Source organism: Moraxella nasicaprae (assembly GCF_025643275.1).
In the GTDB taxonomy this organism is placed as follows: domain Bacteria; phylum Pseudomonadota; class Gammaproteobacteria; order Pseudomonadales; family Moraxellaceae; genus Moraxella; species Moraxella nasicaprae.
In genome coordinates, this window is record NZ_CP089977.1 from 1452501 (window position 1) to 1567843 (window position 115343).

General features: G+C 44.0%; 87 protein-coding genes, 4 tRNA genes, 6 rRNA genes and 1 pseudogene (2 of these 98 cut by a window edge). 61 read left to right on the forward strand and 37 right to left on the reverse strand.

What is annotated here, in order from left to right; all coding sequences use genetic code 11:
• The 5 genes from LU297_RS06810 to rrf (LU297_RS06830) all read left to right on the forward strand — a co-directional run.
• Positions 1-44 (forward strand): 16S ribosomal RNA (locus LU297_RS06810); it begins 1485 nt to the left of the window's first position.
• 61 nt (positions 45-105) lie between these two features.
• Positions 106-182, forward strand: a tRNA-Ile gene (locus tag LU297_RS06815).
• Between the two features lie 7 nt (positions 183-189).
• Positions 190-265 (forward strand) — tRNA-Ala (locus LU297_RS06820).
• Positions 266-537: 272 nt separating this feature from the next.
• Positions 538-3396, forward strand: a 23S ribosomal RNA gene (locus LU297_RS06825).
• 136 nt (positions 3397-3532) lie between these two features.
• Positions 3533-3646: ribosomal RNA gene (gene rrf, locus LU297_RS06830) — 5S ribosomal RNA — on the forward strand.
• The 16S, 23S and 5S rRNA genes sit together here with 2 tRNA genes alongside, the layout of an rRNA operon.
• Before the next feature lie 429 nt (positions 3647-4075).
• Here the strand turns inward: rrf (LU297_RS06830) and LU297_RS10065 are convergent.
• Together LU297_RS10065 and LU297_RS10070 are read right to left on the reverse strand one after the other, a co-directional pair.
• A complete protein-coding gene (locus LU297_RS10065) occupies positions 4076-4621 on the reverse strand; it encodes a transposase (protein WP_349773723.1) in 546 nt (181 codons plus the stop codon).
• Complete coding sequence (locus tag LU297_RS10070) at positions 4597-4965, reverse strand: IS630 transposase-related protein (protein WP_115007331.1); 369 nt, start codon at positions 4963-4965, stop codon at positions 4597-4599. Before LU297_RS10070 ends, LU297_RS10065 begins: the two co-directional genes overlap by 25 nt.
• Before the next feature lie 170 nt (positions 4966-5135).
• On the opposite strand from LU297_RS10070, the gene LU297_RS06840 reads away from it, so the two are divergent.
• The 15 genes from LU297_RS06840 (at position 5136) to LU297_RS06910 (ending at position 31879) form a co-directional block, all read left to right on the forward strand.
• Entirely contained in the window at positions 5136-5315 is a 180-nt protein-coding gene (locus LU297_RS06840) for a hypothetical protein (protein ID WP_263075797.1), read from the forward strand.
• Positions 5316-6141: 826 nt separating this feature from the next.
• Complete coding sequence (locus tag LU297_RS06845) at positions 6142-14958, forward strand: collagen-flanked surface repeat-containing protein (protein ID WP_263075798.1); 8817 nt, start codon at positions 6142-6144, stop codon at positions 14956-14958.
• Between the two features lie 72 nt (positions 14959-15030).
• Positions 15031-15924, forward strand: a complete 894-nt coding sequence (locus LU297_RS06850; protein ID WP_263075799.1) for an OmpA family protein — start codon at positions 15031-15033, stop codon at positions 15922-15924.
• 310 nt (positions 15925-16234) lie between these two features.
• On the forward strand, positions 16235-19789 hold the full coding sequence (gene smc / locus LU297_RS06855; protein ID WP_263075800.1) for a chromosome segregation protein SMC: 3555 nt from the start codon (positions 16235-16237) through the stop codon (positions 19787-19789).
• A gap of 240 nt (positions 19790-20029) precedes the next feature.
• The gene (gene rpsB / locus LU297_RS06860; RefSeq protein WP_263075801.1) at positions 20030-20773 is read left to right on the forward strand and encodes a 30S ribosomal protein S2; all 744 of its coding nucleotides are present in this window, start codon (positions 20030-20032) and stop codon (positions 20771-20773) included.
• A gap of 75 nt (positions 20774-20848) precedes the next feature.
• Complete coding sequence (tsf, locus tag LU297_RS06865; protein WP_263075802.1) at positions 20849-21727, forward strand: translation elongation factor Ts; 879 nt, start codon at positions 20849-20851, stop codon at positions 21725-21727.
• Positions 21728-21868: 141 nt separating this feature from the next.
• A complete protein-coding gene (gene pyrE / locus LU297_RS06870; RefSeq protein ID WP_263077354.1) occupies positions 21869-22522 on the forward strand; it encodes an orotate phosphoribosyltransferase in 654 nt (217 codons plus the stop codon).
• Positions 22523-22568: 46 nt separating this feature from the next.
• Complete coding sequence (gene gshB / locus LU297_RS06875; RefSeq protein WP_263075803.1) at positions 22569-23519, forward strand: glutathione synthase; 951 nt, start codon at positions 22569-22571, stop codon at positions 23517-23519.
• A 135-nt stretch (positions 23520-23654) separates the two neighbouring features.
• A complete protein-coding gene (gene murG / locus LU297_RS06880) occupies positions 23655-24746 on the forward strand; it encodes an undecaprenyldiphospho-muramoylpentapeptide beta-N-acetylglucosaminyltransferase (protein WP_263075804.1) in 1092 nt (363 codons plus the stop codon).
• Positions 24747-24793: 47 nt separating this feature from the next.
• On the forward strand, positions 24794-26236 hold the full coding sequence (gene murC, locus LU297_RS06885; protein ID WP_263075805.1) for a UDP-N-acetylmuramate--L-alanine ligase: 1443 nt from the start codon (positions 24794-24796) through the stop codon (positions 26234-26236).
• 131 nt (positions 26237-26367) lie between these two features.
• Positions 26368-27285 carry a D-alanine--D-alanine ligase gene (locus LU297_RS06890; protein WP_263075806.1) on the forward strand — a complete coding sequence of 306 codons (918 nt, stop codon included), beginning with the start codon at positions 26368-26370 and terminating at the stop codon, positions 27283-27285.
• Between the two features lie 138 nt (positions 27286-27423).
• Entirely contained in the window at positions 27424-28143 is a 720-nt protein-coding gene (locus LU297_RS06895) for a cell division protein FtsQ/DivIB (RefSeq protein WP_263075807.1), read from the forward strand.
• 239 nt (positions 28144-28382) lie between these two features.
• Positions 28383-29669 (forward strand): cell division protein FtsA, encoded by a 1287-nt coding sequence (ftsA, locus tag LU297_RS06900; RefSeq protein WP_263075808.1) that lies wholly within the window; start codon positions 28383-28385, stop codon positions 29667-29669.
• A gap of 90 nt (positions 29670-29759) precedes the next feature.
• The gene (gene ftsZ, locus LU297_RS06905) at positions 29760-30890 is read left to right on the forward strand and encodes a cell division protein FtsZ (protein ID WP_263077355.1); all 1131 of its coding nucleotides are present in this window, start codon (positions 29760-29762) and stop codon (positions 30888-30890) included.
• A 59-nt stretch (positions 30891-30949) separates the two neighbouring features.
• Entirely contained in the window at positions 30950-31879 is a 930-nt protein-coding gene (locus tag LU297_RS06910) for a PHP domain-containing protein (RefSeq protein ID WP_263075809.1), read from the forward strand.
• Here the strand turns inward: LU297_RS06910 and LU297_RS06915 are convergent, their stop codons facing one another.
• From LU297_RS06915 to trmB, 3 genes are all read right to left on the reverse strand, one after another.
• Positions 31880-32752 (reverse strand): regulatory protein RecX, encoded by an 873-nt coding sequence (locus LU297_RS06915; RefSeq protein ID WP_263075810.1) that lies wholly within the window; start codon positions 32750-32752, stop codon positions 31880-31882. It lies immediately after the preceding gene.
• Between the two features lie 19 nt (positions 32753-32771).
• Positions 32772-33845 (reverse strand): recombinase RecA, encoded by a 1074-nt coding sequence (gene recA / locus LU297_RS06920; protein WP_263075812.1) that lies wholly within the window; start codon positions 33843-33845, stop codon positions 32772-32774.
• A 555-nt stretch (positions 33846-34400) separates the two neighbouring features.
• Positions 34401-35162 (reverse strand): tRNA (guanosine(46)-N7)-methyltransferase TrmB, encoded by a 762-nt coding sequence (trmB, locus tag LU297_RS06925; protein WP_432806288.1) that lies wholly within the window; start codon positions 35160-35162, stop codon positions 34401-34403.
• Positions 35163-35297: 135 nt separating this feature from the next.
• On the opposite strand from trmB, the gene LU297_RS06930 reads away from it, so the two are divergent.
• A complete protein-coding gene (locus LU297_RS06930; RefSeq protein WP_263077356.1) occupies positions 35298-36239 on the forward strand; it encodes a DUF2628 domain-containing protein in 942 nt (313 codons plus the stop codon).
• Positions 36240-36246: 7 nt separating this feature from the next.
• A complete protein-coding gene (locus tag LU297_RS06935) occupies positions 36247-37002 on the forward strand; it encodes a conjugal transfer protein TraX (protein ID WP_263075814.1) in 756 nt (251 codons plus the stop codon).
• A gap of 3 nt (positions 37003-37005) precedes the next feature.
• Here the strand turns inward: LU297_RS06935 and LU297_RS06940 are convergent, their stop codons facing one another.
• From LU297_RS06940 to gmk, 6 genes are all read right to left on the reverse strand, one after another.
• Positions 37006-39273 carry a primosomal protein N' gene (locus LU297_RS06940; RefSeq protein ID WP_432806248.1) on the reverse strand — a complete coding sequence of 756 codons (2268 nt, stop codon included), beginning with the start codon at positions 39271-39273 and terminating at the stop codon, positions 37006-37008.
• On the reverse strand, positions 39270-40175 hold the full coding sequence (locus LU297_RS06945) for a Dyp-type peroxidase (RefSeq protein ID WP_263075816.1): 906 nt from the start codon (positions 40173-40175) through the stop codon (positions 39270-39272). Before LU297_RS06945 ends, LU297_RS06940 begins: the two co-directional genes overlap by 4 nt.
• A 111-nt stretch (positions 40176-40286) precedes the next feature.
• Positions 40287-40664, reverse strand: coding sequence for a Rid family detoxifying hydrolase (locus LU297_RS06950; RefSeq protein WP_263075817.1), 378 nt, complete (start codon positions 40662-40664; stop codon positions 40287-40289).
• A gap of 50 nt (positions 40665-40714) precedes the next feature.
• Positions 40715-42901, reverse strand: a complete 2187-nt coding sequence (locus LU297_RS06955; RefSeq protein WP_263075818.1) for a RelA/SpoT family protein — start codon at positions 42899-42901, stop codon at positions 40715-40717.
• Between the two features lie 168 nt (positions 42902-43069).
• Positions 43070-43339, reverse strand: a complete 270-nt coding sequence (rpoZ, locus tag LU297_RS06960; protein ID WP_263075819.1) for a DNA-directed RNA polymerase subunit omega — start codon at positions 43337-43339, stop codon at positions 43070-43072.
• A gap of 119 nt (positions 43340-43458) precedes the next feature.
• Positions 43459-44067 (reverse strand): guanylate kinase, encoded by a 609-nt coding sequence (gene gmk, locus LU297_RS06965; protein ID WP_263075820.1) that lies wholly within the window; start codon positions 44065-44067, stop codon positions 43459-43461.
• A gap of 139 nt (positions 44068-44206) precedes the next feature.
• Here gmk and ispH point away from each other — a divergent pair, with 139 nt between their 5' ends.
• Together ispH and recJ are read left to right on the forward strand one after the other, a co-directional pair.
• Complete coding sequence (gene ispH / locus LU297_RS06970; protein ID WP_263075821.1) at positions 44207-45163, forward strand: 4-hydroxy-3-methylbut-2-enyl diphosphate reductase; 957 nt, start codon at positions 44207-44209, stop codon at positions 45161-45163.
• Positions 45153-46916 (forward strand): single-stranded-DNA-specific exonuclease RecJ, encoded by a 1764-nt coding sequence (gene recJ / locus LU297_RS06975; RefSeq protein WP_432806249.1) that lies wholly within the window; start codon positions 45153-45155, stop codon positions 46914-46916. Before ispH ends, recJ begins: the two co-directional genes overlap by 11 nt.
• A gap of 97 nt (positions 46917-47013) precedes the next feature.
• Here the strand turns inward: recJ and leuE are convergent, their stop codons facing one another.
• Genes leuE through queE form a run of 3 tightly spaced genes read right to left on the reverse strand, consistent with a single transcriptional unit; the run spans position 47014 to position 49101 of the window.
• Positions 47014-47658 carry a leucine efflux protein LeuE gene (gene leuE / locus LU297_RS06980; RefSeq protein WP_263075822.1) on the reverse strand — a complete coding sequence of 215 codons (645 nt, stop codon included), beginning with the start codon at positions 47656-47658 and terminating at the stop codon, positions 47014-47016.
• A 22-nt stretch (positions 47659-47680) separates the two neighbouring features.
• On the reverse strand, positions 47681-48334 hold the full coding sequence (locus LU297_RS06985; protein ID WP_263075823.1) for a trimeric intracellular cation channel family protein: 654 nt from the start codon (positions 48332-48334) through the stop codon (positions 47681-47683).
• A gap of 17 nt (positions 48335-48351) precedes the next feature.
• The gene (gene queE / locus LU297_RS06990; protein ID WP_263077358.1) at positions 48352-49101 is read right to left on the reverse strand and encodes a 7-carboxy-7-deazaguanine synthase QueE; all 750 of its coding nucleotides are present in this window, start codon (positions 49099-49101) and stop codon (positions 48352-48354) included.
• 280 nt (positions 49102-49381) lie between these two features.
• On the opposite strand from queE, the gene LU297_RS06995 reads away from it, so the two are divergent.
• The 5 genes from LU297_RS06995 to LU297_RS07020 all read left to right on the forward strand — a co-directional run bounded on the left by LU297_RS06995 (position 49382) and on the right by LU297_RS07020 (position 58078).
• Positions 49382-50740, forward strand: coding sequence for a diaminobutyrate--2-oxoglutarate transaminase (locus LU297_RS06995; RefSeq protein ID WP_263075824.1), 1359 nt, complete (start codon positions 49382-49384; stop codon positions 50738-50740).
• A gap of 500 nt (positions 50741-51240) precedes the next feature.
• On the forward strand, positions 51241-52917 hold the full coding sequence (locus tag LU297_RS07005; protein ID WP_263077359.1) for a site-specific DNA-methyltransferase: 1677 nt from the start codon (positions 51241-51243) through the stop codon (positions 52915-52917).
• A 15-nt stretch (positions 52918-52932) separates the two neighbouring features.
• Positions 52933-55527 (forward strand): restriction endonuclease, encoded by a 2595-nt coding sequence (locus tag LU297_RS07010; RefSeq protein WP_263075825.1) that lies wholly within the window; start codon positions 52933-52935, stop codon positions 55525-55527.
• Positions 55528-55608: 81 nt separating this feature from the next.
• Complete coding sequence (locus LU297_RS07015; RefSeq protein ID WP_263075826.1) at positions 55609-57153, forward strand: pyridoxal phosphate-dependent decarboxylase family protein; 1545 nt, start codon at positions 55609-55611, stop codon at positions 57151-57153.
• Between the two features lie 94 nt (positions 57154-57247).
• Positions 57248-58078, forward strand: coding sequence for a DUF72 domain-containing protein (locus tag LU297_RS07020; RefSeq protein ID WP_263075827.1), 831 nt, complete (start codon positions 57248-57250; stop codon positions 58076-58078).
• Positions 58079-58140: 62 nt separating this feature from the next.
• On the opposite strand, the gene nqrF is transcribed toward LU297_RS07020, so the two are convergent.
• The 6 genes from nqrF to LU297_RS07050 are packed head-to-tail and all read right to left on the reverse strand — an operon-like array spanning position 58141 to position 64024.
• Positions 58141-59376: an NADH:ubiquinone reductase (Na(+)-transporting) subunit F gene (gene nqrF / locus LU297_RS07025; protein ID WP_263075828.1), complete on the reverse strand. Its 1236-nt coding sequence runs from the start codon at positions 59374-59376 to the stop codon at positions 58141-58143.
• A 10-nt stretch (positions 59377-59386) separates the two neighbouring features.
• Positions 59387-59992 (reverse strand): NADH:ubiquinone reductase (Na(+)-transporting) subunit E, encoded by a 606-nt coding sequence (gene nqrE, locus LU297_RS07030; protein ID WP_263075829.1) that lies wholly within the window; start codon positions 59990-59992, stop codon positions 59387-59389.
• Positions 59992-60654, reverse strand: a complete 663-nt coding sequence (locus tag LU297_RS07035) for an NADH:ubiquinone reductase (Na(+)-transporting) subunit D (protein WP_263075830.1) — start codon at positions 60652-60654, stop codon at positions 59992-59994. Before LU297_RS07035 ends, nqrE begins: the two co-directional genes overlap by 1 nt.
• Position 60655: 1 nt before the next feature.
• Positions 60656-61456, reverse strand: a complete 801-nt coding sequence (locus tag LU297_RS07040) for a Na(+)-translocating NADH-quinone reductase subunit C (protein ID WP_263075831.1) — start codon at positions 61454-61456, stop codon at positions 60656-60658.
• The gene (locus LU297_RS07045; RefSeq protein WP_263075832.1) at positions 61440-62669 is read right to left on the reverse strand and encodes an NADH:ubiquinone reductase (Na(+)-transporting) subunit B; all 1230 of its coding nucleotides are present in this window, start codon (positions 62667-62669) and stop codon (positions 61440-61442) included. Before LU297_RS07045 ends, LU297_RS07040 begins: the two co-directional genes overlap by 17 nt.
• 2 nt (positions 62670-62671) lie before the next feature.
• Positions 62672-64024, reverse strand: coding sequence for a Na(+)-translocating NADH-quinone reductase subunit A (locus tag LU297_RS07050; protein ID WP_263075833.1), 1353 nt, complete (start codon positions 64022-64024; stop codon positions 62672-62674).
• A 482-nt stretch (positions 64025-64506) separates the two neighbouring features.
• Here LU297_RS07050 and LU297_RS07055 point away from each other — a divergent pair, with 482 nt between their 5' ends.
• Positions 64507-64887, forward strand: a complete 381-nt coding sequence (locus LU297_RS07055; RefSeq protein WP_263075834.1) for a hypothetical protein — start codon at positions 64507-64509, stop codon at positions 64885-64887.
• 45 nt (positions 64888-64932) lie between these two features.
• Complete coding sequence (gene hisA / locus LU297_RS07060) at positions 64933-65658, forward strand: 1-(5-phosphoribosyl)-5-[(5-phosphoribosylamino)methylideneamino]imidazole-4-carboxamide isomerase (RefSeq protein ID WP_263075835.1); 726 nt, start codon at positions 64933-64935, stop codon at positions 65656-65658.
• A 240-nt stretch (positions 65659-65898) separates the two neighbouring features.
• Here hisA and LU297_RS07065 read toward each other — a convergent pair whose 3' ends face one another.
• The 6 genes from LU297_RS07065 to thrS all read right to left on the reverse strand — a co-directional run bounded on the left by LU297_RS07065 (position 65899) and on the right by thrS (position 70458).
• Entirely contained in the window at positions 65899-66507 is a 609-nt protein-coding gene (locus tag LU297_RS07065; protein WP_263075836.1) for a transferrin-binding protein-like solute binding protein, read from the reverse strand.
• Positions 66508-66537: 30 nt separating this feature from the next.
• Complete coding sequence (locus LU297_RS07070; RefSeq protein WP_263075837.1) at positions 66538-66975, reverse strand: pilin; 438 nt, start codon at positions 66973-66975, stop codon at positions 66538-66540.
• A gap of 164 nt (positions 66976-67139) precedes the next feature.
• On the reverse strand, positions 67140-67412 hold the full coding sequence (locus LU297_RS07075; RefSeq protein WP_263075838.1) for an SH3 domain-containing protein: 273 nt from the start codon (positions 67410-67412) through the stop codon (positions 67140-67142).
• A 173-nt stretch (positions 67413-67585) separates the two neighbouring features.
• Positions 67586-67858 (reverse strand): hypothetical protein, encoded by a 273-nt coding sequence (locus LU297_RS07080; protein ID WP_263075839.1) that lies wholly within the window; start codon positions 67856-67858, stop codon positions 67586-67588.
• A gap of 194 nt (positions 67859-68052) precedes the next feature.
• Entirely contained in the window at positions 68053-68382 is a 330-nt protein-coding gene (locus LU297_RS07085; RefSeq protein ID WP_263075841.1) for an SH3 domain-containing protein, read from the reverse strand.
• Positions 68383-68529: 147 nt separating this feature from the next.
• A complete protein-coding gene (gene thrS / locus LU297_RS07090; RefSeq protein WP_263075843.1) occupies positions 68530-70458 on the reverse strand; it encodes a threonine--tRNA ligase in 1929 nt (642 codons plus the stop codon).
• Positions 70459-70790: 332 nt separating this feature from the next.
• Here thrS and LU297_RS07095 point away from each other — a divergent pair, with 332 nt between their 5' ends.
• Entirely contained in the window at positions 70791-71828 is a 1038-nt protein-coding gene (locus tag LU297_RS07095) for a threonine aldolase family protein (protein WP_263075844.1), read from the forward strand.
• On the opposite strand, the gene LU297_RS07100 is transcribed toward LU297_RS07095, so the two are convergent.
• Entirely contained in the window at positions 71825-73147 is a 1323-nt protein-coding gene (locus LU297_RS07100; RefSeq protein ID WP_263075845.1) for an ABC transporter ATP-binding protein, read from the reverse strand. The genes LU297_RS07095 and LU297_RS07100 overlap by 4 nt on opposite strands.
• Before the next feature lie 669 nt (positions 73148-73816).
• Here LU297_RS07100 and LU297_RS07105 point away from each other — a divergent pair.
• The 11 genes from LU297_RS07105 to LU297_RS07155 all read left to right on the forward strand — a co-directional run bounded on the left by LU297_RS07105 (position 73817) and on the right by LU297_RS07155 (position 83142).
• Positions 73817-75345 (forward strand): 16S ribosomal RNA (locus LU297_RS07105).
• A 61-nt stretch (positions 75346-75406) separates the two neighbouring features.
• Positions 75407-75483 (forward strand) — tRNA-Ile (locus LU297_RS07110).
• 7 nt (positions 75484-75490) lie between these two features.
• A tRNA-Ala gene (locus LU297_RS07115) sits at positions 75491-75566 on the forward strand.
• A 272-nt stretch (positions 75567-75838) separates the two neighbouring features.
• Positions 75839-78697, forward strand: a 23S ribosomal RNA gene (locus tag LU297_RS07120).
• Between the two features lie 136 nt (positions 78698-78833).
• Positions 78834-78947 (forward strand): 5S ribosomal RNA (rrf, locus tag LU297_RS07125).
• A gap of 120 nt (positions 78948-79067) precedes the next feature.
• Positions 79068-79388 (forward strand): FkbM family methyltransferase, encoded by a 321-nt coding sequence (locus LU297_RS07130; protein WP_263075846.1) that lies wholly within the window; start codon positions 79068-79070, stop codon positions 79386-79388.
• A gap of 62 nt (positions 79389-79450) precedes the next feature.
• Complete coding sequence (locus tag LU297_RS07135) at positions 79451-79906, forward strand: FkbM family methyltransferase (protein WP_263075847.1); 456 nt, start codon at positions 79451-79453, stop codon at positions 79904-79906.
• Between the two features lie 72 nt (positions 79907-79978).
• On the forward strand, positions 79979-80506 hold the full coding sequence (locus tag LU297_RS07140; protein ID WP_263075848.1) for a pilus assembly FimT family protein: 528 nt from the start codon (positions 79979-79981) through the stop codon (positions 80504-80506).
• A gap of 13 nt (positions 80507-80519) precedes the next feature.
• Positions 80520-81518, forward strand: coding sequence for a 5'-nucleotidase (locus LU297_RS07145; RefSeq protein ID WP_263075849.1), 999 nt, complete (start codon positions 80520-80522; stop codon positions 81516-81518).
• 15 nt (positions 81519-81533) lie between these two features.
• Positions 81534-82373: a TatD family hydrolase gene (locus LU297_RS07150; RefSeq protein ID WP_263075850.1), complete on the forward strand. Its 840-nt coding sequence runs from the start codon at positions 81534-81536 to the stop codon at positions 82371-82373.
• A complete protein-coding gene (locus LU297_RS07155) occupies positions 82366-83142 on the forward strand; it encodes a tRNA threonylcarbamoyladenosine dehydratase (protein WP_263075851.1) in 777 nt (258 codons plus the stop codon). Before LU297_RS07150 ends, LU297_RS07155 begins: the two co-directional genes overlap by 8 nt.
• A gap of 67 nt (positions 83143-83209) precedes the next feature.
• On the opposite strand, the gene dapD is transcribed toward LU297_RS07155, so the two are convergent.
• From dapD to lipA, 4 genes are all read right to left on the reverse strand, one after another.
• Entirely contained in the window at positions 83210-84031 is an 822-nt protein-coding gene (gene dapD, locus LU297_RS07160; protein WP_263075852.1) for a 2,3,4,5-tetrahydropyridine-2,6-dicarboxylate N-succinyltransferase, read from the reverse strand.
• Between the two features lie 33 nt (positions 84032-84064).
• Positions 84065-84988, reverse strand: a complete 924-nt coding sequence (locus tag LU297_RS07165; RefSeq protein WP_263075853.1) for a lysophospholipase — start codon at positions 84986-84988, stop codon at positions 84065-84067.
• A gap of 4 nt (positions 84989-84992) precedes the next feature.
• Positions 84993-85682 carry a WG repeat-containing protein gene (locus LU297_RS07170; RefSeq protein WP_263075854.1) on the reverse strand — a complete coding sequence of 230 codons (690 nt, stop codon included), beginning with the start codon at positions 85680-85682 and terminating at the stop codon, positions 84993-84995.
• Between the two features lie 72 nt (positions 85683-85754).
• Positions 85755-86819 carry a lipoyl synthase gene (gene lipA / locus LU297_RS07175; RefSeq protein WP_263075855.1) on the reverse strand — a complete coding sequence of 355 codons (1065 nt, stop codon included), beginning with the start codon at positions 86817-86819 and terminating at the stop codon, positions 85755-85757.
• 197 nt (positions 86820-87016) lie between these two features.
• Between lipA and LU297_RS07180 the strand changes: the two genes are divergently transcribed.
• From LU297_RS07180 to purU, 5 genes are all read left to right on the forward strand, one after another.
• Positions 87017-87244 (forward strand): hypothetical protein, encoded by a 228-nt coding sequence (locus LU297_RS07180; protein ID WP_263075856.1) that lies wholly within the window; start codon positions 87017-87019, stop codon positions 87242-87244.
• A gap of 255 nt (positions 87245-87499) precedes the next feature.
• Positions 87500-90124 (forward strand): bifunctional aconitate hydratase 2/2-methylisocitrate dehydratase, encoded by a 2625-nt coding sequence (locus LU297_RS07185; protein WP_263075857.1) that lies wholly within the window; start codon positions 87500-87502, stop codon positions 90122-90124.
• Positions 90125-90279: 155 nt separating this feature from the next.
• A complete protein-coding gene (locus LU297_RS07190; protein WP_263075858.1) occupies positions 90280-91173 on the forward strand; it encodes an ABC transporter permease in 894 nt (297 codons plus the stop codon).
• A gap of 1 nt (position 91174) precedes the next feature.
• Complete coding sequence (locus LU297_RS07195) at positions 91175-91969, forward strand: ABC transporter ATP-binding protein (RefSeq protein WP_263075859.1); 795 nt, start codon at positions 91175-91177, stop codon at positions 91967-91969.
• 141 nt (positions 91970-92110) lie between these two features.
• Positions 92111-92989, forward strand: a complete 879-nt coding sequence (gene purU, locus LU297_RS07200) for a formyltetrahydrofolate deformylase (RefSeq protein ID WP_263075860.1) — start codon at positions 92111-92113, stop codon at positions 92987-92989.
• Between the two features lie 73 nt (positions 92990-93062).
• Here the strand turns inward: purU and LU297_RS07205 are convergent, their stop codons facing one another.
• Positions 93063-93611 (reverse strand): carboxymuconolactone decarboxylase family protein, encoded by a 549-nt coding sequence (locus LU297_RS07205; protein WP_263075861.1) that lies wholly within the window; start codon positions 93609-93611, stop codon positions 93063-93065.
• Between the two features lie 278 nt (positions 93612-93889).
• Here LU297_RS07205 and clpB point away from each other — a divergent pair, with 278 nt between their 5' ends.
• Positions 93890-96463, forward strand: a complete 2574-nt coding sequence (gene clpB / locus LU297_RS07210; RefSeq protein ID WP_263075862.1) for an ATP-dependent chaperone ClpB — start codon at positions 93890-93892, stop codon at positions 96461-96463.
• 477 nt (positions 96464-96940) lie between these two features.
• A complete protein-coding gene (cysS, locus tag LU297_RS07215) occupies positions 96941-98383 on the forward strand; it encodes a cysteine--tRNA ligase (protein ID WP_263075863.1) in 1443 nt (480 codons plus the stop codon).
• 60 nt (positions 98384-98443) lie between these two features.
• On the opposite strand, the gene LU297_RS07220 is transcribed toward cysS, so the two are convergent.
• Both LU297_RS07220 and LU297_RS07225 read right to left on the reverse strand, forming a co-directional pair.
• Entirely contained in the window at positions 98444-99748 is a 1305-nt protein-coding gene (locus tag LU297_RS07220) for a homoserine dehydrogenase (RefSeq protein WP_263075864.1), read from the reverse strand.
• Positions 99749-99912: 164 nt separating this feature from the next.
• Entirely contained in the window at positions 99913-100707 is a 795-nt protein-coding gene (locus LU297_RS07225) for a DsbC family protein (protein ID WP_263075865.1), read from the reverse strand.
• Between the two features lie 161 nt (positions 100708-100868).
• Between LU297_RS07225 and guaB the strand changes: the two genes are divergently transcribed.
• Complete coding sequence (guaB, locus tag LU297_RS07230; protein WP_263075866.1) at positions 100869-102341, forward strand: IMP dehydrogenase; 1473 nt, start codon at positions 100869-100871, stop codon at positions 102339-102341.
• 153 nt (positions 102342-102494) lie between these two features.
• Here guaB and LU297_RS07235 read toward each other — a convergent pair whose 3' ends face one another.
• Positions 102495-103160 (reverse strand): YcxB family protein, encoded by a 666-nt coding sequence (locus tag LU297_RS07235; RefSeq protein ID WP_263075867.1) that lies wholly within the window; start codon positions 103158-103160, stop codon positions 102495-102497.
• A 232-nt stretch (positions 103161-103392) separates the two neighbouring features.
• Here LU297_RS07235 and serS point away from each other — a divergent pair, with 232 nt between their 5' ends.
• The 10 genes and pseudogenes from serS (at position 103393) to LU297_RS07285 (ending at position 113509) form a co-directional block, all read left to right on the forward strand.
• Complete coding sequence (serS, locus tag LU297_RS07240; protein WP_263075868.1) at positions 103393-104661, forward strand: serine--tRNA ligase; 1269 nt, start codon at positions 103393-103395, stop codon at positions 104659-104661.
• Between the two features lie 32 nt (positions 104662-104693).
• Entirely contained in the window at positions 104694-106682 is a 1989-nt protein-coding gene (tkt, locus tag LU297_RS07245) for a transketolase (RefSeq protein WP_263075869.1), read from the forward strand.
• 225 nt (positions 106683-106907) lie between these two features.
• Entirely contained in the window at positions 106908-108017 is a 1110-nt protein-coding gene (locus tag LU297_RS07250) for an S-(hydroxymethyl)glutathione dehydrogenase/class III alcohol dehydrogenase (RefSeq protein WP_263077360.1), read from the forward strand.
• A 108-nt stretch (positions 108018-108125) separates the two neighbouring features.
• Positions 108126-108920 carry a PhzF family phenazine biosynthesis protein gene (locus LU297_RS07255; protein WP_263075870.1) on the forward strand — a complete coding sequence of 265 codons (795 nt, stop codon included), beginning with the start codon at positions 108126-108128 and terminating at the stop codon, positions 108918-108920.
• Between the two features lie 30 nt (positions 108921-108950).
• The gene (gene fghA, locus LU297_RS07260) at positions 108951-109793 is read left to right on the forward strand and encodes an S-formylglutathione hydrolase (protein ID WP_263075871.1); all 843 of its coding nucleotides are present in this window, start codon (positions 108951-108953) and stop codon (positions 109791-109793) included.
• A gap of 142 nt (positions 109794-109935) precedes the next feature.
• Positions 109936-110994, forward strand: a pseudogene (locus LU297_RS07265) (NAD(P)-dependent alcohol dehydrogenase).
• Between the two features lie 159 nt (positions 110995-111153).
• Positions 111154-111999: a DEAD/DEAH box helicase family protein gene (locus tag LU297_RS07270; RefSeq protein WP_263075872.1), complete on the forward strand. Its 846-nt coding sequence runs from the start codon at positions 111154-111156 to the stop codon at positions 111997-111999.
• 54 nt (positions 112000-112053) lie between these two features.
• Positions 112054-112305, forward strand: coding sequence for a hypothetical protein (locus LU297_RS07275; protein ID WP_263075873.1), 252 nt, complete (start codon positions 112054-112056; stop codon positions 112303-112305).
• Positions 112306-112372: 67 nt separating this feature from the next.
• Positions 112373-112816, forward strand: coding sequence for an ATP-binding domain-containing protein (locus tag LU297_RS07280; RefSeq protein ID WP_263077361.1), 444 nt, complete (start codon positions 112373-112375; stop codon positions 112814-112816).
• Between the two features lie 12 nt (positions 112817-112828).
• On the forward strand, positions 112829-113509 hold the full coding sequence (locus tag LU297_RS07285) for an STM2766 family helicase-associated protein (RefSeq protein ID WP_263075874.1): 681 nt from the start codon (positions 112829-112831) through the stop codon (positions 113507-113509).
• A gap of 244 nt (positions 113510-113753) precedes the next feature.
• Here the strand turns inward: LU297_RS07285 and LU297_RS07290 are convergent, their stop codons facing one another.
• Together LU297_RS07290 and LU297_RS07295 are read right to left on the reverse strand one after the other, a co-directional pair.
• Positions 113754-114710, reverse strand: a complete 957-nt coding sequence (locus LU297_RS07290) for a GlxA family transcriptional regulator (protein ID WP_263075875.1) — start codon at positions 114708-114710, stop codon at positions 113754-113756.
• On the reverse strand, positions 114707-115343 hold the 3' portion of the coding sequence (locus LU297_RS07295; RefSeq protein WP_263075877.1) for a WG repeat-containing protein. Its footprint extends 251 nt past the window's final position; 637 of the gene's 888 nt are visible here — the last part of the coding sequence; the start codon falls outside the window, past its right edge; it ends in the stop codon at positions 114707-114709. The genes LU297_RS07290 and LU297_RS07295 overlap by 4 nt, the downstream gene beginning before the upstream one ends.

Sequence of the window (115343 nt, forward strand, 5' to 3'; positions counted from 1 at the left end):
AACAAGGTAGCCGTAGGGGAACCTGCGGCTGGATCACCTCCTTAACGAGATTATCTGATTGGTAAGAATCCACAACAAGTTGTTCTTTAGTAAGATGTTTAAAACGGGTCTATAGCTCAGTTGGTTAGAGCACCGTGTTGATAACGCGGGGGTCATAAGTTCAAGTCTTATTAGACCCACCATTTAAATGGGGTTATAGCTCAGTTGGTAGAGCGCCTGCCTTGCACGCAGGAGGTCAGGAGTTCGACTCTCCTTAACTCCACCATATTAAAACATAAAAAAGCAATCTTGATAAGATTTCTTCTTTATGCTTTAATATAAAGCATAAAAACATCTTATAAGCTGACGAAGTTTATGAACATTATTTAACAACATGATTATGAGTCTGGGTAATTTATTTAATTCCAACAAATAAATTACCATAGTAAGTACACCCCAAAATGTACTTACTTAAAGTAAAGAGAACTGAATCAAGCGTAAACATAGGTAAATCGTTACACATTACCCTTATAACACCAAGACTACTTGGGGTTGTATGGTCAAGTAATGAAGTGCACATGGTGGATGCCTTGGCAGTCAGAGGCGATGAAAGACGTGATAGCCTGCGATAAGCGTCGGTGAGGTGGCAATATCCTGTGACCCGGCGATTTCTGAATGGGGAAACCCAACCAACCTAAGTTGGTTATCTTATCCTTTGGATAAGAGGCAAACCGGGAGAAGTGAAACATCTCAGTACCCCGAGGAAAAGACATCAATAGAGATTCCCCAAGTAGCGGCGAGCGAACGGGGAGGAGCCGATCAAACTTGTAGTAGCAAAATGGCGTGGGAAAGCCAACCATAGTAGGTGATAGTCCTGTATGCGAAACTGCAAATGCGACATATTAAGTAGGGCGGGACACGAGAAATCCTGTCTGAAGATGGGGGGACCATCCTCCAAGGCTAAATACTCCTGACTGACCGATAGTGAACCAGTACCGTGAGGGAAAGGCGAAAAGAACCCCTGTTAGGGGAGTGAAATAGAACCTGAAACCGTGTGCATACAAGCAGTCGGAGCGGACTTGTTCCGTGACGGCGTACCTTTTGTATAATGGGTCAGCGACTTATATTCTGTAGCAAGCTTAACCGTGTAGGGGAGGCGTAGGGAAACCGAGTCTTAATAGGGCGACATAGTTGCAGGGTATAGACCCGAAACCGAGTGATCTATCCATGAGCAGGTTGAAAGTGCCGTAACAGGCACCGGAGGACCGAACCCACTCCCGTTGAAAAGGTAGGGGATGACTTGTGGATAGGGGTGAAAGGCTAATCAAACTCGGTGATAGCTGGTTCTCCCCGAAAGCTATTTAGGTAGCGCCTCGGACGAATACCTTGGGGGGTAGAGCACTGTTTCGGCTAGGGGGTCATCCCGACTTACCAAACCGATGCAAACTCCGAATACCCAAGAGTACTATCCGGGAGACAGACGGCGGGTGCTAACGTCCGTCGTCAAGAGGGAAACAACCCAGACCGCCAGCTAAGGCCCCAAATTCCTAGTTAAGTGGGAAACGATGTGGGAAGGCACAGACAGCTAGGAGGTTGGCTTAGAAGCAGCCACCCTTTAAAGAAAGCGTAATAGCTCACTAGTCGAGTCGGCCTGCGCGGAAGATGTAACGGGGCTCAAACTAGGAGCCGAAGCTGCGGATTTAATTGTTTCAATTAAGTGGTAGGGGAGCGTTGTGTAAGCCTGTGAAGGTGCATCGTAAGGTGTGCTGGAGGTATCACAAGAGCGAATGCTGACGTGAGTAACGACAAAACGGGTGAAAAGCCCGTTCGCCGGAAGACCAAGGGTTCCAGTCCAACGTTAATCGGGGCTGGGTGAGTCGACCCCTAAGGCGAGGCCGAAAGGCGTAGTCGATGGGAAATCGGTTAATATTCCGATACTTGTTTATGATGCGATGGAGGGACGGAGAAGGTTATGTCAGCCTGGCGTTGGTTGTCCAGGTGGAAGGATGTAGGTAGGCTTAGTAGGCAAATCCGCTAGGCTATTACTGAGATCTGATAGCAAGCTAGGTTTACTAGCGAAGTGGCAAATACCATGCTTCCAGGAAAAGCTTCTAAGCGATAGTCATAAAGAAATCGTACCCGAAACCGACACAGGTGGTCAGGTAGAGAATACCAAGGCGCTTGAGAGAACTCTGCTGAAGGAACTAGGCAAAATGGTACCGTAACTTCGGGAGAAGGTACGCTGCCGATGGTGATAAGACTTGCTCTTTGAGCTGTTGGCAGTCGCAGATACCAGGCTGCTGCAACTGTTTATTAAAAACACAGCACTCTGCAAACACGAAAGTGGACGTATAGGGTGTGATGCCTGCCCGGTGCTGGAAGGTTAATTGATGGGGTTAGCGTAAGCGAAGCTCTTGATCGAAGCCCCAGTAAACGGCGGCCGTAACTATAACGGTCCTAAGGTAGCGAAATTCCTTGTCGGGTAAGTTCCGACCTGCACGAATGGCATAATGATGGCAGCGCTGTCTCCAGCAGAGACTCAGTGAAATCGAAATCGCAGTGAAGATGCTGTGTACCCGCGGCTAGACGGAAAGACCCCGTGAACCTTTACTACAGCTTTACATTGAACTTTGACCTAACTTGTGTAGGATAGGTGGGAGGCTTTGAAGTAGGGACGCCAGTTCCTATGGAGCCATCCTTGAAATACCACCCTGGTTATGTTGGGGTTCTAACTTAGATATAACAGTATCAAGGACAATGTATGGTGGGTAGTTTGACTGGGGCGGTCTCCTCCTAAAGAGTAACGGAGGAGTACGAAGGTGCGCTCAGGACGGTCGGAAATCGTCCAAAGAGTATAAAGGCAAAAGCGCGCTTAACTGCGAGACCCACAAGTCGAGCAGGTACGAAAGTAGGTCTTAGTGATCCGGTGGTTCTGTATGGAAGGGCCATCGCTCAACGGATAAAAGGTACTCTGGGGATAACAGGCTGATACCGCCCAAGAGTTCATATCGACGGCGGTGTTTGGCACCTCGATGTCGGCTCATCTCATCCTGGGGCTGAAGCAGGTCCCAAGGGTATGGCTGTTCGCCATTTAAAGAGGTACGCGAGCTGGGTTTAGAACGTCGTGAGACAGTTCGGTCCCTATCTACCGTGGGCGTTGGAAATTTGAGAGGATCTGCTCCTAGTACGAGAGGACCAGAGTGGACGAACCTCTGGTGTTCCGGTTGTGACGCCAGTCGCATTGCCGGGTAGCTATGTTCGGATGGGATAACCGCTGAAAGCATCTAAGCGGGAAGCCCACCTCAAGATTAGATTTCCCTAAAGAGCCGTTGTAGACTACGACGTTGATAGGTTGGGTGTGGAAGCATGGTGACATGTGTAGCTAACCAATACTAATTGCTCGTTTGGCTTGACCATACAACACCCAAGTGGTTTAAATCACTGACAGTGTTGTATGATAAAGTGTAATGATTACCTTAATCTTGATTTAGTCAATGCTTTAAATTGAAAAATAAAATAACAGACTCATAAGCAGCGTTGTTAATCCTTTTACGCTGACGACAATAGCAAGATGGAACCACCTGATCCCTTCCCGAACTCAGAAGTGAAACGTCTTAGCGCCGATGGTAGTGTGGTTCGCCCATGTGAGAGTAGGTCATCGTCAGCACCTTATTAATAAAACCCCCTCTGTCGGATGATGGAGGGGGTTTTGGTTTGGTAAGTTTAACAATTTCTCTATCCTGCACATATTTGCTGTCATTGCCATGCTTGCATACTTGTTGGCTAGGAAGATGGTCATGATGCTTTTTGGTGTTGAGTGCTGAGATGGCTATTGATGAGCTTGTTGATGGATTATTGCTTTTGATTTGAGAGGGTCTTTTGATATAGACCCTTTTTGTTTGTTTGTACTGCTTTGCGTGATGAGGTGGCAATTACGCATGAATGAGCGGGATTTTGTTTGGTTTTGAGCCAAGACTTAAATCAAACCAAAATACGATAAGCGTCCCTTAATGCCCTGTTTGGCTTGCAGCGGTGTTGCGATGTGCCATTACAAAACCTAGATGTTGATATCATTGTATTTTTCAAGAATGTATACTCAATTCAACTCAAAATAAGACATCAGCCCACCTTCAATACTCTCAAACTTTGACAGATGACTTCTAAGCCATCTCTTAATAGTTGCCCAAGTGTGTTCTATGGGGTTTAGGTTAGGTGAATAAGGTGGGAGTGGCAAGATAACATGTTTGCATGTTGTGTTATTAGCAAGTACCTGTAACTGCTTCATTCTATGAAATCTTGCATTATCTAAGATGATGATACAAGGTCTACCTGTTTGCTTGGCGTGGTTGTCAAGGCTAGGTAGAAGCATTTGTTCAAACCAAGTTTCAAATAAGTTGCTTACCATTGTGTTTTGATAGATAAGTGGAGCAATCAAGTTTTTGGCTTTGTTACCAATTTGTCCAGCAACCAATGATATGCGTTGATAATATTTACCACTCACCTTATCATAGACTTTTTGACCCTTTAAACTTCTGGCGTGGGTGCGGTGTAGGTAAGTGTCAATACCAGTTTCATCTACATAAACAAGCTCGTAGTCTTGTATGCTTTGTAACTGTTTTAGCCTGTCTTGATAGTCTTTGATTTTGTTTGGGTCTTGTTCTTTGTAACTTGTGGTCTTTTTTTATGGGTAATACCAAGAGAGCGTAAAGCATAAAAGATGGTACTTGTACCACAATTAAAAACTTCAGCAATTTCATACAAGTAAGCATCAGGGTTTTGCTCTACATAAGTTTTAAGCTTATTTCTGTCCACTTTAACACCACGATTGCCACCACTTTGACAGGACAAATCACCTTGTTCTTGTTTTTTAATCCAAGCATACAAGGTGCTTCTTGAAATGTTGTAAGCAGTACAAACTGTGCTAATATTACCACACTGCTCTAAGTAGGCTAAGGCCTTTTGTTTAAGTTCTATTGAATATGCCATAATAGCGATATTTTAGCATAGATTTGTAGGGTTTTAAAGTGAATTTAGTATATTTGGATTGGAGACAATTTTGTCATTGAGATGATTATCAGCTAATTTTTTTTAAATGATTGATTGTGATGTGACAATCTGGGCAAATCTCTGTACCAATGATACGCTTAGGCTTGCTTTTGCTTATCAGGTTCAAGCGAGAAGCCTTTATCATCGCCATTTGGCAGGTCTTAACCGTGCTTTATTTTTGTGGCGTGTATGGTTGCCAATCTGCACCAATTTTATCATTTTATAGTAAATTAAGCTCAAAACACATGATATTAAGTTTTTTTGTTCGTGGTGAGCTTGTCGAACCATAACGGAAAACCTTCACTCTTCGACAAGCTCAGGGCGAACGGCTTTGGTGATTTTGATGGCATTGACACGAGAAAATGACAGGTTGTGTCTTGATTTAGCGGTGTAAATTGATTATTTTTCATACAAAATATTCAATATAGTAAATTAAGCTCAAAACACATGATATTAAGTTTTCCGTTCGTGGTGAGCTTGCCTGCCCATAACGAAAAACCCACCCGAAGGCAAACTTGGGGCGAACGGTTTTGGTGATTGTTGAAGTTAAATCACTATATCAATCGATTTTTTGTTATAAATAAGAATAATCAATCCATTTATCTTAAATTCTCCTTTTGTACCTGATGATGCTAGTGACATTATTGGTGATTTTGATGGCATTGACATGAGAAAATGACAGGTTGTGTCTTGATTTAGCGGTGTAAATTGATTATTTTTCATACAAAATATTCAATATAATTTCATAAAAGATGAATTATTTTCATCATAACTCCCTAATTTTGTAAGATTTTTCTAATCAGATTTGTCAATAATTGGCTATAATAAAATCAAATTTTGCTAGACTGGTATTCACTTCTCATCATTTTGTTTGTCGGTGGCGTGCGGCATCATCAGGAGCGATGGATAGCTATCAGCTCTTTAACAAAACATAACAAAAATCACCAAAAAATCTCTTAGTTTTACCGTGATTTACTGGTAAAAAAGGTGTTATAATAATACGGTATGACTGCTCAAATGTTACGCCTGATTTTCAGGACGAGCGTCATCGACAATAAAAAACCGAGCTGGTGCATGGTGTGCCAGCCATCTCACTATCATAAGAGTAGAGAAAATATGAACAAAGCGTATAGAGTGGTGTTTAACCACGCCACCCAAACTTGGACTGCGGTTGCAGAATTTGCCAAAGCAAAAGGCAAAACCAAGTCATTGAAACTGTCTGCGGTAGCGATTGCGATTGCTTCTGCATCGACTGTTGTGCAAGCACAAGGTCTGATTCCAGAAGGTGGTACCAGTCCAGATGCTCCCGATGGTTCAGAGTTGCCAACTGTAACTGCTGAACTTCCTCAGGTTGATGGTCTTGCCCATTATTTCCACGCATATAACGGCAGTAATGCTGGTGGTGATACCACGACCAACCTAGGCCCTGTCCATAAGGCTGCTGGTGCAACTGGTCTGTACGCCATCACAGGTGGTGTCAATGCGACTGCACCAGCTGCACAGTCTATCGCCCTAGGCTATAATGTGACTACTGCGGCAGACGCTCACTCAGCCATCGCTGTGGGTACGAATGCGAACGCCAAAGGTGCAACCTCTATCGCCATTGGTCTAGATGCACATACTGAGGTTGAAGGTACTAACCACATCGCCATCGGTCAGAATGCAACTGCCAACGCTGGTCAAAAGAGCTTCACTGCCATCGCCATCGGTCCAAATGCAAACGCCACAGGTAGAAACTCTATCGCCATCGGTATCGGCTCATTCACCACACATGATGCCTCGCTTGCCATCGGTACAGGGTATGCAGAAGCCAAAGGTCAAGGCACGACCGCCATTGGTAACAGTGCTCACGCCATCGGTCAAGGTGCAACTGCCGTAGGTCTGCAAGCTAAAGCAACCAATAGTAGTGCTGCCGCCTATGGTCCAAACGCTGTGGCATCAAATGACTCGTCTATCGCCATGGGTCTATTGTCTAATTCTTCTGGTGTTGCCTCTGTGGTTGTTGGTCGTGAGTCTCACGCTACTCAATTTGGTAGTGTTGCCATCTCTTACAAAGCAAACGCTCGAAGTTCTGACGCCATCGCCATTGGTCGTGAGTCTAATGCTAGTGGCCTAAGCACCATTGCCATGGGTAATGCAGCCGTCTCTCCAGGTACTTATGCAACTACTGTTGGTACGCTATCGAACGGTTCAGGTGCTCAATCTACCGTCATCGGTGCTGCTTCTACCGCTTCTGGCAACTATGCGACCGCATTGGGTACTCAGGCAGTGGCAAGCGGTGAGTCTGCCATCTCAGCAGGTCTAAACTCTATCGCCTCTGGCAAAAACTCTATCGCCATCGGCGGTCTGGCTAATGCAGCCGCTGAGACACGCACCACCGCAACTGGCGAAGATGCCATCGCTGTTGGTCGTGGCTCTCAGGCAACTGGTGCTAGCTCAATCGCTGTGGGCGTGGGCAACCTAGTCTCTGGTAACAACTCTGGTGCATTCGGTGCCCCGAACATCGTGACCAGCGACCAATCTTATGCCGTGGGTAACAACAACACCGTAGATTCACTAGACACCTTCGTTCTAGGTAATGGTGTGGGTCGTGCAGACGATTTGACCACCAAACTAGAAGGCACTACCGTTGCAAACTCAGTCTATCTAGGTAAAGACTCGGAAGCCGCGACTGGTGCATTGGGCAATGCTTACACTACTTCTGAGGGCGTGGCTCAGGTGGACAAAAACCGTCGTACCAGAACCATCGCTAAGACAGCGGCGACTGGCGAGTACAAAGGCTCAACCTTTAACTCAAACTTCGTCAGAAGCACCTCAAAATCAGACACTGATTATAGCATCGCAGCGACTGACACCACATTCACCTATGCTAAGTCAGGTGACCCAGCAGGTGTGCAGATTGATGACTATCAAGGTAAGACACCAGTTGGCGTCGTGACCGTTGGTTCGGCAGGCGAAGAACGCCGTATCGTCAATGTGGCAGCAGGTCTGGTATCAGAAGCATCAACTGATGCAGTGAATGGCTCTCAGCTATTTGCCGTGATGAACCAAGCAGCTCGTCCAATCACCTTTACTGGTAACAACAATGCTGACACAGGCAGCAATGGTACTGAACAAATCCTAGGTACTTCATTGCGTATCACTGGTGCAACTTCTAAGTTTAGCGGTGCTCGTAGCACTGATGCTCGTGTTGATGGTGATTTTAGTGCCAAGAATGTGGCGACTGTTGTATCAAATGGCGAAGTCCAAATCCAAATCGCCAAAAACCCAGAGTTTGATACAGTTAATCTGACCACTTCTGTATTGGCAGACCCTGCACCAACAGCAAACACTGCACCGACAGAAAACCTAACCAAAGCAGTATCTTTGGGCGATGTCCTAAAAACTGGCTGGAACTTGGAAGCAGAAGATACAGCGGCTGACTTTGTGAAGCCATACGACACAGTGAACTTCAAAGCAGCTGAAAAAGGTGCTATCGAAATCGCAGAAGCTGCTGACAGCACTGATGAGAAGACCAACATCACCTTCAAAGTAAAAACTGATGACAAGACCATCAAAGTTAATGATGCAGGTCAGTTAGAAGCCGTCATTCCAGAAGTTTCTGCTGGTACATTCAAAGCTGACGAAAATGGTTCACTTGCTCCAACAGCAGGCGATGAGAACAAGCCAGCCAGCGTTCAAGGCGTTGCCAATGCGGTTAATGCTTCTTACTGGAACATCAACACTTCACAAGACGGTGAAAACGAAGCCAAAGTTGGCGATGGTAAAGTAAATCCATCAAATGATGTTGTCATCAATGGTGCAGGTGCAGTTAAAGTAACTGCTGGCACTTCTACTGACAGCAAATATGTGATTGATGTTGCTGTGGCAACTGACGACACGACTGTTGAAGTTAAAGATGGTAAGATTGCAGCGAAGACTGCTACCTTGGCAGCAGCTCCAACCGACAATCCAGCAGCACCAGAAGCAGGTACTATCCTAGCTGGCGACGCTCCAACTGCCTTGACCACTGCTCAAAATGTTGCAGACATGATTAACGCAGCAGCGTGGAAAGCAACTTCTGCGGCAACCGCAAAAGGTACTAACGAAGGTACTTCTGTTGAGCTAGTCAACGCTGGCGATACAGTAACTTTCGAAGCTGATGAAGGCGTGAAAATCGTTCAAGACGCAGGCAAGTTCACTTTCTCTGTGAAGACTGACGGTACAACTACCGAAATCAATGAGAAGGGCGAAATCGTTGCTAAGCTACCAAAAACTGCTGATGTAACCAATGTTGCAGAAGGTCAAGATAACGCAGGTTCTGTCACTTCTCCAAGTGAAGAAGACGGTGCAAACCTAGTGAACGCCACTACTTTGGCAAAAGCCATCAATGATTCTGGCTTCACAGTAACGACCGACCTAGCTGGCGGTGAGCGTAAAGGTGCTGCGGCAACCAAAGAATTGGTGAAAGCTGGCGAAACCGTGACTTTCAAAGCTGGTACTAACCTAGCCATCGAGCAAGACGGTCAAAACATCACTTATTCTACTGTGATGAACCCAACCTTTAACAATGTAACCACTGGTGGTGACACTGTTGTTAATGAAGATGGTTCTGTGACTGTGACCAACCCAATCTTTATGGGCAAAACTGCTGACGGCAAAAACGCCATCACTGGTCTAAACAGCACACTACCTGCGTTCAACACCAACCCAGCTGAAACCAAAGCACCTACTTTGACTGAAACTCAGCTAGGCTCAGCAGCGACTCTAAATGATGTCCTAAATGCTGGTTGGAACTTGCAAAACAATGGCGAAGCCAAAGACTTCGTGAAGCCATACGACACCGTAAACTTCGTTGATGGTGCAGGCACAACTGCAACTGTGGAAGTAAAAGCTGATGGCACAGTCGCTGATGTGAGATACGATGTGAAAGTGGACGACACGACTACTCGTATCAATAATAGAGGCGAAATTGAAGCGATTCAGCCAGTTGCTGGTACATTCAAAGCTGACGAAAATGGTTCACTTGCTCCAACAGCAGGCGATGAGAACAAGCCAGCCAGCGTTCAAGGCGTTGCTGATGCGGTTAATGCTTCTTACTGGAACATCAACACGTCACAAGACGGTGCAAACGAAGCCAAAGTGGGCGACGGTAAAGTAAATCCATCAAACGATGTTGTCATCAATGGTAAAGACGCAGTTAAAGTAACTGCTGGTACTTCTACTGACAACAAATATGTGATTGATGTTGCTGTGGCAACTGACGACAGCACAGTAAAAATCGTCGATGGTAAATTGACTGCGGTACAACCACAAACTGCGGTACTATCAAACGCGGCTGATGGTAAAGTAAACCCAGCAGAAGCTAGCCCAGAAGCGAAAAAAGCTCTAGAAGATGCACAAGCTGCATTGGCTGCTCTACCTGAAGATGCAACCGAAGAAGCGAAGAAAGCAGCACAAGACGCTGTTGATGCGGCACAAGCTAACATCGACAACGCTGGTAACGCTTTGGCTACCGCTCAAAATGTGGCTGACGCAATCAATAACTCTGGCTTTACTTTGAAAACTTCTGCAAACGGTGGTGAGAAAGATGCTGCTTCAACTGGTGATGAGCTAATCAACCCAGCTGACACCGTTGAGATGATTGCTGGTAAGAACCTAACTGTGAAGCAAGAAGCTGACGGTAAGATTACTTACGCAACTGCTGAAAATGTGTCATTCACAGAAATCAAAGTGGCCGCACCAAAAGAAGATGGAAGTGCTGGCGATAATCCTATCACCATCGCTAACAACACCATCACTGGTTTGAACAAATACTTTGATGTACCAACTGGTGCAACACCTGTAACACCAAAACCAACTGATGAAGTCACCTTGGGTCGTGCAGCAACCATCGCTGATGTCCTAAATACTGGTTGGAACTTACAGCGTGACGGTAATGCTGTTGATGTGGTAACACCATACAACACTGTAAACTTTACTTCATTCAAGAAAGATGGTCAAGTACCACAAGGTATCGATATTACACACGATACTGACAATGATTTGAGCAATGTTCGCTTTGCAGTAAAAGTTGACGGTAAGACTGTTAAACTAAATGATAAAGGCGAAATCGAAGCAATTGGTCCTGTAAGCACTATCGTGAAGAACGAGGGTGAAGATTCTTACACCATCACCATCTCTAATCCAGATGGCTCTACAGCTACTGCAACCATCAGAAATGGTAAAGATGGCGTAGATGGCAAGTCTCCAACTGCTGTTGTTGCTAAAGACGGCAACACCGCTACCATCACCATCACTAACTCTGATGGCACCACCACTACTGCTACCGTTGCTGACGGTGAAAAAGGTGAGAAAGGCGACAAGGGTGATAAAGGTGACAATGGTCTAGATGGCAAGTCTCCAACTGCTGTTGTTGCTAAAGACGGCAACACCGCTACCATCACCATCACTAACTCTGATGGCACCACCACTACTGCTACCGTTGCTGACGGTGAAAAAGGTGAGAAAGGCGACAAGGGTGATAAAGGTGACAATGGTCTAGATGGCAAGTCTCCAACTGCTGTTGTTGCTAAAGACGGCAACACCGCTACCATCACCATCACTAACTCTGATGGCACCACTACTACTGCTACTGTAGTTGACGGTGAAAAAGGTGAGAAAGGTGATAAAGGTGACAATGGTCTAGATGGCAAGTCTCCAACTGCTGTTGTTGCTAAAGACGGCAACACCGCTACCATCACCATCACTAACTCTGATGGCACCACTACTACTGCTACTGTAGTTGACGGTGAAAAAGGTGAGAAAGGCGACAAGGGTGATAAAGGTGACAATGGTCTAGATGGCAAGTCTCCAACTGCTGTTGTTGCTAAAGACGGCAACACCGCTACCATCACCATCACTAACTCTGATGGCACTACTACTACTGCGACTGTAGCTGACGGTGCTAAAGGTGACAAAGGTGACAAAGGTGACAATGGTCTAGACGGCAAGTCTCCAACTGCTGTTGTGGCTAAAGACGGTAACACCGCTACCATCACCATCACTAACTCTGATGGCACTACTACTACTGCGACTGTAGCTGACGGTGCTAAAGGTGACAAAGGTGACAAAGGTGACAATGGTCTAGACGGCAAGTCTCCAACTGCTGTTGTGGCTAAAGACGGTAACACCGCTACCATCACCATCACTAACTCTGATGGCACTACTACTACTGCGACTGTAGCTGACGGTGCTAAAGGTGACAAAGGTGACAAAGGTGACAAAGGTGACAATGGTCTAGACGGCAAGTCTCCAACTGCTGTTGTGGCTAAAGACGGTAACACCGCTACCATCACCATCACTAACTCTGATGGCACTACTACTACTGCGACCATCGCTGATGGTAAAGACGGTGCAGATGGTAAGAGCTACATCGGTGAAGATGTTGCTGTTCAAGACTTGATCAAAGCACCTGTTGGTCCTGAGTATTCAGATGAGCAACCAAAAGCACCTGAAACTACGCCTAACACTCCAGCGACTCAAAATGATGTCCTAAATGCTGGCTGGCAGCTAAAAGAAAATGGCAAGAATAAAGATGTGGTAACGCCATACGATTCTGTTAATTTTGCTGATGGCAAAGGCACAACAGTAAGCATCAACACCGCTGGTGACAAGCCAAGCAATAACACAGTGACTGTTAATGTTGACACTGCTGATATTACGCCTGTTACAGAGGGTGACAAATCAGGTTCTGTTACTGGTCCTGTAAGCCCTGCATTGGTAGATGCAGTTGCAAATGCTCAAAAAGCACTAGAAGCACTTCCAGAAGATGCGACAGATGCAGAGCGTGAAGCGGCTCAGCAAGCAGTAGACAATGCTCAAAAAGCATTGGATAAAGCAGCAAACAAAGTTGCAACTGCTCAAAATGTGGCTGACGCAATCAACGCATCTGGCTGGAAAGCAACTTCTGGTAAGACTGGCTCAGGTGAATTGGCAGCTGAACCAACCAAAGAGCTAATCAACCCATCTGACACCGTTACCTTCCAAGCTGGGGATAACATGGTGATTGAGCAAAAAGGTGATGTATTCACATACTCTGTTAACCCAGATGTGAAGCTAAACTCTGCTCAAATTGGTGGTAATGGCACTGATCCAAAAGCAGCTGATTACAAGGCTCCGATTACCATCGGTACAACACCAGCAGCAAATGGTCAGCCTGCGAAGAATGTCATCGGTAACCTTGACATCACAATCGACAAGCCAGAAACAGCAACTGGTGCTAAGCCTGCCGACCTAGCAGAAGGCAAGCCTGCATTGAACAATGCTGCAACACTAGGCGATGTCCTAAATGCTGGCTGGAACTTGCAAGGCAACGGCGAAGATAAAGATGCAGTAACTGCATACGACACCGTAAACTTTGTTGATGGTAAAGGCACTAAAGCTGTTGTAGATAGCAAAGATGGTGTAAGCACAGTAACATTTGATATTGATGCTGGCACAATCTCAGGCAACCAAAACGGCTCAGTAAGCGGTCCTGTACAAGCAGCTCAAACTGCATTGGCAGACGCAGAAAAAGCATTGGTGAACCTACCAGCAAATGCAACTCCTGAGCAAAAAGCAGCAGCTCAAAAAGCAGTTGATGCAGCTAAGGCAAATGTTGTAAATGCAGGCAACCAAGTTGCAACCGCTCAAAATGTGGCTGACGCAATCAATGCATCTGGCTTCACTTTGAAAACTTCTGCAAACGGTGGCGAGAAAATCTCTGGCGAAGATGAGCTAATCAACCCAGCTGACACCGTTGATTTGGCTGCTGGTAAGAACTTGACTGTGAAGCAAGAAGCTAACGGTAAAGTAACTTACGCAACTGCTGAAAATGTGTCATTCACAGAAATCAAAGTGGCTGCACCAAAAGCAGACGGTACTGCTGGCGATAATCCTATCACCATCGCTAACAACGCCATCACTGGTCTAAACAGCACTCTACCTGAAACCACCAGCACAGGCAAAGCTCCAACAGTTGCACAAGCTGCACCACAAAATGTGGATAACAGCAAAGCAGCTACTTTGGGTGATGTCCTAAATACTGGCTTTAATGTACAAGGCAATGGTGCAGCGAAAGACTTCGTGAAGCCATACGACACCATTAACTTTGTTGATGGCAAAGGTACAGCTGCTAAGGTTGAGTCTAATGGTGTAGCAACAACTGTTACATTTGATGTGAAGACTGCAGACACTGACACAGTCAAGTTGGGTGTAGATAAAGCTGGCAACCTAGTTGCCAATGCAAATACTTCGCCAATCACTAACGCTGCAAATGGTTCGGTAAATACTCCTGCTGCTCCAAATGCACTAGCGACTGCTGGCGATGTGGCTAAGGCAATCAATGGCTCAGGCTTCACATTGACTGCACAAGGTGCTAACGGTTCTATCGTGAACCCAGGTGAAACTGTTGATATGAAGAATACTGACGGTAACATCGCCATCACCAAAGATGCAGCAAGCAATGATGTGGTTTATAATCTAAACCCAACCATCAATGTAACCAATGTGAATGCTAATGGTACTGTAACCGCTGGTAACTTGACTGTTCAGCCAAACGGCAATGTCAATATGGGCGGCAACCGTATCCAGAATGTTGCTCCTGGTGTTGCTGATACCGACGCTGTGAATGTTAGCCAGTTGAAAGGTGCGATCAACAATGCAATCGCTCCAATCAACAACCGTCTAGACGACATCGACGATAACTATCGTGCAGGTATCGCAGGCAGTGCGGCTCTAGTGAACATTCCACAAGTAACTCGCCCAGGTGCGAACTTGCTAGGTGTTGGTCTAGGTCACTTCAAGGGTGAAAGTGCTGTAGCAGTAGGTTTCTCAAGTGCAAGCGACAACGAACGCTTAATCTTCAAAATCTCTGGTAGTGCAAACACTCAAGGCGATTACAGCATCGGCTCAGGTATGGGCTGGCAGTGGTAATCTGTCGTTAGTCTTCCAAACCTCCCCACCCCTGCGGTGGGGCGGTTTCCCATTTATTTTTAAGGACTTATTATGAAAAACATTCTGTTTAAAGCCCTAACTGTATCAGCCCTAGCTGCTGCGGTTACTGCTTGTGCCACTACTCCTACCAAAGTCACCAAAGAAGGTACTACTGAAAACCCAGTATGGCCTCGTTGGGATTCTGTGACTTTTGACAAAAATCGTGGTACTTTCCCAAATCTTGCTAGCCTAAAAGAAGTCAAAGCTGGCATGACCAAAGACCAACTATATCATCTACTAGGTCGTCCACACTATGATGAAGTATGGCGTCCTCGTGAGTGGAACTATCTATTCCACTTCCACACCCCAGGTGTTGGTACTGATGGCGTAACTACTTGCCAATTTAAAGTCCTATTTGACAAAGACAAGTTCACTCGTTCATTCTTCTGGAACCCAGTAGATCCAGTTGATGCAGTTTGCCCACCACCAGTACAAGAAGCTGCACCACAAGTCATCATCAAAGAAGTAGCTGTACCAGCACCAGCACCAGTTGCTCCTGCTGCACCACAACTACAACGCTACACGCTAAATGCTGATGCACTATTTAGATTTGACAAGCACACTGTGGGCGACATGCTACCACAAGGTCGTCAAGACCTAGATGAGCTTGCTGCTCGTCTACGCACTTTCGACCAGCTAAACGCTGTCATCGTTACAGGTCATACCGACTTCCTAGGTACTGACGCTTACAACCAACGCCTATCTCAAAACCGTGCTCGCACTGTGACTAACTACCTAATAGAGCGTGGCGTACCAGCAAACATCATTCGTTCTGTTGGTGCTGGCGAAACTGACCCAGTTAAACAATGTGACACCAAACTACCACGCAACCAACTTATCGACTGCTTGCAACCAAACCGTCGTGTGACCGTTGATGTGGATGGCTCTGGTATCCTAAATCCATAATCTTGTTAGTATTTACTGTTTGACAAACACACAAACAGTAAACACAGAAGATGACAAAACACCGCCCTTGATGGGTGGTGTTTTTTGTGGGAAGTGGCGGAGCTTTTGTGCCAAAGCGGGTAAATTCTGCTACAATAGCAGGTTTATTTGCCAAGATTGTTTGTAGTTATAGTCAATTCTATTCAAAACCAGACAAAGGTTTTCCGTTCGTGGTGAGCTTGTCGAACCATAACGGAAATCCTTCACCCTTCGACAAGCTCAGGGCGAACGGTTTTGCTGTATAGTTTTGATATGAATTAAGTATAATATTATGCGTCTAAAATCCCTAAAACTTGCTGGTTTTAAATCATTTGCTAATCCGACCACTTTTACTTTTAAGCATGACATTACTGCCATTGTTGGGCCAAATGGTTGTGGTAAATCAAATGTCATTGATGCCATTCGCTGGGTGCTTGGGGAGACTTCTGCCAAGCAGCTTCGTGGTGGGGCGATGAGTGATGTGATTTTTGCAGGCGTGGAGGGTCGAGCCGCCAAAAGTTTGGCAAGCGTGGAGCTGGTGTTTGAGCATACCCAAGATGAGACACACGGCATTCGCCATGAGCTTAATCTGTATCAGGAGCTTAGCCTGCGTCGTCAGGTTACCAAAGATGGTAAGTCGGATTATTTCATCAATGGACAGCGAGTGCGTCGCCGTGATGTGGTTGATGTCTTTTTGGGAACGGGCTTAGGGGCAAGAAGTTATGCCGTCATTGAGCAAGGCATGATTGGACGGATTGTTGAATCCAATCCGATGCAGCTTAGAGAATTCATCGAGGAGGGGGCTGGTGTATCTCGCTATCAAGCACGCCGAGCCGAGACCGAAAAACAACTGGCTGAAACTCAGGATAATTTACAAAGACTGTCTGATTTGCAGGGCGAATTAAAAAAACAGCACAAAACGCTCATTCGTCAAGCTCAATCCGCCAAAGAATATGAGGCACTCAATGAGGAGTTGGCAAAGCTTCATCATGATGATTTGATTCGCCGCCTGTTTGAAGCATGGCAGTATCATGAGACCAAAAAAGCAGAACAAAGCAAGTTGGGGCAAGAGCTTGCTGAGCTTGAAGCCAATGCCAATAAAGTGCGTAAGGAGCTGGACGAATTATCTGCCAAAGTCGCTGAGGGTCAATGGCTTAAAGATGAGGCTAAGGATAAATACCACAATGCCCAAATGGCGGAGCAGACTGCTCAGCATAATTTTTATACCCTTAATAGTCAGATTAGCCAAAATGATGAAAAAATCAATCGATTGACCGCTCAGCATCAAGAAGCCAGCCAAAGCATTGAACAGGCTCAAAATGAGCTGGTGGCACTTGAAGCCAAATTGGCTAACATTAATCCGCAGTTGGAGCTTGCCAGTCAGCGATTGACACAAATCCAGCAATCAGCGGCGAGTGTGCAGGTTGATTGGCAAAAACAGCGTGATGAGTTAAATGCCTTGACTAATGAAAAGAACACGCTTGAAAATACCCAAAAACTCACCCTTGCTCAGATTGAGCGAGTTAAAACCAATCAGCAAAGATGGCAAAAGAAATTTGATGATTTACAGCAATCGATTGCCAGTATGCAGATTGATGAGACGCTTGATGAACAGATTGTGCGTTGCCAAGATGAGATTGATACTTTGACGCTCAGGCTTGATGCTTTTGATGAGCAGACGCTCAAAGGCGAATTTGAGGCGATGAATCAGCAAGTGCAGACCGCCCAAAAGGGTGTCTTGGAGCAAGAAAAACGCCATGCTACTTTGATGGGCGAGTATGAAATTTTGCACAAACTGGTGCATCATCAAAAAGCTGAAACACATCAAGAAGACCAAGCTGGTATGCAGTCTTTGCCATCATTAAAAGATGAAATTCGCCTAAGCAAGCAAGGCGAGCAGTATGCATCGGTGCTGGACACTTTTTTGGGGTTTTGGCTTGATGCCAAAATTTCCGCCCAGATGATGACGGAGGGCATTTGGACATCGCCTAAGCAAATCAATGCAGTTTTGCATACAGGTAATGCCACGCCACGACTGCATGATGATAGGCTGATTGCTTTAAGTCAGTTGATTGATGCACCTAAGCTGACTTTGTTTGCTCAATGTTATTTATTCGATGGCGAGCTGACAGAATTTGAGACGATGGCAGGGCAACTGGATTTGGCTGGTGTGCTTGTTTTGACCAGCACAGGCTGGCTGGTTGGGGTATTTGGCATGGTGCACATGAGTAAATTTGGCGAGCATCAGGGCGAATTTTTGAGCCAAAGACAGCTGTATTTACAGCGTTTGGCACAGCTAGAAGAGGAGCTTGGTCGGGTTGAAGATGAGTTACAGATTGCCCAAAAGTCTTTAAAATCAGACAATGCCAAATTAGATACCCTAAAAATTTCATTAGAAGAAATGCTGGCAAATCGTCAAAGCACGACTGCACAGCTCAACCAAGCACAACAAACACTGATTAAGCTTCATGCCGACCAGCAAACCCAAAAAATCAAACAAGATAACTTGCAAAAAAGCCAGCAGTTATTGGAGCAGGAGCGACAAGAGCTACAACAGGAGCTGGCACAACTGGAACAAGATGAGCAAGCTGGCATGAAGAAACTGGCAGAGTTTGAGCCACGCTTGGTGCTGGCAACGCAGGCGATGGCAACGCAGACTGCCTTGATTGATGAGCAAAACGCCAAACTAAAAACCTGCCAAGAGGAATATCAAGCCTTACAGCTACAACATCATACGCTCACGCAAAGTCAGACACACGCTCAAAAAGTCTTGCAAATGACCCAACATACGCTGACACAGACACTCTTGGATATTGAAAATACGCACCATGCCCAAGAGCGGCTTAGCCAAGAATTACCTGTGCTTGAACAGCAATTTACCCAAGCCAAGCAGCACAGTCATGAGCTAAAAATCATCAGCCAAGAACATGAAGAGGCGGTCAAGGTGCTGCAATTAGGGCAGGCTAAGCTACAAGAGGCTTTGACCACTGCACATGGGCTATTTATGACTGCTCAAACTCAAAGCACTCAGCTGACAGCAGATACAGCGGTGGGCGAGAGTCGCTTACAAGACATTGGCGATGAGTTGATGCGACTTGATGAGAAGTTTAATCTACCAGCGACTTTGGCGGATTTTCGTCATCAGCCCAATCGCCATTTTGAGGATAATACAGCACAGCAAGAAGCCATTAAGCAAAAAATCATCAAATTAGGTGCAGTGAATCTGGCAGCTGCTGCTGAACTTGCCGAGCTGGAATCCAGAGTATCTCCAATGGATACCCAGATTGCCGACATCACACAAAGCATGGCCAAGCTGCAAGATGCGATTAAGGCGATTGATGAAAAAACCAAATCGTTATTTTTAAATGCTTTATCCGCCGTCAATCGTGAGTTAAATACTTTGTTCTCCAAAGTGTTTGGCGGTGGGCAGGCGAGCCTGACTTTGATGGACGATGAGTCATTGAGCAAGGCGGATAAATGGCGAGCAGGATTGGTGTTGATGGCACAACCAAAAGGGAAGAAAAATTCTCGCTTGGCGGTATTGTCAGGTGGTGAGAAAACCTTGACGGCACTGAGTTTGATTTTTGCGATTTTCAAGCAACACCCAGCTCCTTTTTGCGTGCTTGATGAGGTCGATGCACCGCTTGATGATGCCAATGTGGCTCGCTTTACAGGATTGATTCACGAGCTTGCCAGTGATGTACAGTTTATTTTTATTAGTCATAATAAACTGGCCATGCAGATTGCCGATGAGCTCAAAGGCATCACGATGCCAACGGCAGGCATTTCTAGCTTGGTGACGGTCAATTTAGAAGAAGCACAGCAGTACCTAGATACTGGCGTTTGATGCTTGCCAACCTTGAAAAAATTTAGATAAGGCTTGGTTTGCTAGGGATTATCTGTTATAATAATGCGTCCATTTTTTATGGGCGTATTTTTTAACTTTAACACTACACACACGAGATGACCAAGAATATCGGGGTGTCTGTGAGCTTGACTAATTTATTTGTTAAAAATAGATGCGTGCTGACAGATTCGGTATTTTGATTTCGTGGAGGCGTAACCCAACTTAATATTAGGAATTTTTATGTCAGATAAAAACCCAACTCAAATCTCAATGCGTGATTTGCTAGAAGCTGGTGCTCACTTTGGTCACCAAACTCGTTTTTGGAACCCAAAAATGAGCCAATACATCTTTGGTGCAAGAAACCGCATTCACATCATCAACTTAGAGCACACTGTTAAGCAGTTCAATGAAGCACTAACTTTCGTGAATAAGCAAGCTGCTTCACGCAACAAGATTTTGTTTGTTGGTACTAAGCGTGCTGCAAGTGCAGTTATCCGTGAGCAAGCGACTCGTGCTGGCATGCCATATGTAGATCATCGCTGGTTGGGCGGTATGCTTACCAACTGGAAAACACTACGCCAGTCTATCAACCGTCTAAAAGAGCTTGAAAAACAAGCAGAAGATGGTACTTTTGCTAAGCTAACTAAGCGTGAAGCCTTAGAGCGTACTCGCCAAATGGAAAAGTTAGAGCGTGCTTTGGGTGGTATCAAAGATATGGGCGGTCTGCCTGATGCGATTTTTGTTGTCGATGTTGATCACGAAGCCATCGCCATCAAAGAAGCGAAAAACTTGGGCATTCCTGTCATCGGTATCGTAGATACTAACTCAAACCCAGACAATGTGGACTATGTCATCGCAGCTAATGACGATGCAATCCGTGCTGTTAATCTATATGTAACTGCAATGGCTGATGCCATCATCGCTGGTAAAGAGTACGCCAAAACTCAACAAGGCGGTGCTGCTGAGCAAGCTGCTGCTGAATAAGCATCTAAAATGACGATAACGCCGACACGCTTGGCGTTATCAGCGTTTAAATAGAACTAAAAAAGGTACGAAAAAATGACTCAAGTTTCTGCAAAGCTTGTAAAAGAATTGCGTGACCGTACAGGTCTGGGCATGATGGAATGCAAAAAAGCAATGGAAGAAGCAGGTGGCGACATCGAGCTTGCCATTGACAACCTACGCAAATCAGGTCAAGCCAAAGCTGCTAAGAAAGCAGGTAACATCGCTGCTGACGGTGCTATCGTCATCGCACAAACTGCTGGTAAAGCATTGCTACTAGAAGTAAACTGCCAAACCGACTTCGTTGCAAAAGACGAAAACTTCACCGTATTTGCTAACAAAGTTGCTGAGCTTGCTTTGGCAAATAACACCACTGATGTGGCTGCCATTTCTGCATTGCCATATGGCGATGGTGCTTCTGTTGAAGAAGCTCGTGTGGCATTGGTTCAAAAAATTGGCGAAAATATCCAAGTTCGCCGTGCTGAAATCATCGAAGGTGCTAACCTTGCTGCATACCGTCACGGTCTGCGTATTGGTGTGGTTGTGTCTTATGAAGGCGGTAGCGAAGAAGTTGGTAAAGCTGTTGCCATGCAAGTGGCTGCATTCAACCCGCTTGCTGTCAATGAAGCTGATGTACCTGCTGACATCTTGGCTCGTGAGACTGACATCATCACCGCTAAGGCCAAAGAATCTGGCAAGCCAGACGCTGTGGTTGAGAAGATGATTACTGGCGGTATCCAAAAATACCTAAATGAAGTAACTTTGGTTAATCAACCTTATGTGATGGACAACGACAAGAAAGTTGGCGATGTACTAAAATCAGAAGGTGCAACCATCATCAGCTTCAAACGCCTAGAAGTTGGCGAAGGCATTGAGAAAAAGCAAGAAGACTTCGCTGCCGAAGTTGCTGCTGCCCAAGCTGCTGCAAAAGCTTAATATTAAGCGATTTGCCAAAAACCCAGTTCGTGATGAGCTGGGTTTTTTGTGTCAAAAATGTTTTTGGTATTTGTAAAACTTTGGGTAAAAGAGTACAATAATCAGAATTTGACCCAGATTGATTGGTAAGGAAGGTAGATGATGCAAGTATTTAGCCCACAGCAGTTTATTGAAGTTGCTTTACAAAATAATGTACTTCGTTTTGGTGAGTTTACCCTCAAATCAGGTCGGGTTAGCCCCTATTTTTTTAATGCTGGGTTGCTTGCAACAGGAGAGCTGTTGTCCGTGCTTGCTGATGGCTATGCCAAAACGCTGGCAGAGCATGCCAATACTGATGAGCTGACTATCTTTGGTGCTGCCTATAAAGGCATTCCTTTTGTGGCGGCGACTGCACAGGCATTGTGGAATCATCATCAGCTCAATGCTCAATGGGGCTATAATCGCAAAGAAGCCAAAACGCATGGCGAGGGCGGTACACTGGTTGGTGCAGAACTTGCAGGCAAGGCAGTATGGGTCATTGATGATGTGATGACCGCAGGCACAGCAATGCGAGAAGTGGTCGAAATTCTACAAAATGCAGGGGCAAGTGTGGCAGGCATCATTGTGGCACTTGACCGCAAAGAAAAAGGGCAGGGCGATAAGTCTGCCATTCAAGAGCTTGGCGAATCGCTTGGCGTGCCTGTGCTTGCCTTGGTGACGATGGACGACATCATCGACTATGTCGCAACGCATGGCACGGCAGAACAACTTGCCCAGATGAGGGCATATCGTGAACAATACGGCGTTCATGAATGATGCTGTACTGATTATTTGAATAAAACTTAATTTTTTGGTTATTGTGATGAAACAACTTAAATTCTTAGTCGTGATGGACGATGTCGCAACCATCAATTACAAAAAAGACTCAACATTGGCGATGATGTGGGCGATGGCGGACAAAAATCATCAGATTTATTATTGCCAAATCCATGATTTGTGGCTTGACCGTGGTAAGCTAAATATCGATGCTTGCCCAATCAGCGTATATCGCAATCCTGAGCATTTTTATGAGCTTGGCGAGAGTAGCACGATGCAGGCGAGTGAGTTTGATGCCATTTTGATGCGTAAAGACCCGCCTTTTGATATGAAGTTTTTGTACGCATTGCATTTGCTCGATTATGCCAAGCGTGCAGGCGTGTTGGTGGTCAATGACCCACAAAGCGTCAAGGATTGCAATGAAAAATTGTTTGCCACTCAGTTTAGTGAATTTATGTCGCCCACGATTGTGACCAACAAACAGTCGCACATTCGTCAATTCATCAAAGAGCATGGCGATGTCATCGTCAAGCCGCTTGATGGCATGGGTGGCATGGGTATTTTTCGTTTGACCGCTGACAGCCCCAATATTGGCTCAACCCTTGAAATGCTGACCCAGCTTGGTACTTTGCCAATCATGGCTCAAAAATACATTCCTCAGATTGTTGATGGTGATAAGCGAGTCTTAATCGTGGGCGGCAAGCCTGTTGATTATTGCTTGGCTCGCATTCCAAGTCAAGGCGAAACTCGTGGCAATCTGGCGGCTGGTGGGCGTGGTGTGGCGATGCCTTTGTCTGACAGAGAAAGAGAGCTTGCCCAGAGTATTGCTCCAACTTTATTGGAAAAGGGATTGTATTTTGTAGGGCTTGATGTGATTGGTGGCTTGATTACTGAAATCAATGTGACTAGCCCAACTTGTGTGCGAGAGATTGATGACCAATGTGGCACACAAATTGCGGTTGATTTTATTGAGCTTTTGGAGCAAAAATTGGCATAGCCATCATCTAAGATGAGTGGTGCAAAAAATGCGTAACGCAATTTGACAAATTGTAGCCAATTTAATGCAAAACTCATCTTGTATGATACAAAAAAGCCAATCACAATAGGCGGTTTTAGCAAGACGGATTGTAAGATGACGATGAATGTTTTGATGATGGCGGCAGGGACAGGCGGTCATGTTTTTCCAGCGTTGGCAGTAGCAGATGAGCTTGCCAGTCGTGGAGCAAAAATCCACTGGCTTGGTACGCCAGCAGGCATGGAAAATGAACTGGTGGCAAAGCATGGCTATCAGATGCACCATATTGATATGCAGGGGTTGCGTGGCAAGGGCTTGGCTCGAATGGTGAAGTTGCCATTCATGCTGTTTAAGGCAGTGATGTCAGCCAGAAAAATCATACAGACTCATCAGATTGATGTGGTGGTTGGTTTTGGCGGTTATGTTACCGCACCGGGTGGACTGGCTGCCAAATTGTGCAAAGTTCCGCTGATTATCCATGAGCAAAACGCCATCGCTGGCATGAGTAATCGTAATCTGGCAACGCACGCTGACCGAGTGTTGCAGGCGTTTGATGGGGCGTTTGGTGCTAATTTGGGCAATAAGTTATTGACGGTTGGCAATCCAGTTCGTCAGCAGATTGCCCAAATCGCCATGCCTAGCGAGCGATATTTGCAAGATGAATCGCCTTTAAAGGTGCTAGTTGTGGGCGGTTCGCTGGGTGCAATGCCAATCAATAAGGCGGTGCTGGATATGCTTAATCATCTACAACGCCCCATCAACTTGCAGCATCAATGTGGCAAGGATAACCATGAAGAGATGCTGGTTGCTTATTCGCAGGCGGGCATTGACACCAACAAGCACATCACTCAACTAAAACCATTCATCGAAGACATGGCACAGGCGTATGCGTGGGCAGATGTGATTATTTGTCGTGCAGGTGCTTTGACAGTCACCGAAATTCAGACAGCTGGCGTGGCAGCGATTTTTATTCCATTGCCGCACGCTGTGGACGATCATCAGACCGCTAATGCCAAATCTTTGACAGACAAAGATGCAGGCATCTTGTTGCCTCAAACCCAGCTTTCTGGCGAGAAATTGGCACAGATTTTGGATAATCTTGACCGCAAGCAATGCTTGGCGATGGCAAATATTGCTCGTGGTCTTGCCAAGACCAACGCAACCAACGAAGTGGCGGATTTGGTTGGTCAAATTGCCAAGAAATTTTAATAAAATTTTAGTAAAATCATCAAATTTTTTTAATAAAAGGAATATCCATGCCAAACCAAACTGCCAAGAGCTTGCCTAAGCGTCTGATTGAAATCCCAGAGATGCGTCGTATCAATACCATTCATTTTGTTGGTATTGGTGGTGCTGGTATGTGTGGCATTGCCGAAGTGCTTGCCAATCAGGGCTATCAAGTTACTGGCTCGGATATCAAAAGCAGTATCGTTACAGATAGATTGACCAGCTTGGGCGTGCAGGTGTTCATTGGGCATGATGCCATTAACATCAAAGATGCCGATGTGGTCGTGGTGTCATCTGCCATCGATAAAACAAACCCAGAGGTGCAGGCAGCGTTGATTGCCCATATTCCAGTGGTGCGTCGTGCTGATATGCTGGGTGAATTGATGCGTTATCGTCACAGTATTGCGGTGGCAGGTGCACATGGTAAAACCACCACAACCAGTATGCTAACGATGATGCTGACTGAGGCAGGACTTGACCCTACTTATGTGATTGGCGGTAAGCTAAATGCGTCTGGTAAAAATGCCTCTTTGGGTCAATCTCGTTACTTGGTGGCAGAGGCTGATGAATCTGATGCGTCTTTTTTAAGTTTGCGTCCAATGGCAGCGATTGTTACCAATATCGATGAAGACCACATGGATACCTATGAGGGCAGTTTTGAAAAGCTAAAACAAGCCTATATCCAATTTTTACAAAACATGCCGTTTTATGGGTTGGCAGCAATCTGTGGTGATGATGAAGTGCTATATCAGATGATTGATGACATTGCTCGTCCTGTGCTGACTTTTGGTTTTAAGCCACATAATGATGTGCAAGCCATTGATTTGGTGGTTGATGGCACCAAGACCCACTTTACCGTCTTGCGTAAAGACAGAGAGCCTTTGGCTTTGACGCTCAATGTTCCAGGCGAGCATAATGTGTATAATGCCTTAGCAGCCATTACTTTGGCGACTGATGAAGGGGTTGATGATGCGGCCATCATTCGTGCCTTAGAAAAATTTGCAGGCGTGGGTCGTCGTTTTGAGCAACACGCCAGTGTCGCATTGGGCGATGGCGATGTTCTGCTTATCGATGACTATGGGCATCACCCTACCGAAGTGGCAGCCACCATCAAGGCGGCACGCCAAAGTTACCCAGACCGTCGTCTGGTGATGATGTTCCAGCCTCATCGTTATAGTCGTACGCGTGATTGCTACGATGATTTTGTTGCGGTATTGTCTGATGTGGACGAACTGTTATTGTTAGAAGTGTATTCTGCTGGCGAAAGCCCGATTGAGGGTGCTGACAGTAAGGCATTGGCAAGAAGTATCCGTCATCGTGGGCAGGTTGAGCCGACCTTGATGAAATTAGATGAAGTAGCAGATACGGTCAAGCGAGTATTAAGACCAAATGATTTGCTCATCACACAAGGGGCGGGTAATGTCGGTCAAATCTGTGTGGATTTGGCAAAAAATGGGCTGTATTTGAGCTAGATGGATTTGCTTTCATGGGCGTGCTTTGTCAATCTTTTGATGAAACAAGGTACGCTGATGGGCAATCTATCGCTATATTTTTTTAAATATATAACAATATTATTTTAATTTATTTTTAAATGGTAGAATGTATGAATACCCAAGTAGATGTGAAACAATTTGGCAAAGTTGCTGTGGTTTGTGGCGGATTTAGTGCCGAGCGAGAAGTGTCATTAAATAGCGGTAAGGCGGTGCTGGACGCTCTATTATCAAAAGGCGTGGACGCTCATCATTTTGACCCTGCCGATACCGACATTTCAAAGTTGCGTGAGTTTGACCGTGTGTTTAATGTCTTGCATGGCACTTTTGGTGAAGATGGTAGTTTGCAAGGCGTGCTAGATGGTTTTAATATTCCTTATACTGGCTGTGGCGTGTTGGCTTCTGCCATTGCCATGGATAAATTTCGTTGCCGTCTCATCTGGCAATCACTTGATTTGCCAAATGTACCGTATGTGGTATTGACCGATGACAGCGATTTTGATGCCATCGAAGAGCAATTTGGACTGCCAATGTTCGTCAAGCCTGCTGCCGAAGGGTCAAGCGTGGGCGTGATGATGATTGAAGAAAAGGGCGGTCTGGCAAAAGCATACCCCACCTTAAAGCAATATCACGGTGCAATTTTGGCAGAAAAAGCCATCACAGGTGGCGAATATGCGTGTGCAATCTTGGGCGATGATGCCTTGCCAAGCATTCGCATTATCCCTCAGGGTAAATTTTACGACTATGAAGCCAAATACAATAGTAACGATACCGTATATCAATGTCCCTCAGATTTGACAGCTGAGCAAGAGCGTCAAATGGGCGAGCTTGCCAAAAAAGCTTTTGAGGCAGTTGGTGGTCGTGGTTGGGGTCGTGTTGATTTTCTAAAAGATGATTCAGGCAAATTGTATGTACTGGAACTCAATACCGTGCCTGGTATGACAGACCACAGTCTTGTGCCGATGGCTGCCAAAGCTCGTGGTTTGGATCTTGCCAGCTTGTGTGTGGCGGTATTGTCACAAACATTATGATGAACTAAGGATTTGTCCAAAGTTTGTTGATGACTTTGGACAAATTGATGTTTTTTTTGATTTTTACTTATTGCCAAAAATCAGCTAATATATGGCGGTTTGATTTTTTGATGGCAATTTGCCAATTTTGGAATGATTATGACTACACAATCCCGACAACTTCCCACCATTAAGACATGGCATATTGTCGTGTTTGGCGTGGTGTGTACGCTGTTGTTGGGTTCTCTTGCCATTCGTTTGATTGATAATGCCAAGTTCTCGCCCATTGCTATTGACCCAACAGGTCTAAGCGATTTGGAGGTATCTGCAATCGAAAAGGCGATTGAGCCAATCGGTGCAGTGCAATTTTTTGCTGCTGACTTGACCGCAATTCATCAGGCAGTCAGCAAGCTATCTTGGGCTCAATCAGTCGAAGTGCGTCGAGATTGGCATCATGGTGTCACGGTGTCCGCCACTCCCAGAATTGCTGTGGCAAATTTTGGCAGTGACCAGTTGTTGGATGCTGATGGGGTGGTTTTTACCCCTGCTGATGTGCGTATGACCAACAATCCAAAACTGGTGTATTTGTATGGTCATGCAGAAGAGTCAAAAATCATCATGCAGCAGACCAAACGCCTAAATACTTGGTTTGCTCCCCTAAAAATGACCGTCAAAGATGTGATTTTGACCCCAAGAAAAACTTGGGTGGTGGTGTTTCATAATGGCATGCGTGTCATTGTAGATCATGAAAACGCTGAGCAAAAATTATATAATCTTTCCATTCATCTTTCCACTTCTCTAAAAAATGAATTAAACAAAATTCAATCAGCAGATTTACGTTACAAAAATGGCTTTGTCATTGCTTATAAGACCGCCTAAACATCGACTCAAAAAATAATAGATGACAAAATGATTTTTAAGTAGCTTTTGTTATTTGTTGTGATTTTTGCCTAAAAATAACACAAAAAATCATGAAAATTCATCATTTTATTTGTTTGGCACTTGTGAGAATGTCTTAGAAAATGATAGAATATTCGTTCGTGTATTTTTATTTTTCTGATATGCTTGGTTCTTTGATGAATCTAAGCACAAATTGCTAATTTTCTAAGGAAACGATTTTGAATCTTCATGCTGCAATCCACATCGGCTCAACGGCGGTCTGCACCGTCATTGGCTGTATTGAACATAGTGGGGATCAGTCGTACCTAAAAATCCTAGCAGTTGGCTTGGCACACACCAATGCTTTTTCGCAAGGTCGTATTACTTATCGTGAGCATTTGCGTTCGGCGGTGCATAAATCGCTCCAAGAAGCGATGGATATGTCTAACATTAACATCATCAATCCTTTGATGTCCTTTGCAACACCATTGATGGAGTCTAGTAATGAGCTGGCGGTGGTTGATGTTGAGGATTTGGAAGGTGTGATTCATGCCGAAGATTTGTATCAGGCACATTGGCAAATCCAAGAGCGACTTGCTGCCAAAGACGCTGCGGTATTGCAGGCTTGCCAGCAGATTGTGTCTTTACAAAGTGGCGAGCAGGTGCTTGATGCGATTGGTCTGCGTTCTAAGCAGATTTCGGTGGCGTGCCATGTGATGAGCATTCCAAGCACCAGTCATCAGCAGATGCTTGATTTGGTGTTGGACCAAGAGATTGATGCCAGTACGACGGTGTTTGATGGGGTGGCTGGTGCGTCTTATGCCCTGACCAAAGCTGAAAAACATCAAGGCGTGTGTTACATTGATATTGGTGCGACCATGACAAAGGTTTGTCTGTATTATGACAATACTTTGTTGTACTCAAAATGCCTGCCTGTTGGTGGACAAACAGTCGATATGGATATTGCCAAAGAGTGCAATATTTCTTTGCAAGATGCCGAAAGTTTTAAGCGACAAGAAGGCACGCTAAATCATGAAAAATACAGCATGGGTGCACATGTCATCTATAAAGAAGGCACAAAATACGAAAAAACCATGCTACGCCGTGAGCTAAACCAAGTCATCGAAGCTCGCTACTACGGTATTTTTGCCGACATTTTTGAAGATATTCATCGTGTCGGTTTGGCAGGTGGATTTGACGCAGGCGTGGTGCTGGCAGGTGGCGGTGCGTCAATGGACGGCATTGTTGGGTTTGTGCGTAGCAGATTTGGTGTGCCTGTACGAATGGTGACCACGCCAATGATTAAACTGTCGCCCACATTAAGCGATGAAAATTTAAAATTATTACAATCTCATTTGCAAAATAACACATTGCACAGTGCGATTGGTACATTGATGTATGGCATGAGCGAAGAATTTGCCCGAGACCAACAAATCAATCTGCTCGATGATGATTCGGAAGGTTTTTTTGGCACTATGGTGCAAAAATTTCAAGCATGGCTTGCAAGGTTTAAGAAATTTGCCTAAAATATCTGTCAAAGCAGACTGATGATTGTCATGCTGGGACATGGTTAGTAAAATTATTGATAAATATCGGAGTAGGTTATGAAATACGGCATGGTTGATGAGAATCAGCTTGAAAATAATGGTCAAGCACGCATCATCGTTTTTGGCGTAGGTGGCGGTGGCGGTAACGCTGTTGAGCATATGGTTCGCCAAAATGTCAAAGGCATTACTTTTGTTTGTGCCAATACCGATTTGCAAGCATTAAATAAGTTGTCAGCACCGCACAAAATCCAAATCGGTGCAGATGCCACTCGTGGTCTGGGTGCGGGTGCTAATCCAGAAGTGGGTCGTGCAGCAGCCGAGAGCAGCGAAGAAGAGATTCGTAGTATGCTACAAGGCTATGACATGGCGTTCATTACTGCTGGTATGGGCGGTGGTACTGGCACAGGGGCTGCTCCTGTGGTGGCTCGCATTGCTAATGAGATGGGTATTTTGACCGTGGCGGTTGTAACCACGCCATTTACTTTTGAGGGTAAACGCCGTGCAACCGCTGCCAAAAACGGCATCGATGCCTTGACACAACATGTGGATTCTATCATCACCATTCCAAACGACAAGCTAAGCCAAGCCTATCGCAACATGACAATGGTTGATGCGTTCAAAAAAGCTGATGATGTATTGTTGTATGCGGTTAATGGTCTGACCGAAACCATCGTCAATCCTGGTATGATTAACATTGACTTCAACGATGTGCGTACTGCCATGACCGCCAAAGGTCATGCCATGATGGGCATTGGTCGTTCAAGCGGTGCTAACCGTGGCGTGGAAGCAATGGAAAAAGCCATTCGTTCGCCACTGCTAGATGACCTAAACCTACGCAATGCACAAGGTCTAATCATCAATATCATCGGTTCTGGCGTGACGATGGAAGAGGTTATGGCAATCGTTAGCGTGGGCGAAGAGATGATGAATGAAGACGCTCATGTATTCTATGGCTTGGTTGATGACCCAGACATGGACGATGAAATCCATGTGACGGTAGTGGCGACTGGCTTGACGGTCAGCAATGCACAGCCAGCACCAGTAGTGGCACAACCTGCCCAAGCGGTTCAGCAAGCAGCCCTTGCCAATCACACCAGTGCTTTTGCTCAGCAACAAAGCCAAGAGCCAAGAGTGGGTGGACCAAAGCCACTGAGTGTTGGTAACTATCTGCAACAGCAGCAACAGCTAAAAAATAACTAAGCATTCATCGAACAAAGCCCTGCACTTGTAGGGCTTTTGTTGTTTTTGGGATAATGATGATGGCAAGTAAAATAGATTTGCATTCGCACAGCACTTGTTCTGATGGCACAAATTCGCCTTCGGCATTGGTTGAATTGGCGGCAAGAGCTGGTGTTCGACTGTTTGCCCTGACAGACCACGATACGGTGGCAGGGCTTGATGAAGCACGACAAATGGCAGAGCGACTTGGTGTATTCTTTGTCAATGGCGTGGAAATTAGTTGCACGCATTCACTGTTTGGTGGTTATGGCAAAAATGCCAGCATTGATAAAATCATTCATGTGGCGGCGTTAAATTTTGATGATGTGGATAAAATGCACACCGCCCTACAAGCATTGCAAGATAGCCGTCATCAGCGTGGTTTTGCAATGGTGCAAAAATTGGCACAGATTTTACCATTTGACACAGCCGAAGCAAGTAAGCATTTTGCTGATGTGCTATGGCAACGAGTGCTGGATAAAACCAATCAAAACCCCAAGGCGGTTGGTCGAGCTCATATTGCACAGGCGTTGCAAGAGATGGGTATTGTGCCAACCGTGCAAGCGGCATTTGATAAATATCTGGCGGATAATAAGCCTGCCTATGTCGCCATCAAGACCATCAGTATGCAAGATGCCATTCAGCTCATTCATGAGTGCGGCGGCGTGGCGGTACTGGCTCACCCCAGTCGCTACAAACTATCTTCCACTCGTATTCAACGATTGATTGCAGATTTTGCAGATTTTGGTGGCGATGGTTGTGAATTGCCAAATAATGAACCGCTTAGCTTGGTGCAGATGGTGGCTCGTACGATGGATAAGCACGGGTTGTTGGCATCATTGGGCAGTGATTTTCATGGCAGTAATATGCCGTGGCGAAAACTTGGCAGCACCACCAAACTTTTGCCCAATCAGCAAGGCATCTGGCAACGCTTTATTAGTGATGATAAGCTGTCACTCATGCTATCCTAATCAGCGGTCTTTTAAATCATCTAGGGTGTATTTTAGGGCATCAAAACAAACGCTCATTTCATAACCACGATACTGTAAAAATCGCAGCTGTTTGGCTTTTTCTTTGGGGGTCTGAGGTGGGGCGTTGCCATATTTTTTGCAGCGAGCCTCCACCGCCAAATACAGCCAATCAACCTTGTCATGGCATGAGTCAAGTGAAGTGCCATCGATGAGCGTATCAATCCCAGCTTGGGCAATCATGTCATCAAGCGATGAGTCAAAGTTGAGCCTTGCTTCTTTAAAAGCCTGATGAATGTACTGTTTTCCACGAGCTTTGCGAATACTTTCACGAATAATCATGTAGGCACATCGCTCATCGCTTTGATAGCCTTTTTCAGCAAATTCAATCAGCAGTATTTCGACAGCGTCTGCATCACAGTCTTTGGCAAGTAGTTTTTGGCGAAGTTCGTGTTGCGATAATTCACGCTTGGATAAATAATAAAACGCCAGCCATCGCATGTAGTTGATGGCACGGTCGGTTTGTGCCAAAGGTTCAATGGCAACGCCTTGAAGTACATCAGCAAGATTTTGGGGTAATGCTTTTTGTTCTGGGTCTTTTTGATGCTGAGCCAATAAGGCGGCAACTTGGCTGTTTGGTGGGTTTGCTGGTGTTTTGTGGGATTGTTTGGGGTGTGCGGTAGGGGATTTGGTGGTGGTTGGTTTGGTGGTATGGGCAACAGTACGGGTATTGTGATTCGGCTGTGGCGACTGCTGTTTTGAGCGGTGCTTGATTTTGGTTTGGGCTGATGTTTGTGTTTGGGAATTGGTTGTGTCAGCAGAGATAGGCTGACCACCCATCTCTGCCAAAACTTCGGATAAAGTTTTAATTTGCATGTAGCATCACTTGCTTTAATCAAAACATCTCGTCATTGCCGTTGTCCATTTCTGGCACATATTCAGGCACTTCATCGCTCTCATCTTGTGGTGCAGCGATTTTGGTGCTGAGTTTTTCGGCACGGATTCTGCTTTCGATTTCTTGGGCGATTTGTGGGTTTTCTAGTAGGTATTTGACGGTGTTGGCTTTACCTTGACCAATCTTGCCTTCGCCATAGCTGTACCATGCACCTGATTTGCCAACTGCACCAATTTCTACACCCAAATCAACAACTTCACCTAGACGGTTGATACCCTCGCCATACATGATTTGAAATTCGGTTTGGCGAAATGGGGGTGCCATTTTATTTTTGATGACTTTGACACGAGTTTCAGAACCTAAAATCTCTTCGCCATCTTTGACCGAGCCAATACGGCGAATATCCAAACGCACCGAAGCATAGAATTTAAGGGCGTTACCGCCTGTGGTGGTTTCAGGAGAGCCAAACATCACACCAATTTTCATACGAATTTGGTTGATGAAAATCACCATACAGTTAGAACGCTTGGCATTACCAGTGATTTTGCGTAGTGCCTGACTCATCAAGCGAGCTTGCAAGCCCATGTGGCTATCGCCCATCTCGCCTTCGATTTCAGCTTTTGGGGTCAAGGCAGCAACAGAGTCCACAACAATTAGGTCAATCGCACCTGAACGCACCAGCATATCAGCGATTTCTAATGCTTGCTCGCCATTATCAGGCTGAGAAACAAGCAAATCATCGATGTTTACGCCAAGTTTTTTGGCATAAATTGGGTCTAGGGCATGCTCAGCGTCAATGAATGCACATTTGCCACCTTGTTTTTGGCATTCAGCGATGGTTTGTAGTGTTAGCGTGGTTTTACCAGAGCTTTCAGGCCCAAAGATTTCAATGATACGACCTTTTGGCAGACCGCCAATACCTAAGGCAATATCCAAGCCAAGCGAGCCTGTGGAGACCACATCGACATCGACAGCGGCATTTTCATCGCCCAAGTGCATGATGGCGTTTTTGCCAAAACTTTTTTCGATTTGAGCCAAAGCGGCTTTGAGTGCTTTTTCTTTATTCTCGTCCACGAGTGTTTCCTTGTCATTGTAGGCTAAATAGCCAGCCAAAATTCGCCCAATTATAGCATAATTTGATGAGCATTGGGCGTAAAATCTGTGTATGTTTTGGGTAATTGAGTTGTTGATTAACCAAAGAAAAGTCATAATCATGCCATCAATAACTGCTTGGCTGTCATCGCTTGTGATTTGGCATCATCGATGCCATCAAAGAAAATTATCCACATGGCGATGATGGTGTTTTGTCAAGCGGTGCTTTGTTGAAGGTGATGCACCAAAATTCTGGCAAGCATAGATAAATCTGGTCATGAATTTTGATAACTGATTGATTTACAATGATATTTTTTGAATTAAAACTGTATAAATTTTATACAATTTTGCTCATGGCGTGATATATCCAAAGGATTTTTGAAAAAATCCATGCTTTTCCACATAGTTATCCACAGATTTTGTGGACAAAATATCACAGTCAAGTCCGCTAATGTCGCCACATGCTGTGTGGGATAAACATCACGCACAAAAAAACCTGCATCAGCATCAGGCGAGCAGGTTTTTTTATTGTTTGGGTTAGGCTTTTTGGTAAATCAAATCCCAAACGCCATGCCCATGTGTCAGCCCTCGTTTTTCAAATTTGGTCTGCGGGCGAAATGCTGGGCGTGGGGTAAATTGCCCAGCACCTGCCGTATTGATGAATTCTGGCATATTATCCAGCACTTCTAGCATCCAAAATGCGTAATGCTCCCAATCGGTTGCTGCATGAAAAGTGCCAGCAGGTTTGAGGACTCGTGCCACTTTTTGCATGCGGTCTTGGGTGACAAAACGGCGTTTATAATGACGCTTTTTTTGCCAAGGGTCAGGAAAATATAGTTGCACGGTATCTAGATGATTGTCAGGCAGATTATCCAGTAAAGCAATGGCATCGCCATTGATGACTTTAAGATTGCTAAGAGATGCCTCGTCTGCCATAAAGGCTAGTCTGCCAATGCCTGGTTCATGAACTTCAATGCCGATGAAGTTGCGTTCTGGTTGATTGCTTGCCATCTCAAATAGACTATCGCCCATGCCAAAGCCGATTTCTAGTGTCAAAGGTGCATCAGTCCCATTGGGCGTGTCAGCAAAAAATTGACGCAAATCGGTCAAGGCGGAAACATCGCCCAACTTGCCTACTTCGCCACAGTGATTGAGAATGATGTGAGCAAAACGGGTGTCGATGAGTGCCAGTTCTGCATTTTGATTCATGTGGGTGCGGCGTTTCATGAAAGTATTGATTTTGCGAAACTGCTCAGGCGTTTGGGCAAGTTTGGCAAGACGAGTGCTGATTTCGTCCATATCGATGGTGTCGGTCAAATTTGTGTTTGAATTTGTCATAACAAAAAGCGTAAAATGATGGAAAATGGGTGCATTATAAAGAATCTTACCCAATAAAGCCACACTTGGGGCGATATTTACGAACAAATAGGGTCAATTATGCGTTTGCCATTCTTAGAAGACACCACACCGCCACCGTTTTATCAAGCCAATCTAAGTCAGCGGCAGCGAACTCGTCTAGACCAATGGTTTATTGGACATCGTTCTCAGGCTTATTATTTGCAACGATTTGCCCAGTTTGATGAACGAGGCAAGTTGCACGCCAGTTGGAATTGGGCAGCGTTTTTGATGACTTTTGGGTGGCTGTTGTATCGCAAAAGATACCTTGATTGTGTGGTGTATTGCGTGGCTGGCTGGTCGTTCATCAAGGTGAATATTGTGCTAAGTTTGGTTGTCAGTGAATTTTTATTCATGGACTTAGTGGCACAAGCATGGCAAGTATGGGTGCGTATTGGCATTGGTGTTGGTGTATGGCTTTTTTGGTCAATGATGGTGGCAAGATGGGCGGACGCTTATTATTATCGAATGGCTCGCCGTGAGATTGCTGATGCTTTGGCACAATATCCAGCTGATGATGAAGCCCAAAAGGCTCATCTACGCCATGAGGGTGGGGTTAGTTTGGTTGGCATGGGAATTGCTTTTGCGATTTTTGCGGTCATGCTGACCATCATCAGCGTGCAATTTGTGCCTATTGTTGCCAAATCCCAAGAACAAAAACTGCTGTTTGCTGTTCATAATCAAGCCAATGCAGTGGCAAAGCGTGTTGAGATTATCATTAAGCAAACAGGCAAATGCCCTGTTGATTTGCCAGTCAGTAATGATGTCAATCAGGCACAGATGGTCATTCGTCAGTCTGTGGCAGGGCAAAAGACTGATTGTGCAGTGGTGGCAACCATCACTAAGGCACATTATCCGATTCGTTATCTCAATGGACGACAACTCATCATGTATCGCACCGTCAATCCAGAGGGCAAGGTATTTTGGCGATGCCAAAGTTCACTGAATAAAAAACAAACCCCCAAACGCTGCGTAGGATAATAAGCCAATGAAACAAGATGCCAGAGGTCTAACAGCATTTGACCTAAAACTCATCGCCATCATCGCAATGACGCTAGACCATTTGGCGTGGGTGTTTTTGGCTGATGATGGATTGCTGTCTGGGGTGCTGCATTTTATCGGTCGTCTTGTTGCACCTTTGATGTGCTATTTGTTGGTGGAGGGATTTCATCGTAGTGCCGATGTATCTAGCTATCTGGGTAGATTGCTTATTTTTGCTTTACTGTCTCAGTTGCCATTTTCGCTGTACTTGATAGGCATTGGCAATCTTGATGAGGCAGATTGGACGCAGTTTTTGGCAGGGAATGTTCTGTTTAGCTTGGCGGCTGCACTGTTTTCGCTTAGAGTGTGGCATAAGGCGTGGTCGTGGTGGCAAAAATTACCCATCATCATGCTGACGATGTTGATGGTTGATGGTGCAGACTATGGCGGCGGTTTGATATTTTTGACATTGTTGTTTGATGCCTTTTATCATCAAAAACAACGATTGCTGATGGCTTATCTGCTTGGCGTGCCAGTATTTTATTGGCTGGTGTATGGTAGCGAGCAGACGGTGTTGGCGTGGTGGGTGCATTTAGGTGTGCTGCTTATCATGCCTTTAATTTATGGTTATGATGGCAGACAGGGCAGGCGGCTGGGCGGTCGATATTTCTTTTATGCGTTTTATCCAGTACATTTGCTTTTGATTGCATTATTGGTGTGGGTGTATGAGCGTCTTGGTGGAGCATTTCCTTTATTGGTGTGATGTTCACCAGCCCATTGGGTCGATGTCCAAAAACAGTCGAACCCCTTTACTGCTGGGCAGGTGTTGAACCGTTTGCCACCAGTGATTAAGCAGGTCATGCAATGCTTTTCTATCTTTGGATAAGATGAGCATTTGCACTTGATAGCGAGTATTTTTCTTGGTCATTGGTGCATCAACGGGAGCATTGATGGCAAAGGAATGACGATTGGGCAGAGCGTTTTTTGCACCAATGATGGCGTTTTTTGCCTTGGCATAATCATGACTGTCAGCACGAATCAAGGCCGCATGACTAAATGGCGGTAAGCCAAGTAGCTGGCGTTCTTGCAATAATTGTTTGGCAAAAGTTTGATAGCCATCACGAACTAAGGTCATCAAGGCAGGATTGGCAGGATTGATGGTTTGGATCATGACCGTGCCTTGCCTGTCTGCTCGCCCAGCTCGCCCAGCCACTTGAATGATTTGTTGGGCGGTGTGTTCTGGTGAGCGAAAATCTGGCGATAAAAATCCTAAATCCGCATCTGCAATTACCACCAAAGTTACCTTGGGAAAATGATGCCCTTTGGCAATCATCTGTGTGCCAACCAGTATCGCAGGCTGTCCTGTTTGGATTTGTGCGTTAAGCTGTTGCCATGCCCCTTTTTTTTGCATGGTGTCACGGTCGATTTGCCAAATCGGATAGGTCTGCTGGCTGTGCTGTGGATTGGCAAAAATGGCGTGCAGCTGTTCAACCAGCCTGCCAGTGCCATTACCCAGTTGAGACAGATTGGGGCTGTTGCACTCTGGGCAAGTGTGAGGCGGTGTGATTTGATGACCGCAATGATGGCATTTTAGCCAATGATGTCGTTCGTTTTTATGCAAGGTGAGATGGGCATCGCAATTTGGGCAGTCAGCTTGCCAAGCACAGGCATGACAAATCAGCACGGGAGCATAGCCACGACGATTTAGAAAAATCAGCACTTGCTCGCCAAGTGACAGTCGTTCACGAATGGCACGAATGGTTTGGCTGGCAAAGGCGGTCTGAGCGATTTGTCCATCGCTGAGTGTGATGGTGTGTCGGTCAAGTTTGGTGTCGATGAGCTGATAGTGGGTTTTGTGGTTATTGGCGGCACGATGATTGAGCGTCAGCTGGGTGAGTTTGCCATCAATGACCAGTTTGGCGTGTTCTAAACTTGGTGTCGCTGTGCCCAAAACCACAGGGATTTTTTGCCACAAACCTCGCAACAAAGCCACATCGCAGGCGTGGTATCGCAGGTGGTCTTGCTGTTTGTAGGAGGTGTCGTGAGCCTCATCGATGATGATTAAGCCTAAGCGATGAAATGGATACAAAATACTTGAACGAGTGCCAATGATGATTTGGGCAGACCCTGATTGACAATCTTGCCAGCCTTGCAGGCGTTCTTTGTCATTCATGCCAGAATGCAAAATGCAAATATAAGCGTCAAATCGAGCTTGAAAGCGAGCGGCTGTCTGTGGTGTCAAGCCGATTTCGGGCACTAATATCAGCACTTGACGACCCATCATCAAAGCCTGATGCATTGCTTGTAAATAGACTTCGGTCTTACCAGAGCCTGTGATGCCGTTGAGCAAAAATCCTTGATACTGCTGGTTTTTTATGCTGTTTTTGATGGCATTGATGGCATTTGTTTGCTCATCATTGGCAGGCAGATGTTCATCTTTTAGATGGGCAAGGCGTGGCGTGGTTGCTTTTTTGTTTGGGCGTGCATCAATCAAGCCTTTATGGTGTAAGGCATTGATGATGGTGGTGGTTGCACCGATGGCGTGCAAAGAGTGGCTATCCAAACCATCAGGATATGCCAGCATGTGCTGAAAAATCTGCCGTTGTTTTTTGGCGGTTTTGGGTAGTTTTTCAAGACCATCAGAATCAATGACTTGCCAGAGGGCTGTGTGCTGATTTAGCGGTTTGCCTTGATTGATGAGTGAAGGCAACATCACACCAAGCACCTCGCCCAAAGGGTAGTGGTAGTAGCCAGCCAGCCAGCCAGCCAATTTGAGCAGACCATCATCGATGATGGGTGCTGTATCTAGCACTTCGATGATGGTTTTTAGTTTGTGCGTAGGGACTTGACTGCCAGCTTTATTGCCAAGAGCAACCACGATACCAACTAATTGACGATTGCCAAAAGGTACTCGCACTCGCACACCGACATCGCACGCACCAGCTAAGGGCAGATAATCAAAAAAATTACCCACAGGCACAGGCAAAGCAACCTGTAAAATCAGGTCGTTTGCGTGTTGATATGTGTCCATCAAAGGTTTTGTAGTCGCTCAACGGACGGTGCGTAATAATAACCGCCAGAAACTGCTGTGCTGATGTGTTTGAGCAATAGGTCAATCTGACCATCGGTTTCGCCAAACATGCTGAGCAGTTGAGCTTCAATGTTCCATAGTCGAGACGCATAAGCGATGAACATCAGACCATGTTCGCCTGTCACTGTACCAAAAGGCAGGCTACGGCGGACGATTTCTAGGGTTTTGCCATCTTCTTTGAGGTTGGTGCGACCCAAATGCGACTCAGTCAGACGGTCTTTTTTGTCAAATTCGATGTTGTCGTGTTTGCTACGACCGATACAGTTTTCTTGGTCGTTGATGGGTAGTTTGTCCCATTTTTTTAGGTCGTGGCGATATTTTTGTACCATCACATAGCTACCGCCAGCATCTTTGCCTTCTTTGATGACAGCAACATCGGCAATGTGATCGCCTTGTGGGTTTTCTGTGCCATCAACAAAGCCGTCCAAGCCACGCTCTTCTACCCAGCGAAAGCCGTGCGTTTCGGATTTGATGTCCAATATTGGCTCAAAAATCGCCACCAACTCTTTTGCTAAGCTAAAATTGATGTCATGGCGAAGTGATTGGATATGAAATAAGACATCGTGCTGTGTGGCAGGAGCCAGTCCATTGCCCAGTGGACGAAATGGTTTGATTTGACTACCTTCATCAGCATGACCAAGCATCTGCCAAGCATCTGACCCAAAACCAATGGTCAGACCCAGATTTTCGTTAGGGTATTGATTTTGTAGGTTGTTCAGGGCGATGAGGGCTTGTTGGCAGGCATTGGCAAGCTGACCTTTGTCGAAGTTGGTCACATCGCCTTCCATAAAAATCCCAGCTCGGCAATGGTCAGGGATAATGGCAGATTGGGGAGTGATTGTCATGGCTATTCCTGTCTGTATTTGCATGATTTGATGATGGTATTATAACAAGTTATGCAAAAAACCAAAAGCCCCAAGCCAAGATGATGACTTGGGGCAAGTGATGGCGGTTGATTATAGATGCAAAATGGCCTCAATCTCGACCACGCCACCTTTTGGCAAAGCGGCAACTTGCACAGCGGCACGAGCAGGATATGGGGCGGTTAGGCGTTCTTCAAACACCGCATTGAGTACCGCAAAATCTGCCAAATCTGTCAAAGAGACATTAAACTTGACGGTGTCATTTAGGCTACCGCCAGCCGCTTTTGCGATGGCTTCTAGGTTATCAAAGGCTTGGCGAGCTTGGGCTTCAAAGCCATCTTTAAGGGTCATGCTCACAGGGTCTAGACCAAGCTGACCTGAGATATAGACCACATTGCCAACTTTGATGGCTTGTGAATAAGTGCCAACCGCCGCAGGGGCTTGGTCGGTATGAATGGCTTGTTTAGTCATCATCATTCCTTCATTTTTGGTAAAAATACTGCCAATGACCTAATGCTGGCTCATTGGTACAGTCGCATGATATTGGGATAATCTAATAATTGACGCAATTTGTCAATACCTTCTTCTAGGTGGGCACGAGAGCGTACCACGATTTGTAGGGTGGTTGTGCCAATTTTGCTGTCTTTTTCTTGGTCTTTATCTGCCTTGACGGCGGTTGTTTCGACACCGATGTTTAATGCACGAAGTTCATAGATGGCTTGGCTGATTTGTTCTTCGTTTAGCATGGCATAGATGCGTAGAGTTGCTGGAAAGTGCAACTGATGATTTTGATTGTTGGGTATGTCAGCTTTCCAATTAAGCTGAATGACCTGATAGGGGTTGTCCGTGCGAATGGCGGCAAGTGAGTAGCATTTATGACGATGTACAACCAAGCCTTGTCGTGAAATATGTCCAACAATGCCATCGCCATAGATGGGATTGCAGCAACGAGCAAAATCTACCTCTACGCCTTTGATGCCTGCCAGTAGATGCTTACTTTGGGTGATGGCTTGTTTGTCCGCACTGTCCACCTCTTCGCTAAATAGACGAGAGACGACCAACTGAGGCAACAGCACCCCTGTGGCAAGCTGAATGAACAGTTCATCAGAATGCTGCAAGCCACGCCATGCTAGGATATTTGCCCAGTCATCTGCGTTGATGTCATTGATGGATTTGTCATATGGCTGCAAGGCTTGGTCAAGTGCCTGCTTACCATAGAGAATTTTGTCAGATTCTGGCAGGTGTTTTAGGTATTTTAGGATTTCGCTGCGAGCCTTGTTGGTTGCCACAAAACCCAGCCATCTGGCTTGTGGTCTGGCATTTGGGTCGGTATCAATGCTGACTGTGTCGCCATCGGCAAGCACATTACCCAGTCTGCCGTGTTGATTGTTGATGTCTGCCCCTGTGGCAATATTACCAATGGCAGGACCGACTGCGTAAGCAAAGTCCAATGCTGTCGCACCACGAGGCAACTCGTAAGCGTGTCCTTGTGGGCTGTAACAGACGATTTTTCTCTCGTGCAGATAGCTGATAAGCTCATTGATGGTTTCAATCTGTGCTTCACTGTCATTAAGATTGCCAGAACTTGCCAAATCTTGCATATTTCTTAGGCTGGCTTGAATGACAGAATGACTGACATCGGTGCGATCTCGACTGATGACCCCCAGTCTTGCTGCTTCTTGCATTCGCTTGGTCATCAAGGTAACTTTGATGTGATTGTAATCTTTTTCGTAGATGAGGGTCAAAGATTGATTGCCGCCTGCTAGGGGCTCACGGATATTGTCTTGGATTTGCTTGTCTTGAATCTGATATTGTCGAATCAGATGATTGGCAAGTTTGTCGCACGATTCGATGTCGTCCAGCACCACTTCAAAATCGTATTGTCGGATTAGGCGGTTGATTTCGCCACGATTTTTGAAAAATTGTCGGTACATTGATGGGCGATTATCCAGCACTTGCACATGACCATTGAGGTTTAGCTGTGCCAATAGGCTTTGTAGGTAGGTGCTGATTTCGGTTTTTTGAAATTGACGACCCAAACCGTGTTGTAGCAATTTATCGCTAAATTTGTTGTACATGCTTTCATTAAGATTGCGATAGCACAGCAGCTCAATATAGTCAGCGATGTTATTAAGCCCCATCACACGAGCAAATGGCACATAAAAATCCAAGGTCTCGCTGGCGGTGCGAATTTTTTTGTCGGGACGCACCGCATCTAGCGTGGACATATTGTGCAGACGGTCAGACAGTTTGACAATCAATACTCGTGGGTCGATGAGCGTGGCGGTCAAAATCTTATGAAAAGTCGCCGCTTGGCTTTGTTGTTTATTCATCGTGGAGCTTTTGAGCTTGGTTACGCCATCGACAAGGCGTGCAACCACTTCGCCAAATTCTTGCACCAAAAGCTCTTCGGTCACTTCGGTGTCCTCGACCGTGTCGTGTAAAATCGCTGCGATGATGGTGTCTCTATCCAAGCGAAATCCCGCCAAAATCTCCGCCACAGCAATGGGGTGGGTGATGTAGGGTTCGCCTGACTTTCGTTTATCCAAGATATGAGCCACATCGCCAAAATAGCAGGCTCTAAGTACATCTTGGCGTTCTGATGCAGACAGGTAACTGACCGCTTGCATCAGACCATCACGAGCTTCATCGACCAGCGGGTGGCTTAATGATTCTGGAATGGCGTTTGGCTGGTATTGATAAGACATACTGGCTCTCTTGGGGGTTGATAAAATGTTTAAACCTTATAATAAATCAATTTTTTGGGCACTTGTCAATATATTAAGCATTTATTTTGCCAAATCAGGTTTTATATAAATAAAAAGCATAGAAAAAGCCACGCAGATTTTGGCGTGGCTTTCGATGGACTTGGGCGATTACAGCTTATTGCCCAGTTGTTCTGGGGTTAGTTCAAATGACTGCACCACTTTGAACAAACCATCATCTGGCTCGTCCAAAATATCCTTAGAGACATTACCAGCGGCAATCTCACGCAGTGCCAAGACGGTCGGCTTATCGTTTTCTACCACGACGGTTGGTTCGACTTTGCCATTGGCAAGTTGGCGAGCACGCTTGCTAGCCACCAAAATCAACTCAAAACGATTATCGACTTGTGATAGACAATCTTCAATGGTAACTCGTGCCATGATTTCTCTCTTAAATTTCTAAATGCGATACGATAAACGCAAATTATAACAAAATTTTTGGCGTTATTTAAGTGTTTTGCCAAAAATATTTTTTGTGATTGTTTGTCTGCCACCAAAGATTAGCCAAGCAATTCGCCAAGCAATTTGGCTTGGGTGCGTTGCTGGTTTTGGGTGCTAAGACGATGGCAACGAACGATGGTTTGTAAATCAGACAATGCCACCGCAAATTCATCATTGATGACCACATAGTCAAATTTGTCGTACTGACGCATTTCGGTCAATGAGCCAGCCAAGCGTTTTTCGATGACCTCATTGCTATCTTGCCCACGATTGGATAGGCGACTACGCAAGGCTTCACGACTTGGCGGTAGAATGAAAATCATCACCGCATCGGTAAATTTTTGTTTGACTTGCAACGCTCCTTGCCAGTCGATTTCCAAAATTACATCAATGCCTTGGTCAAGCAGTGACTGCACCGCTTGTTTGGAAGTACCGTAGTAGTTGTCAAATACTTGGGCGTGCTCCAAAAAGGCTTCATCAGCAAGCAGCTGCTCAAATTGGGCGACATCGACAAAATGATAATGTACGCCATTTTCTTCGGCAGGGCGTGGCTGGCGGGTGGTGTGCGAAATACTGACGCTTAGATTGTCTGTGGTGGCAAGCAGTTCTTTGACAAGGCTGGTTTTGCCCGTGCCAGAGGCTGCGGTAATGATGAATAATTTGCTCATAACTTGCTCCCAAAGTCAATGAATGAAAAATAATTTGCGATATTTTACCGCAAAAATGCGTTTGGCGTTAGGTTTATTGGCATAAATTTGATAAAATGAACAGCAGTTTGATAAATAATGATAGTAAAGAGTAGAAAATATGAAAATTTTATTGGCAAATCCACGAGGTTTTTGTGCTGGCGTGGACAGAGCGATTGCGATTGTGAATGAGGCGTTAAGACGCTTTAACCCGCCTATTTATGTGCGTCATGAAGTGGTGCATAATAAGTTTGTGGTGGAGGATTTGGCAAATCGTGGGGCGATTTTTGTAGAAGAGCTTGATGAAGTGCCTGATGGAGCCATCGTGATTTTTTCGGCACATGGGGTATCCAAAGCGGTCGAAGATGAGGCGGCTCGCCGTGATTTGACGGTGTTTGATGCCACCTGCCCATTGGTCACCAAAGTGCATATCGAAGTGGGGAAATTTGCCAAAGAGGGCATGGACGCCATTTTGATTGGACACGCTGGACACCCTGAGGTGGAAGGTACGATGGGGCGATTTGACGAAAGTTTTGGCGGTCGTATTCATCTGGTTGAAGATGCTGATGATGTTGCCAAGCTAAATCTTGATGGCGATAAGCTGGCATTTGTGACGCAAACCACTTTATCGATGGATGATACAGCGGTGGTGATTGATGCCTTAAAAAATAAATACCCAAGCATCAACGCACCACGCAAAGATGATATTTGCTATGCCACCCAAAACCGCCAAGATGCTGTCAAAAAACTTGCCAGTCAATGCCAAGTGGTGCTGGTGGTGGGCAGTCCTAATTCGTCAAATTCCAACCGTTTGCGTGAGCTTGCTGAGCGTTTGGGGGCTAAGGCTTATCTGATTGATAATGCTGCCCAAATGAATCAATCATGGTTTGAGGGTATTGACAGTGTTGGGGTGACGGCTGGGGCATCAGCACCAGAAGTGCTGATTCAAGAGGTGCTAGATACTTTGCAGGCATGGGGAGCAGATAGCCCAACAGAGCTTAGCGGTATTGAAGAAAATGTGACTTTTAGTTTGCCAAAATCACTCACCAAAGCACAAGGCGGCAATGATGCAGTTTGAGCCAAAACGCCTCACCCTAACACATCGCTGTTTGGACAAACCCAGCCAGCAGATGATTTATGATGTGGGGTTTGAATCCATTGCTCGGGTGCTGCTGGCTCGTCAGGTGCATCAGGTGAGCGAACTGGACATGAATATTGGGGCATTGTTGCCTGCTGCTGATTTGCTGGGCATCGATGAAGCGATTACATTGATTGATGATGCCATCGACCATCGCCAAAAAATCTTAATTATTGGTGATTTTGATTGTGATGGAGCGACCAGTACCGCCCTGATGGTGCGAGCATTGCGAGAAATGGGGGCGATGGTTGAGTTCTTGGTGCCTGACCGTTTCAAATTTGGCTATGGTCTAACCCCAGAGATTGTCAAGCATGGAGCAGCGTTATATCAGCCCAATCTTATCATCACGGTGGATAATGGCATTTCAAGCCATGATGGTGTGCAGACTGCCAAAGAGTTGGGTATTAAGGTTGTGATTACCGACCACCACTTGACAACCAAGCCATCGCCACCTGCTGATGCGGTGGTCAATCCTAATCAGCTTGATTGCACTTTTGGTAGTAAATGGCTGGTGGGCGTGGGTGTGGCGTTTTATGTGATGGGCAGGCTTGCCAAGCACAGACGCACGCTGGGCAAAAGCACAACGAATGTCAGTCAATATCTAGACCTTGTGGCACTTGGCACGGTGGCGGATTTGGGTGTGCTTGACCATAATAATCGCATTTTGGTCACGCATGGATTGAATGCCATTCGTCAAGGGCGTGCGTGCGTGGGAATTTTGGCGATTTTGGAGCAGTCGTCCAGAGACCACGAGACCATCACTAGCGAGGATTTTGGTTTTGCCATCGCTCCACGCATCAATGCCGCAGGGCGTATGGATAACATGCGTATTGGCGTGGATTGTTTGTTGGCGGACGATTGGGGCGAAGCACATCGGTTGGCGTTGGAATTGGGTAAACTCAATCAAAGTCGCCGCAGTATTGAGACTGCGATGAAAGATGAGGCGATTGCCATCATTGAAAAATTGCCCAATCTATCAGGCGATGACCAAGACAAAGCAGTGGTGCTGTATCAAGATAATTGGCATCAAGGCGTGATTGGTATCGTGGCAGGTCGCATCAAGGAAAATCTATATCGCCCCAGCATTGTATTTGCCCCTGCCGACACCGAAAAAACAGGCGATGATGATTGGATTAAGGGTTCAGCTCGCTCCATCGCAGGCGTGCATATTCGTGACATGATTGAGGCGGTTGCCATCGAAGAGCCAGAGCTGATTGAGCATTTTGGTGGTCATGCGATGGCGGCTGGTCTGACCATCAAAAAAGCCAATTTTGACAGATTTGCACGATTATTTTGCCAAAAGGTTGCCAGTCTTGATGAATCGGTATTTTGTGAACAAAAATACACCGATGGCGAGCTATTTGCCGATGAATTTAGTCTGCATTTTGCCCATCAGCTCAAAAACATCAGCGTTTGGGGCAATGGCTTTGCACCGCCCAGTTTTGATGGTGAGTTTGAGGTATTAAACCACAGAGTGCTTAGGGATAAACACCTAAAATTAAGCCTAAGACAAAAAGGTGTGCAATACCCGATTGATGCGATTTGGTTTAATTATGATGCGTCTGTTTGGGATTATCGTGCCAGCAAAATACATATTTTGTATGCGGTGGACATCAATGAATGGCAGGGCAATCAAAGTTTGCAGCTGATTGTCAAGGATTTGGCGGTGTTGCAGATTGTGGATTTTGTGTGAGTATTGAGGGTGTTGTCAAGAAAATAAACCAGAGCCAATCAATGATGATAAAGCTAAAAAAATGGGCAAAAGATTGCCCATTTTTATGATAAAACGGTCAGCTTAATTTACTCGCCCACATATTCACCGCAAATCCCAAAAACAGCACGCCAATCAGACTCATGCCAATCATTGACCAGATTGGACGATTGGCAAATTTATCCGCCAGCGTTTTGCCCACGACAATCAGCAAGCCAAGATAGCTGATACTGATGAACTGCAAAATCATCGCCAAAATAAAAAAGGTCAGATAGGGCTTGGGGTAATTAGTATCAACAAATTGCACAAAGAATGACAGCAAGAATAAGATGGCTTTTGGGTTGGTTAGGCTAAGCGTCAAGGCTTTGGTAAAATAATTTTGACGACCAATTTGTTTGGGCTGATTGGACGATTTGTGAGGGCTACGATGGAGCTGATATACACCCATCAGCAGACGAATGCCAAGATACGCCAGATACAGACCGCCAAGCAGTTTGATGATTTCAAACACCGTAGGATACAGTTTTAGCATGGTGCCTGCACCCAGTACAGTAGCAAGGATTAAGATACTATCGCCAAACACGATACCAGCCGCTGCCATTGCCCCTGCTTTTTTGCCGTGCGTGGCAGACACCGATAAACAGTACAAGCTATTGACACCTGGTAAAATAATAATCATCACAACCGCCAGCAAGTAGGCGGTTAGGTCAGTGATGCCAAACACAAAATGCTCCTTTTTGGTTATTTTAATTGGCTGATGGCTTTTTTAATTGGATAGAAGGCAAATGCCAGTCAAATTTTACCGCCAGCATACGCACGCCAAATATGCTTATCAATGCTACCGTTTCTTTAATCCAATCAATCACAGCAAAATGTGCTAAGCCAAGATACAAAGCGGAACCAAAAATACTGGCACTAATATAAATCTCTTTTTGTAGCACCATTGGAATTTCGTTGCAAATCATATCACGCATGATACCGCCAGCAATGCTGGTTAAGACCGCCATCATCACAGCAATCAAAGGGTGTGCCTCAAATGATAAAGCCACCGTCAGACCAATCACGCTAAATGCTGCTAAGCCAATGGCGTCAAAGAATTTTAGGGCATTATCAATGCGTCCAATTTTGTGAAAAAACATCTGACACAGCAAAGAGGCAACCGTGATGACCAGCAGATAATTCAAATCTTGCATCCAAAATAATGGGTGTCTGTCTAGCATGACATCACGCAAAGTACCACCTCCGATGGCATTGACCATTGAGACCAAAATACAGCCAAAAAAGTCAAATTGTTTGTGCATGGCAAGGGTGGTTGCAGCAATGGCACACGCCACCACGCCGACCATATCCAGCAGATAAATCATCACATCTGGACGGACATATTCCATCAAAGCAATCATCGTCTATCCTTACTTTTTTATTTGCCCTTAGCGTCTGCCCAGATGATTTTGTGCAGCTGTAATTGATAACGCACGGGTAGAGCGTCTGCTAAAATCCATTCTGCCAGTTGCACAGCAATGCTTGGCACATCGGATTTGCGTTCATCAATCTCAAACATTGGCGAAAACCATACTGTGCCAACTTTCTTATCCAGCTCATATTGGTGTAATTTCGCCACCGCCCAGTCATAATCAGCACGGTCAGCGATGACGATTTTTAGTTGGTCGTGTGGGGTTAGGTAGTCAATATTTTCCCATAAATTTTTATCCACTTCGCCAGATGATGGGGTTTTTAAATCCATCACTTTGGATACTTGAATGGGTACATTTTGCACGCTCAACGCCCCAGCTGTTTCTAGCGAGATTTCATAGCCTAAGGAAAGCAGTCGCTCCATTAAGGCGATGGCGTTGGGCTGGGCAAGTGGTTCACCGCCTGTGATACAGATGCGTTTGCAAGGATAGCGACCGACTTCATTGATGATTTGCTCAATGCTAAACCGTTGTCCGCCTGTAAAGGAATAGGTCGTGTCGCAATATACACAACGCAGCGGACAGCCTGTCAATCGCACAAAAATGGTGGGCAGTCCAGCACTTAACGCCTCGCCTTGCAAGGAATAAAAAATCTCGGTCAGTTTTAGCCCTGCTTGTGGATCGCTGGTGGGGATTTTGGTGTTTCTTAGGGGAGCGGTTGAAAAAGTGCTAATATTCACGGTGTGTTTAGTTTTCATCTTGGCAAAAATAACCCCATATTCTAACAGAATTGGCATAAAAAATCCCAAACCAACCCATTTGGTTACAAAATTTTTATAAAAAATCAATCATCAATGCTAAAAAAATCATCAATTTCTTTAAATACGTCCAAAAAATGCTTTTATTTTTTTAAAAAAAGTGTATTATGCCCAGTCTTGCAAAGCGTTTTTGCAAGCTGAACATCGTTCAGTTGTTATTATCCACCCTAAGTCAAAGGAAAAGATAGCCAGACTTAATTTTTTATAAAGGTATCCTAATATGAATACTCCTGTTAATCCAGTTCCAAATGCCACCAACGAATATTATTTAAATCGCCAAAATGCGATGGAGTCCAATGTTCGTAGTTATCCTCGTAAACTTCCATTAGCAATCGCCAAAGCACAAGGGTGCTGGGTAACTGATGTGGAAGGCAATGAATACCTAGACTGTTTGGCAGGTGCTGGCACACTGGCACTAGGACATAATCATCCTGCCACCATTAACGCCATCAAAGATGTGCTAGACAGCGGTTTGCCACTGCACACCCTAGACATTACCACACCGATTAAAGATGCCTTTACCGAAAAATTATTGTCGTTTTTCCCAGAAAACTTCATTTTGCAATTTTGTGGCCCAACAGGGGCAGACGGCACAGAAGCCGCCATCAAACTTGCCAAGACCTACACAGGACGAGACAATGTCATTGCGTTCTCTGGCGGTTATCACGGTATGACGCACGGCTCTTTGGCGATGACAGGTAACCTTTCCGCCAAAGAAAAGGTGGGCAATCTGATGGCAGGCGTGCAGTTTATGCCTTATCCGCACGAATACCGTTGCCCGCTTGGATTGGGCGGTGAAGCAGGCGTGGACGCTTTGACTTATTATTTTGAAAACTTTATTGAAGATGTAGAATCTGGCGTGGTCAAGCCTGCCGCCGTTATCTTAGAAGCCATTCAAGGCGAAGGCGGTGTTGTCCCTGCTCCCAAAAAATGGCTCCAAAAAATCCGTGAAGTTACCGCCAAACACGACATTGTCCTTATCCTTGATGAAGTGCAAGCAGGCTTTGCTCGCTCTGGCAAGATGTTTGCCTTTGAACATTCAGGCATCGTCCCTGATGTGGTCGTGATGAGTAAGGCGGTGGGCGGTGGTTTGCCTTTGTGTGTGCTGGCGATTAACAAAAAATTTGATGCGTGGCTACCAGCAGGGCATACAGGCACTTTCCGTGGCAATCAGCTGGCGATGGCGGCAGGCTACAATGTGCTAGAAGAGATTAGCAAAAACAACCTTGCCGAAAACGCTCGTATTCAAGGCGAATTTTTGCGTGAAAAACTAAACGAACTTGCCAAAACCTATCCTTGTATTGGCAATGTGCGTGGTCGTGGTCTGATGACTGGCATTGAGATTGTGGACGAACGAAAACCTGCTGACCACATGGGTTCATATCCTGCCGATGCGGAGCTTGCGGTCGCCATTCAAAAGGCGTGCTTTGATAATAAGCTACTTCTTGAAAGGGGCGGTCGTGGCGGTACGGTCGTGCGTCTGCTTTGCCCGATTACGATTACTCGTGAAGAGTGTGAGCTTGTCATTGAACGCTTTGGCAAAGCGGTAGAGCAAGCGGTCAAAGCGGTGCGTGGTTAATTCATCTCCTAAAATAAAGGCGTGCCAGTGGGTGCGTCTTTATTTTTATTAAAAAAATTGTTAAAATACAAAAAAATTACTTGACAATCTTATAGGAAGACCGCAAAATGAACCAACCAACCAACCAACCAACCAACCAACCAACCAACCAACCAACCAACCAACCAACCAACCAACCAACCAACCAACCAACCAACCAACCAACCAACCAACCAACCAACCAACCAACCAACCAACCAACCAACCAACCAACCAACCAACCTAGCCTAAAAACTGCCCATAATACCGACTTTTTTGGCGAAAAATTAACCAAACTTCGTCAAATCCTGCCTGAAATTTTTAGCGAACACACCCTAGACCTAGACAAACTCAAAGCCCTACTAGGCGAACATATCGCCCAAAATGAACGCTATGGTCTAACTTGGGCTGGCAAAACCCAAGCCTACCAAACCCTACAAGCCCCTACTCAAAACACCCTAGCCCCTTGTCCGTCCGAAAGTGTGGATTTTGATACTACACAAAATATTTTTATTGAAAGCGATAATCTAGAAGCCCTAAAAATCTTACAAAAATCCTATGCAGGCAAAATCAAAATGATTTATATTGACCCGCCTTATAATACGGGCAATGACTTTATTTATCACGATGATTTTCGCCAATCCAAAAAAGACTATGACATTGCCACAGGCGATAGAGACATAAACGGTCAATTATTAAAATCCTTTAAGAAAAACAGCAAAGACAATGGCTATTATCATTCCAACTGGCTATCTATGATGTTGCCACGCCTACATTTGGCACGCACGCTATTAGCTGATGATGGGGTGATATTTATTAGTATTGATGATAATGAACAGGCACAATTAAAATTATTGTGTGATGAGATATTTGGGGGAGAGAATTTTGTCGCAAGTTTAATTTGGTCATTAGGAACAGGAACACAAGCAGGTCATTTTGTTAGAGCTCACGAAAATATCTTAGTTTATTTTAAAAACAAATCAAATGTTGCAAATTTTTCAGGAGGAGAGGGAATTATTGAGCATTCTGCTTTAAAGAAAATTTCAGCAAAAAATCCTGCAAGTGAATTTTACTTCCCAGCAGGCACAAGATGGGACGCTCCTGATGGGGCGGAATTAACTGGTAGTTGGGGAGGCTCTGAAAAAACAACTTTGGTTAGCGGTCGTATGATTGCTAGAAATGGTAAACTATTACATCCAGTAACTCTAAGTGCGGGATACGCACAAAAAAGCCAAATGCAAAGTTGGTTTCAAGGTTTAGAAACTTTTGATACAAAAGGACAAAAGGTTTTAGGTTTTTATTTTAATCAAAATGGTATTTTACGTTACGAAAAAGATAGAAGTGTAATTAATCCACCAACAGTTTTATCTGATGTTGGAAGTACAAAAAACGGAACTGATGAAATTATATCATTATTCGGTTCTAAGGTTTTTAACTATCCAAAGCCTAGTGACCTTATTAAATTTTTGGGGAATTTAATTTTAGAAGAAAATGATATTGCATTAGACTTTTTTTCTGGTAGTGGAACGACAGCACAAGCAATTATGAATTTAAGCTATGAAAAAAATATCAATTTAAATTTTATTTGCATTCAACTTCCACAAATTATCAATCCTAATTTGTCAGAAGATAAAGAAAAAGAAGCTGATAAAAACGCTTATAATTTCTGTATTGAAAATAATTTGCCAACCAATATTGCAGAAATATCCAAAGAACGCATTCGCCGTGCAGGGGCAAAAATTAAAGAAAAAAATCCTAATAAAAAATTGGATACAGGCTTTAAAGTTTTTAAATTAAGCCAGAGTAATTTTAAAGCGTGGCAAATTGACGATGACGATATTGCCAAGCAATTAGAAATGTATATTGACCCCTTAAAAGATAATGCCAATGAACTAGATGTTGTCTATGAATTGCTATTAAAAATGGGTTTAAAACTAACGGCGGATATTAAATTTGATAATGGTGTTTATTGGCTAAATTGTGATAATAAAACTTATGCCATTGTGCTAAATTCATTATCCCAAGATGAGTTTAATGCCATTATTGCCAAAAAACCAAGCAAAACCGTTGTATTGGATAAAGCCTTTTTAAATGACAGCGAAAAGTCCAATGTTATTTTACAATTTAAAGACGCAGGTCTATATTTTGAAAGTATTTAATAGGGAAAAATAAAAATGAAGCTCAAATATGAACACCTAGATTATCAAAAACAGGCGATTGATAGTATCGTGGGTTTATTTCAAGGTGAAATAACTCATCATCAAGATGATTTTAGCTTATCAGATAAAGACAGTGTGCGTGTGATTGCCAATGAACTTTTATTATCTAATGATGATATTTTTAACAATTTAAAAAATATTCAAAGTCAAAATCATCTTACTCTATCTGATAAACTGGATAATTTATATTTTAGCGTAGAAATGGAAACAGGTACAGGCAAAACTTTTGTCTATCTTAATACCATTTTTGAACTGAATAAACGCTATGGCTGGCGTAAATTTATCATCGTTGTGCCAAGCGTTGCCATTCGTGAAGGGGTATTACAAACTTTAAATAGCACAAAAGACTATTTTAAAGATGAGTTTCATTCGCCCATTTATCATTATGGCGAATATAGCGGTCAAAAAACCAATGTATTAAAACATTTTGCAACAAGCACTCATATTGAAATTTTGGTGATGAATATTCAGTCCTTTGAAAAAGAAAGTAATATCATCAATCAAGAGCGAGAAAATGGCTTGTTAATGGATTTAATTCAAGCAACAAACCCAATCATTATTATTGATGAACCACAAAATATCAGCAGTGATAAACGCAAAAATGCCATTAATAATTTAAATCCTTTATTTACAGTTGGTTATTCAGCAACGCATAAAGAAATCATCAATAAAGTATATAGCCTAAATCCTGTACAAGCATTTGAAAAGAATTTGGTCAAACAAATTGTCGTCAATTCGGTAAAATCTGATGATAAAAATAGTGCTTTTATTGAATTAAAAGAAGTAACAAATAAAGGCAGTTTAAAAGCAAAAATACTTATTGATGTTAATGAAAAATCGCAATTAAAAAGAAAAGCCATTAACATTAAAATGGGCGATGATTTATATGAAAAATCCAAGCAAAATCCAAATTATCAAGGCTATATTGTTGATGGTATGGATATGGAATATCAATCTATTAAATTTACAAATGGTATTCAAATACAAACAGGTGTGAATTTAGATTATCTAAAAGACGATATTATGAAACAACAAATTCACGCCACCATTCAAGAGCATTTAAAAAGAGAAAAACAATTAAATCCATTAGGCATTAAAGTATTATCACTCTTTTTTATTGATAAAGTGGAAAATTATCGCACCAATGCACAAGGCGAAATTGGCAAGTTTTATCAATGGTTTGAAGAATTGTATCAATTAGAAACCAAACAATCAGCAAATGGCGTACATAATGGCTATTTTAGCCAAGATAAAAAAGGCAATGCCAAAAATAGTAACGGCACAACCAAAGATGATAATGATGCTTATGAATTGATTATGAAAGATAAAGAACGGTTATTGTCACTTGATGAGCCTGTGCGATTTATTTTTAGTCATTCGGCATTAAAAGAAGGTTGGGATAATCCCAATGTTTTTCAGATTTGCACTTTAAATGAAACCACTTCCACAATAAAAAAACGCCAAGAAATAGGGCGTGGACTTCGTTTACCTGTCAATCAGCAAGGCGAGCGGATTTATGATGAAAAAATCAATATTCTAACCATTATTCCTAATGAAAGTTATGAACAATTTGCCAGTGGTTTGCAACAAGAATATATTGATGATTGTGGTATTAAATTTGAAAAATCCAATATTAAAAATGCTAAAAATGAGCGTACGGTAACTTATCGTTTTGATGCCTTTACTGACCCATTGTTTAAAGAAATTTGGCAGCGTATCCGCCAAAAAACCAAATATTGTGTTCATTTTGATAGTAATGAGCTTATTAAAATGGCAAGCCAAGCATTAAATCAAATGCCAGTGATTGTAAAACCCAAAATTGAAATTAAAAAAGCACGCCTAATCCAAAATAATGAGGGCGTGCAAGCAGAAGAAATTTATTCAAATAACCATTATTTGGATAAACAATTTGCCATACCAGATATTTTAAAAGCATTGCAAGAAAAAACAGGACTCACTCGCCAAACTTTGGTAGATATTTTAAAACACTCTGGTAGAATTAATGAAATTAAAAATAATCCACAACGCTTTATTGAAATTGTGGCAGAACTCATCAATAATGAATTGCACGATTTAATGAAAAACGGCATTTATTATCAAAAATTAGATGAAATCTATGAACAAAATCTATTTGAAACTTATCAAATTTATACCAATGATTATACTTTTGATATAAGTAAAATGCAAAAGACCATTTATAATGGCGTATTGGATTTGGATTCAAAAACTGAACATCAATTTGCAACCGATTGTGAAAATTATGATGAGCAAGTGGCGTTTTATTTTAAATTGCCCAAAAAGTTTAAAATTCCTACGCCAATCGGTAATTATAATCCTGATTGGGCGGTTGTCATTAATAAAAATGGTGAGCAGGTTTATTTTATTGCCGAAACCAAGAATACAGGCAAAAAATCGGTGCAAGATGGCGTTGTACTAGATAAATTATCGCACGCTGAGCAATTAAAAATCGCCTGTGCTAAAAGGCATTTTGAGACAATCAATACGGTGGATTATGAGGTGGTGGAAAAATTAAGTGAAATTATCAGATAGTTGGGTAAAATTTGGTCGTGCTTCGAATGATTATAAAAAGCTGTGCTATAATGAGCTAATTTTTCTTTTTGGGAATATGCTATGACAACCCTATCCAAACACAAACAAGCCCTATTTTGCAATGACGAACAATCCATCGCCGACTACCAAACGGCGATGAACCAAGCGGTACAAGCCGTCTCAAACTGGCTAAAAGAAGACAAAATGTACACAGGCGGTAGCATTAAAGAGCTTCGCTCACAAATCGCCTTTAACCCCAGTAAAGACGGCTTGGGCGTACATCAGTCGCTTGACCGCCTTGTTAAGCTGTTTTTAAACAAAAGTTTAAAGGTTCATCACCCCCATTCGCTCGCCCATTTGCATTGCCCCACGATGGTAACTTCACAGATTGCCGAAGTTTTGATTAACGCCACCAATCAGTCTATGGACTCGTGGGACCAGTCGCCAGCAGGCTCATTGATGGAAGTACAGCTCATTGACTACCTACGCCAAAAAACAGGCTATGGCGCTGGCACGGCAGGGGTGTTTACTTCTGGTGGCACACAGTCCAATTTGATGGGCGTTTTGCTGGCTCGTGATTGGTGTATTGCCAAAAATTGGACAAATACAGACGGCAAAGAATGGTCGGTTCAAAAAGATGGCATTCCTGCCGATGCGATGCAAAAAGTCAAAGTGCTTTGCTCTGAAAACGCCCACTTCTCCGTACAAAAAAATATGGCGATGATGGGTATGGGCTTTCAATCGGTGGTTACTGTGCCTGTCAATGACAATGCCCAGATGGATACCAAAGCCCTTGCACAGATTATGGCAGACTTACAGGCAGATGGCAAAATCGTGGCGTGCGTGGTGGCAACGGCTGGCACGACAGACGCAGGGGCGATTGACGACATCAAGGCAATCCGCAAGCTGTGCGATGACTATGGTGCGTGGCTACACATTGATGCGGCGTGGGGCGGAGCGTTGCTATTGTCCAATGAATATCGTGATATGCTTGATGGCATTGAGCTGTCGGATTCGGTTACGCTTGATTTTCATAAGCACTTTTTCCAAAGTATCTCGTGCGGTGCGTTTTTGTTAAAAGATGAGCAAAACTACCGCTTTATGCACTATGAAGCCGAGTATCTAAACTCTGCCTATGACGAAGAACACGGCGTGCCAAACCTTGTATCCAAATCTTTGCAGACCACTCGCCGATTTGATGCTTTGAAACTTTGGTTTACCATCGAGGCGTTGGGCGAAGAGCTATACGGCTCAATGATTGACCACGGTGTAACCTTAACTCGTGAGGTGGCGGATTATATCCGTGCAACGGACGGTTTGGAGCTTTTGGTTGAGCCACAGTTTGCCAGCGTGCTGTTTCGTGTTGTGCCAAAAGATTATCCAGCTGAGTTTGTGGATAATTTGAACCAAAATGTTGCTGATGAGCTGTTTGCCAAAGGCGAGGCGAATATTGGCGTAACTCGGGTGATTGACAGTCGTCAAAATGTGCAGTCTTTAAAAATGACCACCCTAAGCCCCATTGCCACGCTTGATAATGTCAAAGCCTTGCTTGGTCAAGTCTTGGCAGAGGCAGAGCGGATTAAAGATGATATTAAAAATGGGGTTTATACACCGCCGATTGATTGATTTTGCTGTGATTTGTAGGGGCGAATGGCAATTCGCCCCTACGGTTAATGGTAATTTTGGTATTATTTTAAAATGAATTTAATATAAATCATCAATGAAATCAACCATCTATATTGGCACAGGTGGGTACAGTGATACCGATTTGATTGGCACGCTTTACCCACACGGTGCAAAGGCAAGCGAGTTTTTGCATCACTATGCCAATCATTATGACTGTGTGGAGATTAACAGCTCATTTCACGCTCCTATTGGTATTAAAACTGTACAAGGTATGATAAATAAAGCAAATGGACGGCTGAAATTTAGCCTAAAACTGCACCAAACATTTAGCCATACTTGCACCGCCACCGCTAAGACTGCCCAAGATTTTTTGGGTATATTAACGCCTTTTGGCGAGTATTTAGCCCCCTTATTATTGCAGTTTCCCCACAGTTTTGAACGCACAACCGCCAATCGCCACTATCTGGGCGAAGTGGTAAAATGGTTTGAAGGTTGGCAACTTGCCATAGAATTTCGCCACCCCAGTTGGCACATCACGCCTGTCTTTACCCATTTTGCCAAAACGCCCAATCTAATTTGGGTCAATGCCGATTATCCCAAAAACATCGGACTGCCAAACACATCTTTTTGGGCGAATACTCGCACTGCCTATTATCGGCTACACGGACGGCGTGGCGACTGGTGGGAAAAAGAGAGTGCTAAAGAGCGACACGATTATCGTTATACGGACGCTGAACTTGCCAAAATCGCTGATGAGATTTTTAGCCATCGTGCCAATTTTGATGAGCTGTTTATTTATTTTCAAAATACGACCAACGCCCATTCTTTTTATAATATTATGATATTGAAAGAAAAATTGTCCGCTTATGGTTTTGTGGTAAAAACGCCAAAGATTGTTGGGCAGGGAGAGCTTTTTGATGACTGACTATGAGCAATATTGTATGGTCAATAAAAAATCCCCCGCAGCTATTGCAGGGGATTTTGTTATCAACCGCCAAAGTCATCAAGCAAGATGTTTTCATCTTCAACGCCCAATGATTTGAGCATAGAGATGACGGCAGCATTCATGACAGGAGGTCCACACATATAGAACTCACAGTCTTCTGGTGCTGGGTGGTCTTTTAGATAGTTTTCATACAACACATTGTGAATGAACCCTGTGTAACCGTCCCAGTTGTCCTCTGGCTGCGGGTCAGACAGTGCGACATGCCATTCAAAGTTTGGAAACTCTGCGGCAAGCCCATCATAATCTTCCACATAGAACATTTCACGCTTACTTCTAGCACCATACCAAAAACTGATTTTACGGTCAGAGTTTAGGCGTTTTAGCTGGTCAAAGATGTGTGAACGCATTGGTGCCATACCTGCACCACCACCGATGAATACCATTTCAGCTTTGGTGTCTTTGGCAAAGAATTCGCCATAAGGACCTGATACGGTAATCTTATCGCCTGGTTTTAGGCTAAACACATACGATGACATTTTGCCCGGAGGAATGCCCTCACCGCCACGAGGTGGAGGGCTGGCGATACGAATGTTGAACTTGATGATGCCTTTTTCTTCTGGGTAGTTCGCCATCGAATAGGCACGAATCACAGGTTCGGTAACAGTCGAAGTGTATTGCCATAGATTGAAATTATTCCAATCTTCGTGATACTCTTCGGCAATATCAAAGTCTTTATAATGCACGGTGTGCGGTGGTGCTTCTAGCTGTACATAGCCGCCAGCACGGAATGGCACGACTTCGCCCTCTGGAATTTTTAGGGTAAGTTCCTTAATAAAGGTTGCCACATTGTCATTAGAGATGACTTCGCATTCCCATTTTTTCACATCAAAGAATTCAGGGTCAATCTCGATTTCCATGTCTTGTTTGACAGCCACTTGGCAAGCCAAACGCATACCATCACGAATCTCACCTTGGGTAAAGTGACTTTCTTCGGTCGGTAGAATATCGCCACCGCCAGAGACAACTTTACAGCGACATTGACCACAAGAGCCACCGCCACCACAGGCAGACGATAGGAAGATACCTTCGCCTGCTAGGGTTTGTAATAGCTTGCCACCAGCTTCGGTGCTGATGCTGTTTTCAGGATTGCCATTGATATTGATATTGACTTTACCAGTGTTTACAAGCTTTGCACGAGCCATCAAGATGACGACTACCAAGCTCATGATGATGGCGACAAACATGCCGACGCCACCAAATAATACACCAAAATCCATTATTCACTCCTTATAATGACATACCGCCAAAGGACATAAAGCCTAACGCCATCAGTCCTGCGGTAATAAAGGTAATGCCAATGCCACGCAAAGGAGCAGGCACATCTGAATATTTGAGTTTTTCACGGATACCAGCCATGGCAGTGATTGCCAATGCCCAACCTAAACCTGAGCTAAAACCATAGACAATAGATTCAGTAAAGTTGTAATCACGCTCTACCATGAACAATACGCCACCCATGATGGCACAGTTTACGGTGATGAGTGGTAGGAAAATACCCAGTGCATTGTACAATGCTGGCATGAACTTATCCATGAACATTTCTAGGACTTGCACCACAGCAGCAATCAAGGCGATGTAGCTTAAAAAGCCCAAAAATGACAAATCTACATTGGCAAATCCTGCCCATGCCAATGCCCCATCTTTAAGTAGGTATTGGTAAAGCAGATTGTTTAGGGGTACGGTGATTGCCATCACGAAGGTTACGGCGATACCTAGACCCAATGCGGTAGAGACCTTTTTGGATACAGCGATAAAGGTACACATGCCAAAGAAGTAGGCAAGTGCCATATTTTGGATAAATACTGAGGTAATAAATAGATTGACAAATTCCATTAGTGACCTCCCATGCCTTTTGATTGTGGTTTTATCACAAATTCAGCTGGCTCTTGTAGATGTTTGTTTTTCATGCGAAGTAGGGCAATGAATAGGGCAATCACAAAGAATGCTGATGGGGGTAGCAGCAATAGACCATTTGGCACATACCAGCCACCATCGGTGACTTTTTGTAGGATTTGAATGTCAAACAAAGAGCCATTGCCAAACAGTTCACGAACGACCGCCACCAAAAATAGCATCAATGAGTAGCCCAAGCCGTTACCAAGACCATCAAGGAAACTTGGCACAGGTGGGTTGCTCATGGCAAATGCTTCGGCACGACCCATCACGATACAGTTGGTGATGATTAGACCGATGAATACCGACAGAGATTTACTCACATCATATACCACCGCTTTTAGCACTTGGTCCACGACAATCACCAGCGAGGCAATGATGACCATTTGTACAATGATACGGATTGATGATGGGATTTTTTCACGAATTAACGAGATGAAAAAGCTAGAAAAAGCAGTTACTAGCGTCAAAGCAATACCCATGACCAAAGCGTTTTTGATGCTGATGGTCACCGCCAATGCTGAACAAATACCCAAGACTTGCACCGCAATCGGGTTATTGCCGATGATGGGCGAGAACAGAATTTTTTTATTGTCCGCCATGTTATTGCTCCTTACCATTTCTTAAATTGTCCAAGAATGGCTTGTAGCCTCGTTCGCCAAGCCAGAACTGAATCATGTTGTTCACACCAGCACTGGTCAAAGTTGCCCCTGTGATGCCATCAACATAGTTTGGATTTGGTTTTGGAGAGCCTGATTTGACCACGCCTGTGATGACTTTATCGCCATCGTAGGCTTGTTTATCGGTCCATAAGGCACGCCATTTTGGCGTTTCGATTAACGCCCCCAAACCTGGGGTTTCTTTGTGCTGATAAAACGAAATACCTTCGATGGTGTTGATGTCATTTTTTAGGGTCAAAAATCCGTAGATTTGTCCCCATAGACCATTACCATTGATGGGTAGAACGATGTTTTTGAGCTTGCCAGCGTCATCATTGATGACATAGACTTTCAAAAACTGTGGCAAAGCACCAATTTGGGCTGGGTCATCTGAACCCAAGTCAATATTGGTTGCTGGGTCTTTACTTGCCTTGGCGACATCATAAGCACCCACATCGCTGATGCCAGCAGCGTTTAGTTCTTCATCGGTGGCGAATGTGCCTGTTTTGGTATTAACCAATTTAATCTCAACCGATTCGAACATTTTTTGGGCATCTGCTGAGGTATTTTTGGCAGGGTCAAATAAATTTGCCGCCATCAGGATATTTTTGTTGCGGTCAAGCAAGATGTTTTCGTCTTGCTTGGGCTTCATGCTGATTGCTGCTGCCGATACCATGACTGAACAGACCAAGCACAACACCAGTGCGGTCATCATGGTGGTTGCATTACTATTTTTGGCTGACATGGCTTAATCTCCGTGCATTTTGACGCTTGATGTTGGCTTGTGTAACAAAATAGTCAAACAATGGGGCGAACAAGTTGGCAAACAAGATGGCAAGCATGATGCCCTCTGGGAATGCAGGGTTTACCACACGAATGACGACCGTCATAAAGCCGATAAGCAGACCATAAGCCCAGCGACCTGCATTGGTGTGAGCGGCGGATACTGGGTCGGTTGCCATGAATACAGCACCAAACATGAAACCACCAATCACCAAATGCCAGTGAGCAGGTAAGCTCATCATTGGGTTTTCGCCACCAATCAGGTTGAAGATGAATGCAGTTGCCACAAGACCGATGACAGAGCCTGCAATCACACGCCAAGAGGCAATACGAGTCCAAAGCAGACCAATCATACCGATTAAGATGGCAAGTGTTGATACTTCGCCAATCGCCCCTTGCATGTTACCCAAGAAAGCATCTGTCCAAGTGATGGTTTGGTTGTAAGCATTGACAAACTGGTCAGGACTCACGCCAACAGCAGCCATACCCAGCGGGGTTGCACCAGAGAAGCCATCAACCGCTGTCCATACCGCATCGCCTGACATATAGGCAGGGTAGGCAAAATATAGGAAAGCACGACCTGCAAGGGCAGGGTTTAGGAAGTTTTTGCCTGTACCGCCAAAGACTTCTTTGGCAACCACGACACCAAAGCTGATGCCAAGTGCCACTTGCCATAGCGGAATATCAGGTGGCAGTGATAGGGCAAACAGTACTGAGGTAACAAAGAAACCCTCATTGACTTCATGTCCACGCACCACCGCAAAGATGATTTCCCACAAAATACCCACCGCAAAAGTAACGGCGTAAATAGGTAAAAATTGCATTGCCCCATAAACTAGGCATGCCCAGATACTATTTGGGTCATAACCTGCCAAACCTGTGATGGCAGTACGCCAACCCTCTGGCGTGATGCCCATGGTTTGAATGGCGGTCAATGCCTGAAAACCGACATTGTACATACCCCAAAACATGACAGGGAAAGTACATAGCCATACGGTAATCATGATGCGTTTTAGGTCGATGCCATCACGCACATGGCTGGCTGAATAAGTTTGAGAAGATGGCTGACGGAAGAAAGTGTCAAACATCTCAAAGACAGCATAGTATTTCTCGTATTTTCCACCTTTGGTAAAAGATGGCTCCATACGGTCAAAGATATTGTGAATGAACTTCATGGTTAGCCTTCCTGCTCAATGCGGGTCAAGTTATCACGCAAGATGTCGCCAAATTCATATTTGCCAGGCGACACAAAGGTACAAAGTGCCAAATCTTCTTCATCAAGCTCCAACGCACCCAGCTCTACTGCGGTGATGATGTCTTCGATGATTAAGGCTCTCAAAAGCTGCGTTGGCAGATAGTCTTGTGGCATGACGGTTTCGTACAGACCAATCGGCACCATCGCACGAGGTGAGCCGTTGGTGCTGGTGGTAAAGTCGTATTTTTTGCCTTTGAAAAATTGCGAAATATAAATTGGCAATTTTGAGAAGCGATTTGCACCTGCGGTCAAAAAGTGCAGGGCTGGACGCTCACGACCTTCTGCCAAAGCAGATACTTGGTTGTGGAATCGACCTAGGAAAGCCACTGTACCAGCTGCCGTACGACCTGACAACACCGAACCTGAAATCACACGATTATCATCGCCTTTAAGTTCGTTTTGGGTAAGCTCTTGCAAATTTGCCCCACGAATGGTGCGAATTAGGCGTGGGTTTTGCACCGCAGGGCCTGCCAAGCTAATCAGACGCTCAGTATGGATTTGACCTGTGGTGAATAGTTTACCGATGGCAATGACATCTTGATAGCCAATCGTCCAAACGGTCGTACCACGAGCCAGTGGGTGCAAAAAGTGAATATGTGTGCCAGCGTTGCCTGCTGGGTGCACACCAGTAAAGCCTTGATAAATTGTTTCATTGCCAGCAGCGGTTTTGTTCACTTTTTCTGGGGCAACATCACCGTGGCAGACGAAAGTTTTTGGCGATAGTGTGGATAACACTGCCAAGCCGTGATTAAAAGAAGCGATTTCTTCAAACAAAACGCTGGCAGGGTCCACTGCCAAAGGATTGGTGTCAGTCACGGTTACAAAGATGGCACTTGGTACGCTATCAATCTCTGGCGTGCGACTAAATGGGCGGGTGCGAAACGCTGTCCACTCCCCTGAATGCACCAATTGTTCCACGACGGTTTGGCGGTCTAGCTCGCTCAAATCTTCTGGACGATAGGCATTAAAGGTAATTTCATCGTTTGCCGATGAATTGACGGCGATGACGATGCTTTCAAACACACGGCGTTCGCCACGATTGATGGCAACGATTTGACCGCTGACAGGTGCGGTATATAGAACACCGGCACGCTTTTTGTCTTCGAACAGTACTTGTCCTTTGCGAACAATGTCACCTTCCTTCACATGCATTGTTGGACGCATACCGACATAATCGTAGCCGATTAGTGCAACCTGAGTTGGGGTGTGCTCGCTAATCTGCTTGGTGGGTTCACCTGAAATCGGTAAGTCCAAGCCTTTTTTGATGGTAATCATAAGCGTAATACTTAAATTAAGACCAAAACACACCAGCACAACAAAGCGAATTGGGGGCTTTGCCAAATGGCTGGCTACCAAATTATCCTAAAACATCCAAGTTAATGGCTCGCTTATTGAGCGAGCAATAAGCTGATTTTTGTCTAAGGATTGCTCGTGTTTTGTTTGGCGAGTTGGCAAGTGTTGCCCATATCACACGCACAAAACAAATTGACACGATAAACCTTTTCATTATACGCCAAAATCAAAGAAAATTATAGGGTTATCTGATGATTAAAGATGAAAAAATACATAATTAACGCATTATTGACGCATTTTTTATCCAGTAAATTGACATGACGACACATATATGTGATTTTCTGATAAGTGTTGGTATGTTTAAGCTGGATAAATTATTTGATTGCTAAGTTGTGTTTTATGATAATTTGTTATAATATCCCTACCATTGGATTTATTTGTCAGCCAGATTTAAGGAATTTATCATGCAAAAAATTTTAGCAGCAGCCAGTTTACCCATTTTATTGATATTGACTGCCTGTACCACAACCACTCCACAGCTGCCTGCCAAGTTGGAAGCTGCCAAAGCGATTGCCAGCACCCAAGAGCAAGCACAAATCGTTGATGATGCCGAAAAAGCAGTCATCTCATCACAAAAAGCCGATGCCAAAGCTGACAAGTCTGCCATCAAAGCTGATAAAGCCCAAGCTCGTGCCGACCGTGCCGCCAAAAAAGCTGAACGACAAGCCAAGCGAGCCGAACGCAAGGCAAAACGAGCCGAAGCCCGTGCCAAAAAAGCTGCTAAGCGTGCAGAAGCTCGTGCCAAGAAAATGCAGCAGGTAGAACAAGTCATTCAAAATCAATGATGTCATCAAGCCATTCATACAATGAAAACAAACAAGGAAAAAACAATGCTAATCATTCCAGCGATTGACCTAAAAGATGGTAAATGCGTCCGACTAAAACAAGGGCGTATGGAAGATGATACGGTGTTTGGCGATGACCCTGTGGCAATGGCAGATAGATGGATTGCACAGGGGGCAAGACGCTTGCATTTGGTGGATTTGAACGGGGCGTTTGATGGCGTGCCCGTTCATAAAGAGGTGGTAACAGCCATTGCCAAAAATCACCCAAATCTACCCATTCAGTTGGGCGGTGGGGTGCGTAGTCTTAGCACGATTGAGCATTATTTATCAGCAGGACTAAGTTATATCATCATTGGTACTAAGGCGGTGGAAGAGCCAGAATTTGTGGAGTTGGCTTGTCGTGAGTTTGCAGGACATATCATTGTGGGCATTGATGCCAAAGATGGTATGGTGGCGACACATGGCTGGGCAACCGTCACCGATGTGAAAGCAACAGAGCTTGCCAAACGATTTGCCGATGCTGGCGTATCAAGCATTGTTTATACTGATATTGCCAAAGATGGCATGATGCAGGGTGTGAATATTGAGCAGACGGTTGAACTTGCCAAATATAGCGGATTGCCTGTCATTGCATCGGGTGGAGTAACCAATCTCGATGATTTGGCAGCATTAAAGCCTTATGATGGGTATCTGCTTGGGGCGATTACAGGGCGTGCTATTTATGAAGGAACGCTGGATTTGGCACAAGCACAGGCATTGCTAGATAGCTAGTATCATCTTAGAAATAAAAAAAAGCACCATCATTGTGGTGTTTTTTTATTCATGAATATCTGGTTGGCATTGGTCTTGGGGTGTTGTGATGATGGTGGGCGATAAAAGCTGGTAGCATATCAAGCAAATCCAAGCTGAGCTGTTTTTTTTAAGGTCTATCTAGGGATAAAAATAGCGGTTTTGATTTGATGTCAAAACCGCTATCTTACTTGATACATCATCTGGACTACTGTCACAAATTTATCGTGCTGCCCCAAATGCACCAGAGATAGATTCGTTGCTATTATAGTAGTAGCCAGCCATTTCAAGACCACCCAAGCCAAAGAGTTTACCTTCCATTTTAACACCATTGTTAGTGCCACTAAATGAATCTTGGTCTAGCCTTGCTTGAAGTGGCAGAATCTCTCCACGAAGACCGATACCACCTGTGATGGTTTTATTGCCAAAATCTACATTAAAGCGAGCATATTCTTGGGTTTGCTTGTTGTTTTGTTGATGAATGGCACGACCTGTATAAACAAATGTACCAAAAGTAGGTAGGTCGCTTGCTTTAATGCCGCTGGTAAATAGATGATTATCGACATAGCCAAATCGGGCATACTTTAAAAATGTACCAACAGCACGGTCATCAGCGATATAAAAATCACGATGGTTTAGATGACTACTTGGTACAAGCTCAATGGTTTTGCCATTGATGTTAAGTTTATTTAAGTCTGATTGCTTGGTCTGATTTAAAAAGAGCGGTGCATGATACGGAACGTGCAGTCCTGCATCCAATCCTGACGAGCTGCACGCTGTCAAACCACCCAAAATACCCATGCTTGCTAAAATAAAAACGGCTTGTCTCATGATAACTTCCTTAAATATAACAGATGTCTATTATTGTGCAGTGGGGGTAGGTGTTGTGTTACAACCTTTGATGCTGTATTTTTCTTCCACATCAGTGGTGCATTGCCAGCCTTTGTCGGCAATCCTTTTCCAGATGACTTGCTTGCCGTGTAGAGCGGTGGCGGCATTGTTTGGGTCAAAAGTTGCTTTAATACTTGGCGAATCCTTATCCAGACTGATTTCAGGATTGCCATCTTTGATAAGCTCGCTGCTGATTTTAGTATCGCTACATTTATCAGTCTCGGTAATTCCCTGAACTTGACACAGCTCGACCGCAGTACGCAGCTGACTGGTTTCCATAATCACACGATTGACTTGGGCTGAGATAGTGCGGTTTTGAAATTGGGGAATGGCAAACATGGCAAGCACGCCAATGATGACAATCACAATCATCAGCTCAATCAAAGTGAAACCTTGCTGGGAACGCATAATAATTCCTTTTATAAGAATGTTGAAACAATATACTTTATTATGGCATAAAGCATTATCATGGGCAAGTTTTTTGTGTAACAATGGCGACACAAAGAATGACATTTTCATCATCAGAAAAAAATCAAGTCAATTTGACTTGATTTTTTATCAAACTCTATCAATTAGTAGCAACTGATGAATTCACGAAATACCCAGCCGATATAGTTGCCGTTTCTGGCATTAAAGACCAATGCCCAAGGGCGACCTTTGCGGTCATAGTCATAGTTGTCAATATAGACCATTGTGCCATTTCTGACTTTGCCGATGATTTTACCGTTTGGTGTGGCTCTGGCGTTTAACGGTGTGCCTGTCGGGTCGGTGACTTTGCAGGTCTCAGCATAAGCAGAAGTGCTGATGGCAAGAGTGGCAAGTAGAGCGATGATGGACTTTTTCATAAATTTTTACCTATCCATAAAAGAAATTAGAGTAATTATTCTATCTGAAAATATTAAAAAAAAAAAAAGTCCTTCTTTGGCTAATTTTAAAAATAAAAAAATCCACCCCGTGTTTTTGGGCGGATTAAGAGATGGGCTGACCTTTGGTCAATCAATCCATTATGAGATTGGTTTTAGCAAGCAAGATATTTATAATATACCCAACCATAATATTTGCCAGTGTATGGGTGGTAGGCTTGTACCCAAGCTTTGCCGTTGCGGTCGGTTTGCCAGCCAGAGATGCTTAAATAAGTACCATTTCTAAAAGTGCCAAGCACTTTGCCATAGGGGGCTGCACGGTATTTTAGTGGCGTGCCTGTCGGGTCGGCAACATAGCAAGCATTGGCTGTACCAACAAGGGTTAATGAAAATAAGCTTGCAATACAAGCAATTTTAAATGTTTTCATTATTTTTCCTTTAATAAATGGGATAAGTCGTATTCTATCGCAAATTATTAAAAAAAAAAAAAAGTCTCTCTTTGGATAATTTAAAAAATAAAAATCTGCCCTAGGTTGTGAAATAAAACCCAACAAATTCAATAGCTTATACTTAAATCGGTGGGCTAAGCCCACCCTACACAACTGAGTGGATTTTTTAGAGTTTAATGGTAGTAATGATAGACGGTGCAGTTTAAGTATTTTAGATAAACCCAGCCTTCAAAATGCTTACTATTTGTGTGAAATGGGTCATCTGGTTTTTCAACATAAGCCCAAGGCTTTCCGTTTTTATCTTTTTGATAATTGTATTTGCTCATGATAAAAAGTCTTGTACCATTTTTTAGTGTGCCAAGTACTTTGCCATAAGGGGCGGAGCGATATTTTAAGGGTGTTCCTGTGGGGTCGGCGACATAGCATTCGGCATGAGGGTCTGATGCGTGAGCCGATACACTAAAAGCTAAAGTGGCAAATGTTGCCAAAGCGATTTTTTTCATACTTGCTTGTCCTAAAATTGAACCAATTAGAATGATTGCTTGTATTCTATCGCAAATTATTAAAAAAAGTCTCTCTTTGGATAATTTAAAAAAATAAAAAAAACGCCAACCGAGTTGATTGGCGTTTTTTTTGATGGAGTTGGCAGATTATTCTGCTTTTTGTTCAACTTGACCTTTTTTGTCGATGGCTTTTTGTAGGATAGCCATAAAGTCATCCAGTGGCATACTGCCTAAGTTTTCGCCCTCACGAGTACGCACATTGACTGTGCCTGTTTCCACTTCTTTATCGCCAAGCACCAGCATGAAAGGAATGCGTTCAAGGGTGCGTTCACGGATTTTAAAGCCGATTTTTTCGTTACGCAAATCGCTGATGACTCTAAATCCTTTGGCTTTTAGGGTGGCGACCACTTCTTCACAAGCATCAGCCTGCTTGTCAGTAATGTTCATCACCACAGCTTGGGTTGGAGCAAGCCAAGCAGGGAATAGACCTGCGTATTGCTCAATCAAGATACCAATGAAGCGTTCAAATGAGCCCAAAATCGCACGGTGCAACATTACAGGGCGTTCTTTGTCGCCATTTTCGTTGATAAAATCAGCGTCTAGGCGTTCTGGCAGGTTAAAATCTAGTTGCAAAGTACCACATTGCCACATACGACCCAAGCAGTCTTTTAGACTAAATTCAATTTTTGGACCATAAAATGCACCTTCGCCTTCTTGCAATTCCCAAGCAAGACCTGCGGTGTCTAAGGCATCAGCCAAAGCTTTTTCGGCATCGTCCCAAAGATGGTCAGCACCGACTCGTTTTTCGGGGCGAGTGGACAGCTTCATCACAATGTCGGTAAAGCCAAAGTCTTTATAAACATCAAGAGTTAGCTTGATGAATGCTTGGGCTTCATCACGGATTTGGGCGTGTGTACAAAAAATGTGTGCATCGTCCTGTACAAAGCCACGCACACGCATGATGCCATGCAACGCACCTGATGGCTCATTGCGATGACATGAACCAAATTCTGCCAAACGAAGAGGCAAATCACGATAGGATTTTAGCCCTTGATTGAATACTTGCACATGGCAAGGGCAGTTCATTGGCTTGATGGCATAGTCACGGTTTTCTGAGCTGGTGGTAAACATATTTTCAGCATAGTTTTCCCAGTGTCCAGATTTTTCCCATAGGCTTCTGTCCACGATTTGTGGCGTTTTGATTTCAAGATAGCCGTTTTCTTGTTGGACTTTTCGCATGTATTGTTCAAGCACTTGATAAATCGTCCAACCATTAGGGTGCCAAAACACCATGCCAGGGGCTTGTTCTTGTAGATGGAATAGGTTTAGAGCCTTACCAATTTTGCGGTGGTCTCGTTTTTCGGCTTCTTCGATGCGTTGGATATAGGCTTTAAGCTCTTTTTTGTCTGCCCATGCTGTGCCATAGATGCGTTGTAGTTGTTCGTTTTTGGCGTCTCCTCGCCAGTAAGCACCGCTCATTTTGGTCAGTTGAAATGCTTTTAGGAAACGAGTGTTTGGCACATGCGGACCACGACACATATCGATGTATTCTTGATGATAGTACAGACCCATGTGTGTCTCATCAGGCATATCATCAATCAAACGCAGCTTATAATCTTCGCCACGAGCTTTAAAAGTAGCAATCACCTCATCTCTTGGAGTCATTTTTTTGATGACATCATAGTCTTGGTCGATGAGCTGTTTCATACGCTCTTCGATGGCTTTCATGTCCTCTGGTGTAAATGGGCGAGGGCTGTAAATGTCATAATAAAAGCCATCTTCGATGACAGGACCGATGACCATTTTTACTTCTGGGTACAGTTGTTTGACCGCATGACCTAGAAGATGAGCACAGGAATGGCGAATGATTTCGACACCTTCTTTGTCTTTGGCGGTGATGATAGAGACGGTGGCGTCTGTGGTGATGGGGTCGCAAGCGTCCACAAGTTTGCCATTGACACGCCCTGCGATGGTGGCTTTTGCTAAGCCTGCACCGATGTTTTGGGCGATTTCCATCACGGTGGTTGTTTTGTCAAATTCTCTGATGCTACCATCAGGTAGAGTGATTGCGACCATAATATTGCCTTAATTTAAAATAAAAAAATCAGATTAGCTAAAAACTTCAAATTATAACAAAATTTTCTTGCAATAACATCATAAATCGCACATTCAACCGCCTTTAAATGCGTGATTTGTGCAATCTTTGCCAAAATTTGATAAAAGCTGACATCATTTGTCTTTGATGGGCTTGATAAAATAATCATAATAATCACAATCATCATCAATTCCATAGACAAAAACCGTGAAACAACATACAATACTAAATCATTGCAATCTTTGTCTTGCGTCAAAAGCGTGCGCATTGATGTGACTGCTAATTCATACGGTTTTAATTAAAAAGGTGGTTTATGCAAACAAATCTAACAAAAAAGCATTTTGCTTCTGATAATTATTCAGGGGTTCACCCAGAGATTATGCAAGCATTGATGAATGCCAATGTTGGGCATACTGCCGCCTACGGCTATGATGAATACACAGCAAGGCTTGATGTGTTAATCAGTGAGCATTTTGGCAAGCAAGCGGTTGGCTATCCTGTGTTTAATGGCACAGGGGCGAATGTTTTGGGCTTACAAAGTTTGATGCCCAGATTTGGTTCGGTCATTTGTGCCGAATCTGCACATATTAACCAAGACGAAAGCAATGCACCGCAAGCGGTTGGTGGGTTTAAGCTATGGACGATACCCACGCCAGATGGCAAACTGACCCCAGAGCTGATTCAGACCCAAGCACATGGTTTTGGTAGCGAACACCGTCCCCAGCCAGCCGTTGTCTATATCAGTCAGACCACAGAATGTGGCACTTGCTACACCATTGATGAGATTGCCAAGATTGCAGATACGGCTCACTACTATGGTATGAAATTATTTGTTGATGGTGCCAGATTGTCTAATGCCGTGAGTTTTTTGCAAACCAATTTTAAAGAAATGATTACTAAGGCAGGCGTGGATATGGTATCGCTTGGCGGTACAAAAAATGGTCTGATGTTTGGCGAATGTTTGATTGATGTAAAAGGCGTGTTGGGCGACCAGATGAAGTTTTTGCGTAAGATGAATATGCAAACAGCGTCAAAAATGCGTTTCATCTCTGCACAGCTGGTGTGTATGCTTGAAAAAGATTTGTATCGCACGCTGAGTACACACGCCAATCAGATGGCACAGTTGTTGGCAGATGAATTAAATGTCATTGGTGTACCTATATTATATAAAGTAGAATCCAATGCGGTTTTTGTGCACCTGCCTAAAAATACAGCAGACCAAGTTCGCCAACATTATGCTTTTTATGATTGGCAAGAGGGCGTGTGTCGCTTGATGTGTAGTTTTGACACCACACCTGATGATGTGATGGATTTGGCTAGGTTGATTAAACAAGCCATAAGTTCAAACTAGTGACGAACTTCGACCACAAGCTTTGTTTGACTGATTTTATCCAATTTGGAATGAATCATCTTTGTGTTCACGCTGTCCAAATTAGCGTCCCATTCATCAAGAAGTAATATGGGTGTGTCATCACTTGTTAGCTCATCAATTTCACGGATAGTCCGCTGTCCTGTTGAACCATCAAGGTTGTCAAAAATCAACTCATGCTTGGCGGGTAAATAATAAGCACGCTTGTCAAGCCTTTCCTTTAAAGCTAAAAGCACGCAGGATTTGCCCACGCCGTTATCGCCAACTAGGGTAATGCGTCCTGTGCTGGGCGGATTTTTTATAAAGTCGTCAAAATCAAAGACTTGATTGGTCTGTTTAATAAAAATCTTGTCTTTTTTGATGTATTTATCAAGTGTGGCGTTGGGTGTGTCAAACAGTTCAATCAACCCATCAAGTCGAGCCATAAGCGTGCTGATTTCTGCCCGATAGCTGATAAGCTCATGGCTCATTTGTAGCATTTGAATTTGGCGTGGCAGGGTCGCAACAAGCATGGCAAGCATCGCCACATCTGCCTGATTTTGCCAAAATAACACGCCACTTGCTGTCAGTACACACCCAAGTAAAATAAGCATGCCTACATTACTACTAAAATGCCGCATGGATTTGGCGTGTATGCTGTCGGTTTTGGCTTGATTAAGTTTATTTATTAAAGTTTGGTTATGGCGTAAGTAATTGTATTTATTAAAAATAATCACATTGTCCCACACCTTTGACAGTCCTGACATCAGCACAAGCCGAGATGCCTGAGCGGTTTTGGCAAGATTGCTAAGTTTATTTCTAAACAAATGCACAGCACTTATGGCAAATATCATACCTACGCCATAACCTACCAAAATCCATCCATCTAACATCCAAGCAATCACAATAAGATTAAACCCAACATTAAGCAGCAGTGTTACCATATCAAAAACACCAAGCAAGCTATCATCAATGGTATGTTTGCTTTCTTGGGCAAGCATGGCAGTTGCGGTTTGTTTTAATTCGTGGTTATTATAATGACAAGATTTCCCCAAAAAATGCTTGTCAAATAAGGTATTATACCAAGTCAATGAATCAAACTTGGCTTTTTCTAAGAATATACTGGCAAAATAAAGTGGTATTAAGACAAGTGTTAAAGATGCGACAAAGCCAACAAGATGAGGTATGGATAAAGTGCCATCTGTGACACTTTTGGCGAGAGTGGCAATAAAATAGGTTGATGATGCAACAATAAGCTGTGCTGTGCCGACAAAAAGAAGACTTGCTATGAAACTGGGGGTAAATAATAGGTTGCATCTCATACAAAACTTTCCAAAAACTATTTTGGATAAGTCCAAATATGTGAGCAAAAATAAGATGTGATTTGCATTGGCAAGTCCTTTTGGTATGAATATAATGCTAGGATAGCAAAATATGGGGTGGCTTACAAGTAAAATATCAAAATAAAAACCCAAACAAAATCAACAACCTACAAACTTTCTCCCATTTCCCCAAAAAAACCACTTTACAAGTGAAATATTACCCCCTATAATACGCACCACTCAAGCAGAGCAGCAAACAAAAAACTGCTTTTAAATCAATAACTTAGCTATTTACTTAACAGTAAATAACCAAATATTGTTTGCTTGCAAACTTCAAAAGTTTTAAAATAAAAAATTTTTGAAAATTTTGCAAAAAATGCTTGACAAAAGATTTAAAGCCTATATAATAGGCGACCTAAGTTAAACGCTAGACGATAGCTTAACTTCAAACTATTTAAAATCAAATCTAAAGAACAACTTGTGTGGATTTTTACGAATACAAGATAATCGATAATATATATTATCATTTATTAAGTACAGTAAAAATACTCAAAGTTAATTCATTTACACGATGAGCAAATTTTGCTAGTAATAATAAATGAGCCAAATAAAAAGTCCTAACTTTTTATTTTACTTTTTAAGTAAATATCAAGTAGGCAAAACAAGATTAAACTGAAGAGTTTGATCATGGCTCAGATTGAACGCTGGCGGCAGGCTTAACACATGCAAGTCGAACGAGGTTAGGGAGCTTGCTCCTGATACCTAGTGGCGAACGGGTGAGTAATGCTTAGGAATCTGCCTAGTAGTGGGGGATAACTATCCGAAAGGATAGCTAATACCGCATACGACCTACGGGTGAAAGGGGGCGTAAGCTCTCGCTATTAGATGAGCCTAAGTCGGATTAGCTAGTTGGTGGGGTAAAGGCCTACCAAGGCGACGATCTGTAGCTGGTCTGAGAGGATGATCAGCCACACTGGGACTGAGACACGGCCCAGACTCCTACGGGAGGCAGCAGTGGGGAATATTGGACAATGGGCGAAAGCCTGATCCAGCCATGCCGCGTGTGTGAAGAAGGCCTTTTGGTTGTAAAGCACTTTAAGTGGGGAGGAAAAGCTAGTGGTTAATACCCATTAGCCCTGACGTTACCCACAGAATAAGCACCGGCTAACTCTGTGCCAGCAGCCGCGGTAATACAGAGGGTGCAAGCGTTAATCGGAATTACTGGGCGTAAAGCGCGCGTAGGTGGTTATTTAAGTCAGATGTGAAAGCCCCGGGCTTAACCTGGGAACTGCATCTGATACTGGATAACTAGAGTAGGTGAGAGGGAAGTAGAATTCCAGGTGTAGCGGTGAAATGCGTAGAGATCTGGAGGAATACCGATGGCGAAGGCAGCTTCCTGGCATCATACTGACACTGAGGTGCGAAAGCGTGGGTAGCAAACAGGATTAGATACCCTGGTAGTCCACGCCGTAAACGATGTCTACCAGTCGTTGGGTCTCTTGAAGACTTAGTGACGCAGTTAACGCAATAAGTAGACCGCCTGGGGAGTACGGCCGCAAGGTTAAAACTCAAATGAATTGACGGGGGCCCGCACAAGCGGTGGAGCATGTGGTTTAATTCGATGCAACGCGAAGAACCTTACCTGGTCTTGACATATCTAGAATCTTGCAGAGATGCGAGAGTGCCTTCGGGAATTAGAATACAGGTGCTGCATGGCTGTCGTCAGCTCGTGTCGTGAGATGTTGGGTTAAGTCCCGCAACGAGCGCAACCCTTTTCCTTAGTTACCAGCACCTCGGGTGGGAACTCTAAGGATACTGCCAGTGACAAACTGGAGGAAGGCGGGGACGACGTCAAGTCATCATGGCCCTTACGACCAGGGCTACACACGTGCTACAATGGTTGGTACAAAGGGTTGCTACACAGCGATGTGATGCTAATCTCAAAAAGCCAATCGTAGTCCGGATTGGAGTCTGCAACTCGACTCCATGAAGTCGGAATCGCTAGTAATCGCAGATCAGAATGCTGCGGTGAATACGTTCCCGGGCCTTGTACACACCGCCCGTCACACCATGGGAGTTGATCTCACCAGAAGTGGTTAGCCTAACGCAAGAGGGCGATCACCACGGTGGGGTCGATGACTGGGGTGAAGTCGTAACAAGGTAGCCGTAGGGGAACCTGCGGCTGGATCACCTCCTTAACGAGATTATCTGATTGGTAAGAATCCACAACAAGTTGTTCTTTAGTAAGATGTTTAAAACGGGTCTATAGCTCAGTTGGTTAGAGCACCGTGTTGATAACGCGGGGGTCATAAGTTCAAGTCTTATTAGACCCACCATTTAAATGGGGTTATAGCTCAGTTGGTAGAGCGCCTGCCTTGCACGCAGGAGGTCAGGAGTTCGACTCTCCTTAACTCCACCATATTAAAACATAAAAAAGCAATCTTGATAAGATTTCTTCTTTATGCTTTAATATAAAGCATAAAAACATCTTATAAGCTGACGAAGTTTATGAACATTATTTAACAACATGATTATGAGTCTGGGTAATTTATTTAATTCCAACAAATAAATTACCATAGTAAGTACACCCCAAAATGTACTTACTTAAAGTAAAGAGAACTGAATCAAGCGTAAACATAGGTAAATCGTTACACATTACCCTTATAACACCAAGACTACTTGGGGTTGTATGGTCAAGTAATGAAGTGCACATGGTGGATGCCTTGGCAGTCAGAGGCGATGAAAGACGTGATAGCCTGCGATAAGCGTCGGTGAGGTGGCAATATCCTGTGACCCGGCGATTTCTGAATGGGGAAACCCAACCAACCTAAGTTGGTTATCTTATCCTTTGGATAAGAGGCAAACCGGGAGAAGTGAAACATCTCAGTACCCCGAGGAAAAGACATCAATAGAGATTCCCCAAGTAGCGGCGAGCGAACGGGGAGGAGCCGATCAAACTTGTAGTAGCAAAATGGCGTGGGAAAGCCAACCATAGTAGGTGATAGTCCTGTATGCGAAACTGCAAATGCGACATATTAAGTAGGGCGGGACACGAGAAATCCTGTCTGAAGATGGGGGGACCATCCTCCAAGGCTAAATACTCCTGACTGACCGATAGTGAACCAGTACCGTGAGGGAAAGGCGAAAAGAACCCCTGTTAGGGGAGTGAAATAGAACCTGAAACCGTGTGCATACAAGCAGTCGGAGCGGACTTGTTCCGTGACGGCGTACCTTTTGTATAATGGGTCAGCGACTTATATTCTGTAGCAAGCTTAACCGTGTAGGGGAGGCGTAGGGAAACCGAGTCTTAATAGGGCGACATAGTTGCAGGGTATAGACCCGAAACCGAGTGATCTATCCATGAGCAGGTTGAAAGTGCCGTAACAGGCACCGGAGGACCGAACCCACTCCCGTTGAAAAGGTAGGGGATGACTTGTGGATAGGGGTGAAAGGCTAATCAAACTCGGTGATAGCTGGTTCTCCCCGAAAGCTATTTAGGTAGCGCCTCGGACGAATACCTTGGGGGGTAGAGCACTGTTTCGGCTAGGGGGTCATCCCGACTTACCAAACCGATGCAAACTCCGAATACCCAAGAGTACTATCCGGGAGACAGACGGCGGGTGCTAACGTCCGTCGTCAAGAGGGAAACAACCCAGACCGCCAGCTAAGGCCCCAAATTCCTAGTTAAGTGGGAAACGATGTGGGAAGGCACAGACAGCTAGGAGGTTGGCTTAGAAGCAGCCACCCTTTAAAGAAAGCGTAATAGCTCACTAGTCGAGTCGGCCTGCGCGGAAGATGTAACGGGGCTCAAACTAGGAGCCGAAGCTGCGGATTTAATTGTTTCAATTAAGTGGTAGGGGAGCGTTGTGTAAGCCTGTGAAGGTGCATCGTAAGGTGTGCTGGAGGTATCACAAGAGCGAATGCTGACGTGAGTAACGACAAAACGGGTGAAAAGCCCGTTCGCCGGAAGACCAAGGGTTCCAGTCCAACGTTAATCGGGGCTGGGTGAGTCGACCCCTAAGGCGAGGCCGAAAGGCGTAGTCGATGGGAAATCGGTTAATATTCCGATACTTGTTTATGATGCGATGGAGGGACGGAGAAGGTTATGTCAGCCTGGCGTTGGTTGTCCAGGTGGAAGGATGTAGGTAGGCTTAGTAGGCAAATCCGCTAGGCTATTACTGAGATCTGATAGCAAGCTAGGTTTACTAGCGAAGTGGCAAATACCATGCTTCCAGGAAAAGCTTCTAAGCGATAGTCATAAAGAAATCGTACCCGAAACCGACACAGGTGGTCAGGTAGAGAATACCAAGGCGCTTGAGAGAACTCTGCTGAAGGAACTAGGCAAAATGGTACCGTAACTTCGGGAGAAGGTACGCTGCCGATGGTGATAAGACTTGCTCTTTGAGCTGTTGGCAGTCGCAGATACCAGGCTGCTGCAACTGTTTATTAAAAACACAGCACTCTGCAAACACGAAAGTGGACGTATAGGGTGTGATGCCTGCCCGGTGCTGGAAGGTTAATTGATGGGGTTAGCGTAAGCGAAGCTCTTGATCGAAGCCCCAGTAAACGGCGGCCGTAACTATAACGGTCCTAAGGTAGCGAAATTCCTTGTCGGGTAAGTTCCGACCTGCACGAATGGCATAATGATGGCAGCGCTGTCTCCAGCAGAGACTCAGTGAAATCGAAATCGCAGTGAAGATGCTGTGTACCCGCGGCTAGACGGAAAGACCCCGTGAACCTTTACTACAGCTTTACATTGAACTTTGACCTAACTTGTGTAGGATAGGTGGGAGGCTTTGAAGTAGGGACGCCAGTTCCTATGGAGCCATCCTTGAAATACCACCCTGGTTATGTTGGGGTTCTAACTTAGATATAACAGTATCAAGGACAATGTATGGTGGGTAGTTTGACTGGGGCGGTCTCCTCCTAAAGAGTAACGGAGGAGTACGAAGGTGCGCTCAGGACGGTCGGAAATCGTCCAAAGAGTATAAAGGCAAAAGCGCGCTTAACTGCGAGACCCACAAGTCGAGCAGGTACGAAAGTAGGTCTTAGTGATCCGGTGGTTCTGTATGGAAGGGCCATCGCTCAACGGATAAAAGGTACTCTGGGGATAACAGGCTGATACCGCCCAAGAGTTCATATCGACGGCGGTGTTTGGCACCTCGATGTCGGCTCATCTCATCCTGGGGCTGAAGCAGGTCCCAAGGGTATGGCTGTTCGCCATTTAAAGAGGTACGCGAGCTGGGTTTAGAACGTCGTGAGACAGTTCGGTCCCTATCTACCGTGGGCGTTGGAAATTTGAGAGGATCTGCTCCTAGTACGAGAGGACCAGAGTGGACGAACCTCTGGTGTTCCGGTTGTGACGCCAGTCGCATTGCCGGGTAGCTATGTTCGGATGGGATAACCGCTGAAAGCATCTAAGCGGGAAGCCCACCTCAAGATTAGATTTCCCTAAAGAGCCGTTGTAGACTACGACGTTGATAGGTTGGGTGTGGAAGCATGGTGACATGTGTAGCTAACCAATACTAATTGCTCGTTTGGCTTGACCATACAACACCCAAGTGGTTTAAATCACTGACAGTGTTGTATGATAAAGTGTAATGATTACCTTAATCTTGATTTAGTCAATGCTTTAAATTGAAAAATAAAATAACAGACTCATAAGCAGCGTTGTTAATCCTTTTACGCTGACGACAATAGCAAGATGGAACCACCTGATCCCTTCCCGAACTCAGAAGTGAAACGTCTTAGCGCCGATGGTAGTGTGGTTCGCCCATGTGAGAGTAGGTCATCGTCAGCACCTTATTAATAAAACCCCCTCTGTCGGATGATGGAGGGGGTTTTGGTTTGGGATAAATTAAGGTCGTACAAATGAATAAATTAAGGTATAATGAAGATATATTTAGATTTGGGAGGGATTATGAAGACAAAATTACTTAGATTAAAGTATGGAAATTTTTATCTGATAGAAGGGGATTTTATCAGCCATTATGCAGCCAGCTATGGAGAGTGGTCCGAAGTTGAAGTTATGTTCTTTCGCCATGTATTACAAAATACTGACAATGTCATTGAGGTTGGTTCTAATATTGGATTGCATTCTGTACCTATTGCACAAAAGATTAACCGTGGCAAATTATTCTGTTTTGAGCCGCAAAGGTTGATTTTTCAGACGCTGATTGCTAATATCGTTACAAATGGACTAAACAATGTTTTTGCTTACCACGCTGGTGTGGGGGGGTAAATGAGATAAGGCAAATTGATGCATCTGATTATGATACTCCTTGGAATTATGGTAGTTTTTCTTTGGAGGCAGGCTTTGATGGCGAGGGTCAATTTGAGGGAAATAAATACAAAGAATGGGTTCAGATTGTTTCTCTTGATACGCAGCCAGCACTTGCTGAGCTTGATGGTTTGCGATTATTAAAGATTGATGCTGAGGGTTTTGAAATCAATGTCCTAAATGGTGCAAAAAATCTTATCAAAAAGCATCGCCCAATCATTTTTGTGGAGGCTTTGCCGCATTTAAAAGATGATTTGATTGTGTATCTTAATCAAATTGGGTATCGTTGTTTTTGGTTTGTCTCGGATCGTTATCAGGAAAATAATTTTTTCAACAGACCAAGAGGTAGTGATGGTCTGGACTTTAATTTGGTTTGCTACCATCAAGATGATGCACCGCATTTTAATGATAAATGGTTGGCGAAACCTTATATTGATCAGGATTTAGAAAGCCTGCAAATACACTATGTGCAGGATTAGGTCTTTTAACAACGATTGAGTTATTTTTGGATAGGCTGATAAAAGTGTTTATCATTGGCGAGTAAAATAAACATGCGACCGATAAAAGGATTTACACTCATAGAAATGATGGTGGTTTTGATGATTGTGGCTGTCTTAGCCATGTTTGCCTATCCTGCTTATCAGGCGTTGATGGCTCGTGTAGAATCAAAAAATATCAGCAGTACACTACTAGAAACATTTCGGCGTGCCAAAATCTCGGCAATGATGCACCAAAAAGACACCATCATGTGCTTAACGAATGCAAGCGGACATTGTGACCGTTATGGGCAGGCAGGAGTGCTGGTGTTTGTGGATAACAATTACAATAATCGTTTTGACAATTTGGATATTTTGGTGCATAGTCAGCAGTTTGAATTAAGATATGGCAAATTGCAAATGAACGCATCGCTTGGCAGGTCGCACATGAAATTCATGGGCGATACCGCCAAACCCAGAGGGAATTTTGGCAATATTCGTTATTGCAGTGATGCTAATCAGCAATTAAGCCATCAGATTGTTTTAAATATGCATGGCAATTTGTCTGTCAAAAAGGAGAAGACAACAGAGCATTGCCAATAATGAGTTTTTTCAAATGGCGGTAGATTTTTCAAAGACTTTGATTGTGGCGATATCGGCTACGGCATTGTTTGATTTGAGCGACAATGAACAAAAATTGGCTGAGCTGATTGCCAAAGACCCCAAGACGGCAGCCAGAAAATATCAAAAATACCAACAAGATCGTGAACAGGTGCTGCTTAAAAAAGGTTCGGGCTATCCCTTGATTGAGGCATTATTAAAACTTAATCAATATCAAACCAACCATCACAACGACATTGAATCGCCTTATGTGGAGGTGGTGGTTGTCTCAAAATCCACGCCTGATTTGGGCATTCAGATTCTTAATTCCATTCAATCTTATGGGCTGGGTATTACTCGCTCAGCATTCATCTCAGGCGATGCGGTTGCACCTTATGTGGCAGACTTTAAGGTGGATTTATTTTTGACGACCAATCATGAGGACGCTCAGCAAGTGGTGGACGCAAAAGTCTGTGCTTGTGCGGTGCTTGATGTGATTCCTGTGCAGATGGATAGGCTTGACACCAATCAGTTGCGTATCGCTTTTGATGGCGATGCGGTGTTGTTCGATGACAGCAGTGAATTGATTTTCCAAGAACAAGGACTTTTGGCATTCCATGAACATGAGCATAAAATGGCAAATTTGCCCATTGAAAAAGGTCCTTATGCAGATTTTTTGATTAAATTATCTCAATTACAGGCAAAATTACCCAATCAAAGCACCGATGCACCACACAATCCAATCCGTATCGCTTTGGTAACAGCACGCAATGCACCTGCCGATTTGCGTGCCATCAAGACATTGCGAGCTTGGGGTGTGACTGTTGATGTGGCGTTTTTCTTGGGTGGATTGGATAAGAATCATGTTTTGACGACTTTTGCACCGCATATTTTCTTCGATGATTCAATCAAGCACATCAGTGCCGCTCGTGATAGCGTGCCATCTGCCTTAGTGCCATATCACTCGGCATCGCCTTTATTATCCACCCTAAAATCAAAGAAACCATCGAGCTGATTAAGCCATAAAAATATGATGAAACTGATTGATACGCACACTCATTTTGATGTGCCTGAATATGCTCAAAACCGCAAAGCATTCGCTCAATCCGCCCATGATGCAGGTGTGCGTCATTTGGTGCTGATTGGTTTGATGGCTCAATATTTTGAACGAATGCTTGCCGTTAAAGATGAGCTGGCAACTTTTAATCAAGCACCGATGGCTCATGTGGCATTTGGATTGCACCCTTTGTATATCCAAGAGCAAGAAGAAAAGGATTTAGTATTGCTTGATGAGTATTTGACCAGATTTGGCTCGGTGGCGATTGCAGAAATTGGGCTGGATACTTATCCCAAAGCCTTACAAGAGGCAGAAATTTTTGCCAAACAAAAGGCGTTTTTTATTGAGCAGGTGGCACTTGCCAAACACCATCAGTTGCCAATATTATTACACATTCGCAAAAGCCATGCCGAGGTTTTGCAGATTTTGACCCAGCAAAAATATCAAGCCAGTCAGCTTGGCGGTATTGCTCACAGTTTTAGCGGTGGCGAGCAGGAGGCATTGGCATTCGTTAAGCGTGGCTTTAAACTGGGCATTACAGGACAAATCACCAATCCGAATGCAAAAAAACTTCACCGTGCCGTGATGGCGGTATTTGCCAAATATGGCGTTGATGCTTTTGTGATTGAGACAGATTGCCCTGACATGATGCCTGTTCCTTGTCAGCATTTGGGGCATTTTAATGAGCCTGCCAATCTGCGGTGGGTGCTCGCTCATTTGGCGACGATGTTTGATATTGAGCAAGAAACATTGGCAAGAAAATTGTGGCAAAACAGTTGTGAAGCATTAAGAGTGGACTGGAATTATGAATGAAGTGAGTGATTTTGATAGACGATTTACAGGCACACAAACGCTGTATGCCAATGATTTTGATAAATTTACCAACGCTTGCGTTTATGTGATTGGCGTGGGCGGTGTCGGCTCTTGGGCAGCAGAGGCATTGGCTCGCACGGCGGTGGGAGAGATTGTTTTGGTGGATTTGGATGTCTTGGTGGCAAGCAATGTCAATCGCCAACTGCCTGCTTTGGGTCAAACTTTTGGCGAAAGCAAGATTGAGACCATGGCAAGACGAATTGAGGACATCAATCCCAAGGTCAAGGTCAGGCTGATTGATGATTTTTTGACGGCTGATAATGTCGCTCAGATTCTACCTAGTCGTGATGAAGTGCAGATTCTAAAATCGCAAGGCAGGAGTGTTGTGGTGTTGGATTGTGTGGACGACATGAATGCTAAGTTGTCTATGGCACTGCATTGCCGCTACCATAAAATCAAATGCGTCATCGCTGGCGGTGCAGGAGCAAAAATTGATCCAACTCGCATCAAAGTGGTAGATCTTAAAGACACCACCCAAGACCCATTGCTTGCCAAGTTGCGTAGCCGACTGCGTGAAAGAGGCATTGGTAAAAATGGAGCGAAATTTGGGCTAAAATGCGTGTATTCCGATGAACCGCAATTCATCAACAAATCGTGCCAATCAGGGCTAAATTGCGGTGGTTATGGCTCAGCAGTTGTGGTAACGGCAACGGCTGGCATGGTGATGGCAAGCGTTGCCTTACAGATGATTGCCAAAGACATTAGCTAACCTTGATAATTTGCCTAATAAAAAAAGCAAGCCATGATGACTTGCTTTTTTTGTTTTTTTTGGTGGATTATTCAGCACGCAACAAATCGTTTAGGCTGGTTTTGGCACGAGTTTGTGCATCTACTTTTTTGACGATGATGGCGGCATATAGGCTGTGCGAGCCGTCCTTAGAAGGTAGGCTGCCTGGCACGACCACAGAACCTGCTGGCACACGACCATAATGGATTTCGCCAGTTTCACGGTCATAGATGCGAGTAGATTGACCGATGAATACGCCCATTGAGATGACACAGCCCTCTTCAACAATTACACCCTCAACAATCTCAGAACGAGCACCGATGAAGCAGTTGTCTTCGATGATGGTTGGGTTGGCTTGTAGGGGTTCTAGCACACCGCCAATGCCTACACCGCCTGATAGATGGACATTTTTGCCGATTTGGGCACATGAACCCACAGTTGCCCAAGTGTCAACCATCGTGCCTTCGTCTACATAAGCACCGATATTCACATAAGATGGCATCAAGACGACATTTTTTGCTTGATATGAGCCACGACGAGCAACCGCAGGCGGCACAACACGCACACCAGCTGCTTTGAACTGTTCTTCTGTCCAGTTGCCATGCTTGGTCGCCACTTTGTCATAAAAACGCAAATCGCCTGATTCGATTGGGGCGTTATCGTTTAGTTTGAAAGATAGTAGAACAGCTTTTTTTAGCCATTGATGCACAACCCATTCGCCGTTGATTTTTTCAGCAACACGCAATGAGCCATTGTCAAGCCCTTCAATGGCTTGCTCAACAGCGTCACGAATCTCTGCTGAGACAGTTTCGGCGGTAAAATTGGCACGGTCTTCAAAGGCTTGTTCGATGATGGTTTCTAAATTTGACATAATACAATTCCTAAATCATGGTTAAGGAGAAAATTACATGGATTTGATGAGCCAGCTTAGTATATCACGATATACGCCAAGTTTGGCGGTTTCGTGTAGTGGCTCATGTCGCATATTGGGATATAGTAGCATGGTGGGCGATGGTTTGCCAGCTTTTAATAACTCTTCTTGTAAATTGATGATGTCTTGCCCCAAATTGCCCACAGGGTCATCTTTGCCACTAACTAATAAGATGGGGTAATTTTGGGACATGTGTTGATACCAAGTAGGTAGGCAGGCTTGTTTGATGAGCATCATTAAGGTATAAAAACCGTTATTGGTAAAACAAAAACCGCACAATGGGTCGCTTTCAAAGGCTTTGATGGCGTGTGGATTTTCGGCAAGCCATGCAAAGGGCGAGGCACTGATGGGTGAGCGAAGCTGGCTGAGCAGATGGTGATTGAGCAGACTTGCGATGTTGGAATTGGTTTTTTTGGGCGAGATGGCGTTTAGTGTACTAAGTATTCCAAGTCCCAGGCGGTTTTTGATGCCATGATGATTGCCAGTTCCCATCAAGATTGCCCCAGCAAATCGAGTGCTGTGATGGGTCAGTACCGTACGCACGATGAACGAACCCATAGAATGCCCCATGATAAAATGTGCCACATTGGGTGCAAGTTCTTTGAGCTGGTCTGCCATGATGATGACATCTTTGCACAGTGTCTGTACAGGGTGTTTTTCATCAATAAAGCCAAGTTCGTATTTGTCCTTGACTGTTTGCCCATGCCCCAGCTGGTCATAAGTTGCTACCAGTATGCCGTTATCTGCCAGAAATTTGGCAAACTTGGCGTATCGCCCACCATGCTCGCTCATACCGTGTACGATAAGCAGGCTTGCTTTAATCTCGCCTGTCGGAACAAAAAAGGTGTGGTGTAGGCGATGAATGCCGTTGGAGGAGAGAATGGTTTTGGAAGTCATAATGTTATTGCGTTAAATATTCAACCGTGTTGCCTTGTTTATCAATAAATTGCCATTTGTCATTTAATAAAACCAAGGCAACACCATCATAAAATACATAAGCGTGCTGAGCATAAATGTGATTATCAAAATAATTGGGCGAATTAAAATCATGCGGAAAATCATAAATAAAGGGCAAGATGGTATTACCATTTTTATCAATAAAACCATATTTAAGATTTTCATTAAGTACAGCAATCAAACCTTCACTATAATCGTAGCCTAAAATATAAGTGGGTTTAATGACAAATGTTCCTGTCTTATCAATATAACCAAATCTCTGACCAGTCATGCTTTTATTATCTACCACGCTAACCCTTGCCAAGCCATCAGAGAATGAACTTGCACTTTTAAATTGATGAGCAATGACAGTTTTGCCATCTTTATCCACATATCCATGCTTACCATCATTAATATCATGTGCCAATCCATCAACCAAACAGCCTGTATAATTATTAATATAGTCTAATTCGCCAGTTTTGATAACAGTTGGTTTAAAGCATTGCCGTGTAAAATCAAAGTTTTTATCATAATAACTAAAATACTTTTCTGCCCTTAGAGAAAAGGTATTGTCATTAGGCGGATTGGCTTGACTTACATTATTTGCACAAAATATTAAAGATAATGCAATGATGAATTTGTTAAATGTTAGCATAGACAATTGCCATCACTTATGACTAATTAATTTGCAAATGGGACGAAAAACTCGCCCCATTTTTTTACTATTTTACAAACACCCAACCTTCTCGCCTTTTTCTGCTTTTGCTAATTTTTCTTCGGCAAGTGCTTTGGAGCTACGCACAGGTGGTGGGCAGTCTTCGCCATAGTATTGGCGGTCGGCAAAGTAGCTTGAACGCACCATTGGATTTGCCCAGATGTTAAAAAAGCCCAATTTTTTGCCATATTCGGTGTATCTGGCAAATTCGTCAGGGTGTACATATCGCTCCACAGGGGCGTGGTTTTTGCTAGGGGCAAGGTACTGACCGATGGTGATGATGTCCACATCGTGGGCTTTTAGGTCGTCAAGTAGGGCATAGACTTCTTCTTCGGTTTCGCCCAAGCCCACCATAAATCCACATTTGGTGGCGATGTCTGGACGGCGAGCTTTATATTCTTTGAGCAGATTTAAGGAATGTTGATAATCAGAACCAGGACGGAATGCCTTGTATAGGCGTGGCACGGTCTCAATGTTGTGATTAAAGACATCTGGGGCAGTTTCGGTCAGTACATCTAGGGCGACTTGCTCTCGTCCACGAAAATCGGGGACTAGAATTTCAATCAAGCAATTTGGCGATAATTTGCGACTTTCGGTAATCACTTCGGCAAAATGTCCTGCACCGCCATCTTTGAGGTCATCTCTATCCACGCTGGTGATGACAGCGTACTTTAACCCAAGTCCCAAAATGGTCTCAGCGGTGTGGCGTGGCTCGTCCACATCTAAGGGGTTGGGTCTGCCGTGAGCCACTTCACAAAACGGACAACGGCGAGTACAAATATCGCCCATAATCATAAAAGTCGCTGTGCCATCGCCAAAACATTGGGGCAGGTTTGGGCAAGCAGCTTCTTCGCAGACGGTGTAGAGCTTTTGTTTGCGAAGCGTGGTCTTAATGCGTTCAACTTCGGCAGGACTGGACAGCTTGACACGAATCCAGTCTGGTTTTTTTGGTGTTTCTACGGTTGGAATGACTTTGATTGGGATACGAGCAACTTTATCGTAGCCACGCAATTTTTCGCCTTGAACAGCTTTTTTTGGGGCGGGCTTTGCTTCTGGTGTAAAGGTCTGAACGCTCACAATATTTCCTAATGATTCACAATGATAAAATTTGGCTTATTATACGCCAATTTGTCAAAAAAATATATGCAAAAATCACCAAGACTATCTTGTGCTATTTTGCAAAAATTCAAGCCAGCTGCACCAATTTTGACTATTGTCAAATGAATAAAATTTTGCCATAATGCCCATAACCACAACAAAATTATGGATAAAAAATGCCCAAAACAAATGATGAAATGTATGAAAAAGCATACAAATGGCTGCTAAGATTTTTGTATGCGATTTTGATTATCGCCCCTGTCGTTGGTTTTGCTGAGTGGAAAATATACAATCAGGGCTTCCCCAATGTGGCAGCACCAATGTTGATTGCAATTTTATTGATTTTTTTAATCAAACAAGGAAAATCCATGAAAGAATTTAAAGAGAAGTATGAAGATAAATAACGCTGGGCAAGATTTTTGAGAAAATATTATACTTTTTATGTAATTTATGGTATTTTGAAATTTTCAAGGCGGTATTTTTTAAAAAAATGTTGGCTATTGATTTGTGTATTTTGTAATTGCATCGGTTTTCGGCTATTATTATAGCCAAAGTATTGTCGCTGACAAAATACAATCAATGATAACAAACTCTCTAGGCACTTGATTTGATTAAGCACCAATGAGACGGTTTTATTTTACCAAAAGAGGAATTTAGTTATGTTAGAACAATATAGAGCTCATGTCGAAGAGCGTGCTGCACTTGGCGTGCCTCCACAACCACTGACCGATACACAAACTGCCGATTTAATTGCATTGCTAAAAAACCCACCAGCAGGCGAGGAAGCTTATTTGGTAGATTTGCTAGAAAATCGTGTGCCAGCAGGCGTGGACCAAGCAGCTTATGTTAAGGCGGCATTCTTAAATGCAGTAGCAAAGGGCGAAGCAACCTCTCCTTTGGTATCAAAAGAGCGTGCGGTATATCTGCTTGGCACCATGCTTGGTGGCTATAATGTTGAACCGCTTATCAGCTTGCTTGATGACGAGGAACTTGGCGGCTTGGCGGCAGATGCGTTGAAAAAAACCTTGCTTGTCTTTGATGCCTTTCATGATGTTGAAGAAAAAGCCAAAGCAGGCAACGAAAACGCCAAAGCGGTACTACAATCGTGGGCAGATGCTGAGTGGTTCACCAGCCGTCCTGATGTGCCAAGTGAGCTAAAAATCACTGTCTTTAAAGTAACAGGCGAAACCAATACCGATGACCTATCACCTGCCCAAGATGCGTGGAGTCGTCCTGACATTCCATTGCACGCCAATGCCATGCTTAAAAACACTCGTGATGGCATCAATCCAGAAAAACCAGGCGAAGTTGGCCCTTTGACCCAGATTAAAGAGCTGATTGCTAAGGGCAATCCTGTGGCCTATGTGGGCGATGTCGTGGGTACAGGTTCAAGCCGTAAATCAGCCACCAACTCAGTGCTATGGTTCTTTGGCGATGACATTCCGCACATTCCAAACAAGCGAGATGGCGGTGTGTGCTTGGGTGGCAAAATTGCACCGATTTTCTTTAACACCATGGAAGACGCTGGTGCATTGCCAGTAGAAATTGATGTTACTGACATGAACATGGGCGATGAAGTTACCCTAAAAATCGACCATAGCACCGCAACCGTCACAGCATTCAAAAATGATGTGCAAATCGCTCAAAGCCAGCTAAAAACCCCTGTATTGCTTGATGAAGTGCGTGCTGGTGGTCGTATCAACCTCATCATCGGTCGTAGCTTGACTGGCAAGGCTCGTGAAGCTCTTGGTTTGCCAGCTTCAACCCTGTTCCGCACCCCAGAGCAACCTGCTGATACAGGCAAGGGCTTTACTTTGGCTCAAAAAATGGTTGGTCGTGCTTGCGGTCTGCCAGAAGGTCAAGGCATTCGCCCTGGCACCTACTGCGAACCTAAGATGACAACAGTCGGCTCACAAGATACCACAGGTCCAATGACCCGTGATGAGCTAAAAGACTTGGCGTGCCTAGGCTTCTCATCTGACCTAGTCATGCAGTCTTTCTGCCATACTGCTGCTTATCCTAAGCCCATCGATGTGGTCACGCATCACACCCTACCTGACTTTATCATGAATCGTGGTGGTGTCTCACTTCGCCCAGGTGATGGCGTGATTCACTCATGGCTAAACCGTATGCTATTGCCTGATACCGTTGGTACTGGTGGCGACTCGCACACTCGTTTCCCTATCGGTATTTCATTCCCAGCAGGTTCTGGTCTTGTAGCATTTGCGGCAGCAACAGGTGTCATGCCTCTTGATATGCCTGAGTCTGTGCTTGTTAAGTTTAAAGGTAAAATGCAGCCTGGCATCACTTTGCGTGATTTGGTACATGCTATTCCTTACTATGCCATCAAAGAGGGCGATTTGACTGTTGAGAAGAAGGGCAAGAAAAACATTTTCTCAGGTCGTATCTTGGAGATTGACCTAACCGAGATGGAAAATGACTTGACTGTTGAGCAAGCCTTTGAATTGTCAGACGCATCAGCAGAGCGTTCAGCGGCTGGCTGTGCCATCACCGTATCAGAAGAAAAAGTGGCTGAATACCTGCGTTCAAACATCGTCATGCTTAAATGGATGATTGCCGAAGGTTATGGCGATGCTCGTACACTATCACGCCGTGCTGAAAATATGCAAAAATGGCTGGATAACCCAAGCCTATTAAAAGCAGATGAAGATGCGGAATACGCCAAAGTGTATGAAATTGATTTGTCAGAAATCAAAGAGCCAATCCTATGCTGTCCAAATGACCCAGATGATGCTAAGTTATTGTCAGAAGTGGCTGGCGATAAGATTGACGAAGTGTTCATCGGTTCTTGTATGACTAACATCGGTCATTTCCGTGCCGCAGGTAAGCTACTTGCCGAAGTGCCAGCAGGCAGTCTATCTACCCGTCTATGGATTGCACCACCAACCAAGATGGACGAACGCCAGCTGATGGACGAAGGTTATTACAATACTTACGCCCAAGCGGGTGCTAGAACCGAAATGCCTGGCTGCTCACTATGTATGGGTAACCAAGCTCGTATCGCACCAAACTCAACAGCGGTTTCGACCTCAACCCGTAACTTCCCGAACCGTCTGGGTCAAGGAGCGAATGTGTACTTGGCATCTGCTGAGCTTGCCTCTGTGGCTTCTGTACTTGGCAAACTGCCTACCGTAGAAGAGTACATGGCATACGCTGGCAAGTTGTCATCGATGGAAGCAGAAGTTTATAATTATTTAAACTTCGACCAAATGACTGACTACACCCAAAAAGCTGACAAAATCAGCGTGGCTCAGTTAAGCTAAGCCATCAATAAACAAAACCGCTCAATTACTAAATTGGGCGGTTTTTTTATTGAATAAAACAAATGAATGGGATTTTATACGCTTCATGTCGCTTGATGGGGCGATATTTGATATAATGAGCGTTTGTATTAATTTTTTGATGAGATGATAAGCCGATGAATTTGATTGGATTGGCAGCGGCATTAGAAAGCGGTCTGATTTATGCTTTGATGGCACTTGGCGTGCTGATTTCTTTTCGCATTTTGGATTTTCCTGATTTGACGGCGGACGGTAGCTTTCCGCTTGGGGGTGCTGTAACAGCTGTCAGTATCGTGGCTGGCATCAATCCTTGGTTTGCTTGTATTTTTGGTATGATGGCAGGCATGATGGCAGGTGTCATCACTGCGTGGCTGCATATTAAGCTGGGTGTGCTACAACTACTGGCTGGCATTTTAACAATGACAGCATTGTGGTCGGTCAATCTACGAATCATGAATTCGCCTAATATTTCATTATTGGGACAGCCAACCATTTTTCAGACCATGACAGATTTTGGTGTGTGGGGCAATGTGATTTTGCTTGCCATGATTGTGCTTGTTGTTAAGCTCATCTTGGACTGGTTTTTTGGTACGCAGATGGGTTTATCGATGCGTGCAACAGGTTCAAATGCCAAAATGGCTCAGGCACAAGGCATCAATACTGGTAGAATGACCATTGTGGGCATGGCGATTTCTAATGGCTTGGTTGCGTTGGCGGGGTCGCTATTTGTGCAGACGCAAGCATTTTCTGATGTTTCCATTGGTATTGGCACGATTGTGATTGGCTTGGTGGCGGTCATCATGGGTGAGGCAATCATCTCTGCCAAGCGAATCTTTTGGCTGACTTTGTCGGTGATTTTGGGCTCTGTGTTGTATCGCTTTTTTATTCAGCTGGCACTATCCAGCGATGTTTTACGAGACATTGGCTTTAAATCCCAAGACCTAAATTTGGTTACCGCTGTGCTGGTTGTTATTTTATTGGTGGTGTCAGCACAAAAAAATAAACTATTTGCCAAGCGAAAGGTGGTCTAATATGATGCAAGCAACCAATTTACGGCTGACTTTTAATGCTGGTACACCGATTGAAAATCCTGCTTTGCGTGGGCTAAATTTACATATTGAGCAAGGCGAATTTGTGACCGTCATTGGCACAAATGGTGCTGGCAAATCAACTTTGCTCAATGCCATCAGCGGTGCGGTCAGGGTGGATAGTGGCAGTATCAAAATTGATGGCATTGATGTGACCAAACAAAGCACACATCAGCGTGCATCAAGAGTGGCACGAGTTTTTCAAGACCCGATGGCGGGTACTTGTGAGGCTTTAACCATCGAAGAGAATATGGCGTTGGCATATCAGCGTGGCAGGTCTCGTGGACTGCTTGGGGCGTTAAATGCTGGCAATCGTGCCTTATTTCGTGAAAAACTGTCTGTGCTAAAACTGGGCTTAGAAAATCGATTGACCGACCGCATTGGACTATTGTCTGGTGGGCAACGCCAAGCGGTCAGTTTGTTGATGGCTAGTTTGCAACCATCTAAGATTCTATTGCTTGATGAACATACTGCTGCTCTTGACCCAAAAACAGCCGCTTTTGTGCTTGATTTGACCGACCAAATTGTCCAAGAAAACCATCTGACCACCATGATGGTAACGCATTCGATGCAGCAGGCATTGACGCACGGCACTCGCACCGTGATGCTGCATCAAGGGCAGGTGGTGCTTGATGTGTCAGGCGATGACAGGCGAGGCATGAGCGTGCAGGATTTGCTGGCGATGTTTGAAAAAACTCGTGGCGAAACTGTGGCGGACGATGGACTGCTTCTTGGTTAAAAGATTTTTGGTCAAAATGAACAAAACTTAAATTGACAAATGAGCATAAATTTGTACAATAGTCCAAATAAGCGTGGAACCAAATTGCCACGCTTTTTTATTTCAACAATGTTAGCAATAAAATCAAATAGAGATGATATTATGAGTAATTGTGAAGGCTGTGAAAGCCAAGTGGCAAGACTGCTGGTCACTTGCCAAGACCAATCTGGTATCGTGCAGGCGGTTTCTGGATTTTTGTATGAACAAGGGGCGAACATCATCAGTCTAGACCAGCACACCACAGAAGCGTATGGTGGCAAATATTTCATGCGTGTGGAGTTTCATCTGAATCAGCTTAATGCCAAAAAACAGTCGTTGTCAGAGGGTTTTGAGCGTGTTGCCCAAGCATTTGCGATGGATTGGCGACTTAGCTATAATGATGAACCAAAAAAAGTGGGTATTTTGGTTTCCAAAGAAGACCATGCCTTGCTTGAACTGTTGTGGCGATACAGTCATGGAGCCTTGCCTTGTGTGATTACCAAAGTGATTTCAAACCATTTGGCACTCAAAGAAGCCACCGAACGCTTTGGCATCGAATTTGTCCATATTCCTGTGCCAAAAGATGAAGCAGGCAAAGAGGCTGCCTATGCTCAAATCAGCCAAGAGATGGTAGGCAATGATTTGCTGGTATTGGCTCGTTATATGCAGATTTTAAGCCCAACTTTTGTTGATGAATGGCAGGGCAAAGTGATTAACATTCATCATTCATTCTTGCCTGCTTTTGTGGGGGCAAATCCTTATAAGCAAGCCTTTGAAAAAGGGGTGAAGCTCATCGGAGCGACCGCTCATTATGTGACCAGCGAGCTTGATGAAGGTCCTATCATTGAGCAGGGTGTGGAGCGTGTCAGCCATGCGTATAGCGTGAGCGATTTAAGAGAGCTTGGACGAGACATTGAGCGAGATGTACTGGCTCGTGCGGTCAAATGGCATTTAGAAGACCGCATCATCATTGATGGTGTCAAGACAGTGGTGTTTGATTGACGCTCGCCCCATCGTCCAAAAACAAAAATCCGCATTGATGAAATGCGGATTTTTTTGTGATTAGGCTGACTGCTTAGGGAGCATATTCTGCCAACTCTGGGTTGATTTCAGCTTGTGATACGCCAATGCTGTAATTGCACAATGCTGCCAATGCCACACCCATGATGACATCAATGACGCTTTGGTCGGTGTAGCCAGCCGTTTTGAATGCTACCAACTCTTCATCAGAGACTTTGCCTTTTTTGTCGATGATTTGCATTGTAAACTGAGCAAGAGCTTGGTATTTTTCGTTGCTATCAATATTGGTGCGGTTGCGTAGTGCTTGCAAAACATCGTTTGGCATTTTTAGGCGTAGTGTGCCGATTTTGGTGTGACCTGCTACACAGAAGTTGCAACCGTTATGAGCAGCGGCAGTGATTTGCACGACTTCAATTTCTTCGGCGGTCAATGAGTTTTTGCCGTTTAGCTTGCTTACTTCTTGATAAAATTCAAGCGCTTGTGGCGAGTTTGCCAATACGCCGATTAGATTTGGGATAAAGCCGTTGGCTTTTTGAACCGCTTCAATGCGAGCTGTTGCTTCGCTTGGTGCTGATTCGATGGTATGGACGGGTAAACGAGCCATGATGATTTCCTTAATAATAAACCTAGGCAAAGCTGCCATGATAAATGAGTAATTGCTATATGGGTATGATGTGAAAAATTACAAGGGATTTTAAAAAATTTAAAATTTAATAATAAAATCAATAACTTATAAAAAATATCAATCCAGACAATCCTTCATTGATTGAAAAATAATTCATCATCTATCATATAAATGCCAAGAATGCAAATCAAACATTGATGATTTTATGAAATGATGATTTGCCATCAAACAAAAAATATCAACAATCAGGTAACGACATGAATTTTGAAAAATACACTCGAAAATTGCAAGGCTTGCTACAATCAGCTCAGCAAATCAGTCTTGCCAAACAGCATACCAGCATTGCTCCTGTGCATCTATTGACCGCACTTCGTCAAGACGAAACTGCTGGTCAAATGCTGACATTGGCTGGGGCGAATCTAGCCAAGATTGATGAGCTTGCTCATGAGTTATTGGCACGCCAAGCGGTCATCAGCACGCCCACAGGACAAGTATCCATTAGTCCTGATGCCGCCAAAGTGCTACAACGCACCGAAGAATATGCCAGTAAAGCAGGCGATGACTATGTGGCGATGGAATGGCTGATACTGGCATTATTTGGCGATACAGACATCAAAAAAATCTTTGCCAATGCAGGTGTTAGCGAGCAAAGTCTAATCCAAACCATTACAACGATTCGTGGAGACCAAACCGTGCAAAATCAAAATACCGAAGAAAACCGCCAAGCCTTAGATAAATACACCATCAACCTGACTGAGCGAGCGTTGGCAGGTAAACTTGACCCTGTTATTGGGCGAGATGATGAAATTCGCCGTACCATTCAGGTATTATCTCGTCGCACCAAAAACAATCCTGTACTGATTGGCGAGGCAGGCGTGGGCAAGACAGCGATTGTTGAAGGGCTTGCCAGCCGTATCGTCAATGGCGAAGTGCCAGAAAGCCTAAGAAACAAGACGGTATTGTCATTGGATATGGGGTCTTTGATTGCTGGGGCGAAATATCATGGCGAGTTTGAAGAACGCCTCAAATCTGTTCTCAATGAACTTGCCAAACAAGATGGCAATGTGATTTTGTTCATTGATGAGCTGCACACCATGGTTGGTGCTGGCAAAACCAGCGGAGCGATGGATGCAGGCAATATGTTAAAGCCTGCCCTAGCTCGTGGCGAACTTCGCTGTGTGGGAGCAACCACGCTGGACGAATACCGCCAATACATCGAAAAAGACCCAGCACTAGAACGCCGTTTTCAAAAAGTACAAGTCGATGAACCCAGTGTCGAGGATACCATTGCCATCTTGCGAGGACTAAAAGAACGCTATGAGCTACATCATGGTGTCAAAATCCTAGACAGTGCCATCATCGCTGCTGCCAAGATGAGTCATCGATACATCACCGACCGACAGTTGCCTGACAAAGCCATTGATTTGATTGACGAAGCGGCATCTCGCATCAAGATGGAGCTGGACAGCAAGCCTGAGAGTTTGGATAAACTTGACCGCCGTATCATTCAGCTAAAAATGCAGCTTGAAACCATTAAAAAAGAAGAAGATGCAGGGTCAAAAGCTCAGGTTGAACATCTGCAAGCCCAAATTGATGAGCTAAGCCGAGAATACACCGAATTGGAGGAGATTTGGAAATCTGAAAAAGCATTGGTTGAAGGCACTAAGCACGCCCAAATCGAGCTTGATAAAGCACGCATTGCCTTAGAAAAAGCCCAACGAGAGGGGGATTTTGCCGAAGCAGGTCGTCTGCAATATGGCGTGATTCCAGAGCTTGAAAAGAAAATTGCCGATGAGCAGCATGATGAGGCAGATACACCCAAGCTTTTGCGTAATAAAGTGACGGACAATGAGATTGCCGAAGTGGTGTCTGCCGCCACAGGCATTCCTGTTGCCAAGATGATGCAAGGCGAGCGTGAAAAATTACTGTCTATGGAGCGTATCTTGCACGAGCGAGTCATCAGCCAAAATGAGGCGGTGACTGCGGTTGCCAATGCGGTGCGTCGCAGTCGTTCTGGCTTATCCGACCCAAACAAGCCAAGTGGCTCGTTCCTATTCTTAGGGCCTACGGGTGTGGGCAAGACCGAATTAACCAAAGCATTGACGAGCTTTTTGTTCGATGATGAAGATGCGTTGGTGCGGATTGACATGAGTGAATTTATGGAAAAACACAGCGTCAGCCGTCTGGTGGGTGCACCTCCTGGCTATGTTGGCTATGAGGAGGGTGGTGTTTTGACAGAAGCGGTGCGTCGCAAGCCTTATAGCGTTGTGCTGTTTGATGAGGTAGAAAAGGCACACCCTGATGTGTTTAATATCTTGCTACAAGTCTTGGACGATGGTCGATTGACCGATAGTCAGGGTCGTGTGGTAAACTTTAAAAATACCGTCATCATCATGACTTCCAACTTGGGCAGTCAAGCCATTCAGGAGATGGTTGATGAGCCGTATGATGCCATCAAGGCAGAAGTGATGCAGGCGGTGTCATCGCATTTTAGACCAGAGTTCATCAATCGCATCGATGAATTGGTTGTATTTCACGCTTTGGGTCGTCAGCAGATGACGGGCATTGCAGGCATACAGCTTGACCGCTTGCGTGGCAGACTTGCTGATAGAGATTTGTCACTAAACATCAGCGATGAGGCGATGAATCAGTTGGTACAGATTGGCTATGACCCTGTATTTGGTGCAAGACCGCTCAAACGAGCCATTCAGCAGGAACTGGAAAATCCACTGGCTCAAAAGCTGTTGGCAGGCGAGTTTGTGGCAGGCGACACCATTTTGGTGGAATATCAAAACGGTCAGTTTGTGTTTACCAAGCCACGCTATCAATAAAATCTTTTTGCCAATGAATAAAACGACCAGTTTTTTGCTGGTCGTTTTTGTTTGCAGGCATGGATATTTGATGGCATGAATTGCTCATCACTGTGGTCAAACGTTGTTGGCATTTGATGTTGTTCATGCAAGTTGTATTTTGATGATTGTGCAAGCTCATCTTGCCTTGAAAAATAAAACCAATAAAAAATAATCACAGACTGTGGTTAATGCGGCTAAATTTTTTGTGGCAGTTGATGACAGGCATTCATGTGTCATTGCTTTATTGATAAAAGCATTGTCGATTTGTCATGCGTGATAAAAGCATGGATAGAAACCCATCAATGCCATCTAAGATATGAAGAGCGTTTGCTTTGGATTGATGGTTTTCTTTTGGGTAAATCCGCCAAAACTTGACGGGCAAAGATTTATTTTTTTGAGAAATTTTGCTATGATTGCAACTTTGATGATTTATGAAGATAAAAAAGGCAATCTTTTATGACAGCACCGATGGACACCCAAAAAGAGTTGGTCTTGTATGATACTTTGACCGCAAAAAAACACCCCTTTGTGCCAATGCAGGCGGGCAAAGTGGGCATGTATGTGTGTGGCATGACGGTGTATGATTATTGCCATATGGGTCATGCTCGTGTGATGGTTGGTTTTGATGTGATTGTCCGCTGGCTAAGACAGTTGGGCTATGAGGTCAATTATGTGCGAAACATCACAGACATTGACGATAAAATCATCAAACGAGCAGGCGAGAATGGTGAAACCATTGGCGAGCTGACCACAAGATTTATCGATGCAATGCACGAAGATGAGCAGGCGTTGGGCTGTGCTGTGCCAGACCAAGAACCAAAAGCAACAGACCACATCGATGACATGCAAGCCATCATTGATAAACTCATCAAAAAAAATCTTGCCTATCAAGGAGAGGGTGGTGATGTGTACTATGCGGTGGATAAGTTTGCCGATTATGGCAAGCTGTCTAAGCGAAAATTGGCTGACATGCAAGCTGGTGCTTCTGAGCGAGTGAATGAAGCTGATGATAAGCACAATCCATTTGATTTTGTTCTTTGGAAATCAGCCAAGCCGTCCGAACCACATTGGCAGTCGCCTTGGGGTCTGGGTCGTCCTGGCTGGCATATTGAATGCTCAGCGATGAGCACTTGCTGTCTTGGAGAGACTTTTGACATTCATGGCGGTGGGCATGATTTGCAATTTCCACACCATGAAAATGAGATTGCCCAAAGTGAGGGCGTGAGTGGCAAGACTTATGCCAATAATTGGCTGCACATGGGATTCATCAACATTGATGGCGAAAAGATGAGTAAATCTTTGGGGAATTTTTTTACGATTCGTGATGTGTTGGCAAAATTCCACCCAGAAACGGTGCGTTTTTTCTTATTATCCAGCCATTATCGCAGTCCTGTCAATTTCTCTGATGCTGCCCTAAAAGAAAGCCATACCGCTTTAAGCCGCATTTATCAATCACTAAAAGCTGCTGAAAGTATTGCTCCGATTCACTCATCAAGTGAGGCTTGGGCAAGCGAGGCTGGGCGAGAATTTACCCAAGCGATGAATGATGATTTTAATACCGCCAAAGCGGTCAGTGTCTTGTTTGGGTTGAGTGGCGAGATTAACCGTGCGATTAAGGCGGGCGATGAAGCACAAGTACAGGCATTTGCCAGCACTCTAAAAACTCTGGCAGGCGTGCTAAACATTGCCCAACATAATCCATCGGCATTCTTGCAAGCCAAGATTGGCGATGTGGAAGATGGCTTATCTGATGACATGATTGAACAAAAAATCCTTGAACGCAAAGACGCCAAAGCCAATAAGGATTTTGCCAAAGCTGACCAAATTCGTGAAGAATTAAAAGCATTGGGCATTGAGCTAGAAGATGGTCGTGCTGGTACAACTTGGCGACGCATCTAAGCGATGTACAAAAAAACCACCCAGCTGTTATTGGGTGGTTTTTTGTTTGCCTAAAAACGCTTAGTTTAGGCTTTCTAGACGGATACGCACCACAGGTTCGATGACTGCATCTAGGCTTTCGATTTTGCTGATGGCGTTATTCATCTGTTTTTCGATGACAGGCTGAATCAGGATAATCACAGGAACTTCTCCTGTTTGCTTATGGTCATCGTGCTGTAAGATGGCATCGATGTTGATGCCATTATCGCTAAGAATGCGAGTGACATCAGCCAGCACGCCCAGTTCATCTTTGACAGTCAGGCGTAGATAGTAACCAGAGGTCATTTCATCACTGGTTAGGATTGGGGTATCAAGGAGTTTTTGGGGCGAAAATGCCAAGTGTGGCACGCTGCCATGCTGATTGCAATCCATGCCACGCACCAAATCCATCACATCAGCCATCACCGCAGAGGCGGTTGCACCAGCACCAGCACCATCGCCATAATACAATGATTGTCCTAATGGGTGAGCGTCAATCATCACGGCATTTTTTACGCCATTGACATTGGCAAGCAAGGTTTCTTCTGGAATGAGCGTTGGGTGTACACGCAGCTCAATGCCAGTTTCACGGCGAATGGCAAAGCCTAGATGTTTGATGGTGTAGCCCAGCTCTTTGGCATAGACCACATCTTGCAGGTGGATTTTGGTGATGCCTTCGCAGTACACTTTATCAAACTGAATGGGCAAACCAAATGCAATCGATGCCAACAAGGATAGCTTATGGGCAGCATCAATGCCCTCAACATCAAAAGTAGGGTCTGCTTCGGCATAGCCTAAGGCCTGAGCTTCGGCAAGCACTTCATCGAATTTGCGATTTTTTAGTTGCATTTCGCTCATGATGAAGTTGCCCGTGCCATTGATGATGCCAGCCAGCCAGTCCACTTTGTTGGCGGCTAAGGCTTCACGGACGATTTTGATGATGGGAATACCACCTGCGACTGACGCTTCATAACGCACTTGTACGCCGTGTTCTTCTGCCAAAGCAAAGATTTCGTTGCCGTGTTTGGCAAGCAAGGCTTTATTGGCGGTGACAATGTGTTTTTTGTGGCGAATGGCGTGCATGATGACTTCTTTGGCAACATCAGTACCGCCAATAACCTCAATGACAATGTCCACATCGTCCGATTCTGCAATCGCCATCAAGTCAGCACTTTGTTGAATGGTGCTGTCAATGTCATCACGCTGGCGACGAGTACCAGCGTGAGTTACTTTGATTTGACGACCACTACGACGAGTCAGTTCGTCCAAATTATCCTTAATAAGTGTCAGTACACCTGTACCGACTGTGCCTAGACCAAGTACGGCCAGATTGATTGGTTTGTTCACAATAAGCCCCATTGTTTTAGGATTGTGTTTTATTGATTGATATTGAATTGGTTAAGTTATCACAACTTATGACCAAGTGCTACTAATTTTTGATGATTTACCAAAAATATCCTAAATTTTGGTCAATCATCAAATGATTTGGTGTGGTTGATTAAAGTGTTTAATTAGCGATTTTGAATGGCTAATTGAATCAATTCATCAGCAGGGATATATCCACCGATTTGTTGCCCTGATTCGGTGAAGACGGCAGGTGTGCCTGATACACCCAGTTGTAAGCCAATGCTCATGTGTTTGCGAACAGGATTGTCACAGCTGGCAGGTGGAGGTGTTTTGCCATGCTTGGCTTCGCCAAGTGTAGTCAGGCGGTCGGCTGCACACCAGATGTGCTGAGTCATTGGTACGGTTGCCTCGTTGCGTGGCCATGCCAAATAGCGTACTTCGACACCACCTGCATTGATTTGTTCAAGCTCGCCGTGCAGTTTTTGGCAGTAGTGGCAAGTCGGGTCGGTAAATACATAGATGGCAGCTTTGGTCTCGCCTTTGGCTGGACTGATAATCATCTCGTCCGTTGGGATTTGAGATAGGGTGGATTTGGCGATGGTTGGTATGATGTCTGCTGTGATGTCAGCTGGTTTTTCATCGCCAATTTTAATGATTTGACCTTGAATTAAATATGAACCTGTCTTATCGGTAAACATGGCAGGGGCGTTGTCAAAACTGACCCAGTACACCTCTGGCATGGCGGTTGGTAGGGCGGTTTTTACGGTCAAGTCGTTGATGTTCGATGCTTTTAGGCTGGCTTGCAAGGCATCAACGACCGCTTGGTTGTTTTCGGCGGGTTGAGCTGTGGTTTGAGCCTGTTTGTCGGACGAGCCAGCTTGGGTAGTTTGCTTATTGCAGGCTGTCAAGGCAAAGGCGGACAAAAGCATGGCAGCACAAAATTTAAAAGATGTTTTCATTGAATCACAATCGAGGTTAAAAAATGATGCGTTATTATGCCAAAATAGACCAAATTTTGCAAAATAAATTGCCTTATTTGTCAAATTTATGATACAATACAGCGTTATTTCATATCAGGCTTTTGTTATCCTGACAAAGGCAACCATTGAGGAAATAACCTATGCTACGCATTGCCTATGATGCTTTGACATTCGATGATGTTCTACTGCTTCCTGCCTATTCCGAAGTCCTTCCCAAAGAAACCAGTCTTACCACTCGCCTCACTACTGACATCAATCTAAATTTACCCATCATTTCAGCCGCCATGGATACCGTGACTGAATCTAAGATGGCGATTGCGATGGCTCAGCTTGGTGGTATGGGCGTCATTCACAAGAACATGGACATCGCTCATCAAGCACGCCGTGTTCGCCATGTCAAAAAATTTGAAGCAGGCACGGTTGCCGACCCCATCACGGTTACACCTGACATTACTGTTGGCGAGCTGCTTCGCATTACCCAAGAACACAAAATCAGCGGTGTGCCTGTCGTTGAAAAAGGCACAAATAAAGTTGTGGGCATTGTTACTCATCGTGATTTGCGTTTTGAAACCAATTTGAATCAGCCTGTCGCCAATGTAATGACCCCAAAAGACAAGCTGGTCACGGTCAAAGAGGGCGAAACCCAAGAACGCATCAAAGAGCTGCTCCATGCTCATCGCATCGAAAAAGTGGTGGTGATTGATGATGATTATCGCCTAAAAGGTCTGATTACGGTCAATGATTTTACCAAAGCTGAAAATAACCCCAATGCCGCCAAAGACAGCAAAGGTCGTTTGCGTGTGGGTGCGGCAGTTGGCACGGGTGCAGATACAGAGGCTCGTGTTGAGGCGTTGATTGCTGCTGATGTTGATGTGATTATCGTAGATACAGCTCATGGGCATTCTAAGGGCGTGATTGACCGTGTGGCGTGGATTAAGAAAAACTACCCAAATATTCAAGTCATTGGCGGTAATATTGCCACAGGTGATGCGGCACTTGCTTTAATGGACGCTGGTGCTAACGCTGTCAAAGTGGGTATTGGACCTGGTTCTATTTGCACCACTCGCATCATTGCAGGTATTGGTGTGCCACAAATTAGTGCCATTGACGATGTAGCCACCGCCCTAAAAGACCGTATCCCATTGATTGCTGATGGCGGTATTCGCTTCTCTGGCGACATGGCAAAAGCCATTGCCGCAGGTGCATCGTGTATCATGGTGGGCGGTCTGCTTGCAGGTACCGAAGAAGCCCCAGGCGAAGTGGAGCTATTCCAAGGTCGTTATTATAAGGCGTATCGTGGCATGGGTTCATTGGGTGCCATGAGTGGTCAAAATGGCTCATCGGACCGTTATTTCCAAGATGCCAAAGAAGGTGTTGAAAAATTAGTACCAGAAGGCATTGAAGGTCGTGTGCCTTATAAAGGCCCTGTGGCTGGTATTGTTAATCAGTTGGCAGGCGGTCTAAAATCATCAATGGGCTACACAGGCTGTCGTACCATCGAAGAGATGCGTAAGAACACCACCTTTGTCAAAGTAACATCAGCAGGCATGAAAGAATCTCATGTTCATGATGTGCAAATCACCAAAGAAGCACCAAACTATCGCCAACATTGATTTGGTGTGATGATTGACATTGTCGTCGTTATACAAAAGCCAAGCCATTTTGCTTGGCTTTTTTGTGGCTAAAATAAAGTGCATGGCTTGCTTGTGATGGACATAAAAAAATCGCCAGCTTTTGCCAGCGATTTTAAAAACTAGGATGATGGGTTAGTTGCTTAGCGGCGACTGCATCAAAGATTCTAGCCCTTTGGGTTTGATTTGGGAGAGGTGTTTGGTGATGGTGCTGATGGGCAGACCTTGTTTTTCAAGGCGTTTTGGGATAATTTGACTGCCTTTTTGACCGTTTAATTCAAACATCATGAACAAAAATTCGTCCGTTTCGTCCCAGCTGGTGACGCTATCCCAGCCAATCACACCAGACTGAGCGGTACTACGCATTTGCATACCACGCATTTGTGGCGAGTTGATGACGGAAGTGGGGGCAGGCATTGCCATGACTAAGCCGTGCGACTGCACGCCCAATGAGAGATGGTCGAGCTCTTTGGGCATTTGTGTGCTAGCGACTTGTTTTTCATATTCTTTTTTCATGTACCATTTTAGCCCCGCAGTGCGAGCCAATAGATACAAACCAACCAACACCAGCATGACCCAAAAAATGATGGTTGAGTAGCCGCTAACCAACGCCAAGCCAGCAATCGCTGCAATGACCACAGCTGCCATAATCGCCCATTCTTTGGTTTTGATGGATTTGATGGAAAAATGGCTGGCACTTTTTTCAAATAATGCCATTTGGGCGGCTTTAAACTCACTTTCGCTCATGTTCAAGGCGATGGGTTTGAGGGTGTAAGGATATAATGCGGTTGATTTGCTCATAGATAATCCGTATTCATCGGCATAAAAATCCCTTTATATTACCTATTTTGCCAACAAAAATAAACCAAAACTTGTCTTTTTGTGCAAATTTTTCCAAATTCGCCAACAATACAAGATGAAAAGCAGGACTTTTGTCAAAAAATCATTAAAAGTGGCTGAAATTTTGGCTAAAATTTGCTATGATAAGCATATTTTATTCTGTTTTAGACTGTTATTTTAGGATTTAAGATTTATGCTAGACCCAAAATTATTGCGTGGTGATTTACAAGAGCTTGCCAGCAAACTTGCCACTCGTGGCTATGATTTGGACATTGCTTTTTGGCAATCGGTGGAGGAAGAGCGTAAATCCATTCAGGTGGCGACCGAAGCATTGCAAGCCAAGAAGAATGCCGGTGCAAAACAAGTGGGCGAACTAAAACGACAAGGTTTGGATACGACCGAGTTGATGGCTCAAATGCAAGCCGTCAGCGAAGAGATGAAAGCTGCCGAAAATACCTTGCGTGAACTACAAAACACCATCAATCAAGCCGCCTTGCAAATTCCTAATTTACCTGCGGACGGCGTGCCTGTGGGCGAAGATGAAAACGACAATGTGGAAGTGCTAAAATGGGGCGAGCCACGAGTGTTTGACTTTGCCATCAAAGACCACACCGATTTGGGCGAGGACTTAGGGCTACTTGATTTTGAGTTGGCAACCAAATTGACAGGGTCACGATTTAGCGTACTTCGTGGACAGCTTGCCAAGCTAAACCGTGCCTTAGTGCAGTTCATGCTAGATACCCACACTAAGGCTGGCTACACCGAAATGTATGTGCCGTATATTGTCAATAGCGAGAGTTTGCAAGGCACAGGACAGCTGCCTAAATTTGAAGAAGACTTGTTTCGCTTGCGTGAAAAGGATTATTATCTGATTTCAACTTCTGAAATTCCTTTAACAAATACCGTCAGAGATGTGATTTTAAGTGGCGATGAACTGCCTATTAAACTTACCGCCCACACTCCTTGTTTTAGAAGTGAGGCGGGCTCGGCAGGACGAGACACCAGAGGCTTAATTCGCCAGCACCAGTTTGAAAAGGTGGAAATGGTGCAAATCGTCAAGGCTGACACTTCTATGGACGCACTAGAAGAGATGACCTTGCAGGCACAGAGTATTTTACAAGCGTTAGAGTTGCCTTATCGTGTGGTGCAGCTATGCACGGGCGACATGGGATTTAGTGCCACCAAGACTTATGACATTGAAGTATGGCTACCATCGCAAAACACCTATCGTGAGATTTCTAGCTGTTCTAACTGTGGCGATTTTCAGGCACGCCGTATGCAAGCACGCCTCAAAGATGGTAAAAAAAGTGAGCTTGTGCATACCCTAAACGGTTCTGGCTTGGCAGTGGGTCGTACCTTGCTTGCCATCATGGAAAATCATCAAAATGCCGATGGCACAATCAATATTCCAGCCGTATTGCAGCCATATATGGGCGGATTAACCGTCATCACTCATCAATAATTTTTTTATAAATACTAAAATAGGTAGCACTTATGCCAACTCCATTAAACCAAAGACACAACGCCAATGCCATTCGTATTCTTGCGATGGACGCTGTTCAGCAAGCCAACTCAGGACACCCTGGTGCTCCAATGGGCATGGCGGATATTGCCGAAGTGTTGTGGCGTGAATTTTTGAGCCATAACCCAAAAAATGCCAAATGGGCAAACCGAGACCGCTTTGTGCTATCAAATGGTCATGGCTCCATGTTGCTTTATGCACTACTGCATCTGACCGGCTATGATTTGAGCATTGACGACCTAAAATCTTTCCGCCAGCTACATTCAAAGACCGCAGGACACCCTGAGTATGGCTATGCTGATGGCGTTGAGACCACGACAGGTCCTTTGGGTCAAGGCATTGCCAATGCGGTGGGCTTTGCTTTGGCAGAAAAAACTTTGGCGGCACAATTTAACAAACCAGACAATGCCATCATCGACCACCATACCTATGTATTTTTGGGTGATGGCTGTTTGATGGAGGGTGTGTCGCACGAGGCGTGCTCACTGGCAGGCACTTTGGGATTGGGCAAACTCATCGCTTATTATGATGATAATGGTATCTCTATTGATGGCGAGGTTGAGGGTTGGTTTAGTGATGATACCGCCAAGCGTTTTGAGGCGTATGGCTGGCAGGTGCTTCATGTGGATGGACATGACCAAGACGCCATTCGTCAAGCAACCATCTTGGCAAAACAAGAAACAAATAAGCCAACGCTCATCATCTGCAAGACCATCATTGGCTTGGGTTCGCCCAACAAGCAAGGCAAAGAAGATTGTCATGGTGCACCACTTGGTCATGATGAGATTGCTTTGGTACGCCAGACTTTGGGCTGGGCGGACAGCACGCCATTTGCCATCTCTGATGAGATTTATCAGGCGTGGGACGCAACCAAACAAGGAGCAAAGCGTGAACAGGCTTGGAATGAGCAATTTGCCAAGTACAAGGCAAGCTATCCTGATTTGGCTGATGAATTGGAGCGTCGTTTGTCAGGTCGTTTGCCAGCAGATTTTGATGCGATTGCTGATGAATTTATTAAGGCGTGTCATGACAAGGGCGAGAGTATCGCCACTCGTAAAGCCAGCCAAAACGCCATCGCAGCCTTAGTGCCACATTTGCCAGAAGTCTTGGGTGGCAGTGCTGACTTGGCTGGTTCAAACTTGACACTATGGAAAGATGCCAAAGGCGTGCAAGAGCATGCTGACGGCAACTATGTGCATTATGGCGTGCGTGAATTTGGCATGACAGCGATTGCCAATGGCGTGGCATTGCACGGTGGATTCATTCCTTATACTGCTACTTTCTTGATGTTCATGGAATACGCCAGAAATGCAGTGCGTATGTCTGCTTTGATGAAACAGCAAGTCATCAATGTTTATACGCATGACAGCATTGGGCTTGGCGAAGATGGACCTACGCATCAGCCTGTGGAGCAGGTGGCAAGTTTGCGTTATACGCCAAATCACTACACTTGGCGTCCATGCGACACCGTAGAGACAGCGGTGGCGTGGAAAATTGCCCTAAAAACCAATCATGCACCAACTTCATTGATTTTGTCTCGTCAAAATTTGCCGTTCCAGCAGCGTGACGAGAGCCAAATTGCCAATATTGCCAAAGGTGGCTATGTACTTGCCAAAGAAAAAGGCGAGCTTAAAGCCATCATTATTGCCACAGGGTCAGAAGTGGAGTTGGCGATGGGGGCTTATGAAATGCTTGATGGCGTGCGTGTGGTGTCGATGCCATGTGCTGAGTTGTTTGTTCAGCAAGATGGCGACTATCGTGAAAGTGTTTTGCCAAGTGGCGTGCGTGCCAGAGTGGCGGTCGAGGCTGGCATCAGTGATTATTGGTATAAATTTGTCGGACTTGATGGCAAAGTCATTGGCATGACTTCGTTTGGCGAATCTGCTCCTGCCAAAGATTTGTTTAAACACTTTGGCTTTACGGTGGATAAAGTGGTTGCTGCCGTTCAAGAACTGATTTAATTAAGCCTCATATACCATACAAAAAAACAGCACATCAATGATGGGCTGTTTTTATTTTATCCATGTGTGTTTTGCTATCCAAAGATTGCAGTATGAGATTGACGATGTGTGATGTTCATTTATTATTTTAATTTATAACCATTCATCAAAATTCTCAATTTTCCATCATAACCTCTTTGTTTTATAATGGTAATTTTATTTTTGAATACAGTTATGACAAATACAATCAAATCCCGTGCGGCAGTAGCATTTGCCCCCAATGAACCCTTGAAAATCGTAGAAATTGATGTAGAACGCCCCAAAAAAGGCGAAGTTTTGGTCAAAATCACCCACACAGGCGTGTGCCACACCGATGCCTTTACCCTATCAGGGGCTGACCCAGAAGGCTTGTTCCCTGTGGTCTTGGGACACGAAGGGGCAGGCGTGGTGGTGGAAGTGGGCGAGGGCGTAACTTCTGTGGTGGTGGGCGACCACGTCATTCCACTTTATACGGCAGAATGTGGCGAGTGCGAATTTTGTCAATCTAACAAAAGCAATCTGTGCGTATCGGTGCGAGCAACGCAAGGGCAAGGCGTAATGCCAGACGGCACGAGCCGTTTTTCGTACGAGGGCAAGCCGATTTATCACTATATGGGCTGTTCCACTTTTAGCGAATACACGGTGGTGGCGGAGGTGTCGCTTGCCAAAATCAACCCCAAAGCCAATCCACAGGAAGTTTGCTTGCTTGGCTGTGGCGTTACCACAGGCATAGGGGCGGTGCATAATACCGCCAAAGTGCAGGCAGGTGACTCGGTGGCGGTGTTTGGCTTGGGCGGTATTGGTTTGGCGGTGATTCAAGGGGCAAAACAGGCGAACGCTGGGCGGATTTTTGCCATTGATACCAACCCTGAAAAATTTGCGTTGGCAAAAGAGTTTGGGGCGACCGATTGCCTAAACCCCAAAGATTTTGACAAGCCCATTCAGCAAATCTTAATTGAAATGACCAAATGGGGCATAGACCACACTTTTGAATGTATCGGCAATGTGGAGGTAATGCGTGCAGCATTGGAGTCGGCTCATCGTGGTTGGGGGCAGTCGGTGATTATTGGCGTGGCAGGGGCAGGACAAGAGATTAGCACTCGCCCATTTCAGCTTGTAACAGGGCGTACTTGGAAAGGCACGGCATTTGGCGGTGTCAAAGGTCGCTCGCAATTACCGCAAATGGTGGAAGATGCAATGGCTGGCAAAATTCGCCTGTCGCCTTTTGTTACGCATACAATGCCCCTTGATAAAATCAATGACGCTTTTGATTTAATGCACGAAGGCAAGTCTATTAGAAGTGTGATTCATTATTGATTTTTAAAATAAAAACTCCGTTTGAATGGGAAATTTGGGCGGTGTTTTGATTTGTGCATTCTTAAAAAATGCTATAATAACTTGATTTTTTTAAGAAAGGAAACAACAATGCCCCAGCACATTCCCCAATACACCATTGATGCCTTTACCGATACCGTTTTTAAAGGCAATCCTGCGGCGGTATGTCTGCTTGATGAATGGCTTGATGATACGGTGTTATTAAACATCGCCAAAGAAAACAACCTATCTGAAACCGCCTTTGTTGTGCCTAAAAATGATGCATTTGAACTGCGTTGGTTTACCCCAAAAGTGGAAGTCAGCCTGTGTGGACACGCCACGCTTGCTACTGCGTTTGCCCTGCATTTAGCATTAACAGATTGCCCTGACACTTTAAAATTTCACACCAGACAAAGCGGTGTTTTGACCGTACAAAAAAGCGGCAATCAGCTGTTAATGGATTTCCCTGTTTTTGCCCTACAAAAAATAGACGACATCGCCCCCATTGCTAATATTTTGGGCGTTGTGCCAAACGAAGTCTATCTAGGACGAGATTTAATGTGCGTATTTGATGATGAAAACATCGTCAAAAATTATCAGCCCAACGACAGCCAAATCGCCCAGTTGCAAGGAGCATTGTGCCACTTTACCGCCCCAAGCACCTCGCCACACTTTGACTGCGTGTCTCGCTCATTCGCCCCAAAATTGGGCATATCCGAAGACCCTGTATGCGGTTCGGCACATTGTCATATTTTCCCCTATTGGGCGGACAAATTAGGTAAAAATGAATTGGTTGGTTTGCAGGCAAGCGAACGCACAGGCGTACTGTACGGCAAAATACAAGGCGAGCGAATGCTATTGGGCGGACAGGCAGTCTTGTTTGCCAAATCAGAAATTTATATTTAAAATCAGTTAATTATATTTGAGTAAAAGGCAATGCAACACCTACAAACCCACCGCATTTTCAACGGCGAACAACAAATCTGGCAACATTTTTCAGGCAGCCTAAATTGTGAAATGAAATTTGCCATTTATCTACCCGACACCGCCAAAAACCAAAAATTGCCTGTACTCTACTGGCTATCAGGCTTAACCTGCACCGAGCAAAATTTCATCACCAAATCAGGCTATCAACGCTATGCCGATGAGCATAATGTCATCGTTGTCGCCCCTGACACATCGCCACGAGGCGAAGGCGTGGCGGACGATACGGCTTATGATTTGGGGCAGGGGGCAGGATTTTATCTGAACGCCACACAGGGTGAGTGGGCAAAACATTATCAAATGTACGATTATATTGCCAAAGAATTGCCGACTTTGATTAACCAGCATTTTCCCATCAATGGCAAACAATCCATTTTTGGGCATTCAATGGGCGGACACGGTGCTTTGACCATTGCCTTTAAAAATTTGGAGCATTATCAAAGCGTTTCGGCATTTTCGCCCATCACTGCACCGACACAAGTTGCTTGGGGACAAAAGGCATTTACCGCTTATTTGGGCGATGGCAAACAGGCGTGGGCGGATTATGACAGCGTGGCGTTATTAGAAAAACATCATCTTGCGATTAAACAAAAAAATCTACCCATTTTGATTGAACAGGGCGATAAAGATGAGTTTTTGCACACGCAATTAAAGCCAGAATTATTTTGTCAAATGGCAGATAAATTGGGCATCAATTATCAATATGATTTACAGGCAGGCTTTGACCATTCTTATTATTTTATTGCCAGTTTTATTGAAAAGCACATTGCTTTTCACGCGAAGTATTTAAAATGATTGAAAATGGGGATTTTCTCAGGCAGCCTGAACCCCCCCCAACTATCATTTTGACTGATACCTGTTTATCAAAATTCTTGATTTTTAATAATAAATCATTGGCATTATAATAGTTGCCATTTCAACCATTTAGGAACCCCAAATGACCTATCCTGTCAAATCCTATGCCGCTTTTTCGGCAACCACACCCCTTACTCCACACAGTTTTGAACGCAGAGAACTCCGTGAAGACGATGTTTTGATTGATATTTTGTACTGTGGCGTCTGCCACTCTGACTTGCATATGGCACGCAATGATTGGGGTTGGACACAACATTATCCGCTTGTACCGGGACACGAAATCATCGGTCGTGTGAGCAAGCTCGGCAAAAACGCCAACAAATTTAAAATCGGCGATTTGGTCGGTGTCGGCTGTATGGTGGACTCTTGCCGTGAATGCAGTCCTTGTTAGCACGGTTTGGAGCAGTACTGCGAAGTGGGCAACATCGGCACTTATGGCGGTATTGACCGCTTTGACGGCACACCAACACAAGGCGGTTACAGCACAGGTGTGGTGGTGAGCAAGGATTTTGTGTTAAAAGTCTCTGAAAAATTGGACACCAAAGCGGTTGCCCCTCTTTTGTGTGCAGGCATTACCACTTATTCGCCCCTGCGTCATTGGAATGTCAAAGCCGGCTCAAAAGTCGCTGTTGTCGGGCTTGGGGGACTGGGGCATATGGCGGTTAAACTTGCCAAAGCGATGGGAGCAGAAGTTACGCTTTTTACTCGCTCACTGGGCAAAGCTAATGATGCTTACCGTTTGGGGGCGAGCCGTGTGGTGCTTTCTACCGATGACAATCAGATGAAAGAAGTCGCCAACACCTTTGATTTGATTATTGACACCGTGCCATACACCCACGATTTAAAACCGTATATGCCAACTTTGACACTGGACGGCACGCTGGTGCTGGTGGGGCTGGTGGGAGAACTTAAAGAAACCATCAACACCGTGCCGATGATTATCGGTCGCCGCAGTATTTCTGCCTCTGTGATTGGCGGTATTGCCGAAACGCAAGAAATGCTGGACTTTTGTGCCGAGCATAATATTGTGCCAGATGTGGAAATGATAAAGATGCAAGACATCAATACTGCTTATGAGCGTATGCAAAAGAGTGATGTGAAATATCGCTTTGTGATTGATATGGGGAGTTTGAGGGGGTAATTTGGGGATAAGGGAAACATTGTTTTTGGGTTTGATGATTTTGTTGATGACTTTATTGAAGATATAGGGCATTTATCAAAAAAGTTTAATTACATAAAACTATTAGATCGCCCCAAAATTTGGAGAAAAAATCTTGTAGTTGAAAGATATATTGAGAATTTGTCTTTAAATGATATTATTTGTAATCCCGACTTCTTATTGGTTAATTACCAAGAAAAGAGAAATGCTAATTTACTTATCTCTTTGATTACAGGTAGTATTAATGATATTAAAGGTGTTGCATTAGATGAACCAAAAGATTTATTAGAAAATATCAAGAAGAAAATTGTCTTGTTTGATGGTCAGCAAACTAAATTTATTCATCATCCAACAAATGAGTTTATGACAAAAATACAAGGCTTGTCAGGAACGGGAAAAACTGAATTATTATTACATAAATTAATTGAATTTTATACTGAAGATAAAGAGTCTAGAATTCTATTTACTTGCCACAATAAAATTCTAGCTAAAAATTTGCAAGATAGAATCCCAAAATTTTTTAATTTTATGAAAGTGGAAGAACAAATTGAATGGAATAAAAGATTATGGTGTATGCATGCTTGGGGCTCAAGAAATGCACCACATACTGGTACACTTAGCTATATTTGTAATTTTTACAATATACCATTCCAAACCTTTTCACAAGTTGTTTCATTTGATATTGCTTGTAAGAATGCAGTTAATGAGATTAATAATAATCGGGATAATGTTAATAAGGATAAACCTTTTGATTACATCATTATTGATGAAAGTCAGGACTTTCCTGATAGTTTTTTTGAATTGTGCAAATTAGTGGCTGGGAAAAAAATTTATATTGCTGGAGATATTTTTCAAAGTATTTTCGATGATCCTAAAAAAGATGAAATAGATGCGGATTTTTTATTGAATAGATGCTATAGAACAGATCCTAGAACGCTTATGTTTAGTCATGGTTTGGGGATGAATTTATTTGAAGATGGAAAGTAATTAAGATGGCTTGATGAAAAACAATGGTACGAATGCGGTTATATTGTTCAAGATATGGAAAATGAGTATATTTTAACGCGAGAGCCTGTAAGAAGATTTGAGGATGTTGAAGATGAGAATTTAGGTGTAAAGATTGAAACAGTAACGCTTAATAATGATGTTGATAGCATAATTAAGATTATTGAAAATTTAAAAAGTAAATATGAAACAATATCACCAGATGATATTGCTATTATTATACTGCCAGAAAAACATATGGCAAATAATCTCTATGATTTGGTAAAAAATAGAATCAAAAATATATGAAAAATTTAATGGTTGGGGTTGTAATATAGCTTATGAAACAAAAGAGATTATAAAAGATCAAGTTTTTATTACAAATACCAACAATATCAAAGGTCTAGAATATCCATTTGTAATTGTTGTGTGCAATAATATTTCCAATAGTTATCTTATTAGAAATAGTCTTTATATGTCTCTTACTCGTTCATTTTTAGAATCTTATCTTGTTTCATACGACAATGATTTAGAAAAGATTAATAATCTGAAAAATAGTTTAAACTATATTAATAGCGAGAGAAAGATGAGATGTCCTATCCCTAGCAAAGAACATCAACAAGAAATACAAATAAAATTGAAAAATTATTATCAAGATTTTAATGCTATGGAGTATGCTTATGATCTATCAATGAATTTTCCAGAAAAATTTCAAAGTGTATCTTTTGGTTTAATGAAAGATCAAATTGATAATAATGGAAAAATTACTAAAGAAGACCTTGATGGGTATTTTAATGATTTAAAAAAGGTTATGAAATAATTTGGAGTATTTATGATAAACATCCAATCAAATATTGAGGATTGGTTTTATGCAAAAAACCTTAGATTTGCAATTAGAGATAAACTAGATATTTTATCAATTGTATTTTCATGTGTTGAGTATATTATCAGTCATTATGACACAAACCATAATATAAATGAGAATGGAAATGTTCTGTGTATTAAAGAATTTTCAGATTTTATAAGAATCTTCATAAAAGAAAACAGTAAGATTTATTCCATTTGCATGCCTTTTAAGGTAAAGAAAGATAAAAATCAAGATAATAAACTCGAAGTTCTTTACCAAAATAAAAATCTCAATATAATTATTAATAATCAGATTCTTTCATTATTAAAATCACTTTTCAAAAAAGAAGATCCTATTTTTTTGAAAAGAGAAATCTTAAATATGTATGAGGAAATTTATATAGCTTTGACAGATTTTTCTATAGATACTTATAATGTCTATGATATATATGAATTAATCAATTATGTTCTAGTTTTTGAATATGGTTATATTAGATATGACTATGATATAAAGAATGAAAATTGTAAAGTCCACCCTTTGCATCATTTTGATTTATCTTATTGTAACTATGCAACATATAAGTTTGGATTAAATAAAAATATATCTTTAGATAAATTCATAGATATTTTTGATTCAGAAACAGATCAACTATATATTAATTTATAGTTAAGGTTTGATATTATTTGTTTCTATCTTGTTTAAATTGTAATTGAGATTTTAATCATAGCATTATCATAACCCCACCTTTACCCCTCAATTTTCCAAAATAACCAAAACCATTTAGGACAACCAAATCCTAATGGTTTGATTTATTCATTCCGCAATGAAACCTTCATTGAAAAAACTTCTAAAATTCACCCTAGCCACTTTGGGTATATTCACCCTTATCGCAGTGATTTTGCCTGTTAAATCAACCACTCCCAAACCCCCTCCGCCACACCTGCGGACTTACCCCAAACCGCTCCTTAAACTTCTCTCGCAAATGACTGGCACTACCAAAGCCTGATTTTTGGGCAATTCTCTCAATGCTCTCATCAGAGCTTTCTAATAATTCTTGCACCACAGACAGCCGTTTGGCGGTCAGCCACTGGGTCAAGGTCATATTGGTGGCATTTTTAAAATAGCGATTAAAACTTCTTTTGGATAAATGCACTTTATCAGCCAAATCGTCCAATGTATGTGTTTTATCCAAATTATCGCTTAAAAATTGCAGTAATTCATTGATTTTACTATCTTTGGTGTGATTGACGATACTAAGCTGGCTAAACTGTGCCTGACCGCCTTCACGGTGTGGTGCAGAGACAAACAGTCGTGCCAAATCATTGGCAACACTTGCCCCATAAAGCGTACGGATAAAATACAGACAGCAGTCCATACCTGCATACGCCCCTGCGGAGGTCAAAATATTGCCATCATCAAGATAGAGTTTGTTGTTATCAAGCTTGATGTGGGGAAATTGTTGTTTAAAGGTATGTTCGCCTGCCCAATGGGTAACGACTGTTTTATCCGTCAAAATATCAGCAAAGGCAAGACCAAAAGTCCCATAGCATAAGGCAATGATTTTTTTGCCATTTTGATGGGCGGTTTGTAATTTTTGGGTAAAGGCACGGCTTGGTTTGTCGCCCACCCAACCTGCAAGGACGATGATATCGGCATTGTCCATTAAATCCAAATTGCCGTGTGGCGTGATTGTTGCCCCCAATTCTGTACGAATGGCTTTGCCATTATCGCTCACGACTTGAAAATCAAAGAGCTTTTTGCCCTGATAGGGTGCTTGAAAGACGCTAAACGGAATATTAAATACAAAATCATTACAGCCATTTTGGGCGTAGAGGGTGAGGATTGGGGGTGTATTGTGGAAAGTCATTGTTTTTTATTTAAAATTTCAAGAATTTTTTGATGGCGAATGCCTTTATCAAAATCTCGCAATTCTGTATTTTCTTTGATAATATTGCCTTGTTTGTCAATTTTAATCCATTCGCCATTTAATTTAGCGTCCGTTGTTTCACTATCTTTAAAATCGCTGATAAAATCAAAAATCATCGGAATGACAAGCTCGCCTTGATTATTGATTGCTCCCCACTTATTACCAACTCTTACGCTGGCAACGCCATTAAAAAATTTGGTTGTTTCATCATACTTAAAAGGAATTACTAATTTTCCTGTTTTATCAATAAATCCGTTTTTATTATTCATCACAACAACCGCCAAGCCCTCCCGAAAGTCTGACGCATTATCATATTGAAAATCAATGATAATTTGACCTATTTTATCCATAAAGCCAATTTTGGCATTTTGCTTAACAACCACAAATCCTTCTTTAAATTCACCAATCACTTCTATGTTATTAGGAATGTGAATGGCAATATCGCCTTGATAATTGATAAAAAAAGTTTTTCCATCTTTTTCAACCTTAGCCAAACCATCGCTAAATAAATTCGCATCATCATAAATTAAAGGAATGACAAGATTGCCAGACAAATCCACAAATCCTGATTTG

What these genes read in the sequence shown, in the direction of transcription:
- LU297_RS06890 (WP_263075806.1), top strand. Translation starts at nt 26,368, where the DNA reads ATGAATACCCAAGTAGATGTGAAACAATTTGGCAAAGTTGCTGTGGTT.
- LU297_RS07155 (WP_263075851.1), top strand. Translation starts at nt 82,366, where the DNA reads ATGAATGAAGTGAGTGATTTTGATAGACGATTTACAGGCACACAAACG.
- hisA (WP_263075835.1), top strand. Translation starts at nt 64,933, where the DNA reads ATGCTAATCATTCCAGCGATTGACCTAAAAGATGGTAAATGCGTCCGA.
- tsf (WP_263075802.1), top strand. Translation starts at nt 20,849, where the DNA reads ATGACTCAAGTTTCTGCAAAGCTTGTAAAAGAATTGCGTGACCGTACA.
- LU297_RS07020 (WP_263075827.1), top strand. Translation starts at nt 57,248, where the DNA reads ATGAAATCAACCATCTATATTGGCACAGGTGGGTACAGTGATACCGAT.
- LU297_RS07075 (WP_263075838.1), bottom strand. Translation starts at nt 67,412, where the DNA reads ATGAAAAAGTCCATCATCGCTCTACTTGCCACTCTTGCCATCAGCACT.
- trmB (WP_432806288.1), bottom strand. Translation starts at nt 35,162, where the DNA reads ATGGACGAAATCAGCACTCGTCTTGCCAAACTTGCCCAAACGCCTGAG.
- LU297_RS07085 (WP_263075841.1), bottom strand. Translation starts at nt 68,382, where the DNA reads ATGAAAAAAATCGCTTTGGCAACATTTGCCACTTTAGCTTTTAGTGTA.
- LU297_RS07145 (WP_263075849.1), top strand. Translation starts at nt 80,520, where the DNA reads ATGGCGGTAGATTTTTCAAAGACTTTGATTGTGGCGATATCGGCTACG.
- LU297_RS07050 (WP_263075833.1), bottom strand. Translation starts at nt 64,024, where the DNA reads ATGATTACCATCAAAAAAGGCTTGGACTTACCGATTTCAGGTGAACCC.
- LU297_RS07015 (WP_263075826.1), top strand. Translation starts at nt 55,609, where the DNA reads ATGACAACCCTATCCAAACACAAACAAGCCCTATTTTGCAATGACGAA.
- LU297_RS07140 (WP_263075848.1), top strand. Translation starts at nt 79,979, where the DNA reads ATGCGACCGATAAAAGGATTTACACTCATAGAAATGATGGTGGTTTTG.
- LU297_RS07285 (WP_263075874.1), top strand. Translation starts at nt 112,829, where the DNA reads ATGATAAACATCCAATCAAATATTGAGGATTGGTTTTATGCAAAAAAC.
- LU297_RS06845 (WP_263075798.1), top strand. Translation starts at nt 6,142, where the DNA reads ATGAACAAAGCGTATAGAGTGGTGTTTAACCACGCCACCCAAACTTGG.
- LU297_RS07190 (WP_263075858.1), top strand. Translation starts at nt 90,280, where the DNA reads ATGAATTTGATTGGATTGGCAGCGGCATTAGAAAGCGGTCTGATTTAT.
- LU297_RS07255 (WP_263075870.1), top strand. Translation starts at nt 108,126, where the DNA reads ATGCCCCAGCACATTCCCCAATACACCATTGATGCCTTTACCGATACC.
- LU297_RS07195 (WP_263075859.1), top strand. Translation starts at nt 91,175, where the DNA reads ATGATGCAAGCAACCAATTTACGGCTGACTTTTAATGCTGGTACACCG.
- smc (WP_263075800.1), top strand. Translation starts at nt 16,235, where the DNA reads ATGCGTCTAAAATCCCTAAAACTTGCTGGTTTTAAATCATTTGCTAAT.
- murG (WP_263075804.1), top strand. Translation starts at nt 23,655, where the DNA reads ATGACGATGAATGTTTTGATGATGGCGGCAGGGACAGGCGGTCATGTT.
- dapD (WP_263075852.1), bottom strand. Translation starts at nt 84,031, where the DNA reads ATGTCAAATTTAGAAACCATCATCGAACAAGCCTTTGAAGACCGTGCC.
- LU297_RS07095 (WP_263075844.1), top strand. Translation starts at nt 70,791, where the DNA reads ATGCAAACAAATCTAACAAAAAAGCATTTTGCTTCTGATAATTATTCA.
- LU297_RS07235 (WP_263075867.1), bottom strand. Translation starts at nt 103,160, where the DNA reads ATGAGCAAATCAACCGCATTATATCCTTACACCCTCAAACCCATCGCC.
- LU297_RS07065 (WP_263075836.1), bottom strand. Translation starts at nt 66,507, where the DNA reads ATGAGACAAGCCGTTTTTATTTTAGCAAGCATGGGTATTTTGGGTGGT.
- LU297_RS06985 (WP_263075823.1), bottom strand. Translation starts at nt 48,334, where the DNA reads ATGATTGCTTTGATGGAATATGTCCGTCCAGATGTGATGATTTATCTG.
- ispH (WP_263075821.1), top strand. Translation starts at nt 44,207, where the DNA reads ATGAAAATTTTATTGGCAAATCCACGAGGTTTTTGTGCTGGCGTGGAC.
- recJ (WP_432806249.1), top strand. Translation starts at nt 45,153, where the DNA reads ATGCAGTTTGAGCCAAAACGCCTCACCCTAACACATCGCTGTTTGGAC.
- LU297_RS06950 (WP_263075817.1), bottom strand. Translation starts at nt 40,664, where the DNA reads ATGACTAAACAAGCCATTCATACCGACCAAGCCCCTGCGGCGGTTGGC.
- LU297_RS06910 (WP_263075809.1), top strand. Translation starts at nt 30,950, where the DNA reads ATGGCAAGTAAAATAGATTTGCATTCGCACAGCACTTGTTCTGATGGC.
- murC (WP_263075805.1), top strand. Translation starts at nt 24,794, where the DNA reads ATGCCAAACCAAACTGCCAAGAGCTTGCCTAAGCGTCTGATTGAAATC.
- LU297_RS07010 (WP_263075825.1), top strand. Translation starts at nt 52,933, where the DNA reads ATGAAGCTCAAATATGAACACCTAGATTATCAAAAACAGGCGATTGAT.
- LU297_RS07130 (WP_263075846.1), top strand. Translation starts at nt 79,068, where the DNA reads ATGAAGACAAAATTACTTAGATTAAAGTATGGAAATTTTTATCTGATA.
- nqrE (WP_263075829.1), bottom strand. Translation starts at nt 59,992, where the DNA reads ATGGAATTTGTCAATCTATTTATTACCTCAGTATTTATCCAAAATATG.
- LU297_RS07275 (WP_263075873.1), top strand. Translation starts at nt 112,054, where the DNA reads ATGGAAAATGAGTATATTTTAACGCGAGAGCCTGTAAGAAGATTTGAG.
- LU297_RS07205 (WP_263075861.1), bottom strand. Translation starts at nt 93,611, where the DNA reads ATGGCTCGTTTACCCGTCCATACCATCGAATCAGCACCAAGCGAAGCA.
- LU297_RS07035 (WP_263075830.1), bottom strand. Translation starts at nt 60,654, where the DNA reads ATGGCGGACAATAAAAAAATTCTGTTCTCGCCCATCATCGGCAATAAC.
- pyrE (WP_263077354.1), top strand. Translation starts at nt 21,869, where the DNA reads ATGCAAGTATTTAGCCCACAGCAGTTTATTGAAGTTGCTTTACAAAAT.
- LU297_RS07080 (WP_263075839.1), bottom strand. Translation starts at nt 67,858, where the DNA reads ATGAAAACATTTAAAATTGCTTGTATTGCAAGCTTATTTTCATTAACC.
- LU297_RS06995 (WP_263075824.1), top strand. Translation starts at nt 49,382, where the DNA reads ATGAATACTCCTGTTAATCCAGTTCCAAATGCCACCAACGAATATTAT.
- LU297_RS07170 (WP_263075854.1), bottom strand. Translation starts at nt 85,682, where the DNA reads ATGCTAACATTTAACAAATTCATCATTGCATTATCTTTAATATTTTGT.
- LU297_RS06895 (WP_263075807.1), top strand. Translation starts at nt 27,424, where the DNA reads ATGACTACACAATCCCGACAACTTCCCACCATTAAGACATGGCATATT.
- LU297_RS07055 (WP_263075834.1), top strand. Translation starts at nt 64,507, where the DNA reads ATGCAAAAAATTTTAGCAGCAGCCAGTTTACCCATTTTATTGATATTG.
- LU297_RS06945 (WP_263075816.1), bottom strand. Translation starts at nt 40,175, where the DNA reads ATGACAATCACTCCCCAATCTGCCATTATCCCTGACCATTGCCGAGCT.
- serS (WP_263075868.1), top strand. Translation starts at nt 103,393, where the DNA reads ATGCTAGACCCAAAATTATTGCGTGGTGATTTACAAGAGCTTGCCAGC.
- LU297_RS07150 (WP_263075850.1), top strand. Translation starts at nt 81,534, where the DNA reads ATGATGAAACTGATTGATACGCACACTCATTTTGATGTGCCTGAATAT.
- queE (WP_263077358.1), bottom strand. Translation starts at nt 49,101, where the DNA reads ATGAAAACTAAACACACCGTGAATATTAGCACTTTTTCAACCGCTCCC.
- LU297_RS07045 (WP_263075832.1), bottom strand. Translation starts at nt 62,669, where the DNA reads ATGAAGTTCATTCACAATATCTTTGACCGTATGGAGCCATCTTTTACC.
- LU297_RS07290 (WP_263075875.1), bottom strand. Translation starts at nt 114,710, where the DNA reads ATGACTTTCCACAATACACCCCCAATCCTCACCCTCTACGCCCAAAAT.
- clpB (WP_263075862.1), top strand. Translation starts at nt 93,890, where the DNA reads ATGAATTTTGAAAAATACACTCGAAAATTGCAAGGCTTGCTACAATCA.
- LU297_RS07185 (WP_263075857.1), top strand. Translation starts at nt 87,500, where the DNA reads ATGTTAGAACAATATAGAGCTCATGTCGAAGAGCGTGCTGCACTTGGC.
- guaB (WP_263075866.1), top strand. Translation starts at nt 100,869, where the DNA reads ATGCTACGCATTGCCTATGATGCTTTGACATTCGATGATGTTCTACTG.
- gshB (WP_263075803.1), top strand. Translation starts at nt 22,569, where the DNA reads ATGAAACAACTTAAATTCTTAGTCGTGATGGACGATGTCGCAACCATC.
- LU297_RS07070 (WP_263075837.1), bottom strand. Translation starts at nt 66,975, where the DNA reads ATGCGTTCCCAGCAAGGTTTCACTTTGATTGAGCTGATGATTGTGATT.
- LU297_RS07180 (WP_263075856.1), top strand. Translation starts at nt 87,017, where the DNA reads ATGCCCAAAACAAATGATGAAATGTATGAAAAAGCATACAAATGGCTG.
- thrS (WP_263075843.1), bottom strand. Translation starts at nt 70,458, where the DNA reads ATGGTCGCAATCACTCTACCTGATGGTAGCATCAGAGAATTTGACAAA.
- gmk (WP_263075820.1), bottom strand. Translation starts at nt 44,067, where the DNA reads ATGAGCAAATTATTCATCATTACCGCAGCCTCTGGCACGGGCAAAACC.
- nqrF (WP_263075828.1), bottom strand. Translation starts at nt 59,376, where the DNA reads ATGGATTTTGGTGTATTATTTGGTGGCGTCGGCATGTTTGTCGCCATC.
- fghA (WP_263075871.1), top strand. Translation starts at nt 108,951, where the DNA reads ATGCAACACCTACAAACCCACCGCATTTTCAACGGCGAACAACAAATC.
- rpoZ (WP_263075819.1), bottom strand. Translation starts at nt 43,339, where the DNA reads ATGGCACGAGTTACCATTGAAGATTGTCTATCACAAGTCGATAATCGT.
- purU (WP_263075860.1), top strand. Translation starts at nt 92,111, where the DNA reads ATGAGTAATTGTGAAGGCTGTGAAAGCCAAGTGGCAAGACTGCTGGTC.
- tkt (WP_263075869.1), top strand. Translation starts at nt 104,694, where the DNA reads ATGCCAACTCCATTAAACCAAAGACACAACGCCAATGCCATTCGTATT.
- LU297_RS07165 (WP_263075853.1), bottom strand. Translation starts at nt 84,988, where the DNA reads ATGACTTCCAAAACCATTCTCTCCTCCAACGGCATTCATCGCCTACAC.
- LU297_RS06955 (WP_263075818.1), bottom strand. Translation starts at nt 42,901, where the DNA reads ATGTCTTATCAATACCAGCCAAACGCCATTCCAGAATCATTAAGCCAC.
- rpsB (WP_263075801.1), top strand. Translation starts at nt 20,030, where the DNA reads ATGTCAGATAAAAACCCAACTCAAATCTCAATGCGTGATTTGCTAGAA.
- LU297_RS06935 (WP_263075814.1), top strand. Translation starts at nt 36,247, where the DNA reads ATGAAACAAGATGCCAGAGGTCTAACAGCATTTGACCTAAAACTCATC.
- LU297_RS10070 (WP_115007331.1), bottom strand. Translation starts at nt 4,965, where the DNA reads ATGGCATATTCAATAGAACTTAAACAAAAGGCCTTAGCCTACTTAGAG.
- cysS (WP_263075863.1), top strand. Translation starts at nt 96,941, where the DNA reads ATGACAGCACCGATGGACACCCAAAAAGAGTTGGTCTTGTATGATACT.
- LU297_RS06915 (WP_263075810.1), bottom strand. Translation starts at nt 32,752, where the DNA reads ATGCAAATTAAAACTTTATCCGAAGTTTTGGCAGAGATGGGTGGTCAG.
- ftsZ (WP_263077355.1), top strand. Translation starts at nt 29,760, where the DNA reads ATGGTTGATGAGAATCAGCTTGAAAATAATGGTCAAGCACGCATCATC.
- LU297_RS07040 (WP_263075831.1), bottom strand. Translation starts at nt 61,456, where the DNA reads ATGTCAGCCAAAAATAGTAATGCAACCACCATGATGACCGCACTGGTG.
- LU297_RS06850 (WP_263075799.1), top strand. Translation starts at nt 15,031, where the DNA reads ATGAAAAACATTCTGTTTAAAGCCCTAACTGTATCAGCCCTAGCTGCT.
- LU297_RS07100 (WP_263075845.1), bottom strand. Translation starts at nt 73,147, where the DNA reads ATGAGATGCAACCTATTATTTACCCCCAGTTTCATAGCAAGTCTTCTT.
- LU297_RS07225 (WP_263075865.1), bottom strand. Translation starts at nt 100,707, where the DNA reads ATGAAAACATCTTTTAAATTTTGTGCTGCCATGCTTTTGTCCGCCTTT.